The following is a 97,508-nucleotide window of genomic DNA, read 5'->3' on the forward strand; positions in this document are numbered from 1 at the left end:
CGAAAGACATCCTCATGCTATCACAAGGCGTCTGGACGCGATCACGCCCAGCAGGTTGTCGGCTTTCAGGAGCTCTGAATGACCGAAACGGGAAAGCGGACCAGGACCGATGACCGCTTGTCGTTCCGATATTCGCGCGTTTGCTTCTCCGGCTCTCTCAGTGTCTCGGCGGAAGTTGCTGCGGGACCCGCGCGTCGGCTATAGGGCTCAATACATCTGGTTATATTACTAAGTTAGAACGCTACTCGCTTTTGCCTTCGTTGGCTTTGCGCGAACCCCGCTGGCCAAGGCCCGGATCCAGCCTTCCGAGGGCAGATCAAGGTCAGGACACCTATGCCTCCGGGGGCTTGTTTCGTGGATGCTGACTCGTCAATGTAAAACTGGTTTCTCATAGGTTTGGCGCTGATTATCCCGGCCCAGCGGCTCTGCCGTCAGTGAAAGTTTCTCGACTTCACCTTCAGCGTGTCGATATGGAGATCGGGGATGTAGATGTCTCGTGCAGGAGGCGAGCCCAACTTTCGATCCCGCGAATCCGGCGCGCCGTTTCCATGCGCCAACTCGTCGCCGCGTCCATGGACCATTGGGAACGCACTGTCTTTTTCACCCAGCTTTCCCATGTCTGCGGACAGGTCGAACAGACGCTGCGCCACCAAATGAACCACATCGCCTTCCCGCTGGATCTTGCCGTTGATCGCGAGCACAGACGACGAAAGAACCAGTCGCCGTTGCCGCTCGAACAGGCTCGGCCAGATGACCGCGTTCACAATGCCCGTCTCGTCTTCCAGCGTCATGAACATCACGCCCTTCGCCGAGCCTGGGCGCTGTCGCACAAGCACGAGCCCGGCCGCCATCAGCCAGCGACCATCCCTCTCGGCGGCAGCCTGCGCGCAAGTGACGATGCCTTTGCTGTTCAAATCCTGCCGCAGGAACGAAACCGGATGCTGGCGAAGCGAAAGGCCAATATGGGCATAGTCCTCGACGACCTCCCTGCCCTCGGTCATCGATGCCAGGGAAACTTCAGGCTCCTGGATTTCAGCGATCGATCTCGCCTCGCGTTCTGCGGCCGCGGCCCAGAGTTCAAGCGGCTCGTCACGCAAGGCTTTGATCGCCCACAGGGCGTTTCGGCGATCGAGCTTCAGCGACGGAAGAAAGGCGTCAGCTTCCGCCAGCCTGACCAGCGACGCCGTTGGGACCCCGGAACGTCGCCAGAGATCATCGGCAGACACGTAGGGATCATCTGCGCGTGCCGCCACGATCCTCGCGGCATCAGCGGTCGACAACCCCTTTACCATCCGCATGCCGAGGCGAACCGCAAACCGCTCCGATCCCTCCACGGGCTCGAGCGTGCAGTCCCAGCGAGAGCGGTTGACACACACAGGTCGAACCTGGACGCCATGGGCCTTAGCATCGGCAACGATCTGCGCAGGGGCGTAGAAGCCCATCGGCTGCGAGTTCAAAAGCGCTGCGCAGAAGACGTCAGGGTGGTGGCATTTCACCCAGTTCGAGGCATAGGCGATCAGGGCGAACGACGCGGCGTGGCTTTCCGGAAAGCCATAGCTGCCGAAACCCTCGAGCTGGCTGAAGGTCTTCTCAGCAAATTCTGCCGAATACCCGTTACCCACCATCCCGGTAATCAGCTTATCCCTGAACTTCGAGACCCCGCCCGTGAACTTGAAGGTCGCCATTGCCCTTCGCAATTGGTCTGCCTCTCCCGCCGAAAACCCCGCACAGACCATTGCGACCTTCATCGCCGATTCCTGGAAAAGCGGAACGCCAAGCGTCTTCGACAGCACGGCTTCAAGCTCGGGCGTCGGATACTCAACCTTCTCCTTGCCTTCCCGACGTCGAAGATAGGGATGCACCATGTCGCCCTGGATCGGGCCGGGACGGACGATCGCCACCTGGATGACGAGATCGTAGAAGGTCCGCGGTTTCAGGCGCGGCAGCATCGACATCTGCGCACGGCTTTCGATCTGGAAGGTGCCGAGCGTGTCGGCCTTGCGGATCATCGCATAGGTGGCCGGGTCTTCCTGCGGGATCGACGCCAGATCTCGCTCGTCGCCCTTGTGCTCGGCCATCAATGCGAATGCCTTGGCCATGCAGGTCAGCATGCCGAGCGCCAGGACATCGACCTTCATGAACTTCAGCGCGTCGATGTCGTCCTTGTCCCATTCGATCACCTGGCGATCATCCATGCGCGCGGGCTCGATCGGCACGAGGTCGTCTAACCGATCTTGCGTCAGCACGAAGCCGCCGGGATGCTGGCCAAGGTGACGGGGTGCGCCCATGAGCTGCTGGGCGAGTTCAAGTGTCAGGCGAAGACGATAGTCTGAGGCATTGAGATTGTTCTCCTTGAGCTGCTTTTCCGATACCCCTTCCTTCGACCAGCCCCAGACGCCCGATGAGAGCTGCGCGATCAGGTCCTCCGGCAGACCGAGCGCCTTGCCGACATCCCGCAGCGCACCCTTCGCCCGATATCGAGTCACGGTGGAGCAGAGTGCCGCCTTGGATCGACCGTAGGTGTCGTAGATCCACTGGATCACCTCCTCGCGCCGCTCGTGCTCGAAGTCGACGTTGATGTCAGGGGGTTCGTTGCGCTCCTGGCTGACAAACCGCTCGAATAACAGGTCGTTGGTGTCGGGATCGATCGACGTGATGCCGAGGCAGTAGCAGACGGCGGAGTTTGCGGCCGATCCCCGGCCCTGACAGAGAATGCCTTGCGATCGCGCGAACCGGACAATGCTGTACACGGTCAAAAAATACGGCGCGTACTTCATGGTCCGGATCAGCTCGAGTTCATGGAGGACCGACTTGCGAACTTTGTCGGGAATTCCCTCGGGATAGCGAACCGCGGCACCTTCCCAGGTGAACTTCGTCAGCGACTGTTGCGCGTCGAGACCGGGAACGATCGCTTCTTCCGGATACTGGTATTGCAGTTCGGCGAGATCGAACGAACAGCGGCTGACGATTTCCTGGGTTCTGGCCAACGCCTCAGGATAGTCACCGAACAGGCGATGCATTTCATCGGCGGCCTTCAGATAGCGGTCCGCATGGCGCTCGCGATTGAAGCCGACATCGTCAATAGTCGTCCTACTGCGAATGCAGGTCACAACATCCTGCAATTGCCGACGCGACGGCTCATGGAAGAGCACGTCATTCGTCACCACCGTCTTCACTTTGAATTTACCCGCCAGCGTGGAGATCTCGTGCAGGCGGAGCCTGTCGTTCGGTCGGCGGCGCAGGCAAAGGCTGACATAGGCGCGATCCGCGAACAGGTCCGCCATGCGCCGCAACTGCATCCCGCAGGCCTCATCGGCTTCGTCAGGCACCAGGACTGCCAGCAGCCCCTCGGCATGATCCGACAGGTCGGCGAAGTCGAGAATGCAGTTGCCCTTGCCGCCGCGACCCTTGCCCAAGGACAGCAGGCGGCAAAGCCTGGAATAGGCCGAACGGTTCATCGGATAGACGAGGACCGACATGCCGTCGGACAGATCAAGGCGGCATCCGACGACGAGCCGCACGCCAGTCGCCTTGGCGGCCTCCCACGCCCGCACGATGCCCGCGAGACTGTTTCGGTCGACGATCCCAAGCGCCGATATGCCGTGAGCGGCGGCGGTCGCGAACAGTTCCTCGGCGGAGCTCGCTCCGCGCAGGAACGAAAAGTGCGTCGTGACCTGTAGCTCGGCGTAGCTCATCCGAAGATTCCATGCAGAAACCAGCGCTGCGAGCCTGTTCCCAGGTCCACGCCGTCTCCCGCCCGATAGACCCAGAAGCGCTCGCCGAGCTCGTCCTCGACAACGAAGTAGTCGCGAACAGCCTGTAGTTCCCTCGGGCGAAGCCACCACTCTCCGAAGATGCGTTCAGGTCCATCGGCACGTTTGACCTTGCGTCTCTTTCCCCGCCAGGTGAACGCCGCCGGCGGGTGATCGGGAAGCAGCGCGACGACCTCGATCGGTTCGGGATTGGCGAGCAATCGGGATGGCCTCGACCACTTAGCCACCCAGGTCTCAGCTCGATCCGGAGACGTGGGTGCGATGCGCTTCACCGAACGCTCGGGCACGTCGGAGGCGACTGGCGCAACGCGATAAAGCCGATGCCCCCTGTTTCCGAGGATGTCGACGAGTGGCGCGAGGTCGACCACGCTCTCTTCGATCAGCGAGGATGCGACCTGACGTTCCTCAAGCGGTTCGACCATCAGCGCAAGCAGAGTCATCTTCTCGATCCCGAATCCCGGATCGATCGTCTCAATGCGATCGCAAAGAAGCTTGGATATGCGACCGGGATCGCGAACGGGTTTGGCCAGCCCCGCACGCAGATGCTGACGGGTGTTGTCGACCCGCTGGAAAACGAGATCGCATCGACGGACACCCAATCCTTGCCGCTCCAGCCGCGCGGACAACTTGCCGACGAGGCGACGGGTGTATTTGGCAATCGTCTCGGCGGCACCGATCGGCTCGGGGAAATTCCTCGACACCTCGACGAGTTCGGGGGTCCGCATCGGTTCGATCGGCTCCGCGAGACGCCCGAACATCTGGTCGAGCCGACGGGCCGGCTCTGGGCCGAGACGCAATGCCATTGGCGCGCGGGGCATCGCAGACAACTGGCCGACAGTTTCGACACCAAAGGTTCGCAGCGCCTGAACGGTCTCGGCAGGAAGCCTGAGCGCGTGCACGGGAAGCCCGGTCACCGCCTTCCCGACACTGCCAGTCGGGACAACGGTCACTTCTGTTCCATCGACGGCCACCACGGGGCTGTACTGTCGAAGCATCCAAAGCGCCAAACGCTTCAGGGTGGCCGCGTCCTCCGCAGGCGCGGCGTCGACCATGGCAAGATTGGCCACCATCGCCTGCGCCTTGCTCGCAGGCATCCCCAGCCACAATCCGAGACTGATGGCAGTGCGGTCCACCGCCGAGAGCCACCGCTTGGAGCCACTTTTCGAGACGACTGCCAGCGGTTGTTCAACCGGTATGGCTTCTGCGCCAGATCGCCTGATCCGATCCGTGGTCAGGTACGGGAAGTAGACAGACACGACCCTTGGCATCGGGGGCTCCAATTTCAAACTCGGCGCACTCGCCCGCCTTCACGCGTATCAGTTCCGCCAGCCACCTCGCCCTGCCAACGCCCGCCACTGGCAGCGGATCGGACGGCAACACGCTGATCCTCCACCGCGTGGTCGATGCCGTCGGCTGGCCATAGTCCGAGGCCTCGTTTTGCCGCCGCCAACGCCGCAGAACGATCCCCATCGAGCCTGACTTCTCGGCAGCAAGCTGCAAACGGCGGGAAGCCGTCATCGGCAATCTAACGAGTTCTGCAACGACCATTGCCAACCCACCAAAGGAGAGGCCCTCCTCCATCGCTGAAAGCACGTCATCCTCCCGGTCGCTCTCGCAGAAGGTGACCCGATCAGGATGGAGGCCTGCCTGCGAAAGAGCGGGAAAAAACAGGTCAGGCCGTGTCAGGCACCAGAGACACTTGCCTTCCGCGCGCGCAGCGATCCCAGCGACGAACAGCGCGGCGGCCGCCCCGTCGACGGTCCCGCTTCCGCCGCCTGCCACCTCGTGGAGCGCGCCAAAGGCAAGACCGCCGCCTGGCAGCCCCTGATCGATTCCCGGCGCGCCGAACGGCAGCACCTTGCGTGCGCGGGCATTGCCGTTCTCGAGCCCGGCGATGCGTTCTCGCAATTCGGCAATAACCGGATTGATCGCCAACGAAGACACGGCGCTAAAGAGCCTCCCTGGGGTTTTCAGCGTGGATCGGAACTGATGCGTTCCGTTTTTGTTCCGATTGTCCGAGCGAGTCAATCGGACCTGCGCTCGCCAAACGTGGCATTCGACGTCATTGGTCGCCGACCACTCGGTGATTTGCCAAGTTCGTCAGATAGATACGGCAGCGGTCGAGAACAGGAATTTTTTCTTATCCGCGTGGGGGCAAATGAGCGCGACCTATCTGGAAAAACTGAACGACCGCCAGCGTGAGGCGGTCGAGCACGGTGTTGGACTACCGGATGCCGTGCTTGGCGGCCCGCTGCTGATCATCGCGGGTGCCGGATCCGGCAAGACCAACACGCTGGCGCATCGGGTTGCACATCTGATCGTCAACGGGGCCGATCCGCGCCGCATCCTGCTGATGACGTTTTCGCGCCGAGCCGCATCGGAAATGGCGCGACGCGTCGAACGCATCTGTCGGCAGGTGCTCGGCGACAATGCAGCGATCATGACCGATGCCCTTGCATGGTCGGGCACGTTCCACGGCATCGGGGCACGACTGCTCCGGATATATGCCGAGCAGATCGGTCTCAACGTTGATTTCACGATCCATGACCGGGAAGACAGCGCCGACCTGATGAACCTCGTTCGCCACGAACTCGGCCTGTCGAAGACCGAGAGCCGCTTTCCGACGAAAGGCACATGCCTTGCGATCTATTCGCGTGTCGTCAATTCGGAGAGCTCGATCACGGACGTGCTCAAGGCGGCCTACCCGTGGGTGGCGGGATGGGAGGCACAGCTCAGGGAACTCTTTGCAGGCTATGTCGAGGCCAAGCAGGCGCAAAACGTCCTCGACTACGATGACCTGCTTCTCTACTGGGCGCAGACGGTTTCCGATCCGGAGCTCGCCGACGACATCGGCAATCGCTTCGACCACGTGCTCGTCGACGAGTACCAGGACACCAACCGGCTGCAGGCATCGATCCTAATGGCGCTGAAACCAGGAGGGTGCGGCCTGACTGTCGTTGGCGACGACGCGCAATCGATCTATTCCTTCCGTGCGGCAACCGTCCGCAACATTCTCGACTTCCCGAATGAGTTCTCGCCCAAGCCTGCGGATGTCATCACGCTCGACCGCAACTATCGCTCTACGCAGCCGATCCTTGCGGCGGCAAATGGCGTCATCGATCTGGCCCGCGAGCGCTTCACGAAGAACCTCTGGACGGATCGGCAATCGGAACAGCGCCCCCTTCTCGTCAGCGTGAAGGACGAAACCGATCAGGCCAACTACATCGTCGAGCAGGTGCTGGCCAACCGCGAGGTCGGCATCACGCTCAAGCAGCAGGCCGTGCTGTTCCGCTCATCGAACCACAGCGGCGCGCTCGAGGTGGAACTTACTCGCCGCAACATTCCCTTCGTCAAATTTGGGGGGCTGAAGTTCCTGGACAGCGCCCATGTGAAGGATCTGCTCGCCGTGCTGCGGTTCGCCCAGAACCCGCGTGACCGCGTCGCCGGGTTTCGGATTCTCCAGATGTTGCCTGGCATCGGCCCGCAAACGGCCGGGAAAATCCTCGACACTATTTCCGCCGACCCCGAGCCCCTGCTTTCTCTCGCCGAGATCCCGCCGCCGCCGAAGACGGGTGAGGACTGGACCGCCTTCGTTACCCTGCTTTCCGGTCTGAGGAAGGCAGGCGGTGGCTGGCCTGCGGAGATCGCCACGGCCCGTGCCTGGTACGAGCCTCATCTCGATCGGATCCACGAAGACGCCGACACCCGCAAGGCAGACCTCCTGCAGCTCGAGCAGATTGCGGCTGGCTATCCCAGCAGGGAGCGGTTCCTGACCGAACTCACTCTTGATCCGCCCGACGCCACCAGCGACCAGGCAGGCGTTCCGCTGCTCGATGAGGACTATCTCATCCTCTCGACCATCCACTCCGCCAAAGGACAGGAGTGGCGCTCGGTGTTCATGCTGAACGTTGTCGATGGCTGCATCCCCTCCGACCTCGGCGCGGGCACGACCGCCGAACTGGAGGAAGAGCGGCGGCTGCTCTACGTCGGGATGACCAGGGCGCGCGACAGCCTGGCGCTTATAACTCCGCAACGCTTCTTCACCCACGGTCAGAACAGCCACGGCGATCGACACGTCTACGCGTCACGGACGCGGTTTATTCCCGCCACCCTCCTGCAGTTTTTCGAGGTGACGAGTTGGCCGAAGGCGGCGGCAAGCGCCAGCGAGCGCAGTGCCCGACAGGTGCGGATCGATGTCGCGGCCCGGATGCGGTCGATGTGGAAGTGAGCTGGAAAGGACAAGTCTTGCTCGGCGATCCAGCCAAGCCGGTCCGCAAGATCATCCACGTGGACATGGATGCCTTCTATGCGTCTGTCGAACAGCGGGACAGTCCGGATTTGCGCGGCAAGCCCGTTGCCGTCGGCAGTTCCGCTGCCCGCGGTGTCGTCGCAGCGGCGAGTTACGAGGCACGCAAGTTCGGTGTCCGTTCGGCCATGCCGTCGGTAACGGCGGCCCGTAAATGTCCCGAGCTTATTTTCGTGAAGCCCCGCTTCGAGGTCTACCGCGCCGTCTCGCAACAGATCAGGGCGATCTTCGCGGACTACACGCCATTGATCGAGCCGCTGTCGCTCGACGAGGCCTATCTGGACGTTACCAACAACCTAAAGGGCATGACGATCGCGACCGACATCGCGCTGGAGATCCGTACGCGCATCAGGGAGGTCACAGGACTGAACGCGTCGGCAGGGATCTCCTACAACAAGTTCCTGGCCAAGATGGCGAGCGACCTGAACAAGCCGAACGGCCAGGCGGTGATCACCCCGAAGAATGGCCCGGCCTTCGTCGAGACCCTGCCGGTGAAGAGGTTTCATGGCGTCGGTCCGGCGACGGCAGAGAAGATGCTGCGGTTGGGGATCGAGACCGGCGCGGACCTCAGGGCGAGGTCGCTCGCGTTCCTCAGCGAGCATTTTGGCAAATCGGGGCCATACTTTTATGGAATTGCCCGCGGAATCGACAACCGACAGGTCGAACCCGATCGCGAGCGAAAATCCGTCGGTGCCGAGGACACCTTTGCACAGGACATCTCGGAACTGGCCCGTGCGCAAGACGAGCTTGCGCCGCTCGTCAGCAAGGTCTGGCAGTATTGCGAGAGCCATCAGCTGTCGGCAAAGACTGTCACCCTCAAGGTCAAGTACTCAAATTTTCGGCAGATCACGCGCAGCCGAACGATTCCCAGATCGTTTTCCGACGAATCCGAAATGCTGGGCATTGCAAGCGCGCTGCTGGAGGCGATCTATCCGTTCTCGAAGGCCATTCGTCTGCTGGGCGTGACGCTCTCGTCATTTGAAACCAGCCATTCACAAAATGAGCAACTCAAACTGTCACTACAAAATTGACCGTCAGTGTTGGTGAACAGCCGATCTCATTTTTTCGATTCCTCTTTGTCAGGGGCATCAGACAGCTCGACCCATGTGGGGGCATGATCGCTGGTGTGCTCCCATCCGCGGACCTCCTTGTCGACCCCGGCCCTCGCCAGCCTTGCAGCGAGTTGCGGACTGAGCCCCGCATCCCTCGCAAAGGCATTTCGGAAGTAGTCCCAGAACGTGTAGATGCGTTCGCCCGGGTGCAGTTCCCTTAGTGCATCCGTCCACCCTTGGTCGACGAGACGACGAAACGCCTCGCGGACCTCGACGCGGAACAGGGCGTCGTCGAGCCAGCGTTCAGGCTTGTAGACATCCAGCTCCGTCGGCATGACGTTGTAGTCGCCAGCGAGAACCACTGGGACCTTTAGTTTGAGAAGTTCGGCCGCGTAGGCAGTCAGCCTATCAAACCAGGCGAGCTTGTGGCTGAACTTGGGACCTGGATAGGGATTACCATTCGGCAGATACAGACACCCAATCACTAAGCCGTCGACGGCTGCTTCGATGTAGCGGCTGTGGGTGTCATCAGGGTCGCCCGGCAAGCCTTTTCGGGTCAGCAACGGCTCTTTTTCCTTAGCAAGGATGGCGACGCCATTCCAACTCTTCTGCCCGTGCCAGACCGCCCCGTAGCCAGCGGCCTCGATGGCTTTGGCGGGGAACTTCGCATCCGGTGCCTTCAGTTCTTGAAGGCAAACGATATTCGGCGATGCCCGCTTCAGCCACCGCAGCAGCACGTCCAGACGGCCATTCACGCCATTGACATTGTAGGTCGCGACCTTCACCGCTGCTTACGATCGCCCCTGTCGCCCTCTCCTGGCTTTGCATCGTGCTTCGCGGCACGGCGCTTGTCGGACGAAAGCGACCGGCCGACATCAACCGACTCCTTGAACTTGCCGTCTTCGTAACGGCGAACATAACGTTTGTCTGTGCCGGTATCGATCAGTTCTCGCTTTGACATCATTGCCTCCGTTTCGCGGTTACTGGACAAACGCGCGGAGCGGAAAGTTTACAGCTGTAGGTCAACAACTATATCTCCGCGCGTCTTCCGTGACGCCTGCATCCGCTTGAGTTTGACTGCGTGAAGTCCTTGCTCTTCAGCACCAGCTCAGGTGTCTCCGAACCACCCCTCTTGTCGTGAAGGGTTTTGAGCGATCGCTCGTTCCTCAACGTCATCTGGTAGCGCTTCATCGCTATCTTGGTACGGATCATCGGGACTTTCGGTGCCATCAGCACTGGCGGCATCGTCGATTTCTTCCGTTGACGGAAGGCTATGGGGAGCCAGCGCGTCTTCTGCCGCGGACTCATCGGGAATTTCTGGTTGAATGTCGCGGCTCTCGCCAGGTCTGCGGGGTTCCATATCGATACCTCCAATGTCGGAGGTAACAAACAGCGTTGTCATAGGTTCCCTATTCAACCCAGCAATGACGCGGCGGTACCACCGCTTCCCGCCGGTGGCGATAGGCGATACTTGAGCGCGGCCTAACGGTTATCTGTGTAGGCATATTCGGGACAAGCTTCAGCAGCACTACTTGAAATGGAGGAATGCCCACCACGTTCAGCTAGCAGACGAAAAGCCTTTGCCTGATCGGAATCGAGGACGCGTAGCGCTGGGCGACGAGCAGCCGCCCAGGCCCCGCCGTGGCCGCTTCCAGTACTTCGAGCTCGGCCACCTCATGCAGTGACCGATTTTGCTGAGCCAGAATTGCAATGCGACCTCGTTCCGACGCCAGCGGGATCTCGATCGCGCCCATGGAAGTGACTATTTCGCGTCGATATCAGGCAATTCATACTACAGCGGCAAACCCTCACGGCTGCATCTGCATCATGTCTTCCATACGCGTCGGGCTCATGTTCTGCATCAGGTGATCCATAATCCAGATCGAACCGATCACGATAAGGAAGACCACCAGGACGCCAAAGGCGAGCGCCAATACATTGTTTGTATTGTCCGGTCCGGTCGTGATGTGGAGAAAGAACACCAGGTGGACGCCCATCTGAGCGATCGCGAGCACAATCAACGCGATTGGCACGGACGGGCCATAGATAATGTTCGTGCCTGCGAGTAGGAACGCCCCGACGGTGAGCAGGATTGACAGGGTTAGGCCTAGATTAGCGTTGCGCACCCAGTGGCCGGTGTCCTCCAGCGGTTCGTCGCCGGGAGAATGGTCCTCTCTGTCATCCAGAATCCCGGTGGGGCGGTCCTCGTCAGATGCAAGATTGCTCATTGGCCCACCCCCATCAGGTAGACGATCGTGAAAATGCCGATCCAGACGATATCGAGAGCATGCCAAAAGAGGTTGAAGCAGATTAACCGGTGAACGATCTCTCGACGAAAGCCCTTCACCACAATTTGCGCCATCATGGTCGCGAGCCACAACAGGCCCACCGACACATGCAATCCATGTAGGCCCACGAGGCCGAAGAAAGATGTCAGCATCCCGCTCCGCTGTGGCGTAATTCCGCGTTGCACCAGTTCGGCGAACTCTTGCAGTTCGAGAAGAATGAACACGAGCCCCAAAATTCCTGTGGCGGCCAGGAATATCTGGGTCCAAAGCTGGCTCCGCGCGTTCGTGGCAGCGAACGACAGCATGCAGGTGTAGCTCGACAGGAGCAGCACCGCAGTCTGCATCGCGACCCGGGGCACTTCGACGATCTGGTCAATCGTGGGGCCGCCGGCTGTTGCTCCCCGCTGGACCGCAAACGCTGCGAAGAAACAGGAGAACACAACGATATCGCTCAGAAGGTAGATCCAGAAACCGTAACCGACGATGATGCGCTTGCTGGCTGGCCCTGTCATTCCGTGGCCCGCGCCTGCGATGATTTCGGCAGGCCCGTGAGCACGGTGGCCGAGACGGTGCGGGTCCTCGCGGACGCGGCGGATGGCTTCGACGCTTGCAGGGAGTCCTGTGTCGGTCATGGCAGCGCGCCCTCTTCGGATAGTCGCCGCAATAGAGCCTCCCGCGCAGCTCTGCGAGCCCGTTCAGCGCGTGCGACCTCTTCTGCAGGCACTTCGAACTCGTGGACATCGCGCCAGGCGAACACGACAAAACCCGCGAAGGCGGCGATCAGGGCAACGATAGCGAGCCACCAGATGTACCAGATCATCGCAAATCCGAAGACGGTGGCGAAGAACGCCGTATAGATGCCAACCGGGCTGTGAACAGGCATCTCGATCGGAGCGTACTTGGGCTCCGGGGCCAGTTGTTGGGTTTCGATGGCGCGCAGCTTGATGCCCCAGTAGGCCTCCTCCCCCTCGACGTTCGGCATGACCGCGAAATTGAAAAACGGCGGCGGAGAAGGCGTGGCCCATTCCAGTGAGCGCCCGTCCCATGGGTCGCCCGTTACATCACGCAACAGTTCACGATCCCGGATGCTTAGGACGAGTTGCACCACCTGCGCGATCACTCCGACGACAAGTATTGCTACGCCGATCACGGAGACATAGAGCCAAGGCCCCCATTCAGGGACGTTGATGTGCTGCAGCCGTCGCGTCATTCCCTCCAGCCCAAGGATGTACAACGGCGTGAAGGTCACCCAGAAGCCGAGAAAGGCACACCAGAAGGCGACCTTGCCCCAACCAGCGTAAAGCCTGAAACCGAAGGCCTTTGGAAACCAGAACTCTGCCCCTGCGAACAGTCCGAACACGACGCCGCCGACGATGACGTTATGAAAGTGCGCCACCAGGAACATCGAGTTATGTGTAACGAAGTCCGCTGGCGGGATAGCCAGGAGAACGCCGGTCAGGCCGCCGATGATAAAGGTGAAAATGAAGCCCATTGACCATAGCATTGGGACTTCGAACCGAACGCGGCCGCCGTACATAGTGAAGATCCAGTTGTAGATCTTCACCCCCGTGCCGACCGCTATGATGCTCGAGGAAATGCCGAAAAACGTGTTGACCGCCGCTCCCGCGCCCATGGTGAAGAAGTGATGCAACCACACAAGCATGGAGACTACACAGATGAACAGGGTGGCAGCGACCATGGAGCGGTAGCCAAAGAGAGGCTTGCCCGAAAAGGTTGAAAAAATTTCCGAGAAGATGCCAAAGGCTGGCAGGATCAGGATGTAAACTTCTGGGTGCCCCCACGCCCAGATCAGGTTCACGAACATCATCGGGTTCCCACCTGCGGTATTGGTGAAGTAGTGCCACCCGACGTACCGATCCAAAGTCAGCATCGCCAGTGTGGCAGTCAGGACTGGAAAAACGGCGACGATCAACAGGCACGACGCAAGAGCCGTCCAGGTGAAGACTGGCATCCGCAGATAGCTCATTCCAGGGCAGCGCATCTTCAGGACCGTGGTGACGATGTTGATCCCGGTGATGAGGGTGCCAATTCCAGAGATTTGCACCGCCCAGAGGTAATAGTCGACGCCGACGCCTGGCGAGTAGGTCGTTTCGCTCAGGGGCGGATATGGCAACCATCCGGTGCGGGCGAACTCACCGATCAGAAGCGAAATGTTGACGAGCAGAGCCCCACTTGCAGTCAGCCAGAAGCCTACCGAATTGAACGTGGGAAAAGCCACATCGCGGACGCCGAGTTGTAGCGGAACCAGATAGTTTATGAAGCCAAGGACCAGCGGCATGGCACCGAACAGGATCATTATCGTCCCGTGAGCGGTGAATATCTGGTTGTAGTGCTCCGGCGGTAGATAGCCCTCCGCATTGATTGCCACTGCCTGCTGGGTGCGCATCATGATCGCATCCGCGAAACCTCTGATCAGCATGACGAGGCCAAGAGTGCAGTACATGATGCCAATTCGTTTGTGGTCGACGCTCGTGATCCAGTCGTGCCAGAGATAGGGCCACCAGCCCCGCACGGTAATCAGGGCAACCACCCCCAGGCCGATGAGGATTACGACGGCCGAGGTGATCAACGGGATAGGCTCGGACAGTGGGACTGCGGATAGATCGAGCTTCCCGAACATGATCAATCACTCCCTCCTGTGGACACTTCACGCCCCGCGTGTCCCGGAGCGCCAGGATGTGGGCCTGATCCCGGTGGTATTTGCTGGGTGGCGATGGCGTGGAAGAGGCCTGGATCGGCGGCTCGGTAAGCTGACGGCGGAACGCGCTGGCTCTGCTTCAGCAGTTCCGAATAGGCTGCCTGGTCCAAAGTTGGTCCGGTAGCGCGGATGCCATCGACCCAGGGGCCGAATTCCGCATCCGGGAGGCTCCGAACTTCAAAATCCATGTCGGAAAAGCCGTCACCGGAGAACTGGGCCGACAGCCCTACAATTTGCGCCGCCCTGTCCGCCTGCAAATGCAACTCGGACACCATGCCCGGCATCGCATAGATCATCGAACCCAGGCGCGGAACAAAGAAGACATTGAAGACGCTAGCCGATGTGATCGAGAAATGGACTGGGGTGCCAACTGGCATAACAAGCTGGTTGACCGTTGCGATACCCTGCTGGGGATAGATAAAAAGCCATTTCCAGTCGAGCGATACAACCTGCACCTCTAGGGCCGGGTTCTTGGAGGGAAGAGGTCGGAAGGGGTCCAGCCTGTAGGAGCCGATCCAGATCAGGCCGCCGATAAACATGATCGTCAGGATCGGAATCGACCAGACGACTGCCTCAATTCGTCCCGAATACGACCAGTACGGCAGATACTCGGTAGCGGTGTTGGAAGCTCGGTATCGCCACGCCACCCAAAAAGCCAGGATGATGGTGGGGATGACGATGACAAGCATCACCACCGTCGCGTCGATCAGGATCTCCGCATTCCCCTCTCCGACTGGCCCGATCGGAGCCAGGATGCCGGAGCACGATGTTAAACCGGCACTCAACAGGGCGAAGATCGAGCACCGGCACACTCGCAGGCGGTGCGTCGAGATTGTCTCGCGATTCACCTCGACCACCCTCATTTGGGCACGCTCCACCGCCGAGAAAACTGCAAGTGTGGTTGAGATTCGTGGCACGGTGTCCGAGCACCGGCATGTCCGAAGTGGCGGCGTCCCGCTCAATATCCAGAGCTCTTCGTGTGGATTGAACGAAGAGATCCGGATTGCGCATAAAATGCGCGCCACTACGGTGCGGACCGTAGTTGTGAGTCAGTGCATGTTACGTCTCATCAGTCCGGAACTCAATCGACATTCGGTGCGAATATCGCGGCAATGCTCTCGCGACGAGCACCGCGCCCGTGCTGCAGAGTGTCGCGTTCGAGTATATCCGCTGATCGCAACTTGATCAGGCGCGTACCCGAAAGCCGATCTGTCACGTACCTGGGCCGTTGCCAGTTGTCACATCCATCTACGTCATCACAATCCGAAAACACTCAACTATCTTTGGTGCCCACCGCTTGGACGATTGCTGCAAGTGCCAGCATTCCAGGATCGTCAAGCTCCATGCTTCTTTCGGGCCACAAGCGGGCCCGGCCGACCCGGCATGGCCTGCCTCTGAATTCCTGAATCGCATCTTGCGCCGCCGACATTGCTGCAGAAGCGATTTCATCCGGCCTAGTACAGGCTTCGACCGAGATTGCGATCGCGTCAAGGCCATCTATGATCGTTTTATCCCCTAGTTCCGAACGCCCCAATGAAAGCATCTCGTCGCGCGCGGTTTTCAGAAGGATCGACAGATCGGTCAGTGGCAGGCTCGCGCGATCGCCACAGCTGCGTCCCATCGCAAGTAGCGCGGCGCTGACAAGAGTTCCGAGGCTGGAACCCGTGCTGCCCGAAGCAGCCTTGGCCATCGCTCTGAACGTCTCGCCCAGGTTACCACATGCAGCGGTTGCTTCGACCGCTGTCAACAGACGCGCGAGCATGGTTCCGGTGTCGCCATCGCCAAGACGACTATCGGCCAAATTCAAGTCCGATTCCATGGACCGCGCAGCGGCCGCGCAGCGGCTTGCTAAAGCAACAATGGCTTGACTTGTTACCATCATTGAACCCTCCAGAAAGGCGATGCCGCCGGCGCGATGAACAGCGGTTCGGTTTCCCGATCGACAAAGCAGATGCTGATCGACAGCCCGGCCATTTCCATTGATGTCGCAAAGGATCCGACGAAGGTTTGAGCGATTGCGATCCTTTTCGCTGTCAGGACTTCGTGTGCTCTCCGCACAGCGATGTAGAGCTCGTCCACCGGTGTCGCACCGAGATTGTTGACGAGGAGAACGGCTCTGCCGCCCTCGCCCGGGTTCCCCCGGTCCTCAACAAGCCTTTCGATCATTTCATCCACCAGAGCATCCGCTGGTCCCATCGGCTTTCGCCAGATTCCGGGCTCCCCGTGGATACCAATTCCAAGTTCGACTTCGTTGGACCCCATGTCCGCAAGGGGTGCCTCGGCAGCCGGCAGGCGGCACCCGGACCAGGCAAGCCCGATAGAATAGGTTGAGGCAACAGTCTTCTCAGCAATCCGAGTGACGTCATCAATGCAAGCGCCCGCTTCTGCTGCAGCGCCTGCGGTCTTGAACGCGAGTACAAGACCGGCAACGCCGCGCCGCTTTTGGCGTTCCTGCCGGGGAGCACTGGCCACGTCGTCTGTACCAAGTACACTGCGCACTGCTGCTACACGTGCCATCTTTGCAGCCATCTCAAAATTCATTCGATCGCCCCCGTAGTTTCCATAGAGGAGCAAGACGCCGGCGCCGCCATCCGCCATATCGATCGCGTCGACGCAAGACTGTAGCGTCGGCCCTTCGAAGACGTTGCCCACGGCACAGCTGTCAAGCAGTCCATGGCCGATGTAGCCGCAGAACAGCGGCAGATGGCCAGACCCGCCGCCAGTGGCGATGCCGACCTTGCCCCGCCTTACGCCGCTACGCCGGACGATCGTTCGCCCGGTCTGGCCTGCCCGCAACAGGTCGGAATGGGCTGCGACCAATCCTGAAAGGCTCTCGTCGACATAATTCGAAGGACTGTTCATAAATTTATTCAAGATTTCCTCCTTTGGTGCTCAAATTGCTTGTGTTGCCAGCGTTTCTGCCGCTTTGCCAGGCTTGGATTGCCCTTTTTCCAATGCCATGCCCCTCTCGATAGCCCGCACGGCCAACGACGCAGACCAGGCGATCACGAAGTACAATCCGGCAGTCAGCGCAAAAACGTGAAGCGGTAAAAAGCTCTCCGACATGATTGCGCGCGAAATCAGGGTGAGCTCGGGGACGGCGATCAGCGCGCAGATCGAACTGTCCTTGAGAAGCGAGATAAGGTTGACGAGGAGCGGCGCCAGCATGTGCCGGACTGCCTGCGGGAGCAGGACGAGACGGAATGCCTGGACCGGCGTGAGACCAACCGCGAGGGCTGCCTCGCGTTGGCCTGGCGCGATAACGGCCAGACCGGCTCTGAACACTTCAGACAGGAACGCGCCGTAGACGATTGCAAGTCCCAGGGTCCCGGCCGCAAAGGCGCCCAGGATAATGCCGGCGCCTGGTAATCCGAAGTACAGAAGATAGAGGATGACAAGGACTGGCACGCCACGGGCCAGGACGACATAAGATTTGGCAATGGAGCGCACAAGTGCCGAACGGCGGGTCCGAAGGTACTCGATGATCAACCCGATCAGGAACGCCAGACAGAACGCCACCACGGTCAATGCCAGGCTTGTCCAAAGCGCGTCCAGCAGGCGTGGCCCCCAATCGGCGAGATTGGCGTATATTGTTTGCAGAAAGAGCATATCAATACTCCAGCCGGCGTTCGGCGAGCGCGAACATTTGGCCGACCACGAAGGTGAGTGCGAGGTAGAGAAGTGCCGCTGCGCAGTAGACCCAGGCGGTCGCGAATGTCTCGTTCACGATCTGCCGTGCATTGAACATCACTTCCGGAGCGGCAATGGCAGCAACGAGCGAGGTATCCTTGACGAGGCCCAGGGCATAGTTTCCAAGCGGCGGCAGCGACAGACGCAATCCCTGTGGCAAAATCACCAGGCGGAAAGCCATAAGGGGTGCCAGGCCGATAGCCGCCGCCGCCTCGCTCTGACCTTTCGGCACTGATCGAAAGCCCGCCAGGAAGATATCGACGAGCACGGCGCCGCCAATCATTCCAAGACCCACCACCGCCGCAGTCATCGATGACAATCGCACACCGGTGGCGGCTAGCCCAAAGTAGAGTAGAAAAAGGAAGGTGAGGCTCGGAACGTTTCGCAGCAGTTCGACATAGATACGGATTGAAACCACTACGATACGATTGACCGTCAGATGTTCGATCGTGGCCAATACCAAGCCGATCAAGAGCGCCATTGTCAGTGCGCCGATGCTCACCTCAACGGTGACGACGGCTCCCGACAGCAGCGCATGGAAAATGCGTTCAAAGAGGAGGGCGTTCATGCGCGATTCTCTGACAGGCTGGAGAGGAAGCGCCGAAGCCGCGGCTCTTTCGGTCGGTCAAGGAGTTCCCGCGCCGGGCCTTCCTCGACTACAGTCCCACCATCCATGAACAGGATGCGATCGGCGACTTCACGCGCAAAGGCGATCTCGTGGGTGACGAGCACCATGGAACGTCCTTCGGCTGCAAGTTCCTTGATGACATTCAGCACCTCTCCGACAAGCTCGGGGTCGAGCGCGGACGTCGGCTCGTCAAAAAGCAGAAGCTTGGGGCGCTGTGCCAGCGCCCGTGCAATCGCGACGCGTTGTTGCTGCCCGCCCGAAAGCCGGCCCGGAAACTCCTGAGCCTTGTGCGAGAGGTGAACCTTTGCGAGCAACTCGTCGGCCAGTTCACCGGCTGCGGCTGCGCTCATTCCCCGCACCTTCTTGGGCTGCAGTGCCACGTTTGCTCGTACATCGAGGTGAGGCCAGAGATGGAAGTGCTGAAACACCATGCCGATTTCAGCGCGTTGAGGCGCCAGCTCAGCATCGGTGAGCTGGCGGCCACTTTGGTGTCGGCCGACCAACTGCCCGTCGAGCCTGATCTCCCCGCTTGTCGGGGGATCGAGAAAGTTTATCGCACGCAGGCAGGTGGATTTTCCGGAGCCACTTGGACCTATCAATGCGATGCGCTCGCCACGCCGGAGCGCAAATGAGACATCCTTGAGGACTGCGAGTTTGCCGTAGCATTTGGTGAGCTTTTGAACAGTGAGAAGGGTGTTGTCAGGCATGACGGCCTCCACGCGGGAATGGGTGCGACCGGCGAGCCGGTCGCATGAGCGGTTATCGTCCGCAGACAGGCGGATTCCAGGTTTCCGGGCGGTCGACACCGGCCCGAAAGTTCTTCGGCGAAGGTGCGTAGTTCGCCTCGCTGACATTCCCGTACCTCCGGCCGATGACCTTGACCTCGCAGGTTTCCCAGAGCTTGCGGATCTCAGCGCTCAACGCGTCGGCCAAATCCTTGTTTTCCTTTGACAGGCCGAAGACGTACTGCCGGCCGACGCCTGTCAGAAGTGGAAACTCGGGGTTGTTGTCGGTGAAGGGGAGATTGCTGAGTCCCCAGCCAGGATTCTTGGAGATTGCATAGTCGATAACCGGTGGGTCTCCGACCAGAGCCTGAATGCGACCGGTGGTCAGGTCACGCATTGCCGCATCCGAGCTGTCGTACAAAGCCAGCTCCAGACCAGAAATGCGCCGAAGCTCGGGCAGGAATGAAAAGCCCGTGATTGAGCCGACCTTCTTGTGTTCAAGATCGGACAATACATGCCAGCCGGTTTCCGTCTTTGCCGTAATGCCGTTCTGGAAGTATCCGGTTGGATCGGTCAGGGACAAGGCGTCGGCCCGCTGTTCGGTCCAGGCCACGTTGCCGCCGATAATGTCGACGCGGCCGGTCTGGACAGCGGCAATCGCGCCCGACCATTCCATCGGTACAGGCTTCACTGAAAGGCCGAGGCGATCAGCCGCAATCTGCAGGATCTCGCCGTCATAGCCGACAAGCTTGCCATCACGCGCCACAAGTCCCGGCATGTCGCCTGTGATTGCGACCGAAAGCGTGCCAGCCTCGACAAGCTTGTACTTAGACGTCTCTGCCGCAGACGATAATGCTGGATTGAGTCCAGCCAGCAAAGCGATCGTGCCGCCCATCATCAGTATCAGTTTATTTCTCATCGGTGTCATTCCCCTTCCCTTTTGGTTGGACTTTGTTGGCCGGCGGTGAGGTTGCCGCCGGATCTGGCACCCCGGCGAACCGGGTCATGGATAGTCCTGCGAGGCACGTCGGCGATCCGCCGTCGATGGCAAGCTCGGCCAGGACTGCCCCGACAGCGGGTCCGAGCTGAAAGCCGTGCCCGGAAAACCCGAAGGCGTGGTAGAGGTTGGGGACCGTGGGACTGGGGCCGACGACCGGCAAGTTGTCAGACATCCGGCCCTCGATGCCGGTCCAGCTGCGAACGACAAGAACATTCGCGAGCGCGGGCACCATGTCGATTGCCGCCTTGGCCGCATCCATGGTCACTGCCGCAAGTGGCCTTGCCCGAAGGGCATCTCTATCGGCGGTTCCAACGCCAGACCCGAAGATGATGCTTCCGTGTCCGCTCGCCTGCCTGATATAAATGCCACCGCCACAGATACCGAGATTGGGACCGATCAGCGGGGCGATCGGTTCTGTGACGCACATGTTCGGCGCCATCACCTCTTCGCGGACGGAGTCGCCGAACCATCCGGCTACATTGGCTCCCCATGCTCCGGCAGTGTTGACCAGTCGATGGGCACGGATCGGCGTATCTTGGCCGGTGACATGGATTTCGAACCCGAACGGCGACAGGACTGCGTGTTCGACGGGGCACTCTTCCTGGACTTGGGCACCCAGCTGCCGGGCTGCGCGCGCAAATGCCGGAGCGGCTAACCGTGGGTTTGCCTGTCCATCTTCGGCGCAGAGAGAGGCGCCATAAAAGCGGTCGCCAATGTAGGGAAAGCGGCGGCGCAAATCGGCCCTGTCGAAAAGTTCAATGGTGATGCCGTGATCCGCGGCGATGGCTTGATGGGCGACCAGGTCGACCATGTCCCCGTCGTTTCGGGCGAGCTTAAGATGACCGGTCGCGATGAATTCGCAGTCGCAGCCGACAAGGGCGTAGAGATTGCCCCATATTCCTCGACTGCGCCTTGCGAGCGGCAGCTCTGCGGGGTGGCGACCTTGCTGGCGCACCCCGCCATAATTGACGCCGCTCGCCTGTCCACCGCATCGGCCGCGCTCGAGAAGGATGACGGAAGCCCCCTTCTTCCTTGCGTGCAACGCTGTCGAACAGCCTGCGAGCCCGCCGCCGATGATGGCAAGGTCAAATACCTTCATCGCGGCCTCCTGCCAGCGTTGCAAGGGCGATAGGCTTCAACGGCGCCTGACCTCGAAGCCTGCCGACGTGAAGGATATCGGTCGATGCCGCAGCTGCGATCAGTTCGGCCGCGGCCGGACCGCAGACGCGGCCCTGGCAGCGTCCCATGCCAAGTCGTGAAAATGCCTTCACGCGATTGATGTCGCTTTCTCCCGACAGTCCCACGACATCGCGCACAGCCCCCGCGGTCAGACCTTCGCAGCGACAAATGAGAGCCTCATCCGGAAGGGTTTTCAGTTGGTCGGTAGGAAAGGCAAAAACCGAGTCCAAGGCTCTTCGAAATCGCCGCGCCCGACTAATTTCCCGACGTAGCGATCCCGCTTGCGGCGCCTCAGAACCATTCATGTCCGACAATAGCGCAAGGGCTGCGAGCTCACCGGCAATGGCGGCAATCTGATTTCCACGGATCGAGACCCCGTCACCGGCAAGGTAGACACCATCAACGCAGCTGCGACCATCGAGATCTGTTGTCGGCAACCACTGGCGCTGCTGCGGATCGAAATGAAAGTCGACCCCAAGAAGATCTGCCAGTTGCGTCTCTGACTTCAGGCCATAGCCGATCGCGAGCGCATCGCAGGACAAGATGGTCTCACGCCCCTGCCCCTTCCTGCGGTAACGCAGCCCGTTGGTTCTGCCATCGGATCCATGCAGGATCTCAAGCGGCTCAATGCCCGTCTTGATCGGTACGCCATGTGCCTTGAGCCAGGCAATATAGAAGACGCCTCTTGCGAAGGTCGCTCCTCCGGACGCTAGCGCTGGTAGATCGGAAAAGCGCTGGAAGGGTCGCCCGGCTTCCAAAACTGCTACAACGCGTGCACCCGCACGGGCGTATTGGTAGGCCACCAGGTAAAGCAACGGACCGCTACCCAGAAAGATGACGCTTTTTCCAATGATAGAGGCCTGTGCCTTGAGCGCGATTTGCGCTGCCCCCAGGGTGACAACGCCGGGGGCCGTCCAGCCGTTCGTCGGTACGATGCGGTCCATGGCGCCGGTCGCGAGAATGAGCCTCTTCCACGGCTGACATGTCGTCTTGTCGCCACGCGCGAGATGAAGGAGGTTCGACTCAACTGCCCAAACCATTGTTTCGGCGTGGTAGACGATAGAAGGCAGCAGCGCGGCAAATTCGTCATGAAGGCGCCGGGCGCGGCGGGCATCGAAACCGTAAAGCTTTTCGTCGCTTTGCTGCAGCGGCGACGGTGGGCGACGAAAGACCTGGCCGCCGGGAAACATTCCTTCGTCGACGAGGATTGGTCTGTGCCCGGCACCCACCAGCGTCCGCGCCGCGCTGACGCCCGCAGGTCCGGCACCGACCACGACGATTGGCGGCTCGTCCCTCATCGGCCTAGTCCCAAAGCGTCGGTGGACAGGCACATACCGTCTTTGACCAGGCTGGAGCACGCACGGATGCGTTCTCCAGAGTCGGTCCAAAGCCAGCAATCCTGGCAGGCACCCATGTAGCAGAACCCAGCTCGCTTCTCGTCGCGAAACTCGAAGTCGCGGATGTGGCCGAACTCGGTGTTGAGGGCAGTCAACACGGTCTCCCCCTGATGCGCCGAAAATCTCCGCCCATCGACCATCAACTCAACCTGAGGTGACATTGAGCGGTCCAGTCGTGCCGGTCCTTTCGATTGTTGTCGCTGCAACTCGCTGGCTCCTTCGCACAGTTGATAGTTGCAGACTAAGTAGCCATAATGTGGATGTCAAATACGGAATCGCCCATAGTATGGATACTCTAGCTGCAGGTGTACGAAAGTTCTCGACGACCTGGGGTAGTAGTCGAAAGGATGCTTATGCCAAATGCCTTCAGTCGGATTGCAGCTTTCACACGTTCGATTACCAAGGTGCCGAGCGAGCAGCGCGATGCCGCGTGCCGAACGCTTCTCGACACGCTCGGGGTTGCTGCAAGCGGAGCAGGAACGTCAGCCGGTCTGGCGTCGCTCGATGTAGCGCACGAGATCTGGGGCTCCGGATCATCATCGATCTGGTTCTCCACCAAGCGGTTGACGCCATCCGGCGCAGCTTTCGTCAACTCGACCTTTGCCTCAAGCCTCGACCTCGACGACGGTCATCGGGCGGCGGCGGGGCATCCCGCTGCCGCCATTGTCCCAGCGGTGTTGGCATTGAGCGAAAGTCAGGAGATATCCGGTCACAAAATGCTGTCGGCAATCGCGATCGGATACGAGGTGGCGGTTCGTGCGGCTGCTTCGCGCGACATCAATGAGCTTAGAACCACCGACACCGGTCTATGGTGCGGTTATGGCGTGGCGGCAGCCGCCGGCTGGCTCATGCAGTTGCCTGAGGATGTAGCTGCCCATGCCATGGCCATCGCCGGTCAGACGGCGACCGGCCAGTTCGGAACGGGCTGGACCCGACTTGGCCACACGGTCAAGGAGGGTATTCCCTGGGCAACCGCAAATGGACTTCAGTCGGCCTTTCTCGCAGCCGCCGGGCATACAGGACCGCTTGACATGCTCGACGAGGAATCGCTCTACGACCAAAGGGTGCTTGTTTCGGGGCTGGGGGATGGCTGGGCTATCGAGCATGCCTATTTCAAGCGCTACAGCTGCTGCCGATGGGCTCATGCTGCGATCGATGCGGCAGTGCAATTGAAGGAGCGTCTTGGGGTTTCGGTTCTCGAGATCGACGAAGTCGTCATCGAGACATTCACCCGTGCGCTGTCTTTGCCGAACCAGGCGGCTCCTGATTCGAGCGAGGCTGCGCAATATAGCATTCCGTTCTGCACTTCCGTAGCCCTTGTTCGTGGGGCGGCTGCGCTGATGCCGCTCAAGCATGAAAGTCTTGGCGACGAAGAGGTGCTCGCGCTTGCTTCGAAAATTCGGCTTGTCGCCAGCCCCCTCTATGCCGGATCGTTTCCCGCGACCACACCAGCCAAGGTGACCCTGACTGTCAGGGGAAGGCCGGTGACACTGGAGATCGTGCACCCGAAAGGCGAACCCGGAAATCCGATGAGCGACGAGGAACTCAATGCCAAGTTTGCAGTGCTGACATCGCGGGGGCCACTATCGCAAACCCAATCGAAAGCAGTCGCCGACGCCGTACACGCTCTTTTGGACGACGCGCCGACCAGGCCGCTGTTCCATGCCCTTTGCAACCCGTCATAGTCATTCTACAAAGCTGCCATCTGACAACGAATGCTCGGCAGACGGATGGGGTTGAAATGGCAAAGGACGAGATCGCGGCGACAGGCACACAGCTGCTCGACAGAGCGGTCGCGATTTTGAAGTTCTTGGGTGATGTTGGTCAGCGCGGTGCGACAATGGCCATGATTGGCGAGGCCATGGGGCTAAAACAATCGACGGCGCATCGAATTGTGACGGCGATGGAGCGCCATGGTCTGGTTGACCGGGAGCGTGAAACGAAACGCTACCGTCTTGGGCTTGCCTTGTTTGCCATGGGCGCTGCGGCAGCCGACGGTACAGGCTTGAGGACAATGGCACGCCCTGCCCTTGTGCGGCTTTCTGCAAACACAGGAGATTCCGTCTTCTTAATGGCACGAGCCGGGTTCAACACCGTCTGCGTCGACCGACAGCAGGGGACGTACGTCATAGACAGCCTGACGGGCCATACTGGAGGACAGATTCCAATGGGCGTCGGGCCGGCGAGCCAGGCGATCCTTGCATTCTTGCTCCCAACCGAGGCCGAGGTGGTCATGAAGACAAATGCGCCTCTGTACAAGCAATATGGCGGACTGACTGAAAAGAAGGTCAAGGACGCTTTGGCCGAAATCCGCCATAACGGCTATGCGATTGATCGGGGCGCGCTGGTGGCTGGGATATCTGCGATCGCAGTGCCGATCCTGCCGCCTGGTCGGGACGCGGTGGCCGCAATCGCCATAAACCTGACAAGCGCGCGCTTGACGGACGAACGTCTTCCCCAGTTGGTCGAGATGCTGAAAGCCGAAGTTCGAAACATCGAGGCTTCTCTCAACCCGTTGGATGAACTGCATGTCGGATAGTCAACAGCCGTTTCCTAGCAAAGGGCAAACCTCAGACCGGTCCGCCGCCTCCTTTCGGATTCCAGGAAAATGTTGGCAGTACGAACTTCGGGGAAACGTTGCTGTCCAAGCACAATTGATGCAGTCGCTCATATGCCAGGCTTTGTTGTCGAAGCGTATCCTTGTGCAGGCCCGTCAGCACGAGCGCTGCATCGATTCCCGCTTTGTTTGCGCCGGCCACATCCGTCTCAAGACTGTCTCCGATCGCAAGAACCACACGTGCAGGCACACCGAGTAGGTGAAGGGCATGCGCATAGGCTGGCTGGAACGGCTTGCCGTGGTAGAGGACGGCTCCGCCGAGGAGCTCGTATCGTTTGGCCACGCCGCCGGCGCATTCGATCAGCTTGTCTCCGATGAGCACGGTTCGATCCGGATTGGCGCACACCATGGGGAGACCCCTCGCACGGGACTGGCCAAGAACCCGTTCGAGTTCCTCCGGTGGCTCTGTCGTTCCGGTTGCAAGCAGGAAGCTCGCTTCGTCGATCGAAGAAGCCGACGTTCGGCCGGAGCCCGCAAGAAGGTTGGCGAGTTCTGCTGGGCCAACGTGTAGGTAGCGATCGCCGAGACTGTCGCGCCCCGTTTTCAAGCTCAACGCCTCAAAGGCGAGTTCGCCAGATGTCACCAGGCCGCTGTAGAGATCAGACGTGAAATCCATTTGGGCAAGCCGCATCGCAACCTCTTTGCTCCGCCGCGGGGAATTGGACAAGAGGCAAACGGCAATGTTCCGCCGTCGCAACTCAATGAGAGCGTCGAGCGCACCTTCCAATGGCGCCACGCCGTCATGGATTGTTCCGAACAGGTCGAGAACGATCGCCCGATATCCCTCTGCGATATCGCAAAGGCTCACTAACGTGCGCGGTAGGATCATGGCTTCTCCTGGCCTTGGCGGGTTCGCTTCTGCAGAAGATGGGTGACGATCGCAGCGACGATGAAAGCGCCGCCGAGCATACTTGGCGTCGAGGGACGTTGGTCGAAGAACAACCAGACCCAGAGCGGTGACAAGGGCGTTTCGACAAGCGACAGGAGTGCCGCTTCGCTGCTCGGAAGCAGTCGTGCGCCTTTGCCATAGAGCACGAGCCCCCCTGCCATCTGAAAAGTCGCAAAGCACAGGAGCGTCACAATCTCCGTGAAGGAAACGCCAATTGCTGGTGTAAACCACGCAGCCGCCATGGCCGCGACGGTATTGGATGCCCCGACGATCCAAAGGATATTGTCAGTGCGGCTCGCCCGAAGCGATATGGTCATGGCTGCCATCGATAGGGTCATGAGCAGGGCGAGAAGGTTGCCCAGTTGACCGACGGCGGAGCGTCCTGTTCCTGCAAATATCAAAAGCGCGCCAAAGAGGGTGAACCCGGAGGAAATGAGAGTGGTTCGGGCGGGTCTCTCGCGCAGAATGAGGTTGGAGGCGATAGCGGCAACGAGCGGCAGTGAAGCGTGGATCATCGCAACGTTGGCAACGGATGTCAGCTGGAGCGCCGGGACAAAGGCGATCATTCCCAGCGCGGAAAAGAGTGTTGCGATCATGCCTGCCCGATCCAGCAAGAGCGGTTTGGCCAAGGCGCGCCATAGCAATGTTGCGACGATGAATACCAATGTCGCGCCAAAGAGGCTGCGCCAGAAGAGGATAGTCCAGACATTCACCGACGCGAGTAGCGCCATGAACAGGCCCGCAGTGCTCCAAAGTGAGGCAGCGGCAACGACAAAGATCGTACCGGACTTGCGATCATTCATGGACTACGAGCCTGTGGCTGCCAAAATCCAGGGGCGTCACGACAAGGCTGGGTGTAGTGCCGGCGACAGTTCGCTCCAAGTCTGATGAGTAGCTCCTGGGGGATGGTATGGGCCGCTCTTGCCATTGTCTCGATTGGCAAACTTGGTCCTATGAATTCAACGGGCTGTCCTTCTGTGCAGAGTTTTGCTGGAACGTCGCTGAGATCGACAGCCACGTATTCCATGGCGACGCGGCCAACCACTGGGGCTTTATACGCGCCGATCAGTGCGGCAATGACATTCCCTGCCGACCAGGGAAGGCCTTGCGCGTAGCCCAGTGCAACGATCCCAATTCGCATTGAGCGGGTGGCGCGAAAACTCGCTGCGTAACCGACGACTTCTCCGCAATGCACGGCTCTGACTTCCGCAAGTCTGGCGATGAGTTGCACGACGGGCCGGAGCGGGTTTGGTTCGACACCGGCATTGTTCAGGCCGAAAAGAGCCGATCCCGCCCGCACAAGATTGAAATGATAATTTTGCCCGAGCCAGACGGCTGCCGACGCTGCCAGACTTCGCCTGCGTGGATTGACTATTTGGCACATCGCGACGAAGCGGTCGCGTTGCATGCGGTTCGTGGTATCGATCGGGTCATCGGCGCAGGCGAGATGACTAACTGCGAGGTCGGGCTCGCGTCGCACCCTATGCTTGAATGCTCGCACTTCCGCAAATGTAAGGCCGAAACGCGAGAAACCGGTCTCAAGGCTTAGAACGAGCTCTGGAAGCTTTCGAGCGGCAAGGATTGCGTCCTGCAAGCGACCGCAGACAGGTGCAAGCCGATACGAACGATAGACGTCCAACTCGTTGTCTTCGATTCCCGCGAGAATGTTTATCCGGACCGAGCTTGTCAGCCTTGTCCGGATTTGCATCGCCTCACGGAGATTTGCGACAAAGAACGTACGGCAGCCAGCCTCCAGAAGCACTGGAACGACCAGGTTCATACCAAGACCGTAAGCATCGCTTTTGACCACAGCTGCAACTTCGGTGTCGGATCCAACAAGTGATCTGAGATGGTGGAAGTTTGCGGCGATTGCTGAGAGATCGACCTGCAATTCGGGTTCCCTATCTTGATAAGTGTGCGTCCACATCCACAACCCCAGGTAAGAGTATCCTTGCAAAGTAACTAAATGTCAGGCAGAATACAACCCTAGATTGGTACTGCAAGTTAGCTCGGTGGATTGGAGGGCTCGTCATGGCCAGGGAGAAGCGAAAGAAAATCATTCTCATTATTGGAAGCGGTATACTCGGTGGTGCAGTCCTTGACTTCCTGCTTCAGAGCAGACGGAACTACGCCTTGGTCGTCGGGGCGAGGACGCCGGAAAAGGCCCTGCATCGGATCAATCTGGCCAGATACACCGCGATGAATCTCGGTTGCGAGGAAACGGCGGTTTCGATATCGCCTCTAGACCTGATGGATGTCGATCAGACCGCAGAGCGTTTGCACAGGCTAAGTCCCGACATCATCTTCAATGCCACTACTCTTCACAGCTGGTGGATCATCACCAGGCTTCCGTCCGAGGCTTACAAGCGCCTGGATATGGCGAGGGGTGGCGTGTGGACGCCAATGCACCAGGTTCTCACGCGTCGCCTGATGAAGGCAGTCAGATTGGCAGATAGCCGTGCGACGGTTGTGAATGCGTCCTATCCGGATGTCGTTAACGCCTCGCTTGCCGCTGAGGGGCTCGCACCTGCAGTGGGCATCGGCAACATTGCAAATGCGGTGCCCGGTATTCGTCTTGCCGCCGCCTACATGCTCAAGCGTAGTCCTGCAGCGATCGACGTTCGGTTCTTCGCCCACCACTACATAAGCTATCGCATGCCAAGCACAGGAGGCACTGACGGAGCTCCCTATCACCTGACGATCTACGCGGACGGTAAAGAGGTTCCCCGTGTTGAAATTGATCACGATCGCCTGTTTTCGAATGTTGCCGGGCGTTTCCGCCGCATCAAGGGACTTGCCGGACAATCCGTTACCGCCTCGTCGGCCACTGCAATGCTGCATGCGGTGGCTGACGGCGCTGGTCAGGTCGTCCATGGGCCGGGACCGCTCGGCCTCGTCGGCGGTTATCCCGTCCGCATGACGCAATCGGGCCCGCTGATCGACCTCCCATGCGGACTGACGCTCGAGGAGGCGATTGAAGTCAACCGGCAATGCCAGCGGTTTGACGGGATCGAAAGCGTCGACGATGACGGGACCGTACGGATTACGGATGAATCTGCGGAAATCATGAGAGAGGCGATGGGGTATGAGTGCCGTGCATTCCGTCCCGATGAATGCGAGGAGAGAGCTGCTGAGCTTGCTTCCCGATTTGCGGAATATGCTCGTCAATTCGGCATGAGTAGCCTTGCCTCTGCTTAGACAACGCTCTCATGGGCGAAGTCAAATGCGTGGTAGACGCCGCGATCCGGTCGCCCGAGGCAGATCGAAGCACGCCGATCCCTGCACTCGAAGACGACCGAGAATGCCGTCTGCGTCGGCTCGCGCGCCGATGCGGTTTTGCAGATCGCGTCTGGCGCTCCGGTCGTATTCCGTAGGAGGCCGTGGATGTCTGCGATGCCTTCAAGGCTCGGACTATTTGCTGAGCGCAGCCGTTCCCGGCTGGAGGGATAGATGCGGGCCACCGCCTCGATGTCTTCCATGATGGCGATCGGTGGTGTGATGGGGTGATTGGTATGCACGATCTGGTTGCCGGTCAGGGGAACGCAGCCAATTGATGGCGAAATCTCGCACCCTGCAACGTGCCCGTTGGCATCGCCGAAAAGATAGCAGCGACCGGAAAGGTGATCTGCCAGGCGCAGTTTCGCAAGCACCCCTGAAACGTCCCGTTCCTGCAGGAGCAGGCGCCGGACGACGAGACTTGGAATTCCCTGCATGGCGGTATCGACGATGAGATCATTGGTAACGAGGGCTAATCCGGCCCAGTTCATGCCCACCCAACCAAGCGTTCCCGGGGAAGCCACCATTGCAACTCCATAGTCTTTGTCCTGGTGGAGCAGCATCGCAAGTTCTTGTTCGGTGCCGGGTGGGGCATCCCAGTTTTGGGCAACGACTGCCTCCTTGCCGTCGGTTACTGCAACTGTCGTGCAGCCCCCCGGCGGAGTGGTCTCGAGGAACTCGAACCCGGAAAGGAGATAGGCGTAGAGAAGTGATATTTCGCTGCCCTCGGCAATGCCTTTGATTTCGGCCGCGATGTCTGGCGCCAGGTCTTCAAGCTGCAGCCAGGAATGCCCCGCTAGGCGTTCGGCACGGCTCCAGGCCCCGTTCGTTGACGATCGTTTGAGGCGGGAGAGTGACGCGTGGATTGCAGTCGACAACGCCTCGCCATGCTGTCTTCCACGAGAATAGGGATCTCCCCGCAAAGTGAGGAAAGGCATTCTTCCGATATTCATATTGCAGACCCGCTGTAAATGTGCATCCACATTATGGATGTCTCGCCGTCGGCGTCCATCCGCATGCAAGTCGTCGCTGTACGAAAGTTTGGCACTACCGTGGATAGAGCCGCCGCCGACCTCGTGCCCTCGCATTGTAGGATTCAACAGTTCTTGGCCGGGGCAGTACCCTGCACACTGCTCAGGCCTGCATAAGCGTAACCAGCAGGGGAGTGCAATGTCTCACTCATGTGATCAAGGAAACCCGGTTAGGGACCAGGCAGCGTGATGGGCCGGCGAGAAAAATCGCTCACGGAAGGTCCGGACGCCGAGCAATTGGTTAAGGCGTTCGTGTATGACGAAGCAAGCGCCCTTCTCCGAATCGTCCAGGAAACCTCGCAGCGATACCCGGGGCGCGATGACCTTCAGCTTCTCCACCATCTATTGGGCATGGTTGTTCAACTGACACAACCGGAAGCGCCGCCGCATAGCAACTGACGAGGCAGTTCGGACAAAGCTGTTTGCAATTAATAGTTGATTCGATGTATGCTTAGCCCGAGGCAATCCTTGTTGTCTTGGGGCGTGGAAACCCCGATTGAATCGCTACATGCGCGCAAGTCGTGCCTTTTCTACGATCCGCAAGGGTCGGGGAACCTGTGACGTATGCAAGAGGCCCATCGGGCTAAAGGTCACGGGGGCCTGTCAATCGGCTTTCCAATTCCCCGACTTTTACCATCGCGTCAGGCGTTCCGATCGCCTGGCGTCGTGTAGGAGCTGCGGAAAATGGCGCAACGAACTACGGCGCAGGCACTGGCCTCATCCAGCACAATCAGCGACGCCGCCAAACTACATCCAGTCGATCGAGAGGTCGGAAACCGAATTCGGGTCAGACGCTTGCAATTACGCATGTCGCAAGCGGCGCTTGGAGCCGGCATCGGCGTCTCTTTTCAGCAGATCCAGAAATATGAGAGCGGCGTCAATCGCGTGAGTTCGTCCGTACTCTATGCGATCGCCGATGTCCTCGATGTGCCGATGACACACTTCTTTGAAAAGCTGCCACGTCCGGGAAAAGGCAATACGAAAGGTATCATTCAAAGGGCGGATGTCCGCCAGGATTTTGTTGCGACAACTGAAGGCCAGCGGCTTGTCGACGCATTCTTGGCGTTGCCCCAAAAGACGCGTTCGAAATTTGTGGCGCTCATCGAGGTTTTCGGCAGAAACGATTTGTAGCGCGGCCGAGCATTGCTACATTCGACAGCCCGGTCCAGCTTCCCTCGGTTCTTCGCGCCGGCCTCTCTTCGACGAAGGGTGCAGCAATCGTGTTAGTCCAAGGCCGAGCGCCGCCCTTGTTTGGATATCCGTTGCGTTTTTCAATCCGCCTACGTCACGCAAGCACTCCTGGTTGTCAGGTTGAAGTCCGCCAGTCTTGACGCTATATTGCGTCATATTTGCTGACACTGATCAACGGAGGCGCACTGTGGGTCTCGCACAATATGCTGATGATGGGCTCTTCGCACCGCGCAAGATCGCCGACGCTTTCCGCACGACCAGCGAGGAGGTCGCCCGCACTGCCGGTTTAGGAAAGGACGCGGTTCAACGTAAGGACCGCATTCGCTCAGACAAGACACAGCGGCGTCTGCGTGAGATGGTCGAAATCGTCAACAAGGTCGAGCCGCGCTTCGGGTCTACCTTGGTGGCCTATGCTTGGTATCGGTCGGAACCACTGTCCGGTTTTTCCGGTCAGACAGCGATGCAACTGGTTCGAACCGGTCGTGCGGACGACGTGCTCGATTACATCGACGCGGTCGACGCTGGCGTCCACGCATAACTTATCGGATGCGCTTTGCCGGAAAACTCTACCGGGCGTTGAACCCGGTCTTTGCACGCGATCCAATGTCAGGTCGAGGCGCCGAACTTTATGGCGGCCGGTTCAATCCGAAGGGAATGCCTGCGCTCTACACGTCTCTATCCATCATGACAGCTCTAAGAGAGGCTAACCAGGTCGGCAATCTCCAGCCGACAATGCTTGTCTCCTACGATGCGGACGTCGTGTCTGTCTTTGATGGTCATGATGAGGCGGCGTTGAAAGCACAGGATATGGATGCGATGGCATTGGCCGATCCAACGTGGCGCGATCAAATGCAGGCTTCCGGCGAGGCTCGATCGCAGGTTTTCGCGCGGCGGCTTGCAGCTTCCGGCTACCAAGGGTTGATCGTCCGGAGCTTCGCGCCCGGCGCGACTTATGACGATCTCAATCTGGTTCTGTGGAAATGGGGTGACGTTCTTCCCTCTCGTCTTGCGCTGATCGACGACGAGCACCGACTTTTGCGTTAGCAGGTCGTCTCCTTGCCCGGGATCGATTGAGCGCTAGCTGGCGCATATCGCCGCATTCCAGCTGCCGAACGGGACAGCAAGTGTCTTACCTCTGATCCGCGGGCGCTGTCTGTTTTGGGCTGACCGGCTAGGGGCCGCAGGCAAAGGTTTGGGATTTAAAGCCTTAGATCAGGTCATGGTCTTTGGCGATAGCTACAAGTTGTGGAACCGTGGCCGCTTCAAGCTTCCTGCGGGCGTTGTCCAGGTAGTGTTGGACTGTACGCTGCTTAATGCCTGTGAGTTCGGCGATATCAGGAGCAAGCTTGCCTTTGGTCGACCATGCGAGGCATAGCATTTCTCGCGGTGACAGCAGCCTTTTGGGACCACGGGCGATGGCCCCGCCCATAGTTTTCAGTCGATAGTGAATGGCAAGTACGGCTTGAACCGCCTTTGTCGGTTCCAGCGATAGCAACCCGCTCGACTGGGCAGTTGGCGAAGCGAAAGTCAGCATGATGGTCGCACCGAAACCTCCTTCCACAGGAACTGTGATCCCCGAGCGCAATCCGTAATCGATAGCATGGTCGCGGAATGCCCGCATCTGCGCGGATCCTCTTGCCGACCAGCTTTCCGCGGTCCAAGCGAACATCGACATACGCCGCTTTGCCTCAGTCACAACCGGATCGATACGGGAATATTGGTTGCGCAGGTATAACGCCTCCCACTCAGGGGGATAAGTATTGAACGTACGGATCTCCGCACCCTCAGTTTGAAGATATGCGAAGCGCTCAAATCCGCATGAGTGCGCGAAAGTGGTTAGGGCGCTCTTGATCATCCATGGATGGTGAGCAGCATCCACCATATCGATGAGGGAGCGAATGTGTCGGTTCACAGTCTAACCTCCTGGCTCGGCTCCGCGCGGCTCGTCCTTGAGGTGCTGGCACGCTCCTCCACTCGTGCAACCGAAGGATCTCGTGTTGCGCCAGCATTTGCCCACGGACGGGCTCTGACAAACCCTGCGGCGCACGGGTGAGTTGCATGGAACTTTGCACTCGCCTGTTTATAGGGGCAAGGTTGGACCTCATCTTCCCGGCCTTTAGGTCTAATTGAAACCATTGGCGTTGCAGGTTTGTCACTATAAAATTGACTGGCGTCATACCATGTCGTCAGAACTTGCCCGCCACTCAAGGAAGACTATGTCGAGCTACGTCTGTGGCGGTATCGTGCGTTGCAAGCGTTGAACTCTCTGCGCGGCCTTGTACATCCAGGCGGGTAGAGCCGCGAGGTTCGACCGTAGATCGTCTGCAATTCATCTCGGGTTGGGCTGTTCCTCAGTTATCGCCGGTCGTCGCATCGATCTCGATGGTTCGAGGGTTTGTGTCCGCATGGATTGTCGATCTCGCGGGAGCCGCGGTCGTGAGACCGGGGTCATTGGCGGCGGTCATGGCGCCGCCGGGTCCGTGAGGCAGACGTAGCGCGAAAGAAACGAGCGCCAACCAGACAGCACAGACCTGGAACAAACCAATCCCGCTCTCTTGCGATGGCGTCCTGGCCCAGCGCCGGATCTTCCACGATCAACCCGCAAGGGGTCCGCTAGCAAGCTGCGGCCGCTTAAGGCTGCGCCATCGCGGTGATCGCGCCCGTCCCCGTGCCTTTTTGGAGCCATCGAGCGGGGATTGGCCCCGCTCCCCGGATGGAGCCTCTCAAATGTCACACGATCTCTCTCTCGCACAATCCCACGCCTTCCAGCTTTCCCGCGACCTCATGGTCCCGGTCACCGTCTTCGAAGTCGACGGTGAATATGGCGTCCTTCCCTCTGATGAGATCGACACAAGCGATGGCCTCGAGGTCATCCATGAATTCCATCCATGGGGGGCTCATTGAGCCCCGTCTAGCCGTTCCGGCTGCCGCATGGCGGCGGCATAGGTGGGCCGCACATCTTATAAGCGCCGCAGCATTCGCATAGCTGCATTGCACAATGATCGGTGTCATGCTGGTCAAAAATCAGGCATAACGCACTCAGTTGATGCACATGGCGGTCACCTCCCAGTTCCGCTGTATCAACTGTTCCCCTCTGGAGGTTCAATAACCTTCACACTTCATGGGCCGCGAATTTCGCAGGCCCATTTTTTTTGCTCATGCCCCTCTAGGTCAGACTACGACAGCGACCTGGGCTGCAGTTGCGGCCGCCGCGATCGCCGCCTGTACTTCCGCATAGAGCTCGGCCGCAACTTGACCCGCATCGATCTCCACCACCAGCGCAAATCGCGCCCGAAGCAGTTCGGGATCGGGAACGCCTTTGCCTTTCCACCATCCGGTGACCGGATGAACGGCAATCAGATCGCGTCGGCAAGATCGGACGCCGCGCAGGTGAGCTGGTCGATCTGGACACCCAGCCCCTGGTTTGTCCTGTACACCATGAAATGGACGATTGAAGGAAGAAGGAGGAAATGAAGGGGAATCGCTCGCAGATCGTCCCCGCCGCCGCCGTTACACTCAATCGCGTCCTCCGCAACCCTGCCCCTCGCGCCTCGCAGGGCTGTAAGCCCCGCGGGCGCTTCGCAGGAGGGCCGCTCGTACGCAATTGCGCCGTCGTGTCCGCTCCGCGCTCCGGGAAGTGTCTTCGCATAGGAATGAAGACAGGAAGGAGCGGCAGCCACGCCGTTCCGTAACGCGACCAGGAGCTATCCCATGCAAATCATCAAGATCGATCCGCGTGCGCTGAACGAAAACACCGGCGATGCCCGCCAATCGAAATCGTCCGCCCAGGCCGATGCCTTGTTGCTCGCCACGGTGAAGGCCGTCGGTATCATCCAGCCGCCGGTGGTTTCGCCGCAGCTGGATGGCGGAAACGGCTACATCATCCAGGCCGGGCACCGGCGCGTGCAGGCCGCGATCGCTGCAGGGCTTGAGGAAATTGAGGTGCTCGTTAAGGAAGCGGCCAACGACAACGGCGCCATGCGCTCGATGGTCGAAAATATCGCCCGTGAGCCGCTGAACCCGGTCGATCAATGGCGTGGCATCGAACGCCTCGTTGCACTCGGCTGGACCGAAGAGACCATCGCCGTCGCGCTTGCCCTCCCCGTCCGCCAGATCCGCAAGCTTCGACTCCTCGCCAACGTTCTGCCGGCGATGCTCGACCAAATGGCCAAGGGCGATATGCCGAACGAGCAGCAGCTACGCACGATTGCGGCCGCCTCGCTCGAGGATCAAAAGGAGGTCTGGAAGGCGCAAAAACCAAAGAAGGGCGACACGGCGCAATGGTGGCAGATTGCCAACGGCCTGTCGATAACCCGCATGTTCGCGCGCGATGCAAGCTTCGGCGACGATCTTCGCGAGGCCTATGGCATCGAGTGGGCCGACGACCTTTTCGGTCCGGCCGATCAGGACAACCGCTACACCACCAATGTCGAGGCGTTCCTTGGTGCACAGCAGGAATGGATGACCTCGAACCTGCCGAAGAAAGGCGCGATCGTTGAGGTGAACAATTGGGGACAGCCTGAACTGCCGAAGAAGGCGGAGCGTGTCTACGGCAAGCCGGGCAAGGGCGACCACACCGGTCTCTATCTCGACCGCGATGGCAAGGTGCAGTGCGTGCATTACCGGATGCCGGAGGCTAAGCCGACAAAAGGTCAGGTTTCCTCGTCGATCAGCGGCGGAACGGAAGGAGAGACCACGGTTGCGAAGGCTCGACCCGACGTGACGCAGAAGGGTCAGGACATGATCGGCGACTTCCGTACCGATGCCCTGCATGAGGCGCTCGCCCGCGCGCCGATCTCGGACGACATGCTGATGGCATTGCTCGTCCTTGCCTTCGCCGGGCAGAATGTGCGCGTCGACTCCGGCGCTGGCGGGGCTCTCTACGGCGCCGCTCGCTTCGGCCGGCATGCAGCCCGCCTCTTCACGGGGGATGGCCGGCTCTCCTTCGACATGGATACAGTCCGTGTTGCTGCGCGCGCGGCCTTGATCGATGTCCTCTCATGCCGGCGCGGCATGTCGAACAGCGGGGTTGTGTCTCGTGTCGCCGGCGAGGCGATCGGCGCCGACAGATTCCTTCCGAACATGGGCATGGAGGACTTCCTGGTATGCTTGTCGCGCCAGACGCTCGAGGCTGCTGCGAAGGACGTTGGCATTCAGCCCCGCGCCCGCGTGCGCGAAACGCGATCGGCTCTGGTCGAGCACTTCGTAAGTGACGCAGTCCTCGTTCATCCCGCGGCTTTGTTCGCTCCGGACCCACAGGACGTCGCCGCGCTCCTTCGCCATGGCGATCAGGGCAAATGTGGTGATGACGAGACTACCATCGACTCCCCTGATGGCAACGGCGATGCCGATTGTCCTGCCGATGACGAGGCTCCCGCTGACCTCGATGACGAGGGCGGCGCGCTCAACGACCGCGAAACTGCATACGGCATCGCTGCCGAGTAACTTGATCGGAAACCTCGCATACTCACCGCCGCCGGCCGTCTTGGCGGCGGTTTGCTTTTGAACGCCCTCAAAAAATTCAGGAGATCAACCATGATCGCTTCTCAGCACCCTGAGACAATGCAGGTTCCGGCAATCGGTCCCGAATTCGGCACAAGCGCGGACGGGTTCCCGGTTGCCCGCATGGCGAGCAGGTTGCAGCACTTCAGGCTTATGCTACCAGGCACGGCGTACGTTGGAAGAGCATCCTGAATTAGGTCTGGATGGTGCCCCGTGACGGTGGTGGCATCCTTCGCCGTCTTCGAAACATCCCATGGCCCGAGCTGGCTTCAGCGCTATCGGTTACCCAAGGCAATGCCGCCGGCTGAGGACATAGTCAAAGCGACCTTGGCTGAACGCGAGTGGACGGGAGTGGCTAAGAGGACGGGCGTGGCCATTTTCCTTCTGGTCGCGTTGATCCCGGTGACGGTTTGCCAGTCGGTTTTGCTGCGGTCTGAACCAGCGCACGTTCGCTTCAAGGCCGCGTTCCGCGCCGCGTGGCGGCCGGATCCCGCTGTCCTGTGCAGAGCAGATCCGCTTGATCGTCGCAGGGCTTAAGCCCCGCTCGCCCGCAGATCGGCTCCGCTTGTCCTGGCTAGGCCCGGACCTTGAAACGCCCGTCTTCCGCCGGTTCGGGGCGCCCGCACCGAAGGGCAAGCCGGCACGGGCCGGAACCGCTTCGGGATGAAAGGAAATGACATGGCCAAGCCCGCATCCAACACTCGCCAGTCCCGCGTCGTGCCGCTCCGCAAGGGCACCACCATCGAGATGGTCCGGTTGACATGCCCGGACAGCGCCCAGGCGCTGAAGATCGCCGAAAGCTTCGGGACCGCGGTCATCGACAGTGACGGGATCCGCGATCTCCATGAGCGCCTGATTTCCGAGACGGCAGATGCTCTCAGCGAAGGCCTTGGCGAGCGCGCCATGCAAATCCACCTGCAGCGGATTGTCGGCGCCTTCGTCGGCTCGGCCCATGGCGCCGGCCAGTTCTACAACAAGGCCGTTACCGAAGCGCGCGATGCCACGGCCAAGGCCGCAAACGACGCGCGTGATGAGGATCGCGACGGTCCCGTCGGGTATGATAGTGCCGCCACCCGCAAGCGGGAATTCGCCGCCGACATGGGGATCCAGGCCCACGCGCTGCGCATGGCCGCAGAAGGCGTCGTCGCAGCCTATAAGCACATTGTCGGCGAGAGCTGGAAGCCCTTTGATCGACCGGTCGAAAACCCCGGCCATTCCGTGGATCGGAAGGCGGCCGAAACACAGATGTCAGTCTTCGACTGACACCATCACGGCGAGGGTTGCCCCCGCCTCCAGCCTTTCAGGCCGTCCCTTCGGGGCGGCCTTTTGCATGTCGGCTTTCGCCGGAGGAAAGGCGGAAAATGGATTCTGATCACGCCGTTTGCGGCCCGTCTCGTGCGTCGGACCTGCAGGAGCTGCCCACAGCCGGCAACAGCTTCGCCGTCCTCCACGTCGTTTCGGCCGTTCCGGTGCAGGCCGTCGGCTCAAGGCCCCTGCCCCAGGCCTCCGCGACGGGGCCGCGATTGGCGCGGCTCCGAATAGTGGAGATGAGAAATGAGCAAGAAGATCGAAAGCCAGCGCACCGACATCTATTCCCGGATCACCGATCGGATCATCGAGGACCTCGCCTGCGGGGTGCGCCCCTGGATGAAGCCTTGGAATGCGGCGAACACGGCCGGCCGGATCACCCGCCCACTCCGCCACAATGGACTCCCCTACTCGGGCATGAATGTGCTGCTGCTCTGGTCAGAGCAGATGTCAAGGGGCTTCGCCTCTTCGATGTGGATGACGTTCAAGCAGGCGCTCGAAGTCGGTGCCGCCGTGAGAAAGGGTGAGACCGGATCGACGGTCGTGTTTGCGAGCCGGTTCACGAAGTCGGAGGCGGACGGAAAGGGAGGCGAAGTCGATCGGGAAATCCCCTTCCTCAAAGCCTATTCCGTGTTCAACGTTGAGCAGATCGACGGATTGCCCGAGCATTACTACAACCGGCCGGAGGTCGTGCTCGATCCTGTCGCACGGATCGAGCAGGCCGACCTGTTTTTCCGCAACACTGGGATGGTGATCCGCCATGCCGGCAATCAGGCATTCTACGCGCCCGGCCCTGACCTCATCCAGATGCCGCCATTCGAGACATTCAAGGATGCCGCGAGCTACTACGCCACGCTGAGCCATGAGGCGACACACTGGACCGCGGCAGAGAACCGCGTCGGCCGCGATCTCTCGCGCTATGCCAAGAACAGAAGCGAGCGCGCTCGCGAAGAGCTGATCGCCGAACTCGGCAGTTGCTTCCTTTGCGCCGACCTCGGCATCGCCCCCGAGCTCGAACCGCGGCCTGATCACGCCTCATATCTCCAATCCTGGCTCAAGGTACTGGCCGACGACAAGCGCGCAATCTTTCAGGCGGCCACCCATGCGCAGCGAGCGACGGCATTCCTCCACGGGCTTCAGCCGGAGGCGGCAGATGTTCGAGATGCTGCCTGAATGCTGGGGGTAGGTTTACAGCCGGTCACCGCTCTCGGGGGTGGCCGGCTCCAACACCGGCGTCGCGGAGACGGCATGATCGTCGGCAACACTCAAATCCAACTTCCCCCAGATCGATGGTTTTTGGTTGCCGGGTTTCGGCTTCCGGGACTGCTTGATTTCGACGATAAACGGCTTTTTCTGTTGACGCATTTTTCCTCCAGGCGACGAATCGCAGCGCAACTCTATCGCGGCAAATTGGTCTCGCAAGTCGACCGTGGCCGAAGGTCACGGGAGGGGGTGCATATCTTCACATAATGTTGGTCAACACGCCGCAGCCTGGGTGAGGCCATTCGACTTGGTTCTGATTGTGCGGATTGCCATTTCCTTTCGCCGACCCAACCGGGACTCCATGTGCGGGCTCGATGGGGCAGGTCTGACCGGGGAACGGCTACGCCTCGATCGTGTTCCCGCAACGGCGCTATAAAACTTTCATCCCCTGCCGGCTGAAGCCGTCATTCCTCGCGCTACAAGAAAGTTTCTTCGCGCCGCCCTCCACGGTGTTTCGGCCTTTCAGGTGCGGTCCGATCGTCTCCGGCCTTTGCGACTGCCATCGAGGCCGCAATGGAGTGGCCCGAAACAGCAAAAGGAATACGACAATGGCTACCATCGGCACCTTCACCTCCACCGAAAACGGCTTCACCGGCTCGATCCGCACTCTCGCCCTGAACGTCAAGGCTCGCATCGCACGCATCGAGAACCCTTCGGACAAGGGCCCGCAGTTCCGCATCTTCGCCGGAAGCGTTGAGTTCGGCGCAGCCTGGCAGAAGCGCTCCGAACAGACGGACCGCGACTATCTCTCGGTCAAGCTCGACGATCCGAGCTTCCCCTCCCCGATCTACGCGACCCTGACGGAGGTCGAAGGTGAGGATGGCTACCAGTTGATCTGGTCCCGCCCGAACCGCGACTGAGATCGCCAGGCCCCGCCCGACAAGGCGGGGCTTTCCTCTCCTCTCTGATGAAGCCGAGATGGCATCGAGACCGTCTGGCTTTTTTCGTGGCACACGAAAGGGGAGGTCTGCTCAGAAGGACGCAGGGGCCGTGCCGAGCGCGCAGCCTCAAGGACCTGTCGTCACCCGCGGTCGATATCCCCTTGCTCTTTTTTTGCGGGTCAGCGTGAGAAAGAGATCGACGGCCTCTTCTTCCCGTTCGAAATGATGGCTCATGTATTGGCCACGCTTCCCGATACGTCCCCATGACCGCGTGAGGCAGGCTTCCCCGAACAAAGTCGTCGTGATCGCCATGGAATAATAGCGAGCCATGTTCTTTGTGGCATCGGTCCGTTCGACATAGAGGTGGTAGGGCTGTGCGCTCATGGCAACAGAATCTGAAATTACCCTCATGCCGTCCAACGACAATTATGAATCAATTGCGCAGCATCGATTCATGTCAGTGAAGTCTTTGGGCGAGACGCCGTTGGCGCACGGTTCTAGTCCGCGCTGCGACCGGGGCTTGCAAGCGGTCTCCGCCCATCCGGTAACGATCCTCTCGCGAGTTCCTATGTTTTGAAAGTCAGGATTCCTTGAGCTTCAAGCGGTGCATCATGCCCGACATAATTGAGGCCCAGCAATCAATCCCGTCACAACATAGTCTCACCTCGGAAATGGAGGCTCTGAGCTCGCGCGCTGCGCGGTTGGACGATGAAAGCGGTTTTGCCCGACACAGCTTTTCATATCGTCGCGCCGGAACCAAATTGCGCGGCCGCATCTAAGCGGAGGGTTACCTGCGGTGAAGACGATCTGCTCGTCGGCCCGCATTCGGAGCACCTCATGCGGCTGAATGAGCGGGCGGGCGGCAAGCTGCTTAGATCGTGTCCTCGAGGAACCGCGTGCCTGAATATTGCGGCTAACCTGGTCGATCTCGACGGTCGTCATCCCGCAGCGGCGCGAAATATAGTCAGCGGTCTCAGGATCGTTGATCGCGGCAAATGAGATCCAGCTGGCGCTTTCAAACCATTTGCTCGCCGCATCGCGCCCGCCATAAGTTTCGCGTAACTGGCCGATGGACTGATAGATCATCGTCAGGTTTATGCCATATTTGCGGCCGGCATCTCGCGCTGTCTCCAGGATGCGCATGTAGCCAAGCCTCGCCACCTCGTCGAGGAGGAAGAGGGCACGGCCTTCGATGGCGCCGTCTCTGTTATAGATCGCGTTGAGAAACGAACCGATGATGACGCGCGCCAGCCCCGCATGCGTCTCGAGTGTTTTCAGGTCGATGTTGATGAAGACGTCCGTCTTGCCCGATGCGATATTGTCGGTCGAGAATGCCGAGCCAGACACGAGCGCGGCATAGTTCTGGTACGATAGCCAATGGGTTTCCTTGATCGCATTGGCATAGACGCCGGAGAAAGTTTCCGGCGTCATGTTCACGAAGGCGGCCACGTTCTCTTTGACGAATTCAGACTCAGAATTGTCGTAGATATCTTGCAGCCGCTGGCGCAGTTTTGGTTCGGGCTCCGAGAGATTAGCTCTCACTTGGCGCAAGGTCTGTTGCTCCGGGGGCGTGTGACCTGACAAACAGACATCGGCGATAATCGCGGTCAGAAGCTGGAGGCCGGACGCTCGGAAGAAGTCGTCGCGGATCGCCCGACCGCTCTCGCTCATGATCCATGACGCGACGGACGCAATGTCCTCTTCCCTGGTGCCGCCGAACTTGCCGATCCAGTCGAGTGCGTTGAAGCCGGTCTTCGGCTGGCGCGGATCGAGGATCCTGATCCTGCGCCCCGCCCCCCTCGCGATGCTGCGATACCATCGGCGCCACCTCGTTCGACGGGTCGAGGACAATGAGTGTCCCGCCCCACTTGAGCGCCGTCGGGATCGTCACCGACGTCGTCTTGAAGCCGCCGGAGCCGGCGAACACGATCCCATGGGATGAGCCGAAGGATCCATCGAAGCAGAGCAGCGGAGCCTTCCCTCCATCACCCCAGCTTTCCTTGTCATCCGCCCGAAACCCGCGCGCCGCGGCGCCATCGCGATCAACGCGATATCGTTCCCCTACAACAATGCCGCCAGTGTCACCGAACAGCCGCGTGGCGTCTGTCAACTTCATCCAGTCCGCCTCTCCGTGAAGGGCACGTTTGCCGACGATCCGCTTCGGCTCCGGTCGACCGAAAGCTGCGTTTCCGATCACGGCAACACGAAGTGCGAAGCAGCCCACCATCAAGGCGGCGGCAGCGCCGATCATGGTGGCGGGGTCGAGGTAGGCGAAGACGGATTTGCCCTCGGGAATCTCGTCGGCGAATGCAGCCAGGCGCGATGTCTCGCGCGCCACCGCCACCAGAATTGTGCCAACGTTTCCGGCGACGGTACTCCAGCCCACGAACCGAATGCTCGCCGATCCGGCCGACGCAAAGGGCCAGATGAAGCCAATCGCCGCCGCAGCGATATAGGGTGTCGCGATGCCGATCCTGCCTAGCATCAAGCGCGCCGCTTCGGTCTTGCCCATAGGCGCAAACCACTGCTCGACCCCGGTCAGTCCCATAGTGACGGCGATCATTAGGGCGGCCGGCACGATGGAGAGAAGAACCCTATTCGCTGTCATTGCCGAAGGCCTCCGCACCGATCGAAGTCAGCCTCGCGCGCTCACCGGCATCAGCCTTGAGGCGGCTTGCAAGCTCGATCAGCGCGCCAAGTAACATCGCTCGCTTTTCGAAGCGCAGACCCGCCTTCACGATCAGTCCGCCGAGCTCGATCTTTTCGCGCGTGTCTTTCTTGCGGGCGTCAGATGTCGTCGTCCTCGCCATTCGCTCAACCCTCGCCAGCGCCGCCCGAAGCCTCGCCAGACGGGTTCGACGAGGCCTGCCCGGCGCTCGTGCTTGCCCTCTTCTTCCCGCTTGATCCGTCCTTGCCTCCCCGAAACCGTTTCGCCACGTCCTCGAACGCGGCCTGAAGGTCAGCATCATCGATCTCGATCTCAGCGAGCCCAGCCTTCAATGCGATGCGTCCAATCCGCTCGGCGTCTCGTGTTTCCGCCGCCTTGAGCTGTTCCTGCATCTTGGCGATGTCATTCCTGATCCGCTGCGTTGATTTCCGCATTCGCTGTCTCCTTGTGCTGAAAATCGATGCTTTCGAGCAGAGGTTTTCAGACCGGAGTGCGGAACGCACTACTGTGAATCCTGCAATCGCCAAGGGCGATGCTTTTGTGAATGATCCCGTCCGTTCCGAAGGAGCGGATCCGAAGGGCGCAATTATACGTCGCTGATGCGACGCTCTGCTCTTGCCCCCTGGTGGGCCTCCCGCTCCTGACGAACACATTGAATTCGTTCCATCAAAGGAGCTTTTGCTGCCATGGCCGTCCCGCATTTCTCAGTCAGCATCGTTGCCCGCGGCTCCGGCCGCAGCGCCGTGCTGTCGGCGGCCTACCGGCATTGCGCCAAGATGGACTATGAGCGGGAAGCCCGGACGATCGACTACACCCGCAAGCAGGGATTGCTGCATGAGGAGTTCGTCATCCCGGCCGATGCCCCGGAATGGCTCCGGTCCATGATCGCCGACCGCTCGGTGTCCGGGGCGTCGGAAGCCTTCTGGAACAGGGTCGAGGATTTCGAAAAGCGGTCGGATGCGCAGCTCGCCAAGGACGTCACCATCGCCCTGCCGATCGAGCTGTCTGCCGAGCAGAACATCGAGCTCGTCCGGGATTTCGTGGCGCGTCACATCACGTCCCAGGGTGTGGTGGCCGACTGGGTCTTCCATGACGCGCCGGGCAATCCGCATATCCATCTGATGACCACCTTGCGACCGCTGACAGAGGATGGGTTTGGTTCGAAGAAAGTGGCGGTCACTGGTCCTGACGGGAATGTGCTGCGCAATGATAGCGGCAAGATCGTCTACGAGCTTTGGGCCGGTGGGCTCGAGGACTTCAATGCGTTTCGTGATGGCTGGTTTGCCTGCCAGAACCGGCATCTGGCACTTGCCGGCCTGGATATCAGGATAGATGGCCGGTCCTTCGAAAGGCAGGGCATCGAGCTAACGCCGACCATCCATCTCGGCGTCGGCACAAAGGCGATCGAGCGGAAGGCGGAGGGGGCAGACGAGAAAGCTGCGCTCGAACGCCTGGAGCTGCAGGAGGAGCGACGGGCGGAAAACGCCCGCAGATTGAGCCGCTATCCGGAGATCGTGCTCGACCTGATCACGCGGGAAAAGAGTGTCTTCGACGAGCGCGATGTCGCGAAGGTCCTGCATCGCTATATCGATGATGCGGGCCTCTTCCAAAGCTTGATGGCGCGCATCCTGCAGAGCCCCGAAAGCCTCCGTCTTGACCGCGAACGGCTGGACTTCGTGACCGGGGTCCGGGCTCCGGCAAAGTATACCACACGCGAGCTGATCCGGCTCGAAGCCGAGATGGCGAACCGCGCGGTCTGGCTATCCCAGCGGTTTTCGCATGGCGTCCTGCAGCCAGTGCTCGAGGCGACGTTTGCGCGGCATGATCGGCTGTCTGACGAGCAGCGCAGCGCGATCGAGCACGTCGCTGGCAACGAGCGGATCGCAGCAGTGATCGGCCGCGCCGGCGCCGGCAAGACCACCATGATGAAGGCAGCCCGCGAGGCTTGGGAAGCGGCCGGCTATCGCGTCGTCGGTGGCGCGCTCGCCGGCAAGGCAGCGGAAGGTCTGGAGAAGGAAGCCGGTATCGTCTCGCGCACGCTGTCGTCCTGGGAACTCCATTGGGATCAAGGGCGCGGGCAGCTCGATGACAAGACGGTATTCGTCCTAGACGAGGCCGGCATGGTGTCGTCGCGGCAGATGGCGATGTTCGTCGAAGCCGTCACCAGGGCCGGCGCCAAGCTCGTCCTCGTCGGCGATCCGGAGCAGCTTCAGCCGATCGAGGCGGGTGCTGCTTTCCGGGCTATCGCCGATCGCATCGGTTATGCCGAACTGGAAACCATCTATCGCCAGCGCGAGCAATGGATGCGGGACGCATCGCTCGACCTTGCGCGCGGCGAGATTGGCAAGGCTGTCTCAGCCTATCAGTCTAATGGCAAGATGATCGGCTCCGAGCTGAAGGCTGATGCCGTCACCAATCTCATCGCCGACTGGAACGGCGAATACGATCCTGCGAAGTCCACACTGATCCTTGCGCATCTGCGCCGTGATGTCCGCATGCTGAACGAGCTGGCACGGGCAAAGCTCATCGAGCGTGGCATCATCGAACAGGGTTCGCCGTTCAAGACCGCCGATGGAAACCGCAGCTTCGCGGCCGGCGACCAGGTCGTCTTCCTGAAGAACGAGGGCTCGCTTGGCGTCAAGAACGGTATGCTGGGCAAGGTGGTCGAAGCTGCGCCCGGCCGCGTCGTCGTCGCGATCGGCGAGGGTGACGATCTGCGCCAGGTCACGGTCGAGCAGCGCTTCTACAACAATGTTGATCACGGTTACGCCACCACCGTCCACAAGAGTCAGGGCGCGACGGTCGACCGGGTCAAGGTGCTGGCGTCCCTCTCCTTCGATCGTCACCTGAGCTATGTCGCGATGACCCGTCACCGCGAGGACCTCGGCGTCTATTACGGCCGCCGATCCTTCGCCAAGGCGGGCGGTCTGGTCGAGATCCTGTCGCGCAAGAATTCGAAGGAAACGACGCTCGATTATTCCGGCGGCAGCATCTACCGGCAGGCACTCCGCTTTGCCGAAGCGCGCGGGCTTCACATCGTCAACGTTGCCAGGACCGTCGCGCGTGACCGTCTCGAATGGACGGTACGGCAGAAGCAGAAGCTTGTCGATCTCGTCGGCCGGCTCGCGGCCATCGGCGCCAAGCTCGGCTTCGCGACGTCGACGGCCAGAACAGTTCCCATTGCAGCAAAGGAGGCCAAGCCCATGGTTGCCGGTATTACCACCTTCCGGAACTCGATCGATCAGGCAGTCGAGGACAAGCTCGCCGCCGACCCTGCGCTCAAGAAGCAATGGGAGGAAGTCTCTATGCGCTTCCATCACGTTTACGCGCAGCCTGAAGCCGCGTTCAAGGCGACGAATGTCGATGCGATGCTGAGCGATCAGGCGATTGCGGCGAAGACGATTGCGAGGATGGCTGCCGAGCCGGAAGCCTTCGGCACACTCAAGGGCAAGTCCGGGGTTTTCGCGAGTCGATCGGACAAATCGGACCGGGATCGGGCGCTCAAGAATGTCACGCCGCTCGCTGACAGTATCAGCGACTATCTGCGTCAGCGCGGCGATGCCGAACGACGAAACCACTCAGAGGAACTGGCAGTACGAAAACAGGTCGCGCTCGAGATCCCGGCTCTCTCAGAGAATGCGAAAAGCGTGCTGGAACGCGTTCGAGATGCCATCGATCGAAATGATCTGCCTTCCGGTCTCGAATATGCGCTGGCGGATAAAATGGTGAAGGCTGAGCTCGAAGGTTTTGCCAGGGCGGTCACCGAGCGTTTTGGGGAAAGAACCTTCCTTCCTCTCTCCGCCAAGGACACGAACGGCGAGGCCTTCCAGCGGGTCACGTCAGGCATGAACGCCACGCAGAAGAGCGAAGTCCAGCAGGCCTGGAACACGATGCGGACCGTTCAGCAGCTATCGGCCTATGAGCGAACCGTGGCGGCGCTGAAAGCATCCGAGGCAATGCGTCAGACAAAGAGCCTGGGACTGACGCTCAAATGACGGTTGCGGTTGAAAAGGTCGCGCCCCTTCGGCGCAGCCGCCGGGCCGCGGTTCTGTTTTCAGGCGCCTCGGTAGTCGTGACGTTCGCCGGGATCATTGGTCTCGGCGCCGCCGGCTTCCGGGTCAATGTCACCCCGAGCGAGCCCTTGGGCATTTGGCGGATCCTGCAGCTTGATCGGCCGGTACAGGTTGGCGATCTTGTCTTCGTCTGCCCGGCTCTCGGACGTCATGCGCCAGGCGCGTGCGCGTGGTTATCTTCGCCATGGGCTTTGCGCGGGCGGTTTCGCGCCGCTGATCAAGACCGTTGCTGCGACCGCCGGCCAACGCATCGAGGCCGACGATCTGGTTCGCATCAATGGGCGGTCACTTCCGCACTCACGAACCATGCGCAAGGATGGTCAGGGGCGGCGGATGGAGCCCTATGGTGGGGGCATCATTCCGCCAGGAGCCGTCTATTTGCATTCCGATTTTCCCGGATCGTTTGACTCGCGGTACTTCGGGCCGCTTCCAGTCGAGAACGTCCTCGGATTGGCGCGGAAGGTTTGGGCCTATGCGCGTTGATCACCTTCGCACGCAGGCACTTATCGTTGCATCGGCCGCAGTAGGTCTGATCGGCTGGAGCGGCAACGTCTTGTCTCTTCCGGTCGCGGCCTTTTTTCCGGCCGTCTGGTCGCTGTCGAGAACGCGCTGGCACGCGGCCGTCGTTTCAGCTGCATACTTTCTGGCCGCCTCGCGAGGCCTGCCGCAAGGCGTGGCGAACTTCTATTCGTCGGGTATCTGGCCCGGTCTCTTGTTATGGCTGATCGCCTCGGCCGGCTTCGTCATCGTGCATGCAGCACTCTGGACCGACCATGCAGACTGGCGAAAACCGCTTCGCTACCTGATCGCCTGTGTCGTCATGGCCATCCCACCCTTCGGGATCACGGGATGGGCGCATCCGATCACGGCCGCCGGGGTTTTGTTTCCGGCTTGGGGCTGGTTGGGGCTGGTGATGCTTGCAGCCGGCCTGGCGCTCATGACGACGCGCCGATGGCCGGCTGCAGCCATTGCTATGACAGGCATTTGGCTCTGGTCCGCCGCTGAGTGGACGGAGGCGAGTCTACCTGCGTCGTGGCAGGGTGTCGACTTGGAAATGGGTTCTTCTCTCGGCCGCGACACAAGCCTCAAGCGTCAAGACGCGCTGATCGGGATCGTTCGTCGTCAAGCGCCCGGAAGCGTTGTCCTGCCGGAGAGCGCACTCGGCTTCTGGACGCCGACCCTTGCGCGGCTGTGGCAAACGGCGCTTGCCGGGACCAAGACCACAGTGATCGCCGGCGCCGCGCTGATCGACGCGGACGGCTACGACAATGTGCTTGTTTCGATCAGCGCCGCGGGCAGCGCCATTCTTTATCGCGAGCGGATGCCAGTCCCCGGTTCGATGTGGCAACCGTGGAATAGCCTGTTCGGAGAGGGCGGCGGGGCCCGGGCGCATTTTTTCGCAAATCCTGCCGTCGAGGTCGCGGGCTCCAAGATTGCCCCGCTGATCTGCTACGAGCAGCTCATAGTCTGGCCGGTTCTCCAATCGATGCTGCACGATCCCGGCGTTATCGTCGCTGTGGGCAATGGTTGGTGGACGGTTGGAACCTCGATCGTCGACATCCAGCGCGCGAGCGCCCGTGCCTGGGCTCGCCTCTTCCACAAACCCGTCATTTTCTCTTTCAATACCTGACTGGGGAGTCCTCATGCTAGACGCAGCGCTTATCGAAAAATGTGCCGATCCTTCCCTGACGCCCGCAATCGTCGAGCACTTCGTTGCGGTGGCCGGCTCTGATGATCCTCTGGCAATTACTGTGAAGTCCGGAGGGCAGCTGGTTCTGGTGCCTAAACCGCAATCACCCGAAGAGGCGCTCGATATCATGCGGCAGTATGTTGGAAAGGCGATTGTGCGTATCGGTATCACGCAATATCCCGCAGGCGTCGGCATCGTAGACATTGGTCAGCTTGACGCCGGGCTCGTTGATCCCTGCGGAAACCTGAAGCGCGGCACGGCTCTGTTCGCGAAGGTCGCACGCATCGTGACCAAGTGGTATGGCAACCCGACGAGCAAAGAGGTCATGCCTCAGATGTTCGAGGACGCCGTCCATGCATGGCGGACTGGCGAGTTCGAGGGCACCAAGGTGTTCCAGTCCGACGATCCTGGAGGTGCAACGTTTCTACGGGGTAAGCCTTTGCCCCCGGAGCCGAAGGACGATGAGCCCACGGAGAGAGAAGCTGTCACGCCCATAGAGGACGATCACTTGCCGACTACGGATGAAAATAAGGCAGGCTCGGCGGAGATGCGCATCGATCTTTCAAGAATCGGTGGCCAGAGGTGAAAATGAAGGTGTGCGCCAGGCGCAATGATGCGCTGATCAATGGTTCAGCGATAGGTACGGCATTCAGCCGTCGTCCCTGTGCTGTGTGTGTTGCAGCACTACCTGAGCGGGAGCGACATGTAAGCACCGGCAATATAAAAACCAGATGACAAGTAAAGAATAGGGACGCGTGATTGCGCGGTCATAGTGCCGCGCAAATAACTGAAGGATGCCCCCCGCATCAAAGGCCTGCTAAAGCTATTGGTTTTCTCGGTATGCGGAAGGGAAAATGATGTCTTGATCGACGAGGACGTTGAACTTGTAACCCGGTCGAATCTGTATCGTCGGCTGGACATTGAGGTTCTTCGAGATGGTTTGCTCGGCGACGCGGCCGAACGATTCGGCGAAATTTCTGCGCGCCGCGTCGGAGGCGGTGTCCTGTGTGGCAAGCGTTGAGCTCTGCGGCATGGACATGTCGATGCCGGTGCCAATCAGCGCTACGAGTGCAGCGGAACCGAACGTTCGCCATAGGTGACGATCAACCTTGTCCTTGAACCCGCCATATCCCTCGGCGTCAGTGCCAGCCATGCCGCCGATCTGCAGCGTCGAACCGTTCGGGAAGATGAGGTCGGTCCATACGACCAGAACCCGCTCCTGACCAAAGGAAACCTTGGAATCGTAGCGACCGAACAACTTGGCGGCTTGTGGTATCAAAATGCGATAGCCGGTGGCGCTGTCGTAGACGTTTTGACTGACCTGCGCGGTGATCCTTCCTGGAAGGTCGGAGTTCAGGCCGGTTATAAGTGTGGCAGGGATGACCGAGCCACGCTTCAGCTCGTAAAGCGACATCTGCGGCACCACCCGGTTCGGAAGATAACCCAGGTCCTTGATGTCCTGATTGAAGAAGTCTTCCTTGGTCGTTTGGCCACTGGGATCGACGTTTTGCCCGAGCAGCCCCGATTTCATGGCGGTCGCGTAGAGGTCGGATGCGCTGTTCGCCGTTACATGGCCCGGCTGGCTCCGGTCCTCAGCAACCTTTGTGTTCTCGGCGACATCCGAAACATCGACCTTGAGGGGTGAATCGAATGCGGTTGCTCTTGCCTGCAATCGGGCCATCCGCTGACGCTGTGCCTCACGGACGTACTGTTCGTCCTGCTCTCTCTTCAGCCGAGCCTTCCATTCCTCCTCCGGTTCGAGCCGCGACCGGCGATCCTCACCCACCCCTTGTCGCTCGACAATTGGCTCTTGCTTTTCCTCCTTCTGGACTACGACTGGGGTTGGCTGGAAAAACTCTCGGCTTTCCGGCTCGCCGATGATCCCGTCGGTCACACCGCGCTTCAACTGGTCGCCGAAATTCGTCGCCGGGGTGCTGGAAGCGCTGTCGAGGTCGCTGTCCCCATTGAATGAGAGGCCGCGCCATGACAGGCCGATAACGACCACACCAAAGAACAGCACGATGATCGCGATGGCAATGATGATCGGCAGGCGATTGAGCCGGCGCATCCCATGCTGGCCATCAGACCCTGCGGAAGTACCAAGTTGGAGCGACTGGACCATAGAGTTGGCCTCCTCAGTTTCGCTGCATAACGGAAAGGGGGCTGGACGGCGTCGCACCCGCGTCGGTCACTCGGTAGGTCCGACCGAGCGCGACTGACGGCGTTCCGAGGTGCGCCAGGAGTTGCCCGTCGAAGCTATCCAGGGAATAGGATATCTCGACAGGCTTTTGGTCTCTTGCCACCTTTCCATCTGTAATCACGGTGTAGCCCCATCCCTTCAACGCCGCCTCGAGCGCCGTCGCATACTCAGTCTTGTCATTTTGCATCTTAATGGCTGTCGTGCCGGCCGGTCCGATCCGCTCTGCGAGGCGGCTCGCCATATCGCCAGCAATAGCGCTTGTGGCAGGACCTATGACGGTTACCGGGGTGGAGCTGGTGGTCAGGACCTCACCTGCGCTCTGGCAACCGGAGGCAAGCGCGGTCGTTAGAACGAGGATAAAGAGCGTTCGCATGGATCACCCTCCCCGCCGAATGGTGATCTTCTGTTTGCGCCAGCCGACACCCGAAACAAGGATCGCCTTATCGACGGCATAGTCGACGATCATCATGTCGTTCTTCATTCGATAGTTGACGATGCGGTTCTGTCCGCCGCTCACCACGAAGAGAACCGGCGCATCCTGCCCCGCTATCGACTTCGAGAATTGAAGGTAGGTTTTGACACCATCGGAATAGACCCGCTTCGGCTTCCAAGATGCGCTTCCGCTCACCGTGTAGGAGAAGTTCAATTTGTCGGGCGCGCTCCCTGGAATTCCACCTGTCTCAAGCCTGGCGTTGATGTCGGCGAGCTTCGCCGACGTGTCTTCCGGATATTCGAAGCCCACGCGGGCCATGTACTGGCTCGGGTGAGACTTCAGTTGAATATGGTAGGTTCGGCGCGATGTGGTCACGACCATCGAGGTGACAAGGCCGGATTCCGATGGCTTGACGATGAGATGGATCGCTTGCCCGCCCGTCGCGCCCGAAGTCGCCGGCTCCACTTTCCAGCGAACTGTGTCACCAACAAGCACGTCGCGGACGATTTCGCCGCCCTGCAGTTCGATGTCGCAGACCTGAAGCGGCGAGCAAACCACGGATGGCTGCGTTTCTCCGAATAAGAAAATGACCTTGCCATCCGGTCCTGTTGTGACCAGGCCAGGTGTGCCTCGCCATATGCGCGAGATGTTCGTTCCCTTGACCTCGTTCGATGTCATGTTTTGCGCAATCGCACCGTCCGCAAGGACGAGTCCGGCCATGCAGCCGATGGCCGCGATCAATCCAGTTCTGTGCATAAGTATTCCCCTGCCCTTAAAGCTGTGCGGTCCAGTCGAAATCCTGGACGTAGAGACCGATCGGGTTGAGACGGATGATCGCCTCGTCCAGTGGCGCCGTCAGTGCGACGGTCGCAATACCGCGGAACCGGCGTGTTCCGGTTTCCTTGCCCTTGCGATCGCGCTCGTATTCCGTCCAGTCGATCTGATAGGTCTGGTTGGAGAGCGCCACGATGTTGTTGACCTCGATGGCGACTGTGGACGTCTTCGCCCGCTCGAAAGGTGAGTTTCCGCGAAACCACGCATTGATTTTCTGCGTCGATGGATCCGAGGTGCGCAGAAGCGCGTAGGTGCGGTCGATGTATTGCTTCTGAACCACGGCATCAGGTGTGATGGATTTCAGGCTGGTGATGAAATTGCCGAGCGTTGCCCGGACCACCCTGGCGTCCGCGTACTCGATCTGTTGCGGGAAGCCGGCCGTCACTGAGCTTCCGAGCTTGTCCACCTCGACGATGTAGGGGACGAGCTTGACCTGCGTGCTCAGGTACATGGCATAGCTGAAGCCGATCACCGCCATGATCAGGCCGATGATCCCAACAATCCGCCATGCCCGGGCGGCCTGCACATAAGATCCATATCTCTCCGTCCACTCTTGCCGTGCGGCAAGGTACGGGCTCTCAGGGGCGCGGTTCGCGGCCATTCAGGTTTCCCTCTCGATTTACGGTGAGTCTTTGCGTTCTGGAGGCGTGGGGTTGCCGCCCGGACCACCTCGACTGCTGTCGAGTTTCGCGTTGGCGAGGCCGAGAAGGGAGCCGGCATAAGCTCCCGGTGAGCCAATCGCTTTTTCCTTTGCGGCCGATCCGGCCGCCTTCGCGCCCGACCCGATCGCTGCCCCAATTCCCCGCACTGCGGCGCCTGCCGTCGATGACCCGGCCGCCCGCGCCGACTGCGCGGCTGCTGCGCCGGCCCCTGCAGCGCCAGCCGCGAGCGTCGCGGCTCCGGCCACAAACGATGCGGCTTGGCCACCATGGCGAATGGTTTCCATGCCACCGGTGACGGAAGCGCCCTGGACCACGCCCTGAATGATGTTCGGCACGTACATCGCGACAATGAAAACCACGACAGAGACGCCGGCGATTGCCAGCGTCGTGATGAACTGATCGGTCTCTGCAGTCGGAGCTTGGGCTAGGACCAGCAGAACCTCCGAGCCGATTTTTGAGATCATGACCAAAGCCATGAGCTTCATCCCGACGCTGAATGCGTACACCAGATACCGGACCGCGAAATCCTTCGTATAAGACGACCCGCCGAGACCGAGCATGATCATGCCGGCAAGCAGACCGACATACATTTCGACCATGACGGAAACGAAGATAGCGGCCACCAGTGAGAAGCAAATCACGACAATGCCCATGGCGAGGACGGCTGCAATAGCAAGCGCGTTGTCTTCAAACACACCGAACTTGGCCTGCTCAGACATCTGCGAAGCAACGCGGATTCCGGCGTCGAACACTTCGGCCGGCGACGCCGATCCGCCACCCGCGCCGATCTGGAAGAGGCTGTCGACGACCGCGCGAGCGACGGTTGGTCCCTGATCCAGAACGAAGGCGAAGAAGCCGATGAACATGATGCGGCGGACCAGTTCAGCGAACCAGCTATCGAGGGAGGCCGCTTGGATCGCGAGCCAGACGGCGGCCATGCCAACCTCGATCGCCGCGAGGATCCAGAAGAGCGACCTCGCGGCATTCATGATGGTAGTCTCCCAGCCCTTTGCGGCTGTGGAGACCTGGTTCTCGAGTTCGGTCAATACTTGACCTTGCTGGGCGAAAGCCGGCCCTGCGATGACAATGCAGAGGAGACCGATGGTGAGGAACGCGCCATTTATCCTGAGTTCTACCATCTCGGGCCGCATCTCCTGACCTTCCTTGATTGGCGGCCTTCCGCCGTCGGGCTCACCAGCGTGGCTCCATTTTTTGGCCCGTCGGAACGGTCCGGACATCGGCGTTGAAGAACTTCTCGCGTCGAGCCTGGGCAAGATCCTTGCCCGTCTGCTCGGTCTGCAGCCAGGTTCCCATCATCGTCATTTGCTGGGAAACCAGACCGCGGAGCTTTTGCATCTGGGCGACTTGCTGTGCGGCAATCTGATGGCCGACCTGGAGTGCCTTCATCTGCCCGTCTGCCGATTCCGACATTCCGCGCAGCGAGGTCATGGTGCCTTCTTCGCTCCCGAACTGATCTGCCGTCAGACTAGCGGCTTTCAGCGTGCTGGCGATCGTGTCACGATTCGTGTCCGACCAGCTTTGATAGCTTGACGAGAAGCTTTCGGCATTCGGCAGATTTGTCTTGAGGTCGGCGTAGCTCTGGAATCTCTGTTTCAGAACGTCGTCGGCGTTCGCCATCGAGAAGGAAATGCTTTGGCCCTGTTTAACGATATCCCGGAGCCGGTTCAGGTCCCCTTCGACCTGTCCCCAGATGTGGTCGGGAAGCTGCGAGGTGTTTTGCAGCATATTCTCGTAGATCTTCAACTGGTTCTGGATTTGCTCCGCCAGCTGGCCGATCTGGGTGATCTGATTATCGACCTGGATCCCGGAACTCTTCAGAAGATCTATGAGCTGCGCATTGTTGGCGAGCTGCGTCCATTCGGTCGCAGCGCCAGTGGCCGATCCGGCCCACACAGCGGGAGTGGCTCCGAACACAAAGGCACTGGCGATCAGGCCGGCAAACAGTCTACGCGAAGCTGGATAGCGATACGGCATCGTCAACTCCTCTCGATTCAAGCCACTTGATCGGCCAGGTTTGGCCATGCTCGGCCTTCAGCACACGGATGCGCTTCAGGTTTTCTTTTCCGGAGGCACCGACAAAGCTGAGCGCGACCGGCCCGAGCGACATGTCGAACAGTCGTCGGCCATCAGGTGTCGCGACGTAGTATTCGCGCTTTGGAATGGCGCTCGACACGATCTCGATCTGGCGCTGGTTGAAACCGATACGCTCATAGAATTCCCGAGTGCCCGGCTCGCGAGCCGCACCGTTCGGCAGGCAGATTTTCGTCGGGCAGGATTCCTTCAGCACATCGATGATGCCGGATCGCTCCGCGTCGGAGATCGATTGGGTCGCCAGCACGACGGCGCAATTGGCCTTGCGAAGGACCTTGAGCCACTCACGGATCTTGCTGCGGAAAACCGGGTGACCCAGCATCAACCAGGCTTCATCGATGAGGATAATGCTGGGGGAGCCGTCCAGCCGCTTCTCGATGCGGCGAAACAGATAGATCATGACCGGTACCAGATTGCGTTCGCCGAGGTTCATCAGATGCTCGATCTCGAAGCACTGGAACGCGCGGAGCGTGAGGCCATCTTCCTCGGCATCGAGCAGCTGACCCATGGGTCCATCGACGGTATAGTGATGGAGAGCATCCTTGATCTCGCGCATCTGGACGCCACTCACGAAATCCGAGAGTGATCGGCCGGGGGCCGTCGCCATCAAACCCACTTGACGCGAGATGGCGTTGCGGTGGTCGGGCGTGATGGTCACCCCTTGCAAGGCGACGAGCATTTCAATCCACTCGGTTGCCCAGGCGCGGTCGCCATCCGTCGACAGATCGAACAGCGGGCAGAACGACAGTGCTCTCCCCTCCTCTCCATAATCACCGCCGATCTCATAGTGATCGCCGCCGGCGGCCAGGGTCAGCGGCAGGAGAGAATTGCCTTTGTCGAATGCGAAAATCTGGGCGAACTCGTAGCGTCTGAACTGGGCGGCGACGAGCGCCAGGAGCGTGGATTTGCCTGAACCGGTCGGCCCGAAAATCAGGGTGTGGCCAACATCATCGACATGGAGGTTCAAACGGAACGGAGTGGAGCCGCTAGCGACCTGCATGAGAGGTGGGGAGTTTGGCGGGTAGAATGGGCAGGGTGCTATCGGATTGCCGGACCAGACCGAGTTGAGCGGGATTAGGTCGGCGAGGTTACTGGTATTGATCAACGGTTCGCGGATGTTCGCGTACCAGTTCCCCGGCAGGCTGCCGAGAAACGCGTCGGTCGCGTTGAGGGTCTCGATCCGGGCTCCAAAACCTTCCGCCTGGACGAGACGCCGGATCGCCTCGGCCTTCTCCTGCAGTGCCTCGCGATCCTCGTCGAAGAGGATGACGACAGGTGTGTAATAACCATAGGCGACCAGCTGCGATGAAGCCTGCGCGATCGCATCTTCAGTCTCGGCCACCATGGTCATTGCGTCCTGATCGACGGAACGGCTTTGTGTCTGGAATAGCTGGTCAAAGAAGGGGCGGACCTTCTGCTGCCACTTCTTACGGGTTCGCTCGAGCTTCTGTCTTGCCTCCTCGGCATCCATGAAGATGAAGCGAGACGACCACCGATAGGTCAACGGCATCAGGTCGAGACTATTCAGAATGCCCGGCCAGCTTTCGGCCGGCAGGCCATCGATCGCGACAACGCCAAGAAACCGGCTTTCCACCTTCGGAGTCAGCCCGTGTTCGAGCTCGGCCGTGGCGATCCAGTCCAAATACATGGGCACGTCCGGCAGCCGGATCGGATGGTTTTCGCCGGTGATGCAGAATCGAACGAACTGGAGGAGTTCGTCGTAGCGGGCTGTCCTCTCGCCTCCTCGCTCAGTGACCTCGCGCGTCGCCATTCGGATGATTGAAACGGTGCTCGCCAGGTACTGCTCGATTTCGCGGATTGCGTTCTTGAACACGAAAAGAACGGTATCCGCATAGGATTGCTTGCGGCTCTCTTCGTCAGAGTAGATGTACTTGCTCAGCGCGGTCTTCTTGGACTCGAGAGGGCGATAGGTCAGGACCAGAGCGTGCTTGCTTTCGAAATGCCCTTGCTCTCGGCCGAAATGAGCGCGGCGCTCGGCATCGATTGCTCGCGTTACGGGATCTGGAAAATAGCATCGATCTTCGCTTGGGTAGTCGATCGTCGGCACCCGGATAGCCTCGACCTGGATCATCCAACCGCTGCCAAGTCGTGAAAGGATGGCATTGATCTGTCGCGAGAGCTCATTGCGTTCGACATCGGTCGCACTCTCGGAGTCGGGGCCGGCGAAATACCAGCCAGCCATCAAGCTGCCGTCCTTCAGCAGAAGAACGCCATTGTCCACCAGGCCAGCATAGGGGACGAGTTCCGCGAACGACGGTCCGGTGGCTCGAAAGCGTTTGAGCGCTGCCATCACCGCCTCCTCAAAATTTCCGCCAAGGCGATGTAGTCGGCCTGTAGTAGGGCTTGTAAGAAATGTGCCGCACGTAGACTTGCCGCATCAGCGGGTCCGCCTTTGCCATCATCCGGAGGACCCCAACGATGACGATCCAGACGGCCACGCCGAAAAGAGCGGAATAAACCGTCAGAACGACGAAGATCAAAATGACCGCCGCAAGGCCCGTGATGAGGACAAGCTCTCGGTCCGCCCCCATCAGGAGGTTCGGCCGAGAAAGTGCACGGTGGATTCGATTGCGGTGCAGGCTGGACAGATAGTCAGCCATTTCTCCCCTCCCCTGCCCCGAGGGGCTGGAGGGTGGAAATCAATTCTTGCGAAACGCCGATCGATGCGCCCGTCGCGCCGAACAGGCCCACAATCGTGGTCGCGCCGAGCAGGATGCCTGCAACAAGGACCACATACATGAGCCTTCGTGCGAAATCGTTGAGCTCGCCACCAAAGATCAGCATGCCACCAGCGATCGCGACAGCGGCAAGCGCGATGTAGCCAGCCACGGGCCCTGTAATCGACTGCTGGATTTTTTCGAGCGGACCCTCCCAGGGGAGACTTCCACCCGAGCTTGCCAGAGCCTGCACTGCAGAGGTCAGGACGGTCGGTGCTGCAACGATGGCAGTGGTGAGGAGAGTCTTTTTACGCAACATGGCGCGCTTCCTGTTCTTCGGTGAGCGGATCGGATTGGATTTCGTATTCGCCGTTGGTAAAGCGCTCGACGTGGATAACGTCACGCACTCGGCGGCCGCGCGGCGTGCGCTCGATGGAAACGATGAGATCGACAGCCTCGCCGATGACTTCGTGCATTGTTTGGTGGCTGGCTTCAGCGGTCAGTTGCTCGAGCCGCCGCAACGCGGATGTCGCGGTATTCGAGTGGATGGTCGCCACACCGCCCGGGTGGCCCGTGTTCCATGCCTTCAGCAGCGTAAGAGCTGCTCCGTCACGAACTTCACCCACTATGATGCGATCGGGCCGAAGGCGCATTGTGCTCTTCAGCAGGCGCGCCATGTCGACGGCGTCGCTCGTGTGCAGAAGTACCGCGTTCTCGGCGGCGCACTGGATTTCCGCTGTGTCCTCGAGGATGACCAGCCGATCCTCCGGCGCGCTTTTGACGATTTCGTCGATCACGGCATTGGCGAGCGTTGTCTTTCCCGATCCCGTTCCGCCAGAGATGATGATGTTCAAGCGCGAAGCGATCGCGCTTCGTATTGTGCCCGCCTGAATGTCAGTCATGACGCTGCTGCGAACATAGTCATCCAGCGGAATGAGACGTGATGCATGGCGGCGGATCGTGAAGGCCGGTTTCGCAACGATCGGAGGGAGCAGACCTTCAAACCGATGTCCTCCGATCGGCAGTTCACCTGAGATGATCGGCTGGTCCGTATCGACCTCTGACTGAAGAGCATGTGCGACAGTCCCAATGACCATCTCGGCTGCAGCGGGAGACATTTCGCCAGCAGGCGCCACGCCGTGACCGAGCCGTTCGATAAAAAGCTTGCCGTCGGGATTGAGCATGATCTCGACGACGTTGCTATCGTCGAGCGCGACGCAAAGCTGATCGCCAAGCGCTTCCTGGAGTTTGCGCACAAGTCGGGGATGAGAACGAAGTTGAGTCACGTGCTTCTCCTTAGGCTGCCTGACTGAAGGGGGTGGTGATGAACGAGCGATGGTGCGCACGCCGGCGCCGCTGAAAAATGCCGCTCGGTTTGCGGGCAGAGTACCGGCGACCGCTGTTGTGACGCCGATTTTCTTGTGGGGTCCTAACCGCTGAAGGGCCATCCGATACGACAAGATCCGCTCGAACCCAGGTCAGTGACTGTGACGATCTCGCTGTAGCCGTTGGCGATCGACCATTCGATGATGCCTTTGAACATCGCGAGAGTGACAGTTCGCTCGATATGATCGGCTGGTCGGCGTCGACCTCGGACTGCAGTAGTCCGTGGGCTACCGCGTCTATGACCAGTTCCGCAGCCGAAGACGGCATCTTGCCTGCCTGGGTCACTTCCTGTCCGAGACGCAAGAGCCTGCCGTCGGGATTGAGCATTTCTACGACGTTGGCATCATCGAGCGCGATGCAGAGTTCGTCGCCGAGCGCCCCCTGGAGCTTGCGCCCCAGCCGGTGGTGAGAACCGAGCTGAGTCACGGAAGTCCCCTATGCGACCCGGCCGACCGCAACGAGGTCGGAGCTGTAGTCTGACGGGCAGAGCCTTTCGAAGGTCTCCGTATTCACGGGCAACGTGCCTGCGACGGCCATGGTTGCGCCAATTCTTCGCGGCTCACCCAGCCGGTCAAGCGGCCACCCTGCCCGCGCAAGGATCCGCTCGAACCTGAGGTCGGTTACGGTAATGATCTCGGTGTATAGATTGGCGATGCACCATTCGATGATGCCGGCGAACATGGTCAGCGTGGCCGCGTGAATCCAGCCATCCCCCCTCCCCTCTGCGAGATTGGTATCGACGCAGAAGCGAGAGCTTTCGACCATTGCGGGATGGGCGTGCAATCGTCCGTCTGGAAGAAGGGAGGGAAATACGTTTGCCAGCATCGTTGGACCGATGGCGGGAAGAAGCCTTGCGCATCCTGCTACTTTTCCGCCTTCCAGTACGGCGAGAATGTATGTCGGCCGGAGCCGATCGAAGCGGTCACACTCCCGGCCATCCTTGACATCAACCTCCCAGCCAAGGCGCTTGGAGAAAATCTTTGCGCGCAGACGATGCTGAGCGTCGACCAGTCGGTTTTCCTTTGTGCTTTGTGCTGCTGAAATCGCCACAATTCGCATCGTTCCCCTCCACCGTTCCGGTTTGAAGGAACTTTCAGCACGGAACCCCGCGGCCTGGCAGTTGTAGAGTTCGACAAGCCACAAATGACTGTCTTCGCTCAAAGCATGGCTCGACCGACGACGATGTTTCCAATCAAAGGCGCCCCCTCACCGAACCGGGCCGGTCATGGGCTGTCTGCAGGGTGAGTCGCAACCGGCCACCTGATTCTCCGAATTGGATGACCTGTCCCAGCAGAGCGCTTATTGTATGATTCACAGGTGAACGAACGGCGTACGTGCAACCGAAAATCTGATCTATCTAATTGAATAGATAGAGGAAATGTTCGTACCGCTGGATTTTCCGTGATGTGGGCTGGAAGCTCGACAAGCTGTTGATTCACCTCAGCTCCTTGCCAGCGCTGGCGAGAATCAATCATAATAACGCTTAGAATGGCGCACAAAGCCAAAAACCGTTATTTGGGAGCTCTCCCTCCATGAACGCTACTACGCCGCAAATGGCAGCAATGCGACCTATGCATTTCGAGGAGATGATCCTCGAGCAGGGCGATTTGATTTCCAAGAAGCTGCATTTGCTAAGCATGCAGCAGTACCCGCCCAATGCCAAGAAAGGACTGCGACACTTCTCGTTGGCAGAAGTCGCACAGTTTGTTGGCGTCTCGCAAAGCACATTGAAGAAACTGCACTTGGAAGGAAAGGGCCCCCTTCCCCAGACGTCGTCCTCCGGCAGACGCTCCTACACTGCCGAGCAAATGGGCGATCTTCGCCAGTACCTGGAGGAGCATGGTCGCTCCGAGGCGAGAAATTACGTCCCGCACCGTCGCCCTGGCGACAAATTGCAGGTCATTGCCGTTGTCAATTTCAAGGGTGGGTCAGGCAAGACGACAACGGCCGCGCATCTGGCCCAGTACATGGCGCTAACCGGCCACCGTGTCCTGGCGGTCGACCTTGACCCTCAGGCCTCGATGTCTTCGCTTCATGGGTTCCAGCCTGAGCTCGATCTTACGCCGTCGCTCTATGAAGCAATCCGCTATGATGGGGAACGGCGGTCGATTTCCGAAATCATTCACGCGACGAACTTCCCAGGCCTTGATATCATCCCGGCAAATCTGGAGCTCCAGGAGTTCGAATACGATACGCCGCTTGCCATGTCCAACAAGGGCTCCAACGAGGGGAGAACCTTCTTCACGCGGATTTCGCGCGCCCTTGCCGAAGTGGAAGATCGCTACGATGTCGTTGTCATCGATTGCCCGCCGCAACTTGGTTATCTCACGATTACCGCCCTGACGGCTGCAACGAGCGTACTCATCACAATCCATCCCCAGATGCTGGACGTCATGTCGATGGGACAGTTCCTGTTGATGCTCGGCGGAATATTGAAGCCGATCAGGGATGCAGGCGCTGAGGTGAACCTCGAATGGTATCGCTATCTCATCACCCGGTACGAACCGATGGATGGGCCGCAGGCTCAGATGGTCGGATTTATGCAGACCCTCTTCCACCAATTCGTGTTGAAGAACCACATGCTGAAATCAACGGCAATCTCTGACGCGGGTATTACGAAGCAGACCCTCTACGAGGTTGAGAAGAACCAGATGACACGCACGACCTACGAACGTGCAATAGAGTCTTTGAACGCGGTCAATGCCGAAATTGTGGATCTGGTGCACGCGTCGTGGGGGCGAAAAGTTGTCAGCTGACAAAAACGACAATTTTTCCTTTAGCTTCAGACGGTTGCAGCGATTGGGAACGAAGTAGATGGCAAGAAAGAACCTACTGGCTGGTCTTGTGGATGATGGGGAGGTGTCCCAAGCGGATCAGCCTCAAACCTACCCCATGCGCGGGGCCTCGCGGAGCATGGTTCGCTCGCTGGATGAGTTGTCGAAACAGGCGGAGAAGTTTCTTGAAGGCGAGGCTGTTGTAGAGCTAACCCCCGATGTTATCGACAGCTCATTCGTGTCAGATCGAATGGACGGCGATTCGGATCAGTTTGAGGAGCTCAAACAGGCGATCGCTGAACGCGGCCAAGACACTCCGATCCTGGTTCGGCCGCACCCTGTGGCTGAGGGACGCTACCAGATCGTCTTCGGTCATCGACGCGTCCGTGTCGCCCGCGAACTCGGTCTAAAGGTCAGGGCCGTCGTTAAGAAACTCGATGACCGCACGCATATCATCGCGCAGGGCCAAGAAAACTCCGCACGCTCCAATTTGACCTTCATCGAGCGCGCTTCCTTCGCGCGTCGACTGGAGAATTTGGGGTATGATCGAGGTGTCATTTCGTCCTCGCTGGCGGCGAATGCCGCGGCTGTCTCCAAGATGATGTCCATTACGGAACGGATACCAGCCTCAGTGATCGAAGCCATCGGTTCGGCTCCAGCAGTCGGACGTGAGCGCTGGTTGGAACTCTCACTGCTCGCCGGCAAGGATGCCAACGCGGAAAAGGTAAGAGAATTGATGTTCGAACCGACGTTCGCCTCATTGAATAGCGACGCGCGGTTCGATCACCTTTTCAAAGCACTGAACAAGGCTGGAAAGCCGGTCAAGAAAGCCGTGACCAATGTAAAAGACACTTGGCAACCGGCAGACAAGGGCGTTTCAGCCCAATTCACGAATACAGGAAAGGCGTTCGCGCTCTCGATGAAGTCGAAGAACGCAGGCCGATTCGGTCAGTTCCTGGCAGGGAACCTGGATCGGCTTTATGCCGAGTTCCTCTCAGTTGATGGTAAGGGAGACTAACCGCAAAAGAAAAAGGCCCCCAGACGGTAACCATCGTGGAAGCCTCTCTCATCGTTTAGCAGCCTGAGAATCGCATTTCCACGAATCACAGTCAAGAGTCTTTGGCACCGTTATTGGTGAGCTGATCTTCTTTTGCCTATTGGAAGGTGAAGGAAAATGCAGAGTGGAAATGTGACGACGCCTTTTGGGCGGCGGCCGATGACGCTTGCCTTGGTGAAAGGGCAGTTTGATTCAGCCAATATCAGGGCGGGAAAGTCCGTCGACAAATGGAAAGTCTATCGGGATGCCTGCGATGCTCGCACGCTGCTGGGGGTGCGTGATCGAGCCTTGGCGGTTTTGAATGCGCTGATTTCATTCTATCCGGAAACAGACCTGACCGAAGACAGCAATCTCGTTGTCTTCCCTTCGAACGCACAGCTCTCCGCGCGCGCGAACGGCATAGCCGGTTCAACGTTGCGCGAAAACCTGGCGCTCCTGGTCGATGCCGGTTTGATCCATCGAAATGACAGTCCGAATGGCAAGCGCTATGCACGTAAGGGCAGGGACGGCACGATCGAGGCGGCGTATGGCTTCAGCCTGGCGCCGCTGCTGGCGCGTTCGGAAGAGCTCGCCCAGTTGGCCCAGCAGGTGGCCGAAGAGCGTCGACGGCTGAAGATCGTCAAGGAACGCATTTCGATCTGCCGCCGCGATATTCGCAAGCTGATCTCCGCCGCGATGGAGGAGGGTGCTGCCGGCGACTGGGGCATGGTCGAAGGCTACTTCGTGGCGGCCGTCGGGCGGCTCGCGAAGGCAAAGACCGAGCCGGACCTCGTAGAATGCCTGGAAGAAATGACGCTGCTGCATGCCGAAGTGGTCAACCTTCTGGAACTTCAGCTGATTTCGCAAAAAAGCGACACCAATGCTGCCGAATACCGTCAGCACATACAGAATTCAAATACCGAATCCAGCAATGAACTTGAACCTAGCTCTCGAAAAGAGCCGGGGGAGCCGGCAGTGCAAATCAGCGAGCCTTTGCGGGAGGCGATAAAGGCATTTCCGCTGGGCATGGTGCTGCGGGCCTGCCCGGAAATTGCGATGTACGGCCCCGGCGGGGCGATTTCCAGCTGGCGCGAACTGATGACCGCCGCGGTCGTGGTCCGCTCGATGCTGGGGGTCAGCCCGTCCGCCTACCAGGAGGCCTGCGAGGCAATGGGGCCGGAAAACGCTGCCGTTGCGGTCGCCTGTATCCTCGAAAGGGCGGGCCACATCAATTCGGCCGGGGGCTATCTGCGCGATCTGACCCGGAAAGCGGCGCGCGGCGAATTTTCGCTCGGGCCGATGCTGATGGCCTTGCTGCGGTTGAATGGAAAGCCGGTGCAGAGTACGGGCTGATCGGCGGCAGTTTGCTTGGTTGGCACTCGGGGAAGGCGAGGAGAGAATGACGGGAATGACGGCTCAGTTTGACATGTTTGCGGATGATGCGCGGATTATGGACAGTCGAACGGATGGGCGTGCGACGCCGCCCATGAACGAGGACGACATGGTCCGGCATCTGCAGGCAACGGGCCGCTATCGGATCCTGTCAAAGCTCCAGCCTCGACCGGTTGTCCGGTTGCCAGATTCGGCCTTTCCGTTGCGCGGCATCATCATCGACACCGAGACGACCGGTCTCAGTTCGCGCAAGGACGAGATCATCGAGATCGGCGCTGTTGCCTTCAGCTTCGATGAGACCGGCACGATCGGTGCGGTGACGGCCGTCTACGGCGGACTGCGGCAACCGAGCGGCCCCATCCCCGCTGACATCACCCGGCTCACCGGCATTACCGACGCGATGGTCGCGGGACAAATGATCGACCTCGATCGGCTGGAGGCGCTGATAAAGCCGGCCGACCTGATCATTGCCCATAATGCCGGCTTCGATCGGCCGTTCTGCGAGGCGCTGTCACCGGTCTTTGCCGACAAGCCCTGGGCCTGCTCGGTGTCGGAGGTGGATTGGCGGGCGCGTGGCTTTGAGGGAACGAAGCTTGGCTATCTGGTCGGCCAGGCCGGCTATTTTCATGACGGGCATCGGGCTGTCGACGATTGCTTTGCGCTTCTGGAAGTCCTCGATGGCAATGGCGAATGCCACGCCGGATCTGCGTTCGCCGAGCTGTACGAACGAAGTCAGCGTTCGCGTGTCCGGATCTTTGCGGAAAATTCTCCCTTCGACCTCAAGGATCAGCTGAAGGGGAGGGGGTATCGCTGGTCCGACGGCAGCGACGGTCGCCCCAAGGCCTGGTGGACCGAGGTTTCCGACGCTGATCTCGACGACGAGCTTTGCTGGCTGCGAGCCGAAATCTACCGCTACGATGCCAGCCCGCCGATGAAGCGGCTGACGGCGTTCGATCGCTTCAAGGGGTAGTCGGAGCGATGAAAGGTATAGAGCCGTCAGCAAGACCCTTGCGCTGAGGGTCAGAGATCCAAATTTCCTTCGCTGCGTCCTCCGTATTCGCGCCGAGATTGCGCTCTCGATCTGAAATAGGGGATACCGTCAGTCCGACGGCAGCGATTGGACGCTCAAAAGTCAGGTGGATTGAGGGCACCGACGTCGATCTTGAAGCGGAGCTAACCTGGTTGCGCACCGACATTTCCCGACGTGTCGCCCACGGATAAAGCGGCTAAAGTCGTCGATCGACTCAAGATCTGATCGTGGTTATTCTCAGCGTCGCGGATGTTATTCCGCGTCGACCAGTCCGTCGAACACCTCGAGCAGCGTATCGACAATCGTCTGGCCCAATGCATTCGCTGCTGCGGCAATCGTCTCGTCACTGCCCTCGCGGGCGGCGAGCGCGAGATTGCCACCCTGTTCCGCGATGATGGCACTTACGCGTTCGATCGCCCATTGGGCGAAATCCGCCCGTGACTGGATGGTCGTTGTTTCCATGAACAATTCCTTTCGCGTTCAGGATCTTTTTAGGGTTTCCCGGCATGATAGCCCGGCGCGTCTTTAGTGTTGCGTACGCGCTATCTGGCTTGACCTAGATAATCAAGCGAGCAGCCTTGCCGCGTCGGCGCTCCGGATTGTTGTAGTAGGAGGCGGCCTGGGTCAGTGACTTGTGCTGCGACTGCTGCATCGCCTCCGGTAGCGGCACGCCGCGATTGGCGGCTTCGGTCAGATAGCCGGAGCGCAGGCCGTGGGCGGAGAACTTTTCCGGATCGAGCCCGGCTTTTGTGCACCGTCCCTTCAGGATCAGGTTGATCGCCTGTGGCGTCAGCGCCCGGCGATCGACGTTGCCCCACTGGTCGATGCGGCGGAACACCGGGCCGCTGTCAATCCTGGCTTCCCGGAGCCAGTGTTTCAGCGCTTCCACAGGCCGCCCGATCATCAGGCAACGGGTGTCGTCGTCCGGACCCGTCGTCTTGGTGCGCCCGAGGCGGATCGCCAGGCAGGGGAGGGGAGGGGAGGCCGGATCGTCAGGCAAGGCGCAAACTGGCTCTTCATAGATCAGGTCCTCGACACGCATGTTGGCGATCTCCGAGCGTCGGCGCCCGCCGGAGGCGAAGGCGGTCAGGAGAATGGCGCGATCGCGGATATCGACCAGCCGATCGCCGATGCAGGTGGACAGCAGCCTTGCGAGAACATCAGCGGTGACAGCGTTCTGGCTCTTGCGCTGCCTTGGCCGGCCGGTGGCGCGAACGGCCAGTCGCAGCGCGCTCTTCAGAGACGGGGCAGAGAAGTCGCCGGAGAGACCGCGCCAGCGGGTCAGGATCGACCAGGAGGTTAGCCGCCGCCTGACCGTTGCCGGCGCATGCGGACCCTCCGTCCGCAGCAATCCCTGGCCTCGCAGGCCCGACTCGACGTCCGCCGGCATCCCGTGCGCCGGTTCGGCCTCGCGCCGGACCCGGTCCCAGAGGTGATGGGCGACGAATTTCAGCAGCAGCGCTTCCGGCGCGGGCCAAGGAAGGGGAGCGCCGGTGGCCAGCGCGCACCAGGCCTCGAGATAGGCGAGATCAGAGGCAAGCGCCCTGAGTGTGTTCGCCCCCATGCCCTCCTTCGCCAGGTGTTTCAGGGTGGCAACGTCGTCATCGGTGAGGAGTGCAGCGAGTTGGTCACGACGGTCGAATGGCAGGATGGCGTCGAGCGCGTCTAGTTCTTCGGCGCGTTTGAGGAGTGATGCAGAAGCGACCTCGTTCATTTCGGCAAGCCGTTGGCGTCGTAGAGATCGCCGTGTGCCGAGGTCACGTGGCGCTCCCGCCCCGGATTGTCGCTTTGCGTGGCCGCCGCAGCATCAGCGGCCGCTTTTGCTGGGTCGCGTTGAACTGCCATGGAAAATCCTCACGCCGCCTCGATGTCGGTTTGCGAAAAATCGTTGCCCTTGTAGAGCAGCGGTTCTCCGGTCAGCGCCGCAAGAGCATATGAAAAGCAGTCGCCGAAGTTGAGGCTGGCCGGATGACGGCCTTTGCCATAGCGACGCCAGGCGCGCCGCGCACGATCAGCATGTTCCGCTGTGACAGGGACGACTTCGACGTCTGCCTTGTAAAGCCAGAGGTCGAGATCTGCTCCTGCGGCCTCCCCAAGTCGTGTCTCGATCACCATGGCAGCCTCAAGAACGGTCGCGGCGGAAATCAGTCGTACGGGATCGTCCGCAATGCGTTCGCGGAAGGCCGTCGCCTCCGGCTCATTGAAGGCGATTGCGGCAAGGACGGAGGTATCGATCACCATCAGGATGGCAATCCGTTTTCGTCGTAGCCGAGAATCTCGTCGGCTGTGCGGTTGTCAAGGATAGGCAGGGCGTTCCAACGTCGCTGGATCGCTTCGAGATCCTCGAGCAGGGCGTTTTTTCGCATGTCGGAGCCAAGCCGTCGCAGGCGCTCTTCGAGCGCGCGTTTGGTTGCCAGTGTGATGCTTTCGCCGGTACGCTCGGCAAGCCTGCGGGCAAGCTGCTCGGTGTCGTAGTCCTTGATACTCAGCGCCATATTCGTCGTCCTAGGTTCCTCGTTGTCTATATTCTACCTCTATATCGCGGGAGGCACAACGGGGCCAAGCGCCGGCACTGTGTCGGTTGTGAACGGTATATGCGCCGTCAAATCCATCGAGCCGTGCTTTGGCGAAGTTAACCTGATGTCACCGCCGCATACCCTGAGACACACTACCATCACTGGATGATGCAAGTTCCCGGCCAATCCCGGCAGGAGTTCCGCGCGCAGCTTGCCAGGGAGATGCAAGCGACCAAGACGCAGGCGATGACGGCAATTTTTCGCAGTATTGTGCTTCTCAATCGTTCGTTCCCTCGCCTCTCACCCGCACCGTCATCGGGTTGACGCCAAAGCCGCCAACGCTTGCAGAAAGCGAGAGCCACGCATGCTTGTACTGTTGGTGGCGGGACGGCTCCCAATTGGAGGAAATGAGGTTCCTCCTCCCGGTTGCGCACAATGCCCGATTGTGGCCGCGAGTAAAGATCCTTTTCTCGCGGGCAGGTCGTCGTTCAACGGATGCTCATTCCACAATGGCCGTCGCCGTGAAGGTGTACCCGACGCCGTAGATGACCTTGATCGGTGCTGGCAGGTTGGTGCTTTCCTCGATCTTTCGACGCAACCGGGATGAGCGGATCCGGACCTGCCGGTTCATTGCTCATGGGAGAGCGGCCCCAGGATGGGAACACCTTCGCTTCGGGCTGCACTGGCGAGCTTTCGGTCGAGCGTTGCAAGCGGCGCGTTCTCGAGCAATGCCAGCGCCAGATAGGCGGCATCATTGGCGCTCAGTTGATACCGGCGGGCCACACGAACGACCTCGACGTCGTCACTGCGGGAGACCAGTCGAAGGGGAAGCCCGCGAAACCGGGAAAGGGCGGTGTAGACGAGGTCGCCATCGATCCGGCCCCGTCGCTCGGCCGACAGCAGGATGCTGCGAATCTCGTGCTGCAGCAGATCGGGCGCCAGCGCATCCTCGTCGGCCATTTTTGTCATCGCCTGCGCGGCGAATTCGTTCTCCTCATCCGGCAGCAGCCAGGCGCCGGCAATCGATGCATCGACAACAAAAGACATCAGTACCGGCGTCCCTCATCACGCCATTCGCGGATCTCCTCCTGGGTGACAGGCTTGGCGCGCGCGCGTATGGCCCGAACGGCCTCGATCGCGGCGAGACGCTGGCGGCGTTCGTCGATCGCCGTCAGGCGGGCGATGGGCGCATTGCCGCGGGCGATGATCACCTCCTCGCCGGCCTCGACCCGGGCCAGCAGCTCCGACAGATGCGCCTTGGCTTCCGAAATCTTCACCGTTGTGCTCATGCGGTCCTCGCTCGTCGATCGGCAGCTTGTTTTCTCTGAAATAGGAGCGATGCGTGACTTGGTCAACCACCAGATCCGATTACTATCGATACATGGTTCCTATCGATAGGAACGTGCGGACTTGAGCATCATACCCAGTGAGGAACCTTAACTTTCCCATAGAGTTCGTTTAGCAAATCATTTACCATGATTTCAATGTCTTACGATCTTGCCAAATTGCCCCTCCAGAGCCTGCTGCGGCCGCTCTCCGACTCTGGCATCGCGCTCGCCCGTCTCGACGAGCGCATCGCCCGCTCGTCGGTCGGCGCGGGCTTTCTCGAACGCGCGCATTTTGCCGATGCCTGCGCCTCGCTGTGGCTCGACGGCGAGCTCGTCCATCTCGAGGACCTGGTGCTGCACGACGCCACAAAAGATGTCCGCACGCCGACCCATGAGCTGACCATCGCCCGCGACGTGCTGCGCACTCGCGGCCGCATCGCCGCGCAGCCGCCTGGCTGGGCGCTCAACCCCGACGGTCTCCGCAGCCTGCGCGGCCAGGCGTGGCCTGCAGCATCAGTTGGTGCCGACGGCGACGTAGAGGACAAAGCGGCCGTGGCGGATGCCGCTACCGATGGGGAATGGGAGGGGAGGGGAAAGGACGCCTTTGCCATGCCCAGTCCCTTCGACGCCGAGTTTGCCGCCATCGACGCGCTGCTCGCCCGATCAGACGCCGTCATTGAAGAGGCAAGGAAGGCCGGCCCCGCCAAAAGCGCTCGGACCGGGGAAAGGGATCCGCTGGTCTACGATCTCGATTGGGACGAGGACGAGCGGCTTGAGGAGTGGCGCGGCGTGCTCGCCAGGATCGGCGACCTGCCGCCGGTGCTGCAGGCGATCGTTGCCCTCGATGCCTGGAGCGAGATTGCGGTGCTGCAGAACGCGCCCTGGCTCGGGCGGCTGTTTTCCGCCTCGATCCTGCGCCAGGCCGGCGTCACCACTGCGGCGCATTTGGCCGCCGTCAATCTCGGCCTGAAAACCATTCCCGTCGATCGGCGCCGGCATCGCGACCGCGAAACTCGGCTGCTGGCCATTGCAAGCGGGCTGCTCGCCACTGCCGAGATCGGGCTGAAGGAGCATGACCGGCTGGCGCTGGCACGGCAGATGATGGAGCGAAAACTGGCCGGCCGGCGGACGTCGTCGACACTGCCGGAACTGATCGAGCTCGTCATGGCAAGGCCGCTGGTGTCGGCCGGCATGGTGGCGAAGACGCTGGACGTGACGCCGCAGGCGGCGCGGCGGATCGTTTCGGAGCTCGGCCTTCGAGAGATGACGGGGAGGGGGAGGTTTCGGGCGTGGGGAATAGTCTGAAACTTCGCGTGGATCAGAAGCGTTCCTCCGCTCCCCTGGCTGGCGACCATCGGTGCTAAATTCCGCCGCAAAACACAAATCCAAAACCGGCAGGTGCAAACCGGGAGCTTGCCGCAAGCGCAGATCGTTGGTGGCGTGGGAAGGCTCGATCGCGATTTTTCGTCGGTGCTCATAGGCTAGCATCAATTCACGCGCCAGGGAACGAACCTGACTGGCCGAGACCGTAGGCTCGGTTCACGAGAGCCAGGCCTGAAAGCGGGCTTTTGGAAACAATGGTTGATCGGTGCCTGTTTTTTCTTTATTTTCTCAAATTGTCGAAATAATCGGGCAAAGCAATGGATACAGACATCCTGACTATCCGCGAAGTCGCCGAATATCTTCGCATTACAGAGAAGACGGCATACCGGCTGGCGTCAGAGAGTAAAATACCTGGCTTCAAGGTTGGTGGCTCTTGGCGATTTCGAAAAGGGGAAGTCGACCAGTGGATTGAAGAGCAGAGACGCTTCAACTCAAAAAACGAAAATTAAAAGGTACAATAGTGGCTAACAAGCAGGCAGTAATTGATCTTGTTTACGACATAGCGAACAAGCTTCGCGGCCCTTATCGCCCTCCACAGTACCGAAGAGTGATGTTGCCGATGACAGTTCTAAGGCGACTTGATCTTCTACTTCAGCCTACCAAAGACGACGTCATTGCTGAATTGGAACGACTAGAGGCTCAGGGTCTGGAGGGCGAAGTCCTTCACAAGGTTCTGGCGCGAAAAGCATCAAGAGGCCGCCGCCAACCGCTCTACAACATCAGCCCATTCACCTTCGAAAAGATGCTTGGTGATCCGCCAAACATCGCTGCGAACTTAAATTCTTTCATTAATGGCTTTTCCGAGAATGTGCGCCGCATCTTTGAGCGTTTTGAGTTTGAAACGGACATAGAGAAGCTCGACAAGTCGAACCGACTCTTCCTTATCGTGAAGGAATTCACCGATCCGAAGGTCAAACTCCACCCTAATGATCTAGACAATGCCGACATGGGCGATGTCTTCGAAGAGCTCGTCCGTCGATTTAACGAACAAGCAAACGAAGAAGCTGGGGACCACTTTACGCCGCGTGAAGTCATCCGCTTGATGGCGAACCTGGTCTACACTGACGAAGAAGATGTCTGGAAACCGGGCATCGTTCGGACGATTTACGATCCGACTTGCGGTACCGGGGGCATGCTCTCGGTTTCCGAGGATGTGATCAAGAGCCAGAACGATAAGGCGCACCTCGAACTTTTCGGGCAAGAATACAATTCGGAAAGCTGGGCGATCTGTTGCGCCGATATGCTGATCAAAGATGAAGCAGTAGACAACATTGCCTTCGATGACACACTAACCAACGACGGACATAATGGTCGACGCTTTCATTATATGCTCGCCAATCCACCCTTTGGTGTCGAATGGAAGCCGCAAGAAGATGTGGTCAAGAAAGAACACGACGAATTAGGCTTTGCAGGGCGCTTCGGACCAGGTCTACCTGCGATCCGTGACGGCGCGACCCTTTTCCTGATGCACATGATATCGAAGATGCACCCATCGCCGGAACATGGCGGCGAAGGGTCCAAGATCGCAATTGTCTTTAACGGTTCTCCGCTATTCAACGGCGATCCAGGCCCGAGCGAGAGCAACATCCGTCGCTGGATCATCGAAAACGACTGGCTCGATGCCATCGTGGCCTTGCCCGACCAGCTATTCTACAACACAGGCATCCTCACCTACATCTGGATCGTCTCGAACCGCAAGCCTAAGCACCGGCGCGGCAAGGTACAGCTCATCGATGCTTCGCGTCACTACGTGAAGATGACAAAGAGCAAAGGGGACAAGCGAAACCGGATTGCTGGAACCGAGGCGGGCGACCCGGATCAGATTGCCGATATCGTGCGCCTGTATGGTGACTATCAGGACGGCGCAACCGCGCGCGTACTCGTCAAGAACGATGACAAGGAAGAATGGGAAGATCGGGTCTGCTGCCGGATCTTCGACAATGGTGACTTCGGCTATCTAAAGGTTACGGTAGAACGACCGCTGCGCTTAAACTTCCAGATCAGCGCCGAACGCATCGCGCGCGTTGCGGATGAATCGGCATTCCAGAATCTTGCCAAGAGCAAGAAGAAGTTCGGCAGTGCGGAGTACAAGACCGAAGTCGCGGCGGGCGAAGCGCATCAGGCCGCCATCATTGCAGCACTTCAAGCCGCCGCTAGCGACAAGCTGTTTAAGAACCGCGATACGTTCACCGATCATCTCGAAGGCGTGCTCGCCGGTGTCACGCCAAAGGTTCCCGCCAACGTCCGCAAGGCCCTCATCAGTGCACTGAGCGAACGCGACCAGACCGCCGATGTCTGCCTAGACAACAAGGGCGACCCTGAGCCAGACGCAGAGCTGCGCGATGTCGAGCTGGTGCCACTACCAGACAACGCGCCCGCCAAGCTTCCCATCGGCTATGATCGCGACGCCGACAATACCAAGCTGCTGGACCTCGTGCGCGATCACTGCGAGGGCTATCTAGCGCGCGAAGTGAGGCCTTATGTCGGCGATGCCTGGATCGATCATTCCAAGACCAAGGTCGGCTATGAAATGCCGATCAACCGGCATTTCTATGTCTACAAGCCGCCGCGCGAACTGGAGGCGATTGAGGCTGATATCACTGCCCTCGAAAAGGACATCCTCGGCCAACTGAAAAAGGTCGTGTCATGACCGAAGGGAGCCGGGGACAGACGCTCGAGCTCTACTTCGTCGGCGGCAAGCCGGACGGCATGTTGACGGCGGAAGTGTTCAACTGGACCGGCCATTTGCTGGTCACGCCACGCACACAGATCACCGAAGCCATGCGCCGTCGTGAGGCGCAATATACCGGCGTGTATCTCCTCTTCGGCGAACAAGATGGGGCCGACCTTGCCTATATCGGCGAGGGCGAGGACATGTCTGACCGGATCAAAAGCCACGAGGCAAAGAAGGATTGGTGGACCAAAGTGATCCTCGTCACCTCCCAGGCAAACACGCTGAACAAGGCGCATATCAAATATCTCGAATCACGCCTTGTTGAGGAAGCCAAGAGCATTGGTCGCATCGCGCTGGAGAATGGCAACACGCCCGCGCGCCCTTCTCTGAAGGAGGCCGAGCGGTCAAATATGGAAGGCTTTCTCGACTACCTTCTAATGGTGCTGCCCGCCATCGGCGTCGATGCCTTCAAGCAGAACAAGCGCCCGAAGCTGACCCGGGAGGATATGCGCGAAGCCCCCTCCCCAGTCTTTGAACTCATCACAAGAAGGCATGGCCTGCATGCCCACGCGATCATCGAGGACGGTGAATTCGTCGTTATGGAAGGTTCCACGGCGCGCGACAACTGGAGCGGTCGCGGGACCGAGCACACGTCTTACGCAAAACTGCACAAAGACATGATGGACAATGGGGTCTTGGTGCGTGAGGGACACTTCTGTCGCTTCACCCAAAATTTTGCCTTTGCCAGCCCCAGTGCTGCGGGTGCTGTCGTGAATGGGCGTCCTACCAACGGCACTATCGAATGGAAGGTCGAAGGCAGCGGCAAGACCTACAAGGACTGGGAAGCGGAACGGCTTGCGCATGCCGATGGGGGCCATGTTTAATGAAGCAAGTTCGCTATCCGGAAAGTTGGGGCCATCGACGGCTCAAGTTCATCGCGGATGTAAAGACGAGCAACGTCGACAAGCATGTTCACGATGACGAGATCCCAGTCCGCCTCTGCAATTACACGGACGTCTACTACAATCGCGTGATCACGGATGACATGGAGCTATCGGCAGGCTCAGTGACACTGCATGAACTCAACCGCTTCGGGTTGAGGCGCGGCCAAGTGTTGATGACTAAAGACAGCGAAAGCTGGGACGACATCGCCGTGCCCGCCTACGTGTCACAGGATATGCCTGAGGTGGTCTGCGGCTATCACCTGGCCATGGTCGAGCCTTTGGACGATGAGCTCGATGGCGAGTTCTTCTGCTGGGCTGCACAAACCCACACCATCAACGACCATTACAAGCTTGAAGCGCGTGGGGTTACTCGCTTCGGGCTGGGCCATTATGCACTGAAGAATGTCGAAATTGGTTTCCCTTCGAAGGATCGTCAGCGAGCGATCAATGCCTTTCTGCGAAATAAAACCGCCGAAATCGATCACCTGATCGCCAAGAAGCTGGATTTGCTGGGGCTGCTGGCGGAGAAGCGCTCGGCACTGATCACACGCGCGGTGACCAAGGGCCTCGATCCCACCGCTCCCATGAAATCCAGCGGCATCGACTGGCTCGGTGACATCCCTGCGCATTGGGATTCAACGTTCCGACTGAAGTTCCTTACAACCGTTTCAGGTGGCCTGACCCCGGCCACGGCGAATGCCGACTATTGGCGCGGCGACATTCCCTGGGTTTCGCCGAAAGACATGAAAGTCTTCGATATAGCCGACAGCGAAGACCACGTTACGGAGCTGGCGCTTGAAGAAACGAGTCTCAGCCTGATCGATCCCGGCGCTGTTCTGTTCGTCGTTAGAGGCATGATCCTAGCGCACACCTTTCCGATTGCAGTGAACTCGGTCGCAGTGACCGTAAATCAGGATATGAAAGCGCTCCGTTGTGGCGATCGCCTAACGCCAAAGTTCCTTGCCTATTTCCTGCGAGGGATTGACCGTCACATTCTTTCGCTCGTGGAGACGTCCGCGCACGGAACAAAAGCCTTGCGGAGTGAAAGCTGGCGGGAAGTCAACGTGCCGCTTCCGCCACGGGAGGAGCAATTCACGATCCTCGCGAAAATTGATGACGGCTTAGCTGAAATCGACAAGTCTGAGGCGCTGATCCGCAGCGCCATCGATCAACTCACGGAGTACCGCGCCGCCATCATCACCAAAGCCGTCACCGGCGAGCTGGAGGTGACCTGACATGGCGCTGACGACCGATGCTTATTATGGCCATCTCAAGGCTTGCCTAAACCCAGACTTCATTCAGGACAGGGGGGAAAGCGGCTCGGTGACGCTCAAGGAAAAGATTGACGGCGTACCGAAGCCTTTGACCGTGACGTTCCCATTTGAGGGACAGGCCTTTTCGGTCAATCTCGATCTAAAACCCATAAAAAAGGGCGATGATCCACGCCTCTTCCGCTTTCTCGACGACGACGCCAAGCCTTGGGCACGCAAGTGCGATTTCGTTGTCTTTCATCGTATGTCGCTCGGCATTTACGCCTATCTGATCGAGTTCAAGTCAAACGGCATCGACCAGACCGGCATCAAGGCGCAGCTCGACGCTGGGACGAACTGGCTGCGCTCCATGAAACGCGTTGTGGAGCATTACTTCGGGCACAGTCACCCGCTCTTTGTCCAGAAGTTCGTGTTCAGCTCGAATACAAATCCCGCTGCATATCTTGATGCAGACGGCAAGTACTTACGGGCCGATCCGGCCATTAGATTTTATCATTATGACGCCCTGAATGGACTCGCCCTCGGCGATCTCGAAAACAACATGGCTGACGAGATTTAGGAGGCGCAGATGAACAAACACACCGAAGCAAGATTTGAAGATGCCATCGAAGCCTCACTTCTCACCGATGGCGGTTATCTTAAGGGTGATCCCAAAACCTTCGATCCGTTATTTGCCCTGTTCCCGCGCGATATCATCGACTTTATAGCGCGCACGCAAGAGGCCCGCTGGCAAGCGATCAAGGACCTGCACGGACCAAAAGCCGAAGATGCGCTGCTCTCGGCGCTGTCGCGTGAGCTTGGCACCAAGGGCGCGCTGCACGTGCTGCGCAAAGGCTTTAAATGCTACGGCAAGACCTTCGACATCGCCTATTTCGCGCCGAACACGGGCATGAACCCCGAAGCGCAGGCCCGCTATGAACGAAACCGCCTGACGGTGATCCGCCAGGTGCATTTCAGCGAGCGCCGCCCACAGGATTCGATTGACATGGTGCTGGCGGTCAACGGCCTTCCGCTCGTGACGCTGGAGTTGAAGAACCAGTTCACCGGTCAGAACGTTCAGCACTCCATCAATCAGTACAAATATGACCGCGACCCCGATGAGCCGTTGTTCCGGTTTAAGGAGCGCGCGCTCGTCCATTTTGCCGTGGATACCGACCTTGCCTACATGACGACGCGGCTTGCGGGTGGTTCGACCTTCTTCCTGCCCCTTAACAAGGGTGATCAAAACCGCGCCGGAAACCCGGCTGATTCGAACGGCTACCGAACGGCCTATCTTTGGAAAGACATCCTGAAGGCAGACAGCCTGATGGATATTCTCGCGCGCTTTCTGCATCTGCAGGTGCAAGAGCGCCGTCGCGTCACGCCGAAAGGCGTGAAGGTCGAGAAGCGCGAGACCATGATCTTTCCGCGCTTTCACCAGCTTGATGCTGTGCGCAGCCTCGTCACCCATGCGCGCGACAACGGCTCCGGACACAACTACCTTGTTCAGCACTCGGCGGGATCAGGAAAATCCAACTCCATCGCCTGGCTCGCGCATCGCTTGTCCAGCCTTCACGATGGCACCGGAAGTGACAAGGTCTTCCACTCGGTCATCGTGGTGACAGACCGCCGGGTGCTGGATCAGCAATTGCAGGACACAATTTATCAGTTCGAGCATAAGCAAGGCGTGGTCCAGAAGATCGACAAGGACACCAAACAGCTGACTCGTGCGCTTTCGAGCGGTGTGCCGATCATCATTACTACGATCCAGAAATTTCCCTTTGTGGCGCGCGCTATCGATTCGATGGGAAAGCAGGGTGAGACGGTTGAGTTGGATACGACGGGCAAACGCTTCGCGGTCATTGTTGATGAGGCCCACTCATCTCAATCTGGTGAAACTGCGACGGAACTGCGCAAAATCCTCAATAAGTCCGGCATCGAAGACGCCATCGCCTCGGAGTATCTCGACGAAGAAGAAGGCCTATCTGAGGATGCCAAGAAGGCATTGATCGCTGAAATGATGAAACGGCCACGTCAGCCGAATCTCAGCTTCTTTGCTTTCACCGCTACTCCGAAATTCAAAACGCAAGCCCTGTTCAACGAACCGAGCCCAACGACGAACCGACCACCCTTCCATCACTACTCAATGCGTCAAGCGATTGAGGAAGGCTTCATTCTCGACGTTCTTCAGAACTATACGACCTATAAGCGGTTCTTCGGACTAATCCGGCAGATCGAGAATGATCCCGAAGTGCCAAAACGCAAGGCTGCGAAGGCGCTTGGTCGGTTTGTGTCCCTCCATCCCTACGACATTGGTCAGAAGGTCGAGATCATTATCGAGCACTTTCGCTCATCGACCCGTCATAAGATCGGTGGACGCGCGAAAGCTATGGTGGTGACAGGATCTCGGCTTCACGCCGTGCGTTACAAGCGCGCCTTCGATGAATACATAAACGCGCACGGCTATGATGAAATCCGGTCTCTGGTGGCGTTCTCCGGCGAAGTGAGAGACGAAGCTGTTCCGGGCGTGAGCTTCACTGAAGTGAGCATGAATAGCGGCATAAAAGAACGGGAATTGCCTGAGAAATTCGCCTCTGACGATTTCAAGGTGCTGCTCGTCGCGGACAAATACCAGACAGGGTTCGATGAACCCTTGTTGCACACAATGTATGTCGACAAGCGGCTCGCGGGCGTTCAGGCCGTTCAGACCCTGTCACGCCTCAATAGAACGACCTCCGGAAAAGAAGACACGTTCGTACTCGATTTTGTGAATCAGCCCGACGAAATCTTCACGGCCTTCAAACCCTACTATGAAGTCACACCACCTGGGGAAGCGACTGATCCTCACCAGCTCTACGACCTTCAACACAAGGTCGAGCAATGGCGCTTGTTCGACGCTGGTGATGTTGATGCGTTCTGCAATGTCTGGTTTCGTCCGCGATCCGAAACGATTGCATCAGAACATCAGGAGCTTAACTCGATCATCGACACCTCGGTCGAGCGCTTCAAGGGCCTTGATGAAAAAACACAGGAGGAGTGCAAGGCAGACCTTGAAAGCTATCGCCGTCTATATGCTTTCCTCGCACAAATCATTCCGTACCAGGACACGAGCCTTGAGAAGCTATACGTATTTGTTAGGTTCCTTTTGAAGAAGCTACCGCGACGCGACGACAGCGGACGGTTCGATCTCGAAGAAGAAGTCGCCTTGCAATATTACCGACTTCAAAAAATGAGCGAGGGTACGATTGACCTTGCTGACGGCGATGCTGAACCTCTGAAGGGGCCGACCGAGGTTGGAACGAAATCGACGAAAGAGGACAACGTTGCCCTTTCTGCACTGATCGACCGCCTGAATGAGCGATTTGGAACGAAATTCACCGAAGCTGACAGGCTATTTTTTGAACAGGTTGCCGAAGCCGCAACGAGCGACGAAACTCTAAAAGCTGCTGCGGAGGTAAACACTATGGAGAACTTCGCAATCGTGTTCGACAAGATGCTCGAAAGCCTCTTCATCGAACGCATGGAGGGCAATGAGGCAATATTCTCCAAGTTAATGAATAATCCCAAATTCCGGGATGTTGCCGGAGAACACTTGCTAAAAGAGGTCTACGACCGGCTGAAGAAGTAGAATTTTTGCGCATGCCAGAAGACTTTTCCGAGATGTGGCGAAGCAGATCGTTGTCATCATCGTAGATGAACTCCCTCAGCCTCGCGAACAACGGCGCCCAGTTCTTTGCGGCGCCGACCCAAAATCCTATCTGCATTTGATGGTTGAGGACGACGCCGTTACTCTCCGGTATAAGGGTCACCTTCGAACTCATTGAAGGGTGCGCCCCATGATGCGCCGCAACTCCATGAGCTCTTTGTGGGTGGCGCGAAGGTCTCCGGGGATTTTACTCTGCTTCAGTTTCGTTGTTCCATCCGAACCCGTGAACATTCGCCCGTACGATACGACCAATGCGGTTGTCAGTGCTTCGACGAGCCCTGCAAGCCTTGTTGCTGTGATGTTCACCCTTTGGGCCAAAAAGATCGCATAATGGATCGAAGGGAACTGCCGTACAGGTGACAAATTTCACAGGTGGGCTCCTTAGAAGCGAGAATCCTACACTGAAAGGCGTTCGCGGCAGATGGTGTCAACGAGAGCCTGCAGAACCTTTACCCGCTCAACAAGCCAGGTGAGTTCCTCGTTGCTGATCGCATATTTCGACGAGTAGCGCGCTTCCACATAGGCGCGTGACAGCAGCTCAAAACAGCGACGTGAAAAGCGGTTGTCGCGCGGCCAGGCGGTAATCAGTCGATTGTCGATCCCTTCGGCCTGGGACCGAAGGACCTTGATGCGATGAGACTTTGGACTGTAAAGTGTGAGGGTGAGAAGCACACAATGATAGGCGCGCTCTGTCGCTTGATGAAGCATGAAGGCTCCGTCGCGCCACATGCCGTTCAATAATCCGAATTCAGCAAATCGCAACGCTTCTTGTGACAGCTTGAACCAATCTTCAAAATGCCTTTCTGCCTCGTCTCGCTGCTCCTCTGCTGTCAATAGCTTCGGTCTCGCGAGGGGATGACCGCCTTCCTCGTAGAGCACGATCCCGTCTTTGGCGATGTCGACGAAGAAGGGTCGGCCGCGGGCGAGCTGGTCGTTGACGTCCTGTAAGGTGTGCACGATCGGGACGACCGGTGTCTCGATGCGGTGGGCAATCTGCTCCTTTAGCAGTCGTTCTTCGATGCCTTCCCACAGGTCGCTCTCATCGGCAAAGGACTTGGTGCTGACCACGATCAGAAGGTCATAATCTGAACGATAGCCGCTCAAACGGTCCTCAACCCAATCACCACGGGCGTAGGACCCGTAGAGGATCACCTTCAGGATCTTGCCACCGCTTCGCTTGCCGGACAGCTTGGTCGCCTGGAATTGCTCGACCTCGGCAAACAGGATTTCGACAATGCGGGCGAGCTCGCGGCGCTTCCTGTCCGGCAGATGCTCAATATGATCGGTCAGGGTCAAAGCAGCGTCGAAGCCTTCGGTGTGAATCGCATCCATCGTAGCGTTTCCAGTGTGATTGCGCACCTGAAGCTTTTAGGCGAGAAGAATGACGTCCACAATTAGAGGATTATGCAGTCCAACTTGGTCTGCCAGTGAGATTCCCCCGTGGTAGGGGCGGCGGGAAAATCCAGTCGTCCAATCCTCGCGCCCATCCGTATCGGCGGCAGCGACGTAGAACCGCAAATTGCCGGACATCCTGGCGACGGCCGACTAATTCACTCGGAATTCTGGGGATATGCGGAACGCCCCGTGCGGGGCCAGTCGGATCCGCCTCCCCTGCGGGCGCTATGCTGAGGCTCCCGCGGCTGGCCTTTTAACCGCCCGTGACGTGTCGAGAACGCCCGAAATCCCGCCTTTGGCGGCGCTATGCTGATTTCTCCGGTGCTCTTCATTTCAAGCGCTGGTCCACGCATTGCCAGAGCCGCCATAAGGGCTTGTTTGGCTGCATTACGTTCAGTGGGCGGGGGCGCAGAACAGGAGTTTCCGCATCGCACACCGATAGACGCACGGACGCCAGTGTAACGCTGAATATGCGCGTCAAGTCTGCTACCTGCAACTTGTCCACCGCGCCGCCGTCGCGTCGAGCAAGCTGCTGGGCACGGTGGAGAACCTGACCCTTACCGGGACCGGCAACATCAGCGGCACCGGCAACAACGTCCTCATCGGCAACAGCGGCAATAACATTCTTAGCGGTCGCTCAGGTGATGATACGCTGAACCGTGAGGCGGGTGCCGACACGATGCGTGGCGGCGACGGATGACGTTTTCGTATTCAAATCGGGCTTTGGGCTCGACGCTGTAGAAGACTTTGCCGCTGGAGCAGGCGTTGGTGATGTTATGGAAGTGGCAACAAGCCTCTTTATGAACTTCGACGTAATTATTGCCGCGGCGGCACAGGTTGGAGCAAACACGGTTGTCACCTACGACGCGGCCACGCTGGGCCATGAGAAGACAAGGTGGCGAGGGGCCGGCTTATCCGAACATTTGAAACGGACTACCTCCCTGAAGCATTTGACCTTATCAACCTGTCAACGCCATCCTCGGATGCGCAAATGTCATCCGAAGATTCCAACGGTAAATGGGGCAACAATTATGGTAAACAGACGTCGGGCGGTATCCTGATCAATGTTAACCCTTCCCGACAGCCGCTCCTTTAGAAGTTCAGATCCTTCGTCATGAATCGCTCTTCGCGCCATATCGACAGTTTCAAGCCGGTAGCGATCAAACTCCGCTGCCGCACGGAAATGCGTTTCACATATCGTCACATAGTCGCGGATAATCCGCTTAAGCGGCGTGAACGAAATGATGTGCGAAGAAACGAATACCTCGTCGCGCGTCGCAATGTGAAGTGCAAGTCTGGAGCCTCGAGTTGAAAGCGTCAGCCTATATGGCCCGCCCCGTTGCCCGACCAGCTCGAAGCAATTGCTCTCAAGCAGATCGGCGATCGCGATGGATTGCTCCCGCTCAACAGCCTGGTTGAGGACGATGTCATCATGCTCGACCTCAATAGCACAGAGACGATGGGAGTTCGCTGCCCTCGGTGCAGCTTGGCTCGATGCGATCACGAATTTTGTCCGAACTTGCGATACGGGGCGGTGCGTTTCAAACCTTGCGCCGTAGTGTGTTCTGGTTCTGCGGTGCGAGAAAAATCAGTCGGGCATTTTGGGGTACTCTCCTCCTCTCCAGAACAGAGATAACAATCCGCCAGAGCTGTTTCGGTCAGCGCTCCGAGCAAAGCAGGTAGTCCCTTGGACGGGCGCCGATGTAGAGCTGGCGCGGGCGGCCGATGCGCTGTTCCGGGTCCTCGATCATCTCGTTCCACTGGGCGATCCAGCCGATGGTGCGGGCCAGGGCGAACAGCACGGTGAACATCGTGGTGGGGAAGCCGAGCGCCTTCAGCGTGATTCCGGAGTAGAAGTCGATGTTCGGGTAGAGCTTCTTTTCGATGAAGTATTCATCGGTGAGCGCAATGCGCTCGAGTTCCATGGCCACTTCCAGCATCGGATCGTCCTTGATGCCGAGCTCGCCGAGGACCTCGTGCGTCGTCTTCTGCATGATGCGGGCGCGCGGGTCGTAGTTTTTGTAGACGCGGTGACCGAAGCCCATCAGACGGAACGGGTCGTTCTTGTCCTTGGCGCGGGCGACGAATTCCGGAATGCGATCGACCGTGCCAATCTCGGCGAGCATGTTGAGCGCAGCTTCGTTTGCGCCGCCGTGCGCCGGGCCCCAGAGGCAGGCGATGCCGGCGGCAATGCAGGCAAACGGGTTGGCGCCCGACGAGCCGGCGAGACGTACCGTCGACGTCGACGCGTTCTGCTCATGGTCGGCGTGCAGGATGAAGATGCGGTCCATCGCGCGCGACAGGACCTGATTGACGGCGTATTCCTCGCACGGCACGGCAAAGCACATGCGCAGGAAGTTCGACGCGTAGTCGAGGTCATTCTTCGGATAAACGAAGGGCTGGCCGATGTGGTACTTGTAGGCCATCGCCGCGATCGTCGGCATCTTGGCGATCATGCGCAGCGACGCAACCATGCGTTGGTGCGGATCGGTGATGTCGGTGGTGTCGTGGTAGAAGGCCGACAGCGCGCCGACACAGCCGCACATCACCGCCATCGGATGCGCATCGCGGCGGAAGCCGGTGAAGAACCGCGACATCTGTTCATGGACCATTGTGTGATGGGTAACGCGGCAGTCGAAATCGTCCTTTTGGACCTTGGTCGGCAGATCGCCGTAAAGCAGCAGGTAGCACACTTCGAGGAAATCGCCGTACTCGGCAAGCTGCTCGATCGGGTAGCCGCGATGCAGCAGCACACCCTCGTCGCCATCGATGTATGTGATCTTGGACTCGCACGAGGCGGTCGAGGTGAAGCCCGGATCGTAGGTGAACAAGCCGGTCTGCTTGTAGAGCGTGCCGATATCGGCGACCGACGGACCGATCGTCCCTGACCGGATCGCCAATTTCACACTTTGGCCCGCGGCTGCAACTAGCGCACTCTCACGCATGATTTTTCCCTACTAGTGAGCTGAGCTTCCATAGGCAGCTTCAGCGAGGCCGATTGGCAAATTGAGGTTCCGCCGTCGATCTCTCATCCGCATGGTAGATCGTGATACTGCTTCCAACATAGTTATCGCTCACGGGGGGGCGCAGGACGCCCTCTCCCCTAATTGAGTGCCGCCGTTTTGTTCAGGCTGCAAATTGGTTCATCGTGTTGTGCTCGCCGCCTGCCTTCAGGGCAGCCTCGCCGGAGAAGTAATCCTTATGGTCGTCACCGATGTCGGAGCCGGCCATGTTCTGATGTTTGACGCAAGCGATGCCCTGGCGGATCTCCTTGCGCTGAACGCCAGCCACATAGCCGAGCATTCCCTGTTCGCCGAAATAGTCCTTCGCGAGATTGTCGGTAGAAAGGGCCGCCGTGTGATAGGTCGGTAAAGTGATGAGGTGGTGGAAGATGCCAGCCCGCTTAGCTGCTTCGCGCTGGAATGTGCGGATGCGCTCGTCAGCTTCAATGGCCAGGTCCGAAGCGTCATAGTCAGCGCTCATGAGCTTGCTGCGCTCGTAGCTTGAGACGTCCTTACCTTGTTCTTGCCAGGCGTCGAATACCTGCTGGCGGAAATTCAAGGTCCAGTTGAACGATGGCGAGTTGTTGTAGACGAGCTTTGCATTCGGAATGACTTTACGTACTCTGTCGACCATTCCGGCAATCTGTTCGATATGCGGCTTTTCGGTTTCGATCCAGAGGAGATCGGCGCCGTTTTGCAGGGCGTTGATGCAGTCGAGGACGCATCGATCGGCGCCAGTACCTTCGCGGAACTGGAAAAGATTTGAGCGCAGCCGCCTGGGCTTGAGGATCTTGCCACCGCGAGTGATGAGGACGTCGCCATTGGTCGCAGCACCCGGAGCGACTTCCTCACAGTCGAGGAAGGCGTTGTATTGGTCGCCAATATCGCCTTCCTTTGCCGAGAACGCGATCTGCTTGGTCAGGCCAGCGCCTAGGGAGTCGGTGCGGGCTACTATGATGCCGTCATCGACGCCGAGCTCAAGGAAGGCATAGCGAAGGGCGCGGATTTTCGCGACGAAGTCCTCGTGTGGGACCGTCACCTTGCCATCCTGGTGGCCGCACTGCTTTTCGTCGGAGACCTGATTTTCGATCTGCAGTGCGCATGCACCTGCTTCGATCATCTTCTTGGCCAGAAGGTAGGTCGCTTCCGCGTTGCCGAAGCCGGCATCGATATCCGCGATAATCGGCACCACATGGGTCTGGAAGGTATCGACCGAGTGTTGCAGTTGGCGTTCGCGAACCGCGTCGCCCGCAGCCCGTGCCTTATCTATTTCGCGGAACAGCATGCCGAGTTCGCGGGCGTCTGCCTGACGGAGGAACGTGTACAGTTCTTCAATCAGTGCCGGAACGCTTGTCTTCTCATGCATGGACTGATCCGGAAGGGGACCAAACTCCGACCGCAGGGCGGCGACCATCCAGCCCGAGAGATAGAGATAACGACGGTCGGTATTGCCGAAGTGCTTCTTGATCGAGATGATTTTTTGTTGGCCGATAAAGCCATGCCAGCATCCGAGCGACTGCGTGTAGTTCGCGGGATCGAGGTCATATGCTGCCATGTCTTTACGCATGATCGCAGCGGTATATTTCGCGATATCAAGACCGGTCTGGAAGCGGTTCTGCAGGCGCATGCGAGCGACTGCTTCTGCGGTAACGCCGGTCCAGTTGGGATTGGTTGAGATCAGCTTTTGGACTTCTTCTGCAATAATTTGATACGACATGGGGTCTCCGTAGGTCGCGTTGCTGCGCTGCGGAAAACCATAGACGCAAGGCGATTGAAATCGAGAGACGTCGATGTCATCTTGTCAAACTTTACAAGATCGCCTTGTAATGTTGTAATGCTGTAATGGAGAAGCAAGGTGTTTATTTGGGGCCGCGTCTTCGCAGGCTTCGGCGAGACTTGGGTCTGACCCAGGCCGAGATGGCTGCGGATCTGGATATTTCGCCGTCTTATGTTGCGCTGATGGAGGGTAATCAGCGGCCGGTTACGGCTGAAACGCTGCTCCGGCTCGCCAAGGCCTACAAAATCGATTTCTCGGATTTAGCCAACGAAACCGGTCCTGATCTTGTCACGCGATTGCAGGCAGCCGTTAAGGATCCAATCCTCAGCGATATAGAGTTCGGAGCTCTCGAAGTCGCTGACGTCGCGCACAGCTTTCCGGCTTTCGTCGAGGCGATGCTGAGGCTTCATACTGCATACAAGGAAGAGCAATTTGCGCTGGCGGACAAGCGGCAGCATTCCTCACTGGGAGGGGAGGGAATTGCCGGTGATCCGATCCCGGCTGTCCGAAGTTTCTTAGCGGCTCGTCGCAACTTCTTCCCCGTCCTCGATGCCGCGTCTGAAAGATTGTCGGCAAAGATTGGAGACGCCGGCGGACTGTCAGCCTATCTCAAGACGCAGCACAATCTTAAGGTGCGCCGATTACCGCCGGACGTGATGGTTGGATCCTTAAGGCGACTAGATTTGCATCGAAAAGAACTATTGTTGAGCGAGGCTCTCGATCAGTCCAGCCAAAATTTTCAGATGGCGCAGCAACTTGCCTATCTTGAATTGGATCAGGATATCCAAGCGATCGTCGACGACGGCAACTTTGACAATCAGAACGCGACCCGTCTGGCGCACCGGGCCATCGCTGCATATGCGGCTGCAGCAATCGTTATGCCATATGCGGCATTTGCCAAGGCAGTCGAAAACCGGCAGTACGATATCGACGTTCTTGCTCGGCAATTTAGCGTCAGTTTCGAACAGACCGCTCACCGGCTGACGACGCTTCAGAAGGCGGGGCAGGAGCGGATTCCATTCTTCTTCATTAAGGTCGACGTCGCGGGAAACGTATCGAAACGGCTAAACAGTGGCGCCTTTCCGTTCGCACGTCATGGAGGGGGGTGTCCTTTGTGGAACGTGCATGGCGTCTTCGCAACGCCGAGAAAGGTTGTCACGCAGTGGTTGGAGTTGCCGGACGGTCAGCGCTTTTTTTCAATTGCGCGGACCGTCCACGCCGGCGGCGGAGGGTATGGACTTGCAACCGTGGATCGGGCGATCGCTGTCGTCTGCGAAGCGCAATATGCCGATCGTCTTGTGTACAGCCGGGGTCACCCTCAAGCCGATTTGCCAACTCCGATTGGGATTGCCTGCCAGCTCTGCCACCGGACTGGCTGTACTTCACGTTCCGAGCCGCCGATCGGGCGCCAAATTCTTGCTGATAATTTCCGCCGACCCGAAGCGCCGTTTGGTTTCTCTGACGCGTGAGGCTCATGGAAGACCTTTACGTGGTCACTTTCCAGTGCTGAAAGAACCTCCTTCTCCGGCACGTCGATTTTGTCCTGGCCCCCATCATCCGTCGGCCCGGGGCTCTAGTCGCCGCTGGATGAAGTTCCATGGCAGGTCAATGTTCCACCAGTCCCGCATTCGTACCAATTGAGTTGACTCAGAAAGCACCCAATATGCATACAATCACGGTCCGGCCGCTGGAGCGAAGCGAAGTGGAACTGGTCTGGCGGATTGAACGGCGGGAAATCGTCGAGGAAATCTATCAGATGGCGGATGGCAGGTTAAGCCTGCGGCCACAATTCTACAATACACGGGGATGGCCAGATGGGGAGCCGGAGCTATACACACCTATCTTGCTCGATTGTTTTGATCATGGAGGGATCTTTCTAGGCGCTTTTGCTCGAGAACATCTCGTGGCAGCTAGCGTGGTTGATGCGCGTCCGGTGGGCGATTATCCAAATCTGCGTCAGCTTGCATTTTTGCATGTAAGCCACGATTGGCGTGGCAAAAAACTGGCTGTGCTCCTTTATCAGTGGTGCATGGATGCGGCCGTGCGTTTGGGGGCTGCCGGATTTTATATCTCTTCAACGCCAACCCGGCGGACGGTGGAGTTCTACCTGCGTAAGGGTGCAAAAACGGTGGCGCTACCGGATAAGACACTGGTTTCACTCGAGCCGGAAGACATTCATCTGATCCACTGGTTCTGACTTTTTTGAGGGCTAGGCTCAAGACCGATGAATTTGGTCTCCGACAGGAGACCGTGATGGGTGATTTGTTTCCCACTTTCGCAGCGGAACTCTCGGCTCGGTTATTCAACCCCTTGTGAAAGCGATGCTCGATCCGGGGGTATTTACTTGACGTTTCGCCGCGCCGTACGAGCGCAGCTTATCCGTGATCATCCGTCTTTGTACCCCGCTTCTGTAGGGTGCGCGTCAGCAATCGCCTGGTGCTCGTCGAAGACTTATCCGCCCGATCAAAGGCACGCCAAGCCAGTGCGTCTTTACCGGCAAAGGGCGGTACGCATCTCATCGAGATACCAAATCGCGGCATGGCTGCTTGCGGTGTATGCATCGCGCGTAGGCCGGCCCGAAGTTTTCGCCCCAACGCCGGATTGTTTCGTAGGTGACCGTGATAGCACGCTCCAGAAGCATTCCTTGACCCTGCGCGGGCTATGCGGGAAGCGGACACGCAGCCAGACGGCATGTGCGATGATCTGGAACGGGGAGCAATCGCATTGTAGCTGGCATATCCGGTCTCTTCATACCCGTCGTTCTCTCCTGCAAAAGCCTGAGCGCTTGCCAACCCGCTTGACTGCTTTCTCGGGAAGGTTTTATGTATATACATAAAATTCAAGAGAGGGATAATCGATGACTGTATGCTTGGATGTTGTGCGCCCGGAAGTACATTCCTTGGGTAAATACAATGCGGGACTGACCACCGGCGAGGTGCGCGAACGCTACGCCGTTACGGCCATTGCCAAACTGGGGTCCAATGAAAGCCCGCTTGGTCCATCGCCAAAGGTAGCACAGGCCTTGGCGCCGACGTCGGATCTGATGCGGCTATATCCGGACCCGGCGGGGCGCACGTTGCGCGAGGCGATCGGAGGCAGATTTGGAATGGCTGCCGATCGGGTAATACTGGGAAATGGTTCCGAAGATCTGCTGTCGGTGATCAGCCGCGCGGTTTTGAGGTCGGGCGACCGGATTGTAACGCCCTATCCGTCATTTCCGCTGCATGAAGATTATGCCACAGTGCAGGGGGCGACAGTGGCCCGCGTTGCGGTCGACGAAAGGCTGAATTTCGACATACCGTCGATGAAGCGCGCGCTGAGGGAACCTTGCCGCATGCTGATCGTGGCGAATCCGATGAATCCAGTGGGTAGTTGGCTCGACGGTGACGGGCTTACCGAAATTCTAGCATCCGTTCCTCGGGGAGCGCTCGTTGTCATCGATGAAGCCTATGCGGAGTACGCACGTGGAAGCAGCTGTCCGGATGCACTGGCACTCCTGAAGGCGTTCGATCTGAATTGGGTAGTCCTTAGAACGTTCTCCAAAGCCTATGGACTTGCCGGCCTCAGAATAGGCTATGGGCTGACCAGCAGCGCCGGCTTGACTGATCTTCTGGATCGCGTTCGAACGCCGTTCAATGCAAATGCTTTCGCGCAAGCCGCGGCGCTTGCCGCGCTCGCTGACGACGATCATCTGGAAGCGGTCGTAAGCCTCGCTGTGCGCGAGCGTGAGCGCGTCCGCGCCTTTCTTGAAGGCCGGCACTTCGTTGTCGCACCGTCATGCGGCAACTTCCTGTTCTTCGATTGCGGGAAGCCGGCCCACGCATTTTCCGAAGCCCTGTTGGCGCATGGCGTCATTACGAAGCCCTGGAAGCAGGAAGGCTATGAGGCCTTTATACGAGTCAGCATAGGGTCCGAGGCCGAAAATGATCAGTTCATAAATGCGATCGGAGAGCTTTGTTCCAACACATGAGTCTTTTTCGCCGCGCAGCAAATGTTGCGCGGCGCCGCAAACGCCTGTGGCACGCCTCTGTGTGCATGCTTAAAGTTGGTTCCGTTGCAGGTGTCCCCTCACGGCGCAACTCACTCTGTCCCAAAGACACATCGAGGTAAGCGGAATCTGATGGATTCGGCTACTTGACACGAAAATATTGTCCCAATAAACAGGAATACATCCCATCTAGAGGGATGACGGAAACGCTCATGCGGAGGAAGAGCAGGAGCGGGTAGTCCGACCGAGCTCGCAGGGGCGTGTTCCCCCGGGCCAGAGAGAGAGTGGGAGCCGGCCAGCGAGGCCGAAGTAGGAGGAGAGAATGAACTTGCGTCTGCCGAGCCTTCTGGGCTCAACCATGTCCCTCGCCATCATATTGATGAGCAACACTGCGGCGGTCACCATTGCCAACGCTGCCGCGCCGAAAATCTGCGTCAACCAGTACGCCACAGCGACCGTGATCGATGACATTATTAATGGTTTGAAGGAAGGGCTGGGCAAGGAGGGCATTTCGACCGAGAGCCTGGTGATCCAGAACCCGGAAGGTGATGCGGCCACCCAGCAGACCCTGGCACAGGGTTTCATCAGCGATGAATGCGATGTGATCGTCGCAATTTCCACTCCCGGCGCACAGGTTTTCCGCAAGCTTACATCCACGATTCCGGTTGTCTTCGTTGGGTCGTCCACGCCGATTGAGGCGGGACTGGTGACGTCCTTCGAGCAGCCGGGTTTCAACTTTACCGGGGTAGCTGATCCGGCGCCCGTGGAGGCGGACATCGACGCGATGACGAAGGTGCTTCCGCAGATGAAGTCGGTGGGTCTGATCTACAAGGCTGGCGATCCTGCTGGCGATTTCCTCGCCAAGCGATCGATCGCCCATATGGAAAAGCGGGGTCTGACGCCGGTCATCGCGGCAATCGCAAACGCCGGCGAAACCACCCAGGCCGCCCAGTCGTTGATCGGCAAGGTCGATGCGATCCAGCTTCCAGGGGATTCTACCACTATGAGCGGCATTGCCGGCATCATTAAGGTTGCCAACGACGCGAAGGTCCCGGTCTTCGGCTCGCTCAGCGAAGCCGTCAGTCAAGGCGCGCTCCTGTCGGGTTCCTACAGCTATGTCGAAGTGGGCAGCCTGGCCGCGCAAACGGTGTCGAAAGTTCTTGCCGGCGCGGACCCGGCGACTATTCCGGTTGTCGTGCCGAGTGCCGCCGGGTTTGAGATCAACGTCGGGCAGGCCAAGAAACTGGGGCTTGAAATCCCTGCCGAGGTTATGACCCGCGCGACGCGCACCTACTGAGTCTGGAGAAAATACCTTGAGCATCCTGCTGATAGGCGCGCAGGTCGGGCTGATCTATGGCCCGCTTGCGCTGGGGATCTATTTTGCCCTCAACGTCATGAGTCTGCCGGACCTGACACTTGAAGGGTCATTCGGGATTGGTGGCGCCACGACCGCAGTCCTTCTGGTGGCAGGCCTCGACCCTGCCTCCGCATTGATGATCGGCATGGCAAGCGGTTGCCTTGCCGGTCTCATAACCGGGCTCCTGCACGTCTATCTCAAGATGAACGTACTGCTGGCTGGTATTCTGATGACAACCGCGGCTTGGTCGGTGAGCCTTGCGATCATGGGGGCGGGCAATATCTCGCTCCTTAATGAGCCGACGATCTTCACCTGGGTGGAGGGCTTCGGATTATCTACACAGTGGGCGGCCATCCTGGTCGGGGCGGCAGCGTCGGCGACCGTCGCGGCACTACTGATCTGGTTCTTGCACACGAACTATGGACTATCGTTGCGGGCCGCTGGTCTCAACATTCAGACGGCACGCTGCATCGGTATCCGTACGGAAGCCCGTCAGATTGCCGGTCTGATCATCGCCAATGGATTGGCAGCGATGTCCGGTGCGCTTGTGGTCCAGAGCCAGGGCTTCATGGACGTGTCGATACAGACCGGTGTGATCGTCGTCGGTCTCGCTGCCTTGATGATCGGCATGAGCGTATTCAAGACGCCACGTATCATCCCCTCGATTGCCGGCGTCATCCTAGGCATCCTGGTCTATCGCGTTGTGGTCACCCTGGCGCTGAAGCTTGGCCTGCCGCCCTACTTTGTGAAGCTGGTCACGGCCGTTGTCGTCTTCGCTATCGTAGCGCTCCGCAGCCACGGCCTCGGATTGTTCGCTGTGCCGGGCACGGCCGCCGCCAAGAAGAATGCCCGCGACCGCCTCGAATATTTGGAGAATGACCGTGTCGTCAACATCACGTGATGTGTCTGTTCCGGCCCTGGAAGTCAAAGACTGTCAAAAGCGGTTCAAGGGATATGGCCGCAACGAGGTTGTCACGGCGGCCGACAATATCAACCTCATCGTTGCTCCGGGCACGATCGTCGCGCTGGTCGGGTCAAACGGGTCGGGAAAGTCGACTTTGCTGTCGATGGTTGCCGGCAGCCTGCTGCCGGATTCCGGACAGATCTTCGTCGCGGGAGAAGACGTTACTGATCTTCCGTCCTGGCAGCGTACCGGGCGTGTAGCGGTCGTGCGGCAAAACCCAGAGCACAACGTGTTCTCGGCGCTGACGATTGCGGAGAACTTCGCGCTAGCCGACGCCGGCAAGAGCCGTAGTTTCAATCTGAAGCGCGCGGCGGGCCCACGCGTGCGGGATATCGCGCACGCAGCCCTCAAGCCGTTCTCTATGGGATTGGAGGACAGGCTCGATGCGTTGGCCGGCACGCTTTCTGGCGGTCAGAGACAGGCCGTCTCCGTCGCCATGGCAACGTCGCGCGATCCGGGACTTCTGCTGCTCGACGAGCACACGTCGGCCCTCGATCCGACAAGGGCGCGGGTGGTGATGGAGCAAACCGAGGCGATCGTGCGCAGCCGGCGGATCGCAACGCTGATGGTCACCCATGACATGAACCACGCCATCAAGCATTCCGACCGGCTGATCCTGATGCACCGCGGCAAAATCGCCATGGATCTCGACCAGGAGGAGAAAGCCGGCCTGACTGTTCCCGGCCTCCTTTCCCGTTTCGAGAAACTGACCGGCGAAACGCTGCCCGACAGCGCGGTTCTCGCTTAGGAGCTGTCGATAGCGTCTCAGGGACTTCACCAATCTCGCTCCCTTGCTGCGAAAGGGGAGCGGAATACTGACCTTAGCTGCCGAAATCAGCGTGGCCTGCTGAACCCCTCCGCAGCAATCGATGCCGAATAGGACATTACTGATGATTGTAGATTTTCCACTACCTGAGCTGGGCCCCGAAGTGCCCGCGGCGACCATCATTACCTGGTGCAAGAATGTGGGCGACATGGTTAGCCCGGGCGAAGTCCTGCTCGAAGTGATGAGCGAGAAAGTGAACATCGAGGTCGAAAGCGACATCACCGGTCGTTTGGTCGAGATCGTTTGTCGGGCCGAGGAAGAGGTTGCGCCGGGCACTGTGGTTGCCCGCTTCGAGGCCGCCGAGTAGGCACGGCGAGGAGACCCGCCGGCATCCTGTTCATGCCAGTTGCGATCACAGTACGGAGGAGTGCTGTTGTGATATCTGAAGACAATACATTGATCTCGCTCTACTACCTGGTGGCCAAGGGTCGCGAACTTGAGCGCCAGATGACCAAACTGCCCGGGTTCCATCCCGGTGTAGGCGAGGAAGCGGTGGTCGTTGGGTCGTTTTTCGGCCTCAGCGACGATGACTACATTGCGCCGCATTATCGCGGCGCCCTGCTGGCCGCGCATATGCGGGGCGCCGAAATCCGTCGGCTGGTTGCCGGTGTACTTGGCAAAGCAACGTCCTATTCCCGCGGACGCGTTCGCGGCGATATCTGCCTGCCGCTGAAATTCAACACGCTCGGCATGTTCTCGGGAGTGCTCGGTAACCCGATGAGTATCGCAACGGGCATCGGGCTCTCTACCAAGATGAAAGGTAACAAGGGAGTCGTGGTGACCAGTTTCGGCGAGGGAACCAGCAACCTCGGGGCTTTTCACGAGAGCATTAATCTCGCGGCCTGTCTGGCACTGCCGGTCGTCTATGTCTGCCACAACAACGGCTATGCAATGTCGACCCGTACCGAATACGCCATCAAGGGCGCTTCGGTGGCCAATCGCGCCTTGGGCTACGGCATTCCCGGCGTCCAGGTCGACGGCAACGACGTCGTCGCGGTCCATCAGGCGGTACAGATGGCGGTTGCACGGGCACGGGCCGGCGAGGGGCCGACGCTCATCGATGCACTGACCTATCGGATCAGCGGTCACTATAGCGCCGATGCCAACAGCTATCAGCCGGCCGAGGAACGCGAGGCATGGCTGAAGAAGGATCCGCTGGACAGGATCAAGGCGCGGCTGCTGTCGCGCGGCGCGTTGAACGAGATCCAGATCGCAGAAATCGAAAGATCCGTGGTCGAGGAGATTTCGGCGGCGATTGCCGAGGCGCAAAACGATCCGGACCCGGATCTCGATGTACTTGGACCTGACGACCTCTACTGCAATGACGGGCTGGGGGAGAATGCGAAATGAGCAACCTTACTTTCCAGGAAGCCGTCGTTGCCGGCATCGCCGAAGAAATGGACCGCGATCTCCGGGTCTTTCACCTCGGGCAGGACATCGGCCCGGTCTACAATGGCGCGATGCACTCGGCCAAAGGCCTGGGCGAACGCTTCGGACCGGCGCGCATCATCGAGACGCCGATCAGCGAAGGCGCGATGATGGGGGCCGGCATCGGTGCCGCCATCGGTGGCATGCGGCCGATCGTGCAGATCATGTTTGCCGAGTTTCTGGGCCTGACGGTGACGCCGCTCGCCTGCGACGCGGCGGCAATGTGGTACAAGTCGGACGGGCAGACCTGCGTGCCGCTGGTAGTGCGCGTGCTCTTCGGCGCCGGGCCGCACCGCGGCCATTCGGAGGACTATCAGGCCTGGGTAGCGAGCACTCCCGGAATCAAGGTCGTCATGCCTTCCTGTCCGCGCGATGCCAAGGGGCTGATGAAGGCGGCGATCCGCGACAACAATCCGGTCGTCTTCTTTGAACATATGGGCATCTACCATGGCTCGCGCCAAGAGGTTCCGGACGAAGACCATGTCATCCCGCTCGGCAAGGCCGACATCAAGCGCCAGGGGACTGACGTCACACTCGTCGCAACGGCCCTGATGGTGCAGCAGGCCCTCAAGGCCGCCGAACAATTGCAGCAGCAAGGAATATCCGTCGAGGTCATCGATCCGCGGACGATCGTGCCGATGGATGTCGATACGGTCCTTTCCGCAGTCGCCAGGACACGCCGCCTGGTGGTCATCTCGGAGACATGGAAGACCGGCGATCCACTCTCCGATCTGGCGGCGACCGTCGCCGAAGAACTGGGCGGCGATGCTCCACTCCGGATCGCCCGAGCCGGCTTGCAGAACACGCCGCGGCCGTTCGCCATGCCGCTCACCCGCGCGGCGATGCCGGGTGTCCAAACCATTGTTGAAACGGTCCGCCGAGTGATGGAGCCAAAGTGATGCATAGCGCCAACGATCAAGTCATACCCACGGACAATCACATTTTCTTCCGCAGCGCCGGCTCGGTCAATCCGGTGGTCGATCGGGCGGAGGGCATCTATTGCTACGACATCGACGGCAAGCGCTACATCGACGGTATGGGCGGCGTCGGCGTCGTCAGCATCGGCCATGGCGTTCCCGAGATCAAGGAAGCGGCAATGCGGCAGATGGACAAGGTCTGCTTCGCCCACCCCTTCCACTGGAAGAACCAGCCGCACATGGAGCTGACCGAGCGGATCGCGAAGTTCGCGCCTCCCGGAATGACGAAAATCTTCATGTGTTCCGGCGGCTCGGAAGCCACCGAAACGGCGTTGAAGCTGGTCCGACAGTATCACCTGGAAAAGGGCAACGTCTCGAAGTACAAGGTGGTGTCCCGTTGGAGCAGCTTCCACGGTAACACGCTCGGCTCGCTGTCCATGACGGGCATGCGTTCGCGCCGCGATCTGTTTGCGCCGCTGCTGAAGGACCTGCCCAAGATCGCGGCCTGCAATTGTTATCATTGTCCCTTCGAGCGTGAGTATCCGAGCTGCAACATGCCGTGCGCTCATGACCTTGAGGCGATCATCAAGCGCGAAGGGCCGGAAAATATTGCCGCGTTCATCGCCGAGCCGATCGTTGGTGCCGCTGGTGGCGCACTCACCGCTCCGGACGGTTACTTCAAGGTCATCCGCGAAATTTGCGACCGCTACGACATCCTGATGATCGTGGATGAGGTGATAACCGGTTTCGGCCGCACTGGCAGGAATTTCGGCATCAATCACTGGGGCGTGGTGCCGGATATTATCTGCACCGGCAAGGGGTTGAGCAGTGGCTACTCGCCGCTCGGCGCCGTGATCGTGGCGGAAAAGGTGTTCGAGCCATTCCGTACGGGCCGCGGTTTCTCGCACGGCTACACTTTCGGCGGCAATCCGCTGTCTTGCGCCGTGGGCAGCGCGGTTCTCAAGTACATCGAGGACCACAAACTGGTAGATCGCGTCGCCCAGCTGGGCAGCTATTTCTTCGAGAGGGCACAGGAGCTCTATGAGCTCGACATCGTCGGCGACGTGCGCGGCAAGGGCTTCTTCATGGGCATCGAGTTCGTCGAGGACAAGGCGACACGCAAACCCTTTGCGCCGAGTGCCAACGTGTCCGGCAAGATCGCCGATACCTGCTTCACGAACGGCCTTATTGTCGGTGCCGGCAAAGGTGGGATCGACGGCGTGAACGGCGATCACATCAACCTGGCACCGCCGTTCATCTGCGGTGAAAGCGATCTCGGCGAAATCATCGACATCGTCAAGGCGTCGATCATCAAGGTGCAGCAGTCGCTGTAAGGCGGCTGCGAACCAAGCAACAGCAGTTCGGGACAGTCGCACCGGGGAATGGATCCGTCCGTTCCCGGCCCACGGCTCCGTGTCCTCGGGAGAGCCATATGACCACGGAATCAGGTTTGAAATCAAAGCAGGGCGTGCGGATCAGGGAGACGATCCCGCTCGTTGCGATGAAACGAGCCGTCGCCGACCACATGATGACGAGCCATCAACAGGTTCCCTCCGTCAGCGTCTTTGCCGATATCGACGTCGATGCGCTGGTGGCGTTGAAGGCAGCCAGGCTGGACGCGCTCTCGGTCGAAACTGGAACGAAAATCACCTTCACGCATGTTTTGATCAAAGCCGTTGCGATGACATTGCGCCGCTTTCCGCTGCTCAATGCCACGATCGCGGAGGGCGAGATCCAGGTTCTGGGTGAGATCAACATCGGCATGGCGGTCGCGCTGCCAGACGGCAACCTGGTCGTGCCGGTCATCCGCGATGTCGATACGCTCTCGGTCGTGGCCCTCGCGAACGAAGCAAACAGGCTGGCTCAGAATGCGGTGTGCGGAAAGATGGCGCTCGCCGATGTTCGCGGTGGCACGTTCACCCTGTCCAACGTCGGCAGCGTCCCCGGAACGCTGTGGCAGACGCCGCTCGTGAACCACCCGCAATGCGGTATTCTGGCGCTCGGACGCATGCGCGATGCGGCGGTCGTCCGAGACGGCCGTCTCGCCATCGGCAAGCTGATGGGTGCGAGCCTGAGCTTCGATCATCGCATCATCAGCGGCCTTCCCGCGAGCGAGTTCATGGCAGCGCTCGCGGAATGTCTGCAATCGCCGGAGGCCCTGCTGGAGGACGATCGGACCTAACGTCGAGGCCCTACATTTCCCCGGTGTGGAGAAAGTCAGGTCCGCCGACGCCGACGGCCGTCAAGGTTACCCCATCACGTTTGAGGAGAAATTCATGTATACAGCCGGAATGAGCTTCGGGCTCGGCGAGGACATCGAGGCGCTACGGGAGACCGTGCGCCGCTTCGCCACCGAACGGATCGCGCCGA

General features: G+C 59.4%; 91 protein-coding genes and 3 pseudogenes. 41 read left to right on the plus strand and 53 right to left on the minus strand.

The features are described from left to right. Nucleotides 1-431 precede the first annotated feature (431 nt). From J2Y48_RS19725 to J2Y48_RS19735, 3 genes are read right to left on the minus strand one after another with little or no spacing between them, the layout of a single operon-like run. Nucleotides 432-3,695 carry an error-prone DNA polymerase gene (locus tag J2Y48_RS19725; protein WP_310421389.1) on the minus strand — a complete coding sequence of 1,088 codons (3,264 nt, stop codon included), beginning with the start codon at nt 3,693-3,695 and terminating at the stop codon, nt 432-434. Next, complete coding sequence (locus tag J2Y48_RS19730) at nt 3,692-5,041, minus strand: DNA polymerase Y family protein (RefSeq protein WP_310421391.1); 1,350 nt, start codon at nt 5,039-5,041, stop codon at nt 3,692-3,694. The genes J2Y48_RS19725 and J2Y48_RS19730 overlap by 4 nt, the downstream gene beginning before the upstream one ends. Further along, the gene (locus J2Y48_RS19735) at nt 4,959-5,717 is read right to left on the minus strand and encodes an ImuA family protein (protein WP_310421393.1); all 759 of its coding nucleotides are present in this window, start codon (nt 5,715-5,717) and stop codon (nt 4,959-4,961) included. The genes J2Y48_RS19730 and J2Y48_RS19735 overlap by 83 nt, the downstream gene beginning before the upstream one ends. Nucleotides 5,718-5,931: 214 nt before the next feature. Between J2Y48_RS19735 and J2Y48_RS19740 the strand changes: the two genes are divergently transcribed. Further along, complete coding sequence (locus J2Y48_RS19740) at nt 5,932-8,001, plus strand: ATP-dependent helicase (RefSeq protein WP_310421395.1); 2,070 nt, start codon at nt 5,932-5,934, stop codon at nt 7,999-8,001. Between the two features lie 17 nt (nt 8,002-8,018). Beyond that, on the plus strand, nt 8,019-9,110 hold the full coding sequence (gene dinB / locus J2Y48_RS19745; RefSeq protein WP_310421397.1) for a DNA polymerase IV: 1,092 nt from the start codon (nt 8,019-8,021) through the stop codon (nt 9,108-9,110). A gap of 26 nt (nt 9,111-9,136) precedes the next feature. Here dinB and xth read toward each other — a convergent pair whose 3' ends face one another. The 17 genes from xth to J2Y48_RS19830 all read right to left on the minus strand — a co-directional run bounded on the left by xth (nt 9,137) and on the right by J2Y48_RS19830 (nt 22,918). Further along, nucleotides 9,137-9,916, minus strand: a complete 780-nt coding sequence (gene xth, locus J2Y48_RS19750; protein WP_310421399.1) for an exodeoxyribonuclease III — start codon at nt 9,914-9,916, stop codon at nt 9,137-9,139. Then, complete coding sequence (locus J2Y48_RS19755) at nt 9,913-10,092, minus strand: hypothetical protein (protein ID WP_310421401.1); 180 nt, start codon at nt 10,090-10,092, stop codon at nt 9,913-9,915. Before J2Y48_RS19755 ends, xth begins: the two co-directional genes overlap by 4 nt. A gap of 147 nt (nt 10,093-10,239) precedes the next feature. Then, on the minus strand, nt 10,240-10,533 hold the full coding sequence (locus J2Y48_RS19760; RefSeq protein WP_310421403.1) for a hypothetical protein: 294 nt from the start codon (nt 10,531-10,533) through the stop codon (nt 10,240-10,242). Between the two features lie 160 nt (nt 10,534-10,693). After that, nucleotides 10,694-10,885, minus strand: a complete 192-nt coding sequence (locus tag J2Y48_RS19765) for a hypothetical protein (RefSeq protein WP_310421404.1) — start codon at nt 10,883-10,885, stop codon at nt 10,694-10,696. 54 nt (nt 10,886-10,939) lie between these two features. Then, a complete protein-coding gene (gene cyoD, locus J2Y48_RS19770) occupies nt 10,940-11,359 on the minus strand; it encodes a cytochrome o ubiquinol oxidase subunit IV (RefSeq protein WP_310421406.1) in 420 nt (139 codons plus the stop codon). Then, entirely contained in the window at nt 11,356-12,051 is a 696-nt protein-coding gene (locus J2Y48_RS19775) for a cytochrome c oxidase subunit 3 (RefSeq protein ID WP_310421408.1), read from the minus strand. Before J2Y48_RS19775 ends, cyoD begins: the two co-directional genes overlap by 4 nt. Then, a complete protein-coding gene (locus J2Y48_RS19780; protein ID WP_310421410.1) occupies nt 12,048-14,060 on the minus strand; it encodes a cbb3-type cytochrome c oxidase subunit I in 2,013 nt (670 codons plus the stop codon). Before J2Y48_RS19780 ends, J2Y48_RS19775 begins: the two co-directional genes overlap by 4 nt. Before the next feature lie 2 nt (nt 14,061-14,062). Next, the gene (gene cyoA, locus J2Y48_RS19785) at nt 14,063-15,001 is read right to left on the minus strand and encodes a ubiquinol oxidase subunit II (protein ID WP_310421412.1); all 939 of its coding nucleotides are present in this window, start codon (nt 14,999-15,001) and stop codon (nt 14,063-14,065) included. 410 nt (nt 15,002-15,411) lie between these two features. Continuing rightward, nucleotides 15,412-16,020 (minus strand): dihydroxyacetone kinase subunit L, encoded by a 609-nt coding sequence (locus J2Y48_RS19790; protein ID WP_310421414.1) that lies wholly within the window; start codon nt 16,018-16,020, stop codon nt 15,412-15,414. Continuing rightward, the gene (locus J2Y48_RS19795) at nt 16,017-17,000 is read right to left on the minus strand and encodes a dihydroxyacetone kinase subunit DhaK (RefSeq protein WP_310421569.1); all 984 of its coding nucleotides are present in this window, start codon (nt 16,998-17,000) and stop codon (nt 16,017-16,019) included. The genes J2Y48_RS19790 and J2Y48_RS19795 overlap by 4 nt, the downstream gene beginning before the upstream one ends. A 30-nt stretch (nt 17,001-17,030) precedes the next feature. Beyond that, complete coding sequence (locus J2Y48_RS19800; RefSeq protein WP_310421416.1) at nt 17,031-17,747, minus strand: amino acid ABC transporter permease; 717 nt, start codon at nt 17,745-17,747, stop codon at nt 17,031-17,033. Nucleotide 17,748: 1 nt separating this feature from the next. Next, entirely contained in the window at nt 17,749-18,396 is a 648-nt protein-coding gene (locus J2Y48_RS19805) for an amino acid ABC transporter permease (RefSeq protein WP_310421418.1), read from the minus strand. Further along, entirely contained in the window at nt 18,393-19,163 is a 771-nt protein-coding gene (locus tag J2Y48_RS19810) for an amino acid ABC transporter ATP-binding protein (RefSeq protein ID WP_310421420.1), read from the minus strand. The genes J2Y48_RS19805 and J2Y48_RS19810 overlap by 4 nt, the downstream gene beginning before the upstream one ends. 52 nt (nt 19,164-19,215) lie before the next feature. Continuing rightward, the gene (locus tag J2Y48_RS19815) at nt 19,216-20,100 is read right to left on the minus strand and encodes an ABC transporter substrate-binding protein (RefSeq protein ID WP_310421422.1); all 885 of its coding nucleotides are present in this window, start codon (nt 20,098-20,100) and stop codon (nt 19,216-19,218) included. Next, the gene (locus tag J2Y48_RS19820; protein ID WP_310421424.1) at nt 20,090-21,280 is read right to left on the minus strand and encodes an FAD-dependent oxidoreductase; all 1,191 of its coding nucleotides are present in this window, start codon (nt 21,278-21,280) and stop codon (nt 20,090-20,092) included. Before J2Y48_RS19820 ends, J2Y48_RS19815 begins: the two co-directional genes overlap by 11 nt. Continuing rightward, the gene (locus J2Y48_RS19825; protein ID WP_310421426.1) at nt 21,267-22,658 is read right to left on the minus strand and encodes an FAD/NAD(P)-binding oxidoreductase; all 1,392 of its coding nucleotides are present in this window, start codon (nt 22,656-22,658) and stop codon (nt 21,267-21,269) included. The genes J2Y48_RS19820 and J2Y48_RS19825 overlap by 14 nt, the downstream gene beginning before the upstream one ends. Then, on the minus strand, nt 22,655-22,918 hold the full coding sequence (locus J2Y48_RS19830; protein WP_310421428.1) for a (2Fe-2S)-binding protein: 264 nt from the start codon (nt 22,916-22,918) through the stop codon (nt 22,655-22,657). Before J2Y48_RS19830 ends, J2Y48_RS19825 begins: the two co-directional genes overlap by 4 nt. Nucleotides 22,919-23,110: 192 nt before the next feature. Here J2Y48_RS19830 and J2Y48_RS19835 point away from each other — a divergent pair, with 192 nt between their 5' ends. Then, nucleotides 23,111-24,442 (plus strand): MmgE/PrpD family protein, encoded by a 1,332-nt coding sequence (locus tag J2Y48_RS19835; protein WP_310421430.1) that lies wholly within the window; start codon nt 23,111-23,113, stop codon nt 24,440-24,442. Nucleotides 24,443-24,498: 56 nt separating this feature from the next. Further along, nucleotides 24,499-25,296: an IclR family transcriptional regulator gene (locus J2Y48_RS19840; protein WP_310421432.1), complete on the plus strand. Its 798-nt coding sequence runs from the start codon at nt 24,499-24,501 to the stop codon at nt 25,294-25,296. Between the two features lie 31 nt (nt 25,297-25,327). Here J2Y48_RS19840 and J2Y48_RS19845 read toward each other — a convergent pair whose 3' ends face one another. The 3 genes from J2Y48_RS19845 to alr are packed head-to-tail and all read right to left on the minus strand — an operon-like array spanning nt 25,328 to nt 28,154. After that, on the minus strand, nt 25,328-26,203 hold the full coding sequence (locus J2Y48_RS19845) for a TIGR01459 family HAD-type hydrolase (RefSeq protein WP_310421435.1): 876 nt from the start codon (nt 26,201-26,203) through the stop codon (nt 25,328-25,330). Beyond that, the gene (locus tag J2Y48_RS19850) at nt 26,200-27,066 is read right to left on the minus strand and encodes a DMT family transporter (RefSeq protein WP_310421437.1); all 867 of its coding nucleotides are present in this window, start codon (nt 27,064-27,066) and stop codon (nt 26,200-26,202) included. The genes J2Y48_RS19845 and J2Y48_RS19850 overlap by 4 nt, the downstream gene beginning before the upstream one ends. After that, nucleotides 27,063-28,154, minus strand: a complete 1,092-nt coding sequence (gene alr / locus J2Y48_RS19855) for an alanine racemase (RefSeq protein ID WP_310421439.1) — start codon at nt 28,152-28,154, stop codon at nt 27,063-27,065. Before alr ends, J2Y48_RS19850 begins: the two co-directional genes overlap by 4 nt. A 140-nt stretch (nt 28,155-28,294) precedes the next feature. On the opposite strand from alr, the gene J2Y48_RS19860 reads away from it, so the two are divergent. Next, a complete protein-coding gene (locus J2Y48_RS19860; protein ID WP_310421441.1) occupies nt 28,295-29,461 on the plus strand; it encodes a hypothetical protein in 1,167 nt (388 codons plus the stop codon). Here J2Y48_RS19860 and J2Y48_RS19865 read toward each other — a convergent pair. After that, entirely contained in the window at nt 29,458-30,477 is a 1,020-nt protein-coding gene (locus tag J2Y48_RS19865; RefSeq protein ID WP_310421443.1) for a C45 family peptidase, read from the minus strand. The genes J2Y48_RS19860 and J2Y48_RS19865 overlap by 4 nt on opposite strands. 777 nt (nt 30,478-31,254) lie before the next feature. On the opposite strand from J2Y48_RS19865, the gene J2Y48_RS19870 reads away from it, so the two are divergent. The 3 genes from J2Y48_RS19870 (at nt 31,255) to J2Y48_RS19880 (ending at nt 32,805) form a co-directional block, all read left to right on the plus strand. Continuing rightward, nucleotides 31,255-31,701 carry a helix-turn-helix transcriptional regulator gene (locus tag J2Y48_RS19870; RefSeq protein WP_310421445.1) on the plus strand — a complete coding sequence of 149 codons (447 nt, stop codon included), beginning with the start codon at nt 31,255-31,257 and terminating at the stop codon, nt 31,699-31,701. A gap of 247 nt (nt 31,702-31,948) precedes the next feature. Beyond that, nucleotides 31,949-32,299 carry an MbcA/ParS/Xre antitoxin family protein gene (locus tag J2Y48_RS19875; RefSeq protein ID WP_310421447.1) on the plus strand — a complete coding sequence of 117 codons (351 nt, stop codon included), beginning with the start codon at nt 31,949-31,951 and terminating at the stop codon, nt 32,297-32,299. A gap of 8 nt (nt 32,300-32,307) precedes the next feature. Then, entirely contained in the window at nt 32,308-32,805 is a 498-nt protein-coding gene (locus J2Y48_RS19880; protein ID WP_310421449.1) for an RES domain-containing protein, read from the plus strand. Nucleotides 32,806-32,968: 163 nt separating this feature from the next. Here J2Y48_RS19880 and J2Y48_RS19885 read toward each other — a convergent pair whose 3' ends face one another. Beyond that, entirely contained in the window at nt 32,969-33,673 is a 705-nt protein-coding gene (locus J2Y48_RS19885) for an autoinducer binding domain-containing protein (RefSeq protein WP_310421451.1), read from the minus strand. An 815-nt stretch (nt 33,674-34,488) separates the two neighbouring features. Between J2Y48_RS19885 and J2Y48_RS19895 the strand changes: the two genes are divergently transcribed. The 5 genes from J2Y48_RS19895 to J2Y48_RS19915 all read left to right on the plus strand — a co-directional run bounded on the left by J2Y48_RS19895 (nt 34,489) and on the right by J2Y48_RS19915 (nt 39,744). Continuing rightward, nucleotides 34,489-34,665: a hypothetical protein gene (locus J2Y48_RS19895; RefSeq protein ID WP_310421453.1), complete on the plus strand. Its 177-nt coding sequence runs from the start codon at nt 34,489-34,491 to the stop codon at nt 34,663-34,665. Nucleotides 34,666-35,013: 348 nt separating this feature from the next. Next, a complete protein-coding gene (locus J2Y48_RS19900; protein WP_310421456.1) occupies nt 35,014-35,235 on the plus strand; it encodes a hypothetical protein in 222 nt (73 codons plus the stop codon). A 237-nt stretch (nt 35,236-35,472) separates the two neighbouring features. Next, on the plus strand, nt 35,473-37,206 hold the full coding sequence (locus J2Y48_RS19905; protein ID WP_310421458.1) for a ParB/RepB/Spo0J family partition protein: 1,734 nt from the start codon (nt 35,473-35,475) through the stop codon (nt 37,204-37,206). A 735-nt stretch (nt 37,207-37,941) separates the two neighbouring features. Continuing rightward, nucleotides 37,942-38,526, plus strand: coding sequence for a hypothetical protein (locus tag J2Y48_RS19910; RefSeq protein ID WP_310421460.1), 585 nt, complete (start codon nt 37,942-37,944; stop codon nt 38,524-38,526). A gap of 291 nt (nt 38,527-38,817) precedes the next feature. Then, entirely contained in the window at nt 38,818-39,744 is a 927-nt protein-coding gene (locus J2Y48_RS19915; RefSeq protein ID WP_310421462.1) for a zincin-like metallopeptidase domain-containing protein, read from the plus strand. A gap of 15 nt (nt 39,745-39,759) precedes the next feature. On the opposite strand, the gene J2Y48_RS19920 is transcribed toward J2Y48_RS19915, so the two are convergent. Further along, the gene (locus J2Y48_RS19920) at nt 39,760-39,936 is read right to left on the minus strand and encodes a hypothetical protein (protein ID WP_310421464.1); all 177 of its coding nucleotides are present in this window, start codon (nt 39,934-39,936) and stop codon (nt 39,760-39,762) included. Nucleotides 39,937-40,382: 446 nt separating this feature from the next. Between J2Y48_RS19920 and J2Y48_RS19925 the strand changes: the two genes are divergently transcribed. Next, nucleotides 40,383-40,694 carry a DUF736 domain-containing protein gene (locus J2Y48_RS19925; RefSeq protein ID WP_310421465.1) on the plus strand — a complete coding sequence of 104 codons (312 nt, stop codon included), beginning with the start codon at nt 40,383-40,385 and terminating at the stop codon, nt 40,692-40,694. A 147-nt stretch (nt 40,695-40,841) separates the two neighbouring features. Here the strand turns inward: J2Y48_RS19925 and J2Y48_RS19930 are convergent, their stop codons facing one another. From J2Y48_RS19930 to traC, 4 genes and pseudogenes are all read right to left on the minus strand, one after another. Beyond that, nucleotides 40,842-41,099, minus strand: coding sequence for a WGR domain-containing protein (locus J2Y48_RS19930; RefSeq protein ID WP_310421467.1), 258 nt, complete (start codon nt 41,097-41,099; stop codon nt 40,842-40,844). A 276-nt stretch (nt 41,100-41,375) separates the two neighbouring features. After that, nucleotides 41,376-43,323 (minus strand): annotated as a pseudogene (gene traG / locus J2Y48_RS19935) (Ti-type conjugative transfer system protein TraG). After that, a complete protein-coding gene (gene traD, locus J2Y48_RS19940; RefSeq protein WP_310421469.1) occupies nt 43,310-43,525 on the minus strand; it encodes a type IV conjugative transfer system coupling protein TraD in 216 nt (71 codons plus the stop codon). Before traD ends, traG begins: the two are co-directional and overlap by 14 nt. Before the next feature lie 4 nt (nt 43,526-43,529). Continuing rightward, entirely contained in the window at nt 43,530-43,817 is a 288-nt protein-coding gene (gene traC / locus J2Y48_RS19945) for a conjugal transfer protein TraC (protein ID WP_310421471.1), read from the minus strand. A 252-nt stretch (nt 43,818-44,069) separates the two neighbouring features. Between traC and traA the strand changes: the two genes are divergently transcribed. From traA to J2Y48_RS19965, 4 genes and pseudogenes are all read left to right on the plus strand, one after another. Then, nucleotides 44,070-47,378: a Ti-type conjugative transfer relaxase TraA gene (gene traA / locus J2Y48_RS19950; protein WP_310421473.1), complete on the plus strand. Its 3,309-nt coding sequence runs from the start codon at nt 44,070-44,072 to the stop codon at nt 47,376-47,378. Next, a pseudogene (gene traF / locus J2Y48_RS19955) lies at nt 47,375-47,939 on the plus strand (conjugative transfer signal peptidase TraF). Before traA ends, traF begins: the two are co-directional and overlap by 4 nt. Further along, nucleotides 47,929-49,086 (plus strand): conjugal transfer protein TraB, encoded by a 1,158-nt coding sequence (locus J2Y48_RS19960; RefSeq protein ID WP_310421475.1) that lies wholly within the window; start codon nt 47,929-47,931, stop codon nt 49,084-49,086. The pseudogene traF and the gene J2Y48_RS19960 overlap by 11 nt, the downstream one beginning before the upstream one ends. A 13-nt stretch (nt 49,087-49,099) precedes the next feature. Then, on the plus strand, nt 49,100-49,732 hold the full coding sequence (locus tag J2Y48_RS19965) for a TraH family protein (protein WP_310421478.1): 633 nt from the start codon (nt 49,100-49,102) through the stop codon (nt 49,730-49,732). 237 nt (nt 49,733-49,969) lie between these two features. On the opposite strand, the gene trbI is transcribed toward J2Y48_RS19965, so the two are convergent. The 12 genes and pseudogenes from trbI to traI all read right to left on the minus strand — a co-directional run bounded on the left by trbI (nt 49,970) and on the right by traI (nt 60,510). Then, a complete protein-coding gene (trbI, locus tag J2Y48_RS19970) occupies nt 49,970-51,268 on the minus strand; it encodes an IncP-type conjugal transfer protein TrbI (RefSeq protein WP_310421480.1) in 1,299 nt (432 codons plus the stop codon). 13 nt (nt 51,269-51,281) lie between these two features. After that, nucleotides 51,282-51,719 (minus strand): conjugal transfer protein TrbH, encoded by a 438-nt coding sequence (trbH, locus tag J2Y48_RS19975; protein WP_310421482.1) that lies wholly within the window; start codon nt 51,717-51,719, stop codon nt 51,282-51,284. A gap of 3 nt (nt 51,720-51,722) precedes the next feature. Continuing rightward, nucleotides 51,723-52,535: a P-type conjugative transfer protein TrbG gene (gene trbG / locus J2Y48_RS19980; protein WP_310421484.1), complete on the minus strand. Its 813-nt coding sequence runs from the start codon at nt 52,533-52,535 to the stop codon at nt 51,723-51,725. Nucleotides 52,536-52,551: 16 nt separating this feature from the next. Further along, the gene (locus tag J2Y48_RS19985) at nt 52,552-53,214 is read right to left on the minus strand and encodes a conjugal transfer protein TrbF (RefSeq protein ID WP_310421486.1); all 663 of its coding nucleotides are present in this window, start codon (nt 53,212-53,214) and stop codon (nt 52,552-52,554) included. Nucleotides 53,215-53,232: 18 nt separating this feature from the next. Further along, on the minus strand, nt 53,233-54,513 hold the full coding sequence (trbL, locus tag J2Y48_RS19990) for a P-type conjugative transfer protein TrbL (protein ID WP_405030264.1): 1,281 nt from the start codon (nt 54,511-54,513) through the stop codon (nt 53,233-53,235). Then, the gene (gene trbJ, locus J2Y48_RS19995; protein WP_310421574.1) at nt 54,467-55,270 is read right to left on the minus strand and encodes a P-type conjugative transfer protein TrbJ; all 804 of its coding nucleotides are present in this window, start codon (nt 55,268-55,270) and stop codon (nt 54,467-54,469) included. Before trbJ ends, trbL begins: the two co-directional genes overlap by 47 nt. Beyond that, nucleotides 55,242-57,698 (minus strand): conjugal transfer protein TrbE, encoded by a 2,457-nt coding sequence (locus J2Y48_RS20000; protein ID WP_310421488.1) that lies wholly within the window; start codon nt 57,696-57,698, stop codon nt 55,242-55,244. The genes trbJ and J2Y48_RS20000 overlap by 29 nt, the downstream gene beginning before the upstream one ends. Nucleotides 57,699-57,708: 10 nt before the next feature. After that, complete coding sequence (locus tag J2Y48_RS20005; protein WP_310421490.1) at nt 57,709-58,008, minus strand: conjugal transfer protein TrbD; 300 nt, start codon at nt 58,006-58,008, stop codon at nt 57,709-57,711. Next, nucleotides 58,001-58,384: a TrbC/VirB2 family protein gene (locus J2Y48_RS20010; protein ID WP_310421492.1), complete on the minus strand. Its 384-nt coding sequence runs from the start codon at nt 58,382-58,384 to the stop codon at nt 58,001-58,003. The genes J2Y48_RS20005 and J2Y48_RS20010 overlap by 8 nt, the downstream gene beginning before the upstream one ends. Further along, on the minus strand, nt 58,374-59,351 hold the full coding sequence (trbB, locus tag J2Y48_RS20015) for a P-type conjugative transfer ATPase TrbB (RefSeq protein WP_310421576.1): 978 nt from the start codon (nt 59,349-59,351) through the stop codon (nt 58,374-58,376). The genes J2Y48_RS20010 and trbB overlap by 11 nt, the downstream gene beginning before the upstream one ends. 262 nt (nt 59,352-59,613) lie before the next feature. Beyond that, a pseudogene (locus J2Y48_RS20025) lies at nt 59,614-59,877 on the minus strand (conjugal transfer protein TrbB); the annotation flags it as partial. Nucleotides 59,878-59,886: 9 nt separating this feature from the next. Next, nucleotides 59,887-60,510, minus strand: a complete 624-nt coding sequence (gene traI, locus J2Y48_RS20030; protein WP_310421578.1) for an acyl-homoserine-lactone synthase TraI — start codon at nt 60,508-60,510, stop codon at nt 59,887-59,889. Nucleotides 60,511-60,983: 473 nt separating this feature from the next. Here traI and repA point away from each other — a divergent pair, with 473 nt between their 5' ends. From repA to J2Y48_RS20050, 4 genes are all read left to right on the plus strand, one after another. Next, the gene (gene repA / locus J2Y48_RS20035) at nt 60,984-62,207 is read left to right on the plus strand and encodes a plasmid partitioning protein RepA (protein ID WP_310421493.1); all 1,224 of its coding nucleotides are present in this window, start codon (nt 60,984-60,986) and stop codon (nt 62,205-62,207) included. 58 nt (nt 62,208-62,265) lie between these two features. Next, nucleotides 62,266-63,243 carry a plasmid partitioning protein RepB gene (gene repB / locus J2Y48_RS20040; protein ID WP_310421495.1) on the plus strand — a complete coding sequence of 326 codons (978 nt, stop codon included), beginning with the start codon at nt 62,266-62,268 and terminating at the stop codon, nt 63,241-63,243. Between the two features lie 156 nt (nt 63,244-63,399). Continuing rightward, entirely contained in the window at nt 63,400-64,614 is a 1,215-nt protein-coding gene (gene repC, locus J2Y48_RS20045; RefSeq protein WP_310421497.1) for a plasmid replication protein RepC, read from the plus strand. Between the two features lie 55 nt (nt 64,615-64,669). Beyond that, on the plus strand, nt 64,670-65,623 hold the full coding sequence (locus tag J2Y48_RS20050; protein ID WP_310421498.1) for a 3'-5' exonuclease: 954 nt from the start codon (nt 64,670-64,672) through the stop codon (nt 65,621-65,623). A 312-nt stretch (nt 65,624-65,935) separates the two neighbouring features. Here the strand turns inward: J2Y48_RS20050 and J2Y48_RS20055 are convergent, their stop codons facing one another. The 7 genes from J2Y48_RS20055 to J2Y48_RS20085 form a co-directional block, all read right to left on the minus strand. Continuing rightward, nucleotides 65,936-66,145 carry a hypothetical protein gene (locus J2Y48_RS20055; protein ID WP_310421501.1) on the minus strand — a complete coding sequence of 70 codons (210 nt, stop codon included), beginning with the start codon at nt 66,143-66,145 and terminating at the stop codon, nt 65,936-65,938. A 94-nt stretch (nt 66,146-66,239) separates the two neighbouring features. Continuing rightward, a complete protein-coding gene (locus J2Y48_RS20060) occupies nt 66,240-67,397 on the minus strand; it encodes a tyrosine-type recombinase/integrase (protein ID WP_310421503.1) in 1,158 nt (385 codons plus the stop codon). After that, nucleotides 67,394-67,528, minus strand: a complete 135-nt coding sequence (locus tag J2Y48_RS20065) for a hypothetical protein (protein ID WP_310421505.1) — start codon at nt 67,526-67,528, stop codon at nt 67,394-67,396. Before J2Y48_RS20065 ends, J2Y48_RS20060 begins: the two co-directional genes overlap by 4 nt. Nucleotides 67,529-67,537: 9 nt before the next feature. Beyond that, complete coding sequence (locus tag J2Y48_RS20070; RefSeq protein WP_310421507.1) at nt 67,538-67,924, minus strand: type II toxin-antitoxin system VapC family toxin; 387 nt, start codon at nt 67,922-67,924, stop codon at nt 67,538-67,540. Then, nucleotides 67,924-68,178, minus strand: a complete 255-nt coding sequence (locus tag J2Y48_RS20075) for a type II toxin-antitoxin system VapB family antitoxin (protein ID WP_310421509.1) — start codon at nt 68,176-68,178, stop codon at nt 67,924-67,926. The genes J2Y48_RS20070 and J2Y48_RS20075 overlap by 1 nt, the downstream gene beginning before the upstream one ends. A gap of 648 nt (nt 68,179-68,826) precedes the next feature. After that, nucleotides 68,827-69,246, minus strand: a complete 420-nt coding sequence (locus tag J2Y48_RS20080) for a type II toxin-antitoxin system VapC family toxin (RefSeq protein WP_310421511.1) — start codon at nt 69,244-69,246, stop codon at nt 68,827-68,829. Further along, entirely contained in the window at nt 69,246-69,488 is a 243-nt protein-coding gene (locus J2Y48_RS20085; protein WP_310421513.1) for a type II toxin-antitoxin system prevent-host-death family antitoxin, read from the minus strand. Before J2Y48_RS20085 ends, J2Y48_RS20080 begins: the two co-directional genes overlap by 1 nt. A gap of 186 nt (nt 69,489-69,674) precedes the next feature. Between J2Y48_RS20085 and J2Y48_RS20090 the strand changes: the two genes are divergently transcribed. From J2Y48_RS20090 to J2Y48_RS20120, 7 genes are all read left to right on the plus strand, one after another. After that, complete coding sequence (locus tag J2Y48_RS20090) at nt 69,675-70,832, plus strand: RHE_PE00001 family protein (RefSeq protein ID WP_310421515.1); 1,158 nt, start codon at nt 69,675-69,677, stop codon at nt 70,830-70,832. A 335-nt stretch (nt 70,833-71,167) separates the two neighbouring features. After that, on the plus strand, nt 71,168-71,359 hold the full coding sequence (locus tag J2Y48_RS20095; RefSeq protein ID WP_310421518.1) for a helix-turn-helix domain-containing protein: 192 nt from the start codon (nt 71,168-71,170) through the stop codon (nt 71,357-71,359). Between the two features lie 11 nt (nt 71,360-71,370). Continuing rightward, nucleotides 71,371-73,560, plus strand: coding sequence for a class I SAM-dependent DNA methyltransferase (locus J2Y48_RS20100; protein WP_310421521.1), 2,190 nt, complete (start codon nt 71,371-71,373; stop codon nt 73,558-73,560). Beyond that, the gene (locus tag J2Y48_RS20105; RefSeq protein WP_310421523.1) at nt 73,557-74,468 is read left to right on the plus strand and encodes a GIY-YIG nuclease family protein; all 912 of its coding nucleotides are present in this window, start codon (nt 73,557-73,559) and stop codon (nt 74,466-74,468) included. The genes J2Y48_RS20100 and J2Y48_RS20105 overlap by 4 nt, the downstream gene beginning before the upstream one ends. Beyond that, the gene (locus tag J2Y48_RS20110; protein WP_310421525.1) at nt 74,468-75,763 is read left to right on the plus strand and encodes a restriction endonuclease subunit S; all 1,296 of its coding nucleotides are present in this window, start codon (nt 74,468-74,470) and stop codon (nt 75,761-75,763) included. Before J2Y48_RS20105 ends, J2Y48_RS20110 begins: the two co-directional genes overlap by 1 nt. Nucleotide 75,764: 1 nt before the next feature. Continuing rightward, nucleotides 75,765-76,358 (plus strand): hypothetical protein, encoded by a 594-nt coding sequence (locus J2Y48_RS20115; RefSeq protein ID WP_310421527.1) that lies wholly within the window; start codon nt 75,765-75,767, stop codon nt 76,356-76,358. A 9-nt stretch (nt 76,359-76,367) separates the two neighbouring features. Beyond that, nucleotides 76,368-79,406 (plus strand): type I restriction endonuclease, encoded by a 3,039-nt coding sequence (locus J2Y48_RS20120; RefSeq protein WP_310421529.1) that lies wholly within the window; start codon nt 76,368-76,370, stop codon nt 79,404-79,406. Nucleotides 79,407-79,880: 474 nt separating this feature from the next. Here J2Y48_RS20120 and J2Y48_RS20125 read toward each other — a convergent pair whose 3' ends face one another. Continuing rightward, complete coding sequence (locus J2Y48_RS20125; RefSeq protein WP_310421531.1) at nt 79,881-80,816, minus strand: HEPN domain-containing protein; 936 nt, start codon at nt 80,814-80,816, stop codon at nt 79,881-79,883. 604 nt (nt 80,817-81,420) lie between these two features. Here J2Y48_RS20125 and J2Y48_RS20130 point away from each other — a divergent pair. Then, a complete protein-coding gene (locus tag J2Y48_RS20130) occupies nt 81,421-81,579 on the plus strand; it encodes a hypothetical protein (protein ID WP_310421533.1) in 159 nt (52 codons plus the stop codon). 294 nt (nt 81,580-81,873) lie between these two features. On the opposite strand, the gene J2Y48_RS20135 is transcribed toward J2Y48_RS20130, so the two are convergent. The 3 genes from J2Y48_RS20135 to J2Y48_RS20145 form a co-directional block, all read right to left on the minus strand. Further along, nucleotides 81,874-82,383, minus strand: coding sequence for a UPF0262 family protein (locus J2Y48_RS20135; protein WP_310421535.1), 510 nt, complete (start codon nt 82,381-82,383; stop codon nt 81,874-81,876). A 154-nt stretch (nt 82,384-82,537) separates the two neighbouring features. Next, on the minus strand, nt 82,538-83,824 hold the full coding sequence (gltA, locus tag J2Y48_RS20140) for a citrate synthase (RefSeq protein ID WP_310421537.1): 1,287 nt from the start codon (nt 83,822-83,824) through the stop codon (nt 82,538-82,540). Nucleotides 83,825-84,005: 181 nt separating this feature from the next. Beyond that, on the minus strand, nt 84,006-85,598 hold the full coding sequence (locus J2Y48_RS20145; RefSeq protein WP_310421539.1) for an isocitrate lyase: 1,593 nt from the start codon (nt 85,596-85,598) through the stop codon (nt 84,006-84,008). Nucleotides 85,599-85,723: 125 nt separating this feature from the next. Between J2Y48_RS20145 and J2Y48_RS20150 the strand changes: the two genes are divergently transcribed. The 11 genes from J2Y48_RS20150 to J2Y48_RS20200 all read left to right on the plus strand — a co-directional run bounded on the left by J2Y48_RS20150 (nt 85,724) and on the right by J2Y48_RS20200 (nt 97,320). Then, a complete protein-coding gene (locus J2Y48_RS20150) occupies nt 85,724-87,127 on the plus strand; it encodes a short-chain fatty acyl-CoA regulator family protein (RefSeq protein ID WP_310421541.1) in 1,404 nt (467 codons plus the stop codon). A 233-nt stretch (nt 87,128-87,360) separates the two neighbouring features. Next, nucleotides 87,361-87,855: an N-acetyltransferase gene (locus J2Y48_RS20155; RefSeq protein WP_310421543.1), complete on the plus strand. Its 495-nt coding sequence runs from the start codon at nt 87,361-87,363 to the stop codon at nt 87,853-87,855. Nucleotides 87,856-88,515: 660 nt separating this feature from the next. Next, nucleotides 88,516-89,628 (plus strand): histidinol-phosphate transaminase, encoded by a 1,113-nt coding sequence (hisC, locus tag J2Y48_RS20160; RefSeq protein ID WP_310421545.1) that lies wholly within the window; start codon nt 88,516-88,518, stop codon nt 89,626-89,628. Between the two features lie 340 nt (nt 89,629-89,968). Then, complete coding sequence (locus J2Y48_RS20165) at nt 89,969-90,943, plus strand: ABC transporter substrate-binding protein (RefSeq protein WP_310421547.1); 975 nt, start codon at nt 89,969-89,971, stop codon at nt 90,941-90,943. A gap of 16 nt (nt 90,944-90,959) precedes the next feature. Then, nucleotides 90,960-91,904, plus strand: a complete 945-nt coding sequence (locus J2Y48_RS20170; RefSeq protein WP_310421549.1) for an ABC transporter permease subunit — start codon at nt 90,960-90,962, stop codon at nt 91,902-91,904. Continuing rightward, entirely contained in the window at nt 91,885-92,715 is an 831-nt protein-coding gene (locus J2Y48_RS20175) for an ATP-binding cassette domain-containing protein (protein ID WP_310421551.1), read from the plus strand. The genes J2Y48_RS20170 and J2Y48_RS20175 overlap by 20 nt, the downstream gene beginning before the upstream one ends. A gap of 142 nt (nt 92,716-92,857) precedes the next feature. Then, on the plus strand, nt 92,858-93,100 hold the full coding sequence (locus J2Y48_RS20180; protein ID WP_310421553.1) for a biotin/lipoyl-containing protein: 243 nt from the start codon (nt 92,858-92,860) through the stop codon (nt 93,098-93,100). A gap of 68 nt (nt 93,101-93,168) precedes the next feature. Then, nucleotides 93,169-94,143: a thiamine pyrophosphate-dependent dehydrogenase E1 component subunit alpha gene (locus tag J2Y48_RS20185; RefSeq protein WP_310421555.1), complete on the plus strand. Its 975-nt coding sequence runs from the start codon at nt 93,169-93,171 to the stop codon at nt 94,141-94,143. Then, a complete protein-coding gene (locus J2Y48_RS20190; RefSeq protein WP_310421557.1) occupies nt 94,140-95,120 on the plus strand; it encodes a transketolase C-terminal domain-containing protein in 981 nt (326 codons plus the stop codon). Before J2Y48_RS20185 ends, J2Y48_RS20190 begins: the two co-directional genes overlap by 4 nt. Continuing rightward, nucleotides 95,120-96,472 (plus strand): aspartate aminotransferase family protein, encoded by a 1,353-nt coding sequence (locus J2Y48_RS20195; RefSeq protein ID WP_310421559.1) that lies wholly within the window; start codon nt 95,120-95,122, stop codon nt 96,470-96,472. Before J2Y48_RS20190 ends, J2Y48_RS20195 begins: the two co-directional genes overlap by 1 nt. A gap of 98 nt (nt 96,473-96,570) precedes the next feature. After that, a complete protein-coding gene (locus tag J2Y48_RS20200) occupies nt 96,571-97,320 on the plus strand; it encodes a 2-oxo acid dehydrogenase subunit E2 (protein WP_310421561.1) in 750 nt (249 codons plus the stop codon). Nucleotides 97,321-97,508: the final 188 nt, after the last annotated feature.

This window comes from Mycoplana sp. BE70, from assembly GCF_031455855.1.
Taxonomy (GTDB): domain Bacteria; phylum Pseudomonadota; class Alphaproteobacteria; order Rhizobiales; family Rhizobiaceae; genus Mycoplana.

Coding starts and splice junctions, on each gene's coding strand:
- J2Y48_RS19725 (WP_310421389.1), bottom strand. CDS start 3,695: ATGAGCTACGCCGAGCTACAGGTCACGACGCACTTTTCGTTCCTGCGC.
- J2Y48_RS19730 (WP_310421391.1), bottom strand. CDS start 5,041: ATGCCAAGGGTCGTGTCTGTCTACTTCCCGTACCTGACCACGGATCGG.
- J2Y48_RS19740 (WP_310421395.1), top strand. CDS start 5,932: ATGAGCGCGACCTATCTGGAAAAACTGAACGACCGCCAGCGTGAGGCG.
- J2Y48_RS19755 (WP_310421401.1), bottom strand. CDS start 10,092: ATGTCAAAGCGAGAACTGATCGATACCGGCACAGACAAACGTTATGTT.
- J2Y48_RS19760 (WP_310421403.1), bottom strand. CDS start 10,533: ATGACAACGCTGTTTGTTACCTCCGACATTGGAGGTATCGATATGGAA.
- J2Y48_RS19765 (WP_310421404.1), bottom strand. CDS start 10,885: ATGGGCGCGATCGAGATCCCGCTGGCGTCGGAACGAGGTCGCATTGCA.
- cyoD (WP_310421406.1), bottom strand. CDS start 11,359: ATGAGCAATCTTGCATCTGACGAGGACCGCCCCACCGGGATTCTGGAT.
- J2Y48_RS19775 (WP_310421408.1), bottom strand. CDS start 12,051: ATGACCGACACAGGACTCCCTGCAAGCGTCGAAGCCATCCGCCGCGTC.
- J2Y48_RS19780 (WP_310421410.1), bottom strand. CDS start 14,060: ATGTTCGGGAAGCTCGATCTATCCGCAGTCCCACTGTCCGAGCCTATC.
- cyoA (WP_310421412.1), bottom strand. CDS start 15,001: ATGAGGGTGGTCGAGGTGAATCGCGAGACAATCTCGACGCACCGCCTG.
- J2Y48_RS19790 (WP_310421414.1), bottom strand. CDS start 16,020: ATGATGGTAACAAGTCAAGCCATTGTTGCTTTAGCAAGCCGCTGCGCG.
- J2Y48_RS19795 (WP_310421569.1), bottom strand. CDS start 17,000: ATGAACAGTCCTTCGAATTATGTCGACGAGAGCCTTTCAGGATTGGTC.
- J2Y48_RS19800 (WP_310421416.1), bottom strand. CDS start 17,747: ATGCTCTTTCTGCAAACAATATACGCCAATCTCGCCGATTGGGGGCCA.
- J2Y48_RS19805 (WP_310421418.1), bottom strand. CDS start 18,396: ATGAACGCCCTCCTCTTTGAACGCATTTTCCATGCGCTGCTGTCGGGA.
- J2Y48_RS19810 (WP_310421420.1), bottom strand. CDS start 19,163: ATGCCTGACAACACCCTTCTCACTGTTCAAAAGCTCACCAAATGCTAC.
- J2Y48_RS19815 (WP_310421422.1), bottom strand. CDS start 20,100: ATGAGAAATAAACTGATACTGATGATGGGCGGCACGATCGCTTTGCTG.
- J2Y48_RS19820 (WP_310421424.1), bottom strand. CDS start 21,280: ATGAAGGTATTTGACCTTGCCATCATCGGCGGCGGGCTCGCAGGCTGT.
- J2Y48_RS19825 (WP_310421426.1), bottom strand. CDS start 22,658: ATGAGGGACGAGCCGCCAATCGTCGTGGTCGGTGCCGGACCTGCGGGC.
- J2Y48_RS19830 (WP_310421428.1), bottom strand. CDS start 22,918: ATGTCACCTCAGGTTGAGTTGATGGTCGATGGGCGGAGATTTTCGGCG.
- J2Y48_RS19835 (WP_310421430.1), top strand. CDS start 23,111: ATGCCAAATGCCTTCAGTCGGATTGCAGCTTTCACACGTTCGATTACC.
- J2Y48_RS19840 (WP_310421432.1), top strand. CDS start 24,499: ATGGCAAAGGACGAGATCGCGGCGACAGGCACACAGCTGCTCGACAGA.
- J2Y48_RS19845 (WP_310421435.1), bottom strand. CDS start 26,203: ATGATCCTACCGCGCACGTTAGTGAGCCTTTGCGATATCGCAGAGGGA.
- J2Y48_RS19850 (WP_310421437.1), bottom strand. CDS start 27,066: ATGAATGATCGCAAGTCCGGTACGATCTTTGTCGTTGCCGCTGCCTCA.
- J2Y48_RS19860 (WP_310421441.1), top strand. CDS start 28,295: ATGGCCAGGGAGAAGCGAAAGAAAATCATTCTCATTATTGGAAGCGGT.
- J2Y48_RS19865 (WP_310421443.1), bottom strand. CDS start 30,477: ATGCCTTTCCTCACTTTGCGGGGAGATCCCTATTCTCGTGGAAGACAG.
- J2Y48_RS19870 (WP_310421445.1), top strand. CDS start 31,255: ATGGCGCAACGAACTACGGCGCAGGCACTGGCCTCATCCAGCACAATC.
- J2Y48_RS19880 (WP_310421449.1), top strand. CDS start 32,308: ATGCGCTTTGCCGGAAAACTCTACCGGGCGTTGAACCCGGTCTTTGCA.
- J2Y48_RS19895 (WP_310421453.1), top strand. CDS start 34,489: ATGTCACACGATCTCTCTCTCGCACAATCCCACGCCTTCCAGCTTTCC.
- J2Y48_RS19905 (WP_310421458.1), top strand. CDS start 35,473: ATGCAAATCATCAAGATCGATCCGCGTGCGCTGAACGAAAACACCGGC.
- J2Y48_RS19910 (WP_310421460.1), top strand. CDS start 37,942: ATGGCCAAGCCCGCATCCAACACTCGCCAGTCCCGCGTCGTGCCGCTC.
- J2Y48_RS19915 (WP_310421462.1), top strand. CDS start 38,818: ATGAGCAAGAAGATCGAAAGCCAGCGCACCGACATCTATTCCCGGATC.
- J2Y48_RS19920 (WP_310421464.1), bottom strand. CDS start 39,936: ATGCGTCAACAGAAAAAGCCGTTTATCGTCGAAATCAAGCAGTCCCGG.
- J2Y48_RS19925 (WP_310421465.1), top strand. CDS start 40,383: ATGGCTACCATCGGCACCTTCACCTCCACCGAAAACGGCTTCACCGGC.
- J2Y48_RS19930 (WP_310421467.1), bottom strand. CDS start 41,099: ATGAGCGCACAGCCCTACCACCTCTATGTCGAACGGACCGATGCCACA.
- traD (WP_310421469.1), bottom strand. CDS start 43,525: ATGGCGAGGACGACGACATCTGACGCCCGCAAGAAAGACACGCGCGAA.
- traC (WP_310421471.1), bottom strand. CDS start 43,817: ATGCGGAAATCAACGCAGCGGATCAGGAATGACATCGCCAAGATGCAG.
- traA (WP_310421473.1), top strand. CDS start 44,070: ATGGCCGTCCCGCATTTCTCAGTCAGCATCGTTGCCCGCGGCTCCGGC.
- J2Y48_RS19960 (WP_310421475.1), top strand. CDS start 47,929: ATGCGCGTTGATCACCTTCGCACGCAGGCACTTATCGTTGCATCGGCC.
- J2Y48_RS19965 (WP_310421478.1), top strand. CDS start 49,100: ATGCTAGACGCAGCGCTTATCGAAAAATGTGCCGATCCTTCCCTGACG.
- trbI (WP_310421480.1), bottom strand. CDS start 51,268: ATGGTCCAGTCGCTCCAACTTGGTACTTCCGCAGGGTCTGATGGCCAG.
- trbH (WP_310421482.1), bottom strand. CDS start 51,719: ATGCGAACGCTCTTTATCCTCGTTCTAACGACCGCGCTTGCCTCCGGT.
- trbG (WP_310421484.1), bottom strand. CDS start 52,535: ATGCACAGAACTGGATTGATCGCGGCCATCGGCTGCATGGCCGGACTC.
- J2Y48_RS19985 (WP_310421486.1), bottom strand. CDS start 53,214: ATGGCCGCGAACCGCGCCCCTGAGAGCCCGTACCTTGCCGCACGGCAA.
- trbL (WP_405030264.1), bottom strand. CDS start 54,513: ATGTCCGGACCGTTCCGACGGGCCAAAAAATGGAGCCACGCTGGTGAG.
- trbJ (WP_310421574.1), bottom strand. CDS start 55,270: ATGCCGTATCGCTATCCAGCTTCGCGTAGACTGTTTGCCGGCCTGATC.
- J2Y48_RS20000 (WP_310421488.1), bottom strand. CDS start 57,698: ATGGCAGCGCTCAAACGCTTTCGAGCCACCGGACCGTCGTTCGCGGAA.
- J2Y48_RS20005 (WP_310421490.1), bottom strand. CDS start 58,008: ATGGCTGACTATCTGTCCAGCCTGCACCGCAATCGAATCCACCGTGCA.
- J2Y48_RS20010 (WP_310421492.1), bottom strand. CDS start 58,384: ATGTTGCGTAAAAAGACTCTCCTCACCACTGCCATCGTTGCAGCACCG.
- traI (WP_310421578.1), bottom strand. CDS start 60,510: ATGCGAATTGTGGCGATTTCAGCAGCACAAAGCACAAAGGAAAACCGA.
- repA (WP_310421493.1), top strand. CDS start 60,984: ATGAACGCTACTACGCCGCAAATGGCAGCAATGCGACCTATGCATTTC.
- repB (WP_310421495.1), top strand. CDS start 62,266: ATGGCAAGAAAGAACCTACTGGCTGGTCTTGTGGATGATGGGGAGGTG.
- repC (WP_310421497.1), top strand. CDS start 63,400: ATGCAGAGTGGAAATGTGACGACGCCTTTTGGGCGGCGGCCGATGACG.
- J2Y48_RS20050 (WP_310421498.1), top strand. CDS start 64,670: ATGACGGCTCAGTTTGACATGTTTGCGGATGATGCGCGGATTATGGAC.
- J2Y48_RS20055 (WP_310421501.1), bottom strand. CDS start 66,145: ATGGAAACAACGACCATCCAGTCACGGGCGGATTTCGCCCAATGGGCG.
- J2Y48_RS20060 (WP_310421503.1), bottom strand. CDS start 67,397: ATGAACGAGGTCGCTTCTGCATCACTCCTCAAACGCGCCGAAGAACTA.
- J2Y48_RS20065 (WP_310421505.1), bottom strand. CDS start 67,528: ATGGCAGTTCAACGCGACCCAGCAAAAGCGGCCGCTGATGCTGCGGCG.
- J2Y48_RS20070 (WP_310421507.1), bottom strand. CDS start 67,924: ATGGTGATCGATACCTCCGTCCTTGCCGCAATCGCCTTCAATGAGCCG.
- J2Y48_RS20075 (WP_310421509.1), bottom strand. CDS start 68,178: ATGGCGCTGAGTATCAAGGACTACGACACCGAGCAGCTTGCCCGCAGG.
- J2Y48_RS20080 (WP_310421511.1), bottom strand. CDS start 69,246: ATGTCTTTTGTTGTCGATGCATCGATTGCCGGCGCCTGGCTGCTGCCG.
- J2Y48_RS20085 (WP_310421513.1), bottom strand. CDS start 69,488: ATGAGCACAACGGTGAAGATTTCGGAAGCCAAGGCGCATCTGTCGGAG.
- J2Y48_RS20090 (WP_310421515.1), top strand. CDS start 69,675: ATGATTTCAATGTCTTACGATCTTGCCAAATTGCCCCTCCAGAGCCTG.
- J2Y48_RS20095 (WP_310421518.1), top strand. CDS start 71,168: ATGGATACAGACATCCTGACTATCCGCGAAGTCGCCGAATATCTTCGC.
- J2Y48_RS20105 (WP_310421523.1), top strand. CDS start 73,557: ATGACCGAAGGGAGCCGGGGACAGACGCTCGAGCTCTACTTCGTCGGC.
- J2Y48_RS20110 (WP_310421525.1), top strand. CDS start 74,468: ATGAAGCAAGTTCGCTATCCGGAAAGTTGGGGCCATCGACGGCTCAAG.
- J2Y48_RS20115 (WP_310421527.1), top strand. CDS start 75,765: ATGGCGCTGACGACCGATGCTTATTATGGCCATCTCAAGGCTTGCCTA.
- J2Y48_RS20120 (WP_310421529.1), top strand. CDS start 76,368: ATGAACAAACACACCGAAGCAAGATTTGAAGATGCCATCGAAGCCTCA.
- J2Y48_RS20125 (WP_310421531.1), bottom strand. CDS start 80,816: ATGGATGCGATTCACACCGAAGGCTTCGACGCTGCTTTGACCCTGACC.
- gltA (WP_310421537.1), bottom strand. CDS start 83,824: ATGCGTGAGAGTGCGCTAGTTGCAGCCGCGGGCCAAAGTGTGAAATTG.
- J2Y48_RS20145 (WP_310421539.1), bottom strand. CDS start 85,598: ATGTCGTATCAAATTATTGCAGAAGAAGTCCAAAAGCTGATCTCAACC.
- J2Y48_RS20150 (WP_310421541.1), top strand. CDS start 85,724: ATGGAGAAGCAAGGTGTTTATTTGGGGCCGCGTCTTCGCAGGCTTCGG.
- hisC (WP_310421545.1), top strand. CDS start 88,516: ATGACTGTATGCTTGGATGTTGTGCGCCCGGAAGTACATTCCTTGGGT.
- J2Y48_RS20165 (WP_310421547.1), top strand. CDS start 89,969: ATGAACTTGCGTCTGCCGAGCCTTCTGGGCTCAACCATGTCCCTCGCC.
- J2Y48_RS20180 (WP_310421553.1), top strand. CDS start 92,858: ATGATTGTAGATTTTCCACTACCTGAGCTGGGCCCCGAAGTGCCCGCG.
- J2Y48_RS20190 (WP_310421557.1), top strand. CDS start 94,140: ATGAGCAACCTTACTTTCCAGGAAGCCGTCGTTGCCGGCATCGCCGAA.
- J2Y48_RS20195 (WP_310421559.1), top strand. CDS start 95,120: ATGCATAGCGCCAACGATCAAGTCATACCCACGGACAATCACATTTTC.
- J2Y48_RS20200 (WP_310421561.1), top strand. CDS start 96,571: ATGACCACGGAATCAGGTTTGAAATCAAAGCAGGGCGTGCGGATCAGG.